Here is a 96,492-nt window from a genome sequence, read left to right as displayed (position 1 = left end):
GCGGGGGCGGGGGGGGCCCCCCCCCGCCCCCCCCCCCCGGCCGGTTGCCGTACCGGAGGAACCGCTACAGGCCCAACGCCCGCTTCAGGAAGTCCACTTGAAGCAGCAGCAGATTCTCCGCGACCTGCTCCTGCGGCGTCATGTGCGTCACCCCCGACAGCGGCAGCACCTCATGCGGCCGCCCCGCCGCAAGCAGCGCCGAGGACAGCCGCAGGGTGTGCGCCATCACCACGTTGTCGTCGGCCAGGCCGTGCACGATCATCATCGGCCGGGCCGGCTCCGCCGCGCCCGACAGCCCCGCGTCCGTGACGAGCGAGTTCGCCGCGTACACCTCCGGCTGCGCCTGCGGATCGCCCAGGTACCGCTCCGTGTAGTGCGTGTCGTACAGCCGCTGGTCCGTGACCGGGGCGCCGACGATCGCCGCGTGGAAGACGTCCGGGCGGCGCAGCGCGGCGAGGCCCGCCAGGTAGCCGCCGAAGGACCAGCCGCGGATGGCGACCCGGGACAGGTCGAAGGGGAACTTGTCCGAGAGTGCGTGCAGCGCGTCGACCTGGTCCGCCAGGACGACAGCCGCCAGCTTGTCCCGGATCTCCTTCTCCCAGGCGGGAGTCCGCCCCGGCGTGCCCCGGCCGTCTGCCACCAGGACGGCGAAGCCCTGGTCGGCGAACCACTGCGAGGTCAGATACGGGTTGTGCGCCGCCACCACGCGCGCGTGATGCGGCCCGCCGTACGGGTCGAGGAGGACGGGGAGCGGACCGTCGCCCTCGCGGTAGTGCGTCGGGAGCAGGACGGCGCACGGGATCCGGCGCGCGCCCGCCTCGGTGAGCGTCACCCTCGGCGTGATGTCCGGCAGCTCCGCGTACGAGGCGATCTGCGCCAGCTGTTTGCCGTCCCGCAGGACCTGGACCTGAGCCCCGGGGTGTGCGGGGCGCGCCGAGACCAGCACCGTCACCCCGCCCGAGCGCACCGCGGAGTGCACGCCGGGCTCCTGCGAGACGCGCTCCACACCCAGCTCGTTGACCCGGTAGACGTGGGTCTCGCCGGTCTCGGGGCTCTTGGCGGCCGCCCCCGCCGAGGCCGCGATCAGCACGTCCTCGTCCGCGATGTCCAGGACCGCCCGCACCTGCAACTGCGGCCCGGTCAGCGGCCGTTCGCCGACCGTCAGGACCCGCGCCCCGCCCTCGTCCGCGATCCGCACCAGCTGCCCGGAAGGCGTCCACGCGGGCACGCCGGGCAGCAGCTCCAGCCAGTCCGGGTCGTCGTCGGCGTGCACCATGCGGGTCGACCCGGTGTCCGGGTCCACCGCCAGGTACAGCTGGTCGCGCTGGTCCCGCGCCTGGACGAGCAGCAGCGGCGTCCCGGCCGACGACCAGTGCACGCGCGCCAGATACGGGTACCGGGCCCGGTCCCACTCGACCTCGGTGCGCGAGCCGTCCAGGCCGAGCACGCAGAGCCGTACGTCCGCGTTGGGCGTGCCCGCCGCCGGGTACGCCACCGGGGCCGGCTCGCGGTCGGGGTGGGCCGGGTCGGCGATCCACCAGCGCTGCACGGGGGCGTCGTCCACCCGGGCGACCAGGAGGCGGTCCGAGTCGGGCGACCACCAGAAGCCGCGCGAACGCCCCATCTCCTCGGCCGCGATGAACTCCGCGAGGCCGTACGTCACGGTCCCGGTCTCCCCGCCCGGCCCCGGGACGCCCGACCCCGAGGCGCCCGGCCCCGGGTCCGGCTCGGCGAGCGCCCGGTCGTCCGCGCCCTCGGCGCCCACCACGCGCAGGGCGCCGCCGCTGACGTACGCGACATGGCGGCCGTCGGGCGCGGGGCGCGGGTCGATCACCGGGCCCGGAACGGGCAGTTCACGTGCCGTGCCCGCGCGCAGCTCGGCCGTGAACAGGCGGCCGGAGAGCGCGAAGGCGGCCAACTCCACGGCCGCGTCGGTGGCGTAGCCCACGATGCCCGCGCCGCTCTCGCGGCTGCGCTCGCGGCGGGCGCGCTCCTGCGCCGACAACCGCTCGCTCGCGCCGTGCAGCAGGGCCGCCGGGTCCGCGGCGACCCGCTCCGCCGCGTCCGTCTCCGCGGCGGCCTCGGTATCGAGGACCCACAGCACGGTCTGCCGGTCCGTGCCGGAGCGGGAACGCAGGAACACCACCCGCGATCCATCAGGTGAGACGGTGAATGCGCGGGGCGCACCGAGCGAGAACCGCTGCGTACGGGCGTGCCGGCGGGGGAATGAGGCCCTGGGGCTCTGCGGCGACTGCGGGGGCAGTGGGGAGGTCATGCACCGAGGCTACTGATCGCGCCGCCGCTATGCGCCCCTCGTGCTGCCATGCACCGATCCATGCCGACACACGGAAAGTTATGATCCGTGGCACTGGGTGGGTATACCCCTGGCGTGTGCCGAACTGGCGTGCGCCGTCCCGGTGTTGAGGCGGTCCGAGCGGGCCGCCCGCTTGCTGTCCGACGTCCCGACGTCCCGTCGTCCTATGGAGGTGAACCGCCGTGGCCCTGTCGATTTCGGCGGTGGTGCTGTTCGCGATCATCGTCGTACTTCTGATCAAGAAGTCAGGGTTGAAGGCGGGGCACGCGATCGTGTGTGTGCTGCTCGGTTTCTATCTGGCCAGCTCCTCGATCGCTCCCACGATCAGCGAGGTGACGACCAACGTGGCGGGCATGCTGGGCGACCTGAAGTTCTGACCCGGACGGGACCCGGGGGCGCGCGCCGCGCCTCGTAGGCTGGGGGCATGACGGAACTGGCGGACCGGCGGCTGCTCCTGGTGCACGCGCATCCCGACGACGAGTCGATCAACAACGGCGCGACCATGGCCACGTACGCCGCACAAGGCGCCCATGTCGCGCTCGTGACCTGCACCCTCGGCGAGGAGGGCGAGGTGATCCCGCCTGCCCTCGCCCACCTCGCCGCCACGCACGAGGACACCCTCGGCGCCCACCGCGCCGAGGAGCTCGCCGCGGCGATGAAGGAGCTCGGCGTCGCCGACCACCGCTTCCTCGGCGGGCCCGGACACTTCCGCGACTCCGGGATGATGGGCGCCGAGCAGAACCACCGCGCGGGCGCCTTCTGGTCCGCCGACGTGGACGAGGCGGCCGCGCTGCTCGTCGAGGTGATCCGCGAACTGCGCCCCCAGGTGCTGATCACGTACGACCCTGACGGGGGCTACGGGCACCCCGACCACATCCAGGCCCACCGCGTCGCCATGCGCGCCGCCGTACTCGCCGCCGAGCCCGCCTTCCGCCCGGACCTCGGCGCCGCGCACGACATCGCCAAGATCTACTGGAACCGCGTACCCCGCTCCGTCGGCGAGCGCCTCTTCGCCGAGCTGACCGAGAACGCCGTGCACGGACTCCCGTGGGCGGCCGCGCAGCTGGCCGACGTGCCGGGCGTGGTGGACGACGACCGCATCACCACCGTGGTCGACGGCCGCCCCCAAGTCGCCCGCAAGGCCGCCGCGATGCGCGCGCACGCCACCCAGATCGCCGTCGAGGCGCCGTGGTTCGCGCTCTCCAACGACCTCGCCCAGCCGTTGTTCGACACCGAGTACTACGAGCTGGTGCGCGGCCGCTCCGGCGCGGCGCCCGGCGAGCGCGAGCACGACCTCTTCGCGGGCCTGCCCACCGAGGGCGCGGGCGCGCACCCGGACCCCCCACAGGACGACCGAGGAACGGTGACCCGTACGTGAGCACGCGCGCAAACGCCCCCGGAGGCCTCCCGGCCCCGCCCCGTCTGACGCCCGCCCGGATCCTGGTCCACGTCCTGCTGCTCGCCGTCGGCGCGGTCGCGGGCGCCGCGGGCGCGCTCATCCAAGCCGCCTGGTTCCCGGGCGGGTTGCTGCTCGCCCTGCTCGGCGCGGCCGGCGTCTGCTACGGCGGGGCGCGCGCCACCGGCACCAAAGGTGGCGGCTTCGCGGCAGGCGCCGGCTGGCTGGTCGCGGTGATCCTGCTGACCACGAGCCGGCCCGAAGGGGACTTCGTGTTCGGTGCCGGACTTGGCTCGTATGTCTACTTGTTGGGCGGAATGGCCCTTGCTGTGATGTGTGCCACGGTCGCTGTGCCCTCGCAACCGATGGGTCCTGGCGGCCGACTTGGCAAGTGACGTCCCCCTATGGACCGCCGGGCGTACGGGATTGACCGCGGTCGCCCACTGACCGCCGCGCGCGGCCAGTATGGTGGTGCGCGCCGCCGAGCCGCCCGCGCTGGCACCGAGCTTGTGCCGACGGAGGTTCGGCGGGCGGCGAAGCCGATCGGGAGAACCTGCCTTGAGTCGTGAAACTGACAGTTCGTCCTCCGGGCCCCAGGGGCGCGGTGGAGCCGCGTACCCCTCGGGGACTCCGCCGTACGGACCGCCCGGCGGCGAGCGCAGCGGAGCCGCCGACCGTACTCCGCAGGGCGCGCCCTGGCAGCAGGGCGCCGAGCCCGAGGCCGAGCAGCCCGAGGCTGCGGCGGACGGGCCGGAGACGCAGACCACGCTGACCACCCGCATCCGGATCAACATCCCCGGCTCGCGGCCCATCCCGCCCGTCGTGATGCGCACCCCGGTCGGCGAGGGCGACACCGCGGAGGCCGCGGGCCCCTCGTCGCCGATCGGCGGCCGCACCGCACCCGGCACGGCTTCCGGAGGCGGGCCTTCCGGCGCTCCTTCGGGTGGTCCGGGAGCTCCCGCCGGCGCACAGGGCGCGCCCCGCGGCGCGTCGGCGCCCGCGGCCGACGCCCCGGCGGAGAAGACCAGCGACTGGTTCGCGCCCCGCAAGCCCGCGCAGCCGACGGGCGCTTCGGGCGGCCAGGGCGGGGGTCCGGGCGGGGCTCCGGGTGTTCCGGGGGGCGCTCCTGACGGGGCTCCTGGCGGGGCTCGTGGTGGGGCTCCTGGTGGCGTGGCCTCGGGTGGTGCTCACGGTGCTCCGGGTGGTGCTCACGGTGCTCCGGGCGGTCCTCGCGGTGCTTCGGGTGGTGCTCACGGTGCTCCGGGCGGTGCTTCGGGTGTTGCTCCCGGTGCTCCGGGTGGTGCTCACGGCGGCTCGTCCGCGGGCGGTGGCGGTACGCGCGGGGACCTGCCGTACTTCTCCGAGACCGGCGAGGGCCAGGGGCGGGGCCAGGCCGGTCCCGGTGCGCCTGGCCCCGGTCCCGGTGCGCCCGGCCCCGGCCGCGGTCCCGGTGGCGGCCACGGTCCCGGTGGCGGTGCCCCCGGCGGTGGCGGTGCGCCCGGCATCGGAGGCGCCCCCGGCATCGGAGGCGCCCCCGGCATCGGAGGTGCGCCCGGCGTCGGCGGCGCCCCCGGTTCCGGCGCCGGTGAGCAGGGCAGCGACAACCCGCTCGCCCGCTCCAGCCTGTTCGGGCCCCACTCCGGTGCGCAGCAGGGTCCGCAGTCCGGTGCGCCGACACCCCCCGGCCCCGGCTCGTCCGGCCCCTCCGGCCCGACCGGTGGCCCGGCGACGGGTGACGGCCCGGTGCTGCCCGCCGCGTTCCAGAAGGGCGCGGCCGCGGGCAACGGCATCGGCGCGGGCCCGGCCGGCCCCGCCCCCGCAGGACCGGCCGCCGCCGACGACACCGCCCTGCTCACCCCGCAGCCCGGCGAAGGCGGCTCGCCCGGCGCCCGGCAGCACGTCTCCGGCGACACCCTGACCAGCGGCATCCCGGTGGTGCCGTCGAGCCCGCAGGCCCGGACCGGCTTCCCCGGCGCCGGACCGTCCGCACCGCAGTCCCGGCACACCCCGCCGGTCCTCCCGGACCCGCCCGCCCCCCGGCAGCAGCGGCCCGCCGACGACCACGACGAGGTGGACGCGTACGAGGAGGAGACCGCGCCGACGTCCCGGAAGAGCGCCAGGAAGGGCCGCAACAAACCGGCCCTGATCGGCGCGGGCGTCCTCGGCCTGGTCGGACTCGCGTACGGCGCGGGGCTCCTGATGAACCACTCGGACGTCCCGAAGGGCACCACGGTGCTCGGCGTCGACATCGGCGGCGGCACCAGCGACGAGGCCGTGCAGAAGCTGGACGCGGCGATGAAGAAGCGTGCCGCGCAGCCCCTCCAGCTCGCGATCGACGGCGACAAGGCCACGCTGGACCCGACCAAGGCCGGCCTCTCCGTCGACGTCCAGGAGACGGTCCGCGCGGCCACCGGCAGCGACTACAACCCGGTCTCCGTCATCGGCTCCCTCTTCGGCGCCGAGCGCGAGGTCGAGCCGGTGATGCCGACGGACAAGGAGAAGCTGCGGGACGCCCTGGAGCGCGTCGCCGGCACCTCCGGCTCGGCCGCCGAGGCGACCATCAAGTTCCTGCCCGGCAAGGCCGTCCCGTCGTACGGCAAGTCCGGCAAGACGCTCAACCCGGAGGGCTCGGTCGCGGCCGTGGAGGCGGCCTACCGCACCCAGGTCGAGACCGGCGCCACCGACCCGGTCCAGCTCCCGGTCTCCGCGGCCGACCCGAACGTCCCGAAGGCCGAAGTCGACCGGATGATGAAGGAGTTCGCCACCCCGGCGATGTCCGGCCTCATCACGGTCCGCACGGACGCGGCCCACACGGTGTCGTTCAGCCCCGAGAAGTCGATCTACAAGTTCCTGCGCGTTGTCCCCAGCGAGGACCGCACCCGCCTCGTCCCGTACTACGACCGCGAGGTCCTGAAGGAGCTGTACGGCGACACGTTCGACGACGTGCGGCTGACCATGGCCGACGGCACCGAGAAGCCGGTCACCCCGGCGCTCGTGGCGCAGGCCGTGAACCGCGCGCTGGTCGGGAAGACGCCCGCCGAGCGCATCGTCCGGATCGGCCCGCAGCAGCAGAACTGACCGCACCCGCCACACCCGTACGGCACGACCCCCGAAGGTCGTGCCGTACGCCTGTGCACGGGTCCCAGTTCACGTGCGTACGGGTCTCAGTTCAAGCGCGCCCGGGCCAGCCGCGCGTCCCGCCGCACCCGCTCCGCCGCCTGCGCGTCGACCGGCGCCACCACCTCCGCGTACTCCTCAAGCTCCGCCGCCCCCGCCAGGAACTCGCCGCGCTGCACCAGGAGCTGGGCCCGCTCGTGCCGGAGGCGGGCCGGGTGGGAGGGCAGCAGCAGGCACAGGTCCAGGGCCCACAGGGCGACGTCGGAGCGCTCCGGGCGGGCGGCGGCCCAGGCGCGGATGTTGTTGAGGATGCGTACGACGATGTCCCGCGGGTCGGCCGGGCGCAGCATCGCCGGGTCCAGCGGGCCGCCCGTCGCGCCGGAGACCAGGAGCTGCGCGTCCGAGCCGGTCAGGACCCGGCCGCCGTCGAACGGGTCGGCGAGCACCTGCTCCTCGGGCGGCCCGAAGCCGACGACGAAGTGCCCCGGCAGCGCCACCCCGTACACCGGCGCACCCGCCCGGCGCGCCACCTCCGTCCACACCACCGACAGCAGGATCGGAAGGCCCCGCCGGCGCCGCAGCACCTCGTGCAGGAGCGAGGACTCCAGGCGCTGGTAGTCGGCCGCCGAGCCGCGGAACCCGCAGCGCCCGCCGAGGAGTTCGGCGACCGCGGACGCCCAGGCGCGCGGGCCGCCCGGCCGGTACGGGAGCTGCCCGGCGAGCCGGTCGAGCTCCATCTGCGCGGTGTCGACGCCCGCCTCGCCGAGCGCCGGGTCGCCCTCGGCGGAGAGCAGCAGGCAGAGCAGCGCCAGGTCCGGCCGCTCCGCGCGGGCCTCCTGCGCGAACCGCCGTCGCCGCTCCGTGGAATCCGGTCCCATGGGTGCCTCGTGCCCCGGCTCGTGTCCCGTCACGCCGGCCGGCTCACTCGGCGGCGCGCGGCGCGCGGTAGTGGTGGTAGCTGTGGTGCGCGGCGAAGCCCATGCCGTCGTACAGCGCCCGGGCCGCCGTGTTGTCCGCCTCGGCCTGCAGCCACGCCGCCGAGGCGCCCTCGTCCAGGGCCCGCCGCGCGAGCGCCGCCATCACGGCCGTGCCGAGCCCCTGCCGCCGCTGCTCCGGGTCGACCTCCACGGCCATGAACCCGGCCCAGCGCCCGTCCACCACGCACCGCCCGATCGCCGCGGGCACGTCGGCCGTACCGGGCACGGAGGCGAACCACGTCGAAGGGCCGCTGCCGAGCACCCGGCCCACGTGCGGGCCCGGCGTCCCGAACCGTTGATAGCGCCGCAGCCAGCCCGCGTCGTAGGAGCGGTCGAGCCGCACCCGGTCCGTGTCCGCGTCCAGGTCGCCGACCGGGGCGAGGCCGCCGGTCCACACCTGCGCGCTCACCTCGCGCACCCAGCCCCGCCGCTCCAGCTCCGCGCCGAGCAGCTCCTGCGTGCCCTCGGCGCCGGTCGCGATCTGCGCGTACGCGGGCAGCTCGCGGCGCGCGTACCAGTCGCGTACGTACGTGAGCGCGTCGTCGAGCGGGCGGTCCGGATCGCCGAGCGGGAGGACGGAGTTGGCGCGCCGGGTGAACCCGGAGGCGGCCCGCAGCCGCCAGTCACCGAGCCGTTCGCTCTCCACCGGCTCCCAGGCCCGCGCCGTGACCCGCGCCAGCTCGTCGAAGGAGGCGGCCGGGCCGCGGCGACGCGCCGGGGCGGCCGGGATCACCTTTCCGGCGACGAGCGTCGATTCCGCGATACGGACGGACCGCCCGTCCCGGCGTGTGATCAGCAGCACATCGTCAGTCCAGGATGTGAGAATCCCGACCGTGTCGGTGAACTTCTCACCCGGGATTCCGGTCCCGCTCAAGCACCGTACCGACACGCGTTTTCCCACGTCAGTAGGGGTAATGTGGACTTCGAGGAGCCCACCTCCGATGATTTCCACAGCTCAGTCCGCCCCTCCTGTTCGGATCATGACCCGGAACGGAGATACTAGGTGCGGGCATCGACGACGCCGCGCTCCCGCGCGCCAGGCGGCGGAGCCTGAGGAGGCCCGCCAGCGCCCTATCGAGGAGGAACGACAGCGTGACTTACGTCATCGCGCAGCCTTGTGTCGACGTCAAGGACAAGGCGTGCATCGAGGAGTGCCCGGTCGACTGCATCTACGAGGGCTCGCGGTCCTTGTACATCCACCCGGATGAATGCGTCGACTGCGGAGCCTGTGAGCCGGTGTGCCCGGTCGAGGCAATCTTCTACGAGGACGACACCCCGGAGGAGTGGAAGGACTACTACAAGGCGAACGTCGAGTTCTTCGACGAGCTCGGCTCGCCCGGTGGTGCCAGCAAGCTCGGCCTGATCGAGCGTGACCACCCCTTCATCGCCGAGCTGCCGCCGCAGAACCAGTAGCGGTCGGCAGTCCAGCGCCTCGCCCCGGTCCCGTACGGCCTCGACTGCCGCACGGGACCGTGGTGTTTGCGTAGACCGTGGTGCTTGCGTGGACCGTGGTGGTTTGCAGTGGTACGTACTAGAAAGTGAGCAGCCCCGTGAGTGCAAGCGTGGGCGCGGTCTCTTCGCGCCTTCCCGTCTTTCCCTGGGACAAGCTGGAGCCGTACAAGGCGACGGCGGCAGCGCACCCGGGCGGCATCGTCGACCTGTCGGTCGGCACCCCTGTCGACCCGGTGCCGGAGGTGGTCCAGAAGGCGCTGACGGCCGCGTCGGACAGCCCCGGCTATCCGACGGTCTGGGGAACTCCGGAACTCCGGGACGCGATCGCCGGCTGGTGCGAGCGCCGCCTGGGCGCGCGCGGGATGACGCACCAGGGCGTCCTGCCGGTCGTCGGCTCCAAGGAGCTCGTCGCCTGGCTCCCCACCCAGCTGGGCCTCGGCCCCGACGCCAAGGTCGCTTACCCGCGCCTCGCCTACCCGACGTACGAGGTGGGCGCACGCCTGGCCCGCGCCGAGTACGTGGCGTACGACGACCCGACCGAGCTCGACCCGGCCGGCCTGAAGCTGCTCTGGCTCAACTCGCCCTCCAACCCGACCGGCCGGGTCCTCACCAAGGACGAGCTGACCCGTACGGTCGCCTGGGCCCGCGAGCACGGCGTGCTGCTCTTCTCCGACGAGTGCTACCTGGAGCTGGGCTGGGAGGCGGAGCCGGTCTCGGTCCTGCACCCGGACGTGTGCGGGGGCTCCCACGAGGGCATCGTCGCCGTCCACTCGCTGTCCAAGCGGTCCAACCTGGCCGGGTACCGGTCGGCGTTCCTCGCGGGCGACCCGGCGGTCCTCGGCGAGCTGCTGCAGATCCGCAAGCACGGCGGCATGATGACGCCCGCCCCGGTGCAGGCGGCCACGATCGCGGCGCTCGGCGACGACACCCACGTCACCGAGCAGCGCGCCCGGTACGCGGCCCGGCGCACCGCCCTGCGGGAGGCCCTGCTCGGCCACGGCTTCCGCATCGAGCACAGCGAGGCGAGCCTGTACCTGTGGGCCACCCGCGACGAGTCCTGCTGGTCGACGGTGGCCCACCTCGCGGACCGCGGCATCCTCGTGGCCCCCGGCGACTTCTACGGCCCGGCGGGCGACCGCTTCGTACGGGTCGCGTTCACGGCGACGGACGAGCGGGTCGCCGAGGCGGTCCGGCGGCTGGCTCCTTAGGGGCGCAGACAGAGCGGCTGGCTCCTTGGGGGCGCACACAGAGCGGCGGCTCCTCAGGGGCGCACGCAGAGGGGCCCGGGGAGAACGCTGAACGCTCCCCGGGCCCCTGCCGCGTACGCACACGCAGTGCCTAGCCGAGCGGCAGCCCATTCGTCGGCAGCGCCTCAACCGGCAGCTCGTTCTGCGTCGCGGACCCCGCCGTCTCGCCGAGCGTCGAGGCCGCCCCGCCGACCAGCCCGCCGGCCGCCTCCTGCGCGACCGGGGCCGTGCTCTTGCCGGCCTTGCCGACGGTGTCGCCTGCGCGGTCCACGGTGTGGCCCGCCTTCTTGCCCGCCGCGGGCACCGTCTTCCCGGTGGCCGTCTCGCTCGCCGAGCCCGCGAGCCCGGTGACGTTGTCGGCCGCGCCTTCGACGGTGTTGCCGAGGCCGTTGCCGTCCAGGGCGGTCAGGCCGCCGACGTCGGGCGTGCCCGGCAGGTCGACGGCGCTCGCGGAGCCGGCCGCACCGACCACGGAAACTGCTCCCGCTGCGCTGAGCAGCGCGGCACGGGCGATCCGGCGGGTCAGGGGGAGGGACATGGTGCTCCTTGTGTGACGGAAGTCGGTTGGCGTGTCCGCGTGGTGCTCCGGCCTGGACCGGCGTACGGACGCCGTGACTACCGCTCGAAGCCGTCGAAGGTTGCGGGACGGCAACGTAAAGAGTTGGTAATGCGTCGCATTATCGGCTGCGGATAAAACCGCACAAACGGCGAGCAAAGGACGCTTAGCCGAACCGCCCTGCAGAATCCTCACTTCGCTTGCCGCGCAAGGGTTCTGGCGATCTCCCGGACGTGTGTGCGCCGAGGAGCCCGCGGCGTTCCCGGGAGGCGGCCGGACTCCCTCGTGCGGGTGAGGGCTCGCACTCCTGGGCGGTCTGCTGCGCGGTCTGCTGCGCCGTCTACTGGGCCGTCTACTGGGCGGTGGTGAGTACGACCTCGTCGGCGCCCGTTCCCTTTGCGGCCTTGCGCCAGGTGTGCTCGGGGTCCGCGGCGCTCCACTCGCGGCCCGCGTAGGAGACCCGTTCGATGCGCAACGCGGACGCGTGCGCGACCGCCCAGTGCGCCAGCTCCCAGCCGCGCTGTCCGTCGCGCCCGCGCGGCGAGACCGCCGTGGAGACCGGCACCCGCAGCGTGGGCGACACGGCCTTCCCCTTGGCGCCCCCGCCCTGGCCCCGGCGCTGTTCACGGGCTTGGTCCCGGCCCGGCTTGGCGTCCGCGTCCGAGTCCGCCCCTGAGTCCGCCCCCGAGTCCGCCCCCGAGTCGCCGCTCTTCGCGCGCGGCAGCACGTCCTCGCCGAAGTCCCGCACCAGCGCCTCCCGCACCCGCTCCGGGTCGCCCGGCTCGCGGGCCGGTTCGGTGCCGCAGGTCAGGGTCGCGGCGGCGCGTCCGGTCAGGGCGGCGGCGAGCAGCGCGGCGTCCGGCTCGTGCTTCGCGTACGCCTGCGGGAAGCCGCTGCGCTGCACGCGCTGCGCGGCCACGGTGAGCGGAAGCCGCGAATAGCCGGGGATCTTGTCCAGGTGCTCGTAGAACTTCCCCGCCGAGTACACCGGGTCCATGATCTGCTCGGTGTTCCCCCAGCCCTGCGAGGGCCGCTGCTGGAACAGGCCGAGCGAGTCGCGGTCGCCGTGGTCGATGTTGCGCAGCGCCGACTCCTGCAGGGCCGTCGCGAGCGCGATCGTGACGGCCCGCTCGGGCATGCCGCGCGAGGTGCCGACCGCCGAGATCGTCGCGGCGTTCACGGCCTGCTCGGTGCTCATCTCGTACGTGGCCCCGTCACCGGCCGCCGAGACCACCCGGCAACCCGGCGCGGGCCGGCCGCCGCCCTCGTACTGCAGGAGCAGATAGCCGGCGAGCGCGAGCAGCACGGCGAAGGCCGCACCGGCACGCAGAAGGCGGCCGCGCCTGAAGCGGATGCGGGGCTGCTCGGACACGCGCCAACCGTACTGGAGTCCGGGATACGGCTCGCACAACGCCCTTGTGAACGGAGCGCGTAGGGTCCATGGCATGCCCGAAACCGCACTTGACCTCACCCTGGACGCCGCGCGGCTGACCGCCCAGCTCGTCGACTTCCCCTCGGAGAGCGGCGCCGAGAAGCCCCTGGCCGACGCCATCGAGACCGCGCTGCGCGCCCTGCCGCACCTCACGGTGGACCGGTACGGCAACAACGTGGTGGCCCGTACGAACTTCGGTCACGCCGAACGCGTCGTGCTCGCCGGGCACATCGACACCGTGCCGATCGCGGACAACCCTCGCAACGTGCCCTCCCGGCTCGACGACGACGGCGTCCTGTGGGGCTGCGGCACCTGCGACATGAAGTCCGGCGTCGCGGTCCAGCTGCGCATCGCCCGGACGGTCACCGCGCCCAACCGCGACCTCACCTTCGTCTTCTACGACAACGAAGAGGTCGCCGCCCACCTCAACGGCCTCGGACATGTGGCGGACGCACACCCGGACTGGCTGGAGGGTGACTTCGCGATCCTCCTGGAGCCCTCCGACGGCCAGGTCGAGGGCGGCTGCCAGGGCACGCTGCGGGTCTTCCTGAAGTTCTCGGGGGAGCGCGCCCACTCCGCGCGCGCCTGGATGGGCGACAACGCGATCCACAAGGCCGCCCCGACCCTGGCCCGCCTCGCGGAGTACGAGCCGCGCAAGCCGTTCGTCGACGGACTCCAGTACTACGAGGGACTCAATGCCGTCCGGATCGAGGGCGGCGTCGCCACCAACGTCATCCCCGACGCCTGCACCGTGGTGGTCAACTTCCGCTACGCGCCGGATCGCAGCATGGAAGAGGCCGAGCAGTTCGTACGGGAGTACTTCGCGGACTGCGGCGTCGAGGAGTTCGTCGTCGACGACCACACCGGCGGGGCCAGGCCGGGGCTCGACCACCCGGCGGCGGTCGCGTTCATGGCGGCCGTGGGCGGCGAGGCCCGGCCCAAGTACGGCTGGACCGACGTCTCCCGGTTCAGCGCGCTCGGCGTGCCCGCCGTGAACTACGGGCCAGGCGCCCCGCTTCTCGCGCACAAGGCGGACGAGCGCGTGCAGACCGCCGAGATCCTGCGCGCGGAGGAGCGGCTGACGGCCTGGCTGGCCTCCTGAGCCTTCCTGGGCTCGCGGTTGTCCCGGGGCTGTTCACATCGATCTTGCCCGTAATGCCGTTGTTCGTCACTGGCGTCCGCCTACGCTGAAGCAGCAACAGTGTCAGCGGAAGGGGACGTTCATGGGCAATCCGGAAGCACAGGGGCCGCTGGAGGAGCAGCACCTCGGTCCGGTCGTGCGGCGCCGTGAACAGGTCACGCCCGGCACGACCGACCAGCGCCTCCTCGACTTCCAGGGCGACTCCGAGTGGGTGCACACCGACCCCTGGCGGGTCATGCGCATCCAGTCGGAGTTCGTCGAGGGCTTCGGCGCGCTCGCCGAACTCCCGGCCGCGATCAGCGTGTTCGGCTCCGCCCGTACGCGCGTGGGGTCCGAGGAGTACGAGACGGGCGTGAGCATCGGCCGTGCGCTCGTCGAGGCCGGCTTCGCGGTGATCACCGGCGGCGGCCCCGGCGCGATGGAAGCGGCGAACAAGGGCGCGCGCGACGCCAAGGGCATCTCCGTCGGCCTCGGCATCGAGCTCCCCTTCGAGCAGGGCCTCAATCCGCACGTCGACATCGGCGTGAACTTCCGCTACTTCTTCGTCCGCAAGACGATGTTCGTGAAGTACGCGCAGGGCTTCGTGGTGCTGCCCGGCGGGCTCGGCACCCTGGACGAGCTGTTCGAGGCGCTCACCCTCGTCCAGACCCGCAAGGTCACCCGCTTCCCGATCGTGCTGTTCGGCTCCGAGTACTGGAACGGCCTCGTCGACTGGCTCCGCGACACCGTGATCGCGGGCGGCAAGGCCTCCGAGCGCGACCTGCTCCTCTTCCATGTGACGGACGACGTGGACGAGGCGGTGTCGCTGGTGACGAAGGAGGTGGGGCGGTAGCTCCCGTCCCTGGGCCGGGCCATGGAAGTCCCCGCACGCGCGCGTACGGGGACTTTTCCATGGCCGGGCCGGGGCCGGGCCGGTCCCTGCCTGCTCAGGCCGGTCCGCGCCCGCTCAGGCCGGTCCCCCGCCCGCTCAGGCCAGTCCGCGCCTGGCCACCGCCGGTTCCCGGTGCCCCGCGATCGTCGCGACCATGTCCAGGACCTGCCGCGTCTCGGCGACTTCGTGCACCCGGTACACCTGCGCGCCCAGCCACGCCGAGACCGCCGTCGTCGCCAGGGTGCCGATCACCCGCTCCTTTACCGGCCGGTCCAGGGTCTCGCCGACGAAGTCCTTGTTGGACAGCGAGACGAGCACCGGCCAGCCCGTCGCCGCCATCTCCCCGAGCCGCCGCGTCGCCTCCAGGGAGTGCCGGGTGTTCTTGCCGAAGTCGTGCCCCGGGTCGATCAGTACGGACTCGCGCGGAACGCCCAATTCCACGGCGCGCTCGGCGAGTTGGACGGTCACCCGCAGGATGTCCGCCATCACGTCCTCGTACGCGATCCGGTGCGGCCGGGTGCGCGGTTCGGCGCCGCCCGCGTGCGTGCAGACCAGGCCGGCGCCGTACCGCGCGGCGACCTCGGCCAGCTTCGGGTCGACGCCGCCCCACGCGTCGTTGAGCAGGTCGGCGCCCGCCTCGCAGACCGCCTCGCCGACCTCGTGGCGCCACGTGTCGACGCTGATCACCACGTCCGGGAAGCGGCGGCGGACCTCGGCGACGAAGCCGACGGTGCGCCGGGCCTCCTCGGCGGCCGTGACCTCCTCGCCCGGGCCGGCCTTGACCCCGCCGATGTCGATGATCGCGGCGCCCTCGGCGACGGCCTGCTCCACGCGCGTCAGGGCCGGCTCGTCGCGGAACGTGGCGCCCTGGTCGTAGAAGGAGTCCGGGGTCCTGTTGACGATCGCCATGATCACTGGCTCGTGCGCACCGAACTCGCGCCGTCCGAGCCGCAGCGGGCTGCCCATCCCCTGATTCCTCCTCGCATCGGTCGCCTGCGACCCTAGCTGTCAGTGGCGCATGGCACGATCGGACGTGGACTCGGGGATGTGTGGGGAGCCCCGGTCCGTAGGCAAACTCTGTCAGCCCGCAGCCTTCGCGCGTCCGGCGGCCCGGACCGGCGCGCGGCCCGCACCCGGGAGTTGTTCGTGTTCTGGTTCCTGCTCATCGCGCTGGTCGTGGTGGTCGCCGCGGTCACCCTCGCCGTCGTGGGCGGCGGCGAGTCCACCGCGCTGCCCGACGCGGAGCCCGAGCGGCTCGCCGACCCGCTGCCGCTGACGCGCCCGGTGCACCGCGCGGACGTCGAGGCGCTCCGCCTCCCGCCGGCCCTGCGCGGCTACCGCATGCTGGACGTCGACGACGCGCTGAGCAGACTCGGCGCCGAACTGGCCGAGCGGGACGCCCGGATCGCCGAGCTGGAGGCCGCCCTCGCCGGCGCCCAGGCGATGGCGGTCGGCGGCGGCCGCGGGCTGGTCGAGGAGCCGGAGGACACCGCCGGCGCTCCAGGGCCCCAGGACGCCCCGCCGACTTTGCCGAACAGACCGGTCCAGCCGGGCACGCCACCGGACGCCCCCGAGGAGCCGCGACCATGACCGAAGGCACCGCCCTGCCGGGCCCGGACGGCGCCCTGCGCTGCCCCTGGGCCCTGTCCACCGAGGACTACGTGGCGTACCACGACGAGGAGTGGGGCCGCCCGGTCCACGGGGACGACGCGCTGTACGAACGCCTCAGCCTGGAGGCCTTCCAGTCCGGCCTGTCCTGGATCACGATCCTGCGCCGCCGCGAGGGATTCCGGCGCGCCTTCGCCGACTTCAAGATCGCCGCCGTCGCCGAGTTCACGGACGCCGACGCCGAGCGGCTGCTCGCCGACCCGGGCATCATCCGCAACCGCGCCAAGATCTCCGCGACGCTCGCCAACGCCAAGGTGCTCGCCGACTGGTCGCCGGGCGAACTGGACGCCCTGATCTGGTCGTTCGCCCCGGACGCGGCCGGCAGACCGGTGCCGCGCACGCTCTCCGACGTCGCCGCGATCACGCCCGAATCGACCGCGCTCGCCAAGGAGTTGAAGAAGCGCGGCCTCCGCTTCGTCGGCCCCACGACGGCGTACGCCCTGATGCAGGCCTGCGGCCTTGTCGACGACCACCTGCGGGACTGCGTGGCCCGGCGCGCGTAACCGAGCCGGACCACCCCGCGTCCTGCTCAGCGCCCCAGGTACTTCGGCTGCTCCTTGGCGATGAAGGCCTCCACCGCGATGTGGTGGTCCGCGGACGAGCCCGCCTTCGACTGCAGCTCGTCCTCCTTCTCAAGGGCCTCGTCGAGCGAGTGCCCGGCCCCGTACGCAAGGGACTCCTTGAGCGCCGCGTACGCCAGGGTCGGTCCTGCGGCCAGGGCGCGGGCCGTGCGCTCCGCCTCGGCGGCGAGCTCGTCGGCCGGCACCAGCTTGTTGGCGATGCCCAGCTCGTACGCCTCCTGCGCCTTGACGCTGCGCGGGAAGAACAGCAGGTCGGCGGCGCGGCTCTGGCCGATCAGGCGGGGCAGCGTCCACGAGACGCCCGAGTCGGCGGTCAGGGCGACCCCGGCGAAGGACGTGTTGAACGAGGCGGTGTCCGCGACCACGCGGTAGTCGGCGGCGAGCGCGAAGCCGAAGCCCGCGCCCGCGGCGACGCCGTTCACGCCCGCCACGACCGGCTTCTGCATCCCGGTCAGGGCGCGCACGATCGGGTTGTAGTGCTCGCGCACCGTGCTCATCGTGTCGTCCGAGCCCGCCTCGCGGTCCGCGGTGAGCTTGCCGATGTGCTCCTTGAGATCCTGGCCGACGCAGAACGCCCGGCCGGTCGCGGTGAGCAGCACGGCCCGTACGGCGGTGTCGGCGGCGGCGTCCTGGAGCGTGTCCCGGAGGGCCACCTTGGCGTCCGTGTTCATGGCGTTCATCGCGTCCGGGCGGTTCAGCGTGATCGTCGCGAGCCCGTCGCTCACCTCGTAGAGCACGGTGTCGGCCATGTCGGTCTCCTCCATCGGTCGGCGTCGTCCACGCACAGCATGGCGGAGATCATCTCGGCCCGGCACGGGCCCCGGCATGTGACCTGCGTCAAACAATCGGCGGGCGGCAGGGCGTGCGAGGTGGCGCAGTATCGCAGCTACATCGCCGAATTGGGTGGTTTTGGTCAAGTGCGTTGCGCAAGCGATGCCTACCGATGTTGGTCATCGGGTCCTGCGATGCGGGATAATGGCTGGGAAGCAATGTGTTCGATGCCGGTGACACAGCGCCTGTCATGGGGCCGCCGGCTGCGATGAGCTGGTTTCAGGAAGGGGAACGAGCATGGCGGCCATGAAGCCGCGGACGGGCGACGGCCCGCTCGAGGTGACCAAGGAGGGGCGGGGCATCGTCATGCGCGTTCCGCTCGAAGGCGGCGGTCGGCTCGTGGTCGAGCTGACGCCGGACGAGGCCCAAGCGCTCGGCGACGAACTCACGAAGGTCGTCGGCTGACGCGGAAGCGCTCACCACTTTTCAACTGCCCCGGCACACTAACAGCGTGCCGGGGCAGTGTCGTATCGGGGGACGACCGGGGGCGCGGGGAACTGCGCGACCGAGCCACGGACGACCCGAACCGACCGGACGACCGAAGAACAGCCCTAGCGCCGCACGGCACAGAGCAGGCCGTCCCCCATCGGCAACACCGCCGGTACCAGATCACTGCTCTCCCGCACCGCCCGCAACAGCTCCCGCAGCTTGACGACCTCCGCCGGCTGCGGCCCCGAGTCGACCGTACGGCCGTCGGCGAAGACGCCCTCGAAGCAGACGAGACCGCCGGGCCGCAACAGGCGCAACGATTCAGCTAGGTAGTCCAGGCACTCCGTGCGATCGCCGTCGCAGAACACCAGGTCGTATCCGCTGTCCGCGAGCCGCGGCAGTACGTCGAGGGCGCGGCCGGGGATGAAACGGGCCCGGTTGCTGGCGAAACCGGCGGCACGGAAGGCCTGGCGGGCGAACTGCTGGCGCTCCGGCTCCGGGTCGACCGTGGTGAGGACCCCGTCGGGCCGCATGCCGTGGAGCAGATGGATACCGGAGACTCCGGTTCCGGTGCCGATCTCGGCGATGGCCTTGGCGCCGGCGGTCGCGGCGAGCATCCGCAACGCGGTACCGGTGCCGGGCGACACCGGGCGAAGCCCCGTCTCCCGGGCCCGCTCACGGGCCCAGTGCAGCGCTTCGTCCTCGACGACGAAGGCGTCCACGAACGCCAAGGTCGGCTGACGGTTGCCGGTAATCGCCCTCTCCTGTCCCCGTTGTCGACGGCCTTCGGCCTGCCGGTGACTGTATCCGTTGGGGCCGGGAACCCGCAGATGGGACCGGGCGTTAAGAGGGGGGAAGCGGAAAGCCGGGAACGCGGGGAATCGCAGCCCGACTTCCAAATTCACGTAAAAACGCTTATCCGGAGCTAACGGGCGAGGTGGCTATGGTAGGGACTCCACTGGACACCACCAGAGCCGACAGGGGAGGTGCGGCTGCGGCCGAAGGCCGGGGAAGGATGTCGCGACTGCGGCGTCTCCTCAGGTCGGAGGTCGGGCCGAAATCCGTGACCAACAACGCTGACCGATCCCGCGCCGCCGACTCCGTGCAGACCGCGACCTTCGCCGCCGAAGCGGAATCGCAGGCGTGGACTCCGCCCACCTGGGAGGAGATCGTCAGCACCCACAGCGGCCGGGTGTACCGCCTGGCGTACCGCCTGACCGGCAACCAGCACGACGCCGAGGACCTCACGCAGGAGGTCTTCGTCCGCGTCTTCCGTTCCCTCTCGACGTACACGCCGGGCACCTTCGAGGGCTGGCTGCACCGCATCACGACCAACCTCTTCCTCGACATGGTCCGCCGCCGCCAGCGCATCCGCTTCGACGCCCTCGGGGACGACGCGGCCGAGCGCCTGCCCAGCCGCGAGCCCTCGCCCCAGCAGGTCTTCAACGACACGCACTTCGACGCCGACGTCCAGCAGGCGCTCGACACCCTCGCCCCCGAGTTCCGCGCCGCCGTCGTCCTGTGCGACATCGAGGGACTCTCGTACGAGGAGATCGCCGCGACCCTCGGTGTGAAGCTCGGCACGGTCCGCAGCCGGATCCACCGCGGCCGGTCCCAGCTCCGCAAGGCCCTCAAGCACCGGTCGCCCGAGGCCCGCGCCGAGCGCCGCTCGCTCGCGGTCACAGGTGTGCCCGTGCTGGGAGGAGGGGGCGCGACGGCGTGAGCGGATCACGGCGAAACCCGGCCGAGGGGCACCTCGCCGAGCAGCACCTGGGAGACCGGCTGGCCGCCCTGGTGGACGGCGAGCTGGGCCACGACAGCCGCGAGCGCGTCCTCGCGCACCTCGCGACCTGCGCCAAGTGCAAGGCGGAGGCCGACGCCCAGCGCAGCCTGAAGTCGTACTTCGCCTCCACGGCGCCCCCACCGCCCTCCGAGACCTTCCTGGCCCGCCTGCAGGGACTACCCGCGGGCGGTGACGACGACCGCGGCGACTTCGGCGGCCCCGTCACCGCCCCGCTCTTCGGCATGCGCGCCGACGGCGTCTTCGCGGCCGGCCCGGACCCCTTCGGGTACGACGCTTCGGGCGGCCGCCGCGGGATGCTGCCGGGCGATGTGTTGCCCGGCGATCCGCTGCCCGGCGATGCGTTGCCCGGCGATCCGCTGCCGGGCGAGCCCCTGAGCGAGCTGAGTGAGGGGCCGCTGGGCGAGGGATCGGCGGGTGACGGGCCCTTGACGGGCGGGCGGCAGCTGCCGGACGGCTCGCAGGAGCGCGGCTTCCGGATCCACGACGTGGGGCGTTCCCTGCAGGAGCGGGCGGCCGCCTCGCGCGGGCGCCGGTTCGCCTTCGCTGCTGCGGGCGCCGTCTCGCTCGCGGCGATCGCGCTCGGCGGGGTCTCCACGGGCGCGCCGGTCCCGGCGGACCCGTCGACGGACGCCCGCGGCTCCAAGGCCAGCCCGCTGCGTACGCAAGGGGCGAACGGCAGCAGCGCCCGCGACACCCAGCGGCGGCGCGGCGGCCACCCCGCCGGGGCGCAGCAGGGCGGCAGACCCGGGGCGCTCACGGCGCCGATGATCGCCACGGGAGTGGCGGCGCCGGAAGTGCCGGGAGTGCCGCTCGCACCGAACCGGCCACGGGTCCTGCGGGACTGGGCGGCGGTGCCGATGCTCACCGGCTACTCGCCGCTCTCCCCGCTGATAGGCCGTCCGGCATCCGGGTTCCCGCAGTACCCGGCCGCGCCGAACGCGAAGCAGCAGGGGGAGCGGGGGAAGCGGGGAGAAGAGCGGTCCGGTTCCGCGTCGGACGAGTCCGCGTCGGCCACGCAGTCCGCCGCGTCGACGGAGCTGCCCTCGGCCTCGCCCCGCTCCGGGACGGCGCTTTCCGCCGGCCGCTGAGGCGGTCGTCTGCACGACGGTTCGCAAACCTGGTTGAATCCTCGGTGTTCGTGCCGCCCGAGCGGGGGCGCGGACACGAGGACTCTGATCGAGCGGCGGACCGCCGCGTGGCTGCCCGCGGGCCCTGCCGCGGACCAGGTGTGGGGAGAGCATGGACGAGGGCAAGCCCACCGGACCGAAGGCGAAGTGGTGGAGCCGCCCGGCCGCACGCGCGTCCGACGACCGTGAGCGCGCCTCGGGCGGCGAGACAAGCGGCGGGACAAGCAGCGAGACAAGCAGCGAGACGAGCAGCGAGACGAGCGGTGAGGTAAGGGAGATATCCGAGGACCGGGGTGCGCCGGGTGACGGCAACCGTGACGGCGGTTCGTCCGCCGACTCCCCCTCGGCGGAAGGAAGTACGGCCGCCGCCGAGCCGTCCACCGAGCCCCTGGCCCCCGCCGCCGCTGCGCCCAAGCCGAAGAGCGGCGTCACGATAGCCAAGGGCGCCGGGCCTGGCGGTCGCCCCAAGCCGCTGCACGACCCCGACCCGTACGGCACGCCGCCCTACGGGGAACCCGGACCGTGGGCCCCCGCACCGCCGGTGCAGCGTCCGGTGCCGACTCCCGCCCAGGGAACGACAGTTCAGCCGACGCAGGGAACCCCGCCCCAGGGCACCCCGCCCCAGGGCACCCCGCCCCAGGGCACCCCGCCCCACGGGACCCCGGCGCACGGCACGCCCGCGCAGGGCACCTCCGTACCCGCGTACGCCGTGCCGCCCACACAGAGCGCACCCGCACCCGCGCCCGCGCCCGCACCCGCACCTGCATCCGCACCCGCATCCGCACCCGCATCCGCATCCGCACCCGCACCAGCACCCGCACCGGCGGCCCCCGCGAGCGGCACACCGGCGGGAGGCACACCGGTGAACGGCACCCCGCACCCCGGCGCCGCAGCGCACCAGAGCCCCCAGCAGCCGCACCAGCCTCAGCCGTCCCACCACCAACCTCAGCCGTCCCACCACCAGCCTCAACCACCCCACCAGCCTCAGCCCCAGGCGGTCGCTGCGGGGCACTGGCAGCAGTACGACCCGTGGCGGGCGCCGCAGGGGCAGGGGCAGGGGCCGTTGCTGCTGTCCGACGGGCCCGCGCCCGCGAAGGGGCCGAGGCGGGGCCGGCTGTTCGCGGCCGCGCTCGTGCTCGCGCTGGTCGCCGGAGCGGTGGGCGGCGGGATCGGCGCGTACATGGAGCGGCACGGCGGCATCAGCACCGTCGAACTTCCGCAGGCGGACGCGGGGCCGAAGGAGCGGCCGCCGGGGAGCGTCGCCGGGATCGCCGCGAGCGCGCTGCCCAGCGTCGTCACGCTGCACGTCAGCGGCGACACCGCGCAGGGCACCGGCACCGGCTTCGTGCTCGACGACAAGGGCCACATCCTCACCAACAACCACGTCGTGGAGCCCGCGGCGGACGGCGGCGAGGTGTCGGTGACGTTCAGCGGCGGCGAGGTTGCCAAGGGGCGGGTGGTCGGCCGGGACTCCGGGTACGACCTGGCGGTGGTCAAGGTGTCCGGGGTGAGCGGGCTCAAGCCGCTGCCGCTCGGCAACTCCGACAACGTCCAGGTCGGCGATCCGGTCGTGGCGATCGGCGCGCCCTTCGACCTCTCCAACACGGTGACCTCCGGGATCATCAGCGCCAAGGAGCGGCCGATCACCGCGGGCGGCGAGGAGGGCGACGGCAGCGATGTGTCGTACGTGAATGCGCTGCAGACCGACGCGCCGATCAACCCCGGCAACTCGGGCGGTCCGCTGGTCGACCACAAGGCGCGGGTGATCGGCATCAACAGCGCCATCCGCTCCGCGGGCAACGGTTCGGAGCTCGACGGCGGGCAGTCCGGCTCGATCGGACTGGGCTTCGCGATCCCCATCAACCAGGCCAAGCGGGTCGCCGAGGAGCTGATCAACACCGGCAAGGCGACCCATCCGGTGATCGAGGTCACCCTGGACACCCGGTACACCGGCGACGGCGCGCGCGTCGCCAAGCAGAGCGCCGACGGCGGACCGGCGGTGAGCCCCGGCGGGCCCGGCGACAAGGCGGGCATCGAGCCGGGCGACGTGATCACCGAGGTGGACGGCGAACGGGTGCACTCGGGCGAGGAGCTGATCGTCAAGATCCGCTCCCGCCGCCCCGGCGACCGCCTGGAACTGACCCTGGAACGCGCAGGTGACGAGCGGACCATCTCCCTGGAGCTGGGCGCGGCGGGCGGCTGAGGCGCCCGCCGCCGCGACGGAGACGGTCAGACGGTCAGGGGCCAGGTGTCAGGGGCCAGGTGTCAGGGGAGCCGAGGGAAACGGCGGTGCCGCCCGCCATGCACCGAAGCGTCACCCCCCGCTCCGCCCGGCGTCACCGAACCGCCCCCGGACAGTACCGGCAGGACAGGATGGCCGGGTACCGTGGTTGCTGCACTTACCCCGGATCCTGTCCCTCCTGTCCCGGGCCGTGGACAGCGCAAGGAGCTGCAAGGTGTTCAATGACATAGGCACACTTGAGCTGGTGACGCTCGTGGTCCTTGCCGTGCTCATCTTCGGCCCGGACAAGCTGCCCAAGGTCATTCAGGACATCTCCGGCTTCATCCGCAAGATCCGCTCCTTCTCGGACAGCGCCAAGCGGGACATTCGCGACGAGCTGGGCCCGGAGTTCAAGGACTTCGAGTTCGAGGACCTCAACCCCAAGGCGTTCATCCGCAAGCAGCTGGACAACGACGACCTGGGGCTCAAGGAGATCCGTAACGGCTTCGACCTCCGCAAGGAGATGACCGAGGTCTCGGACGCCGTGAACGGACACGAGAGCGAGTCGGTGAACGGCTCGGCAGCCGCAGCCGCCACCGCAGCCGCCGCTTCCGGTCCCAGCCTGACCAAGGGCGGCGACGGCCCCGACCTGCAGAAGAAGCCGCAGTCGCCGACCCAGGACGAGCGCCCGCCGTACGACTCCGACGCCACCTGACGACCCCGAGCGCCGGTCTCTCGCGACCCGCGCGCCCCGGCGAAATCCACCACCGCGAACCGGGGTGGCTATTCTGCTCTGTTGTTGTCCGGACTCAGGACGCCCGAGGGGGGCGGGCCGCTCCGGACCGGCAGAGAACGAGGAGGCGGCCGGGTACATGGAGACGACGAGTCACACAGGGGCGCGCACGGTCGACGGCTACTTGCAGGCGCCGTTCCCGTGGTACGGCCTCGACGAGGCATTCACGGGACCGCGCCGGCTGATGCAGGTCGGGGCGGGCGCGGACGGGACGGTCGAGCACGGCTCCCTCGGGCACGGTGACGAGCCCGCGCCGCGCGCCGACGAGTCCGCCGCCAAGGACCGGTTCGCGGTCGTGGTGACCGTGGCGTCCAACCCGGTCCGCCGCAGCGGCGACGGCACCGGCGTCCTGGAGGCCACGTCGGTCTCCTCGGCGGCCTGGCTGGCGGGCGTCGGCCTGCTCACCCGCACCTGGCCGCAAGCCATGGACCACTCGCTGCGCGACGACTGGCTGGACCAGCAGACCGAGACCGCCTGGGTGCTCGCCGACGACCTGAACAGCGAGCCCTGGACGACGCTGACGCTCCCGGTCGACGGCGTGCCCACCCCGTTCCACTACCGCGAGTCCGAGTTCGGCTGGGTCCTGGCCGGATCCACGCAGAGCGGCGCCCACCTGGGTGCGTACGGCCGCGGCATGAGCGCGTACGGGCTCGGCTTCTCGGTGGTCAAGGACATCGCCGCGTACGAGAACCGGTAGGCGGTACGCGGAAGGGGCGCCGTCAGCGGATGACGGCGCCCCCTCCCACGTACGGGACAGAACGTACGGGACAGAACGTACGGGACAGAACGTACGGGTCAGAACTTGTTCTTCGGCGTGAGGCCCAGCGTCATGCCCGACAGGCCGCGCTGGCGGCCGCCCAGCTTGCCCGCGATGGTGCGCAGCGCGGAGCCCGCGGGGGAGTCCGGGTCGGTCAGGACGACGGGCTTGCCCTCGTCGCCGCCCTCGCGCAGGCGGACGTCGATCGGGATGGCGCCGAGCACCGGGACCTGCGTACCGGTCGTCTTCGTCAGGCCCTCGGCGACCCTCTCGCCGCCGCCGGTGCCGAAGACGTCGACCATCTCGTCGCAGTGCGGGCAGGGCAGGCCCGACATGTTCTCGACGACGCCGACGATCTTCTGGTGGGTCTGTACGGCGATCGAGCCGGCCCGCTCGGCGACCTCGGCGGCGGCCTGCTGCGGGGTGGTCACGACCAGGATCTCGGCGTTCGGCACCAGCTGGGCCACCGAGATCGCGATGTCACCGGTGCCCGGCGGCAGGTCCAGGAGCAGCACGTCCAGGTCGCCCCAGTACACGTCCGCGAGGAACTGCTGCAGGGCGCGGTGGAGCATCGGGCCGCGCCAGACGACGGGGGCGTTGCCCGGCGTGAACATCCCGATGGAGATGACCTTCACGCCGTTCGCCGCGGGCGGCATGATCATGTTCTCGACCTGGGTGGGCCGGCCGTCCGCGCCGAGCATGCGCGGTACGGAGTGCCCGTAGATGTCGGCGTCCACGACGCCGACCTTCAGGCCGTCCGCGGCCATCGCCGCCGCCAGGTTCACCGTCACCGAGGACTTGCCGACGCCGCCCTTGCCGGAGGCCACCGCGTACACCCGGGTCAGGGAGCCGGGCTTGGCGAAGGGGACCTCGCGCTCGGCGGTGCCGCCGCGCAGGGCCTCGGCCAGCTCGCGGCGCTGCTCGTCGCTCATCACGTCGAGCGTGACGTCCACGGACGTGACGCCCTGGACGGCGGAGACCGCCTCGGTCACGCGGTTCGTGATCGTGTCGCGCATCGGGCAGCCGGAGACCGTGAGGTAGACGGTGACGGCCACCGCGCCGTCGGCCCCGATGTCGACCGATTTGACCATGCCGAGCTCGGTGATCGGCCGGTTGATCTCGGGGTCGTTGACCGTGGCGAGCGCCTCGCGGATCGCCTCGTCGGTCGGATACGTGTCGGTAGCCATACGGGAATGGTACGGCGACGGGGTACGGGCCGGGGAAGGCCTATCGGCGGTCGCCTTCGTCACGCGCGAGGGCCGGGCGGCCGGTCTGCTCCGGCGGGAACACGTCGAACCGTTCGTCCATGTCCTTGACCAGGTCCTGCAGTTCCGAGCGGATCCAGTCCCGGGTCGCGACCTCGCCGAGGCCCATCCGCAGGGCGGCGATCTCCCGGGTCAGGTACTCGGTGTCCGACATGGAGCGCTCGTTCTGCTTGCGGTCCTGCTCCAGGTTGACCCGGTCCCGGTCGTCCTGCCGGTTCTGCGCGAGCAGGATCAGCGGGGCCGCGTACGAGGCCTGCAGGGAGAGCATCAGGGTCAGGAAGATGAACGGGTACTCGTCGAAGCGCAGCTGCGCCGGGCCCGCCACGTTCCACAGCACCCAGACGATGATCAGGACCGTCATCCAGACGATGAACCGGCCGGTGCCGAGGAAGCGGGCGATCTTCTCGGAGAGCCGGCCGAAGGCCTCCGGGTCGTACTCCGGCAGCAGCTTGCGGCGGGGCGGGCGCGGCTGGTCCAGACGGATCCGGGGGCGGCCCGGTTCGGTCCTGGCCAGCTCGCGTTCGCGTTCCCGCTCGCGCTCCCGTTCGCGGTCACTCACCACCGTGGTTCCCCTCCCCGGCCAGATGGAACTCGCTCTCGCGCCAGTCGTCGGGCAGCAGATGGTCCAGTACGTCGTCGACGGTGACGGCGCCGAGCAGCGAACCGCTCTCGTCCACGACGGGCGCCGCGACCATGTCGTACGTGGCGAAGAAGCTCGTGACCGCGGGCAGCGGGGTCTCCGGGCGCAGGCTCTGCAGGTCCTGGTCGATCACCGTGCCGACCAGGGTGAACGGCGGATCGCGAAGCAGGCGTTGGAAGTGCACCAGGCCCAGGTACTTGCCGGTGGGCGTCTGGTCGGGCGGGCGGCAGACGTACACCTGGGCGGCGAGCGCGGGGGAGAGGTCCTGCTGGCGGACGCGGGCGAGGGCGTCGGCGACCGTCGCGTCGGGCTGGAGCACGATCGGCTCGGTCGTCATCATGCCGCCGGCCGTGCGCTCCTCGTACTGCATCAGGCGCCGCATGTCCGCCGCGTCGTCCGGCTCCATCAGGCCGAGCAGGCGCTCCTGGTCCTCCTCGGGGAGTTCGGCGAGCAGGTCGGCGGCGTCGTCGGGGTCCATCGCCTCCAGGACGTCCGCGGCGCGCTCCTCCTGGAGTTTGCCGAGGATCTCGATCTGGTCGTCCTCGGGCAGCTCTTCGAGTACGTCGGCGAGCCGGTCGTCGTCGAGCGCGGCCGCGACCTCGGACCGGCGCTTGGGGGAGAGGTGGTGCAGGACGTTGGCGAGGTCGGCGGGGCGCAGCTGCTCGAACGAGGCGAGCAGGCTCTCCGCGCCCTGGCCGTGCTCTTCGAGCGAGAACCCGGTGACGGCCGACCACTCGACGGTCACCGTCTCGCCCGCCCGTCGCCCGCCACCGCCCTTCCAGGGAAGCGCTGCGCGCACCCCTCCCTTTTGCCGGAGCGCACCGCCCTTCCCCTTCCGTACGAAGACCCGGTCGATCTCCCAGTCGCGGCGGGCCGGGAGCTGCTGTACGGAGACGTCGAGGACGGTGACCTCCTCGCCGGTGTCGACGAGGGCGACGCGGCGGTCGAGGAGTTCGCCGAGGACGAGGCGCTCGGTGGGGCGCTGCTCGAAGCGCCGGACGTTGAGCACGCCGGTGGTGATGACCTGGCCCGACTCGATGCCGGTGACCCGGGTCATGGGCAGGAAGATGCGGCGCCTGGTGGAGAGTTCGACGACCAGACCGAGCAGTCGGGGCGGGCGGCGGCCGACGCGGAGCATGGCCACGAGGTCACGGACGCGGCCCACCTGGTCGCCGTTGGGGTCGAAGACGGCGATGCCGGACAGATGGGAGACGAAGATCCGGGAAGCCGCCGCCATGACCGCCTCCTTTCACCCGTACGTTCACTTTTGTCCGTACATTTGATGGTTTGCGGGCTTCAGGCTAGCCCGTACCGGTCGGATACGCCCTGGTGGGCGGTCCAGAAGGCTCTTTGCGGGGCGGTGGTCCCGGCCCGGGTACGCTGCCGTACTGTCGCTCCGACCCCCACACGAGAGGCAGCCCCGCACGTGACCACCAGCGCTCTGGGCCGAGCCCGCCGCACTGCACTCGCCGGCGCTCTGTGTGCGGGGCTTGCCGTGGGGATGACGGGGCTCACGGGGTGCGGTGCCGAGCAGGACCCGGACGCCGGGACCAACGGCGTCGGCAAGCTCTCCGCCACGAAGATCCAGCGCAGGGCGCAGAACGCGGCCGAGAGCGCGAACTCGGTGCGGCTCTCCGGTTCGGTGGTCAGCAAGGGCACCACGTACAAGCTCGACATGAAGCTGACCGAGGACGGCGGCAGCGGCGAAGTCCGGTTCGAGGACGGCAGGTTCGAGCTGCTGCGGGTCGACGGGCAGCTCTATCTGAAGGCCGACGCCGACTTCTGGTCCACGGAGGGCGACAGCTCCCAGGGCGGCCGCGGCAAGGACGAGCCGGACTCGGCGGACGAGCTGGCGGCGGACAAGCTCGACGGCAAGTACGTGAAGGTCCCGCAGGGCGACCCCGCGTACAAGCAGCTCAGCGGGTTCACGGACAAGGGGCTGCTGCTCGACGGGCTGCTCACGCTGCACGGCAAGCTGTCGGCGGGGGAGCGGGGCACCGCCGACGGCAAGCGGACCGTGGCGGTCAGCGGGGACAAGGGGGCGGGCGGCACCCTCCATGTGTCCCTGGAGGGCACCGCGTACCCGCTGCGCCTGGAGCGGGCCGGCGGGGCGGGCACCCTCCGCATGACCGACTGGAACACGAAGTTCCGGTTCCGCAAGCCGGATGCGCGGCACACGGTGGACTACGGCAAGAAGTTGCCTACGTCCTGACGGGGCCTCCGTCGGCCGGGTCCGCGCGGTTGTCCGGGGCGCCGGACGGCTGAGATGGGCTCGGTGGGCTCGGTGGGCTCGGTGGGCTCGGCGGGCTCGGCCTCATGGGGCGGACGGGCTGGAGTCGGTCCGCAGGTGGGCGAGTACGCGTGCCGCCGCCTCCCGTACCGCTTCCCGTGCCGGACCGGTGTGGTCGGTCGTCTCGAAGCCGTGGTGTCCCGTCGGCAGCTCGATCACCTCGACGCGGGCCGCGGCCGGCTCGGCGGCTGCCAGGAACGCGTCCTGGGTGGCCGCGATCTCCGGCAGGTCGAGGCCGACCCTGGTCAGCACGAACGGCAGCTCGCCCGCCGAGCGCACCGCCCGCGCCGGCTGGAACCGGGAGTCGCCGAGCCCCCAGCTCGGCAGCGGCGCCAGGACCGGATACGTCGCCGCCACGCACCGCAGCCAGTCCGGCGGCGCCGCCAGCCAGTCCGCCGCGAGCAGTCCGCCGCCGGAGAAGAACCAGAGCGCGACCCGGTCCGCGTCCACCCGCGGATCGGCCCGTACGAGCGCGACCGCTGCGGCCACGTCCTCGGCGGCGCGCGGGTAGTCGGCCACGTCGTGCAGCCGGTGGTCGACGGTGGCCGCGACGACACCCTCCCCGGCCAGCAGGTGTGCGTACCCCACAGAGGCCGGCCAGTCGCGGGGCGTCGGCGGTACGCCTTCGGGCACCGGGCCGCCGTGCACGAGCAGGACGGCGGGGCGCGGCGCCCCCGATTCCGCCGCGTCCGGCGCGTACAGGTCCACGCGGCCCACCCGCTCGCGCGGCCGCTCCGGCAGGTCGAGGAGGAACGGGCGCAGGTGCGGGGGCGGCCCGCTCGGCGCCGTGAGCCGCTCACCCTCGCCCGCCGCGGCCCGCAGCAGCAGCCCGGCAAGCTCGTCGGGCGCGGACAGCATCGGCCAGTGCCCGGCGGCCAGTTCGAGGAAGCGCACCCGCGGCTCGGTCAGCGCGAGCAGCCGCGGCTCGCCGAGCCCGACCACCTGCTCCAGCACGGCGAGCGTCGAGCCGTTCGCCGTGCACAGCACCCCGGTCGAGGGCAGCGCGGCCACCTCCGGCGGGATTCGCACGGGCCGGGTCAGCGTGCCCGACGGCTGCGGCGCGGCACGGGTCACGAGCCGGTCGAGCGCCGCCCCTGGCACGTCGTCGAGGTGCCCCCAGTGCGACCAGCGCTCCCGGTCCGGCGGCGGGACGAGCGACGCCTTCCGGAGGTCGCCGACCGCCTTGCGTGCGTCCGGGTCGGGGATCAGCGCGAGCGCCGGGTCGCCGTCCTGGGCCGGTGCGGTGTCGACGTACACGATCCGCGCGACCCGGTCCGTACGGCGGGCGGCGGCCTCCAGGACCGGGTGGATGCCGTAGCAGTGGCCGACGAGGACGACGTCGGCGGGCAGCCGGTCGATGTGGCGCACGACGTCGTCGGTGTGGGTGCCGAGGTCGACCTCCCCGAGCTGCCCGACCTCCCCGAGCTCCCTGGCCTCCCCGAGCTCCCTGGCCTCCCCGAGCTCCCTGGCCTCCCCGAGCTCCCTGGCCTCCCCGACCTCCCCTGTGGGCGTGTCCCGTTGGGCCCGGTCCCGCATCCCTGTGAGCGTCACCGCGTGTGCCTCGGCCCCGGCCGCACGCAGCCGCTCGGCGACCTCCTGCCACACCCAGCCGCCGGTGTGCGCACCCGGAACCAGTACAAATGCCGTCATGCCCTTCTCCTCCTCAACCTCGTGTCCGCGCTCGCCGGTACCGTAGGAACTCCCCCTGAGGGAGGTTCAAGCCGTGTCGCTGTGGAGCATCGGGGAGCTCGCCGAGCGGGCGGGCGTCACCGTCAAGACCGTGCGGTTCTACTCCGACCGCGGGCTGCTGCCCGAGGCCGCGCGCAGCTCCGGCGGCCACCGGCGGTACGGCGCGGACGCGCTCGACCGGCTCCGTACGATCCGCGCGCTGCGCACCCTCGACCTGCCGCTGCCCGAGGTCGGGCGGGTCCTGGAAGGCCCGGACGCGGGCGGCGCCCTGGAGGACGCGGTCGCGGACCGGCTGCGCGGCATCGGCTCCCAACTGTCCGCGCTGCGCTGGCGGGAGGCCGCGCTGCGGCTGCTGCACGAGTGCCCGCCCGGTGAGCGCGCCGAACGGCTGCGCCTGGTCGGCGCGGTCACCGTCCCGCCGAGCACGGACGCGCTCGCCCGCTTCTGGCGCCGCTGGCTGCCGCCGCGGCTCCCCGCCGGGGTGCGGTCGGCGGTGGTCGAGCAGGCGGTGCCGCAGCTGCCCGAGGACCCGGCCCCGCACCAGGTCCTCGCCTTCGCGCGGCTGCACGCCTTCGTGACGGGCCCGTGCCCCGGCGACGCGGTCAGGGACGACTGCCAGCCGGCCGCCCACCGGGCCGCCGACGGTTTTCGTCCGGCCGTGCTCTACACCGCCCTCGGCGAGGCCTTCGCCTTCGCGGCGCCCGCGCTGAGGTCGGGGCAACCGCCGTGCGCGGGCGCGGAGTTGGACGCTTTTGTGGCGGCGTACGCTGCTGCGCAGGGCGTACGGGACACGCCTGCGTTCCGGCGCGGACTCAGCGCGGCCCTGGCGCAGGACCCTCGCATCGACGGCTACTGGCAGCTCGTGACCGCCCTCACGGGGCCGGGTGAGCCGAACCCTGGCACGGCACATGACTGGCTGAGCAGGGCGCTGGCGCAGGAGGTGGGCGCCCCCGCTCCGCCATCGCCGGACAGGATCTGGGGGGCGTCTCCCTAGCCCCTGCCCCGCCGCCGGAACAGCATCCGAGGCAGCGCCCCCGGCAAGGGGCCCCGCGTCGTCGCGGACGTGGCCGGCGGTGCGGCCGCCAGCGACCCGTCCGGCATGCCCGGGTCCACCGCACCCGGCTCCAGCCGCAGCACCCGGCATTCCCGGGCCCAGCGGTCCACCATGGCCTCGCCGTCCGGGGCGTTCAGCCGCTTGCCCTTGAGCTCGGCGACCGCCGCCTCCCACTCGGGCGAGCGCGGCGCCAGTTCGACGACCCGCGCCGTCCACGCGACGAGGCGGCCGCCCTTGTCCTTGCTGCGGACGGTGACCTCGGCGCTCGCACCGTCCGCGATGCCCGGCAGCGGCTGCTCGCCGGGGCCGTCGCCGATGACGTGGGCCGCGCCCTCGTGCCACACGTGCCACAGGGCGCGCGCGGGCTCGGTGCCGCGTACCCAGATCAGGCCCGACTTCTTCGTGGCTTCCTCGACGAGGGCCCGGTCGAGCAGCGGATCGGCGGCAGACGTGCGGGCGGCAGACGTGCGGGCGGCAGGCATACCTGCAGCTTAGCTACAGCCAGCCGTTGCGCTTGAGGGTGCGGTGGATCGCGAAGCAGACCACGCCGATGGCGACCATCACCGTCGGGTAGCCGTACTCCCACTTCGTCTCCGGCATGTGCTCGAAGTTCATGCCGTACACCCCGCAGATCATCGTGGGTACGGCGATGATGGCCGCCCACGACGTGATCTTGCGCATGTCCTCGTTCTGCGCGACGGTCGCCTGCGCGAGGTTGGCCTGCAGGATCGAGTTGAGCAGCTCGTCGAAGCCGATGACCTGCTCCTGCACGCGCGCGAGGTGGTCGGCGACATCGCGGAAGTACTTCTGGATGTCGGGGTCGACCAGGCGCATGGGCCGCTCGCTCAGCAGCTGCAGGGGGCGCAGGAGCGGGGAGACGGCGCGCTTGAACTCCAGCACCTCGCGCTTGAGTTGGTAGATCCGGCCGGCGTCCGTGCCGCGCGGGCTGCCCTTGCCGGGCTGCGAGAAGACGTCGATCTCGACCTCGTCGATGTCGTCCTGCACGGCGTCCGCGACCGCGATGTACCCGTCGACGACGTGGTCCGCGATGGCGTGCAGGACCGCCGACGGGCCCTTGGCAAGCAGCTCCGGGGCGTCCTGCAGCCGGTGCCGGAGCGCCCGCAGCGAGCCCTGGCCGCCGTGCCGCACGGTGATGAAGAAGTCCCGCCCGGTGAAGCACATCACCTCACCGGTCTCGACGACCTCGCTGGTCGCGGTGAGCTCGGCGTGCTCGACGTAGTGGATGGTCTTGAAGACGGTGAACAGCGTGTCGTCGTACCGCTCCAGCTTGGGGCGCTGGTGGGCGTGGACGGCGTCCTCGACGGCCAGCGGGTGGAGGCCGAACGCCCGGGCGATACCGGCGAATTCCTCCTCGGTCGGCTCGTGCAGCCCGATCCATGCGAAGCCCCCGTCGCGGCGGACGTCGAGCTTCGCCTCACGCGGCGTGAGCGGCTTCTCGCTGGGGACTCTCCGCCCGTCCCGGTAGACGGCGCAGTCCACGACCGCGCTCGCGGCGGTCGAGTCCCGGGTGGTCTCGTACGGGCTGCCGGGCGCGGCGTCCTTGCGGAGCTGGGGGCGGACGGCGGCACGGAGGTCACGGATCATCGACATGGCAGGCTCCTTCGCGGCGCGGCCGACGCGCGCGCGGGGTGGAACTGCCCGGAATGGGGACGTACGGCTCAAAGGTCACGTCCGCAAAGCGGGCGGCACCGGTCCGACGCGGTGGCGGCCTTCGCTCTGACACAGGTCAAGCTCGGATCAAGCTCGGTCCGGGGCTCGGATCCAGGGATCAGATCAAGGACTCAGATCGAGCGGGGGCGAAATGCCCTTCCGGGAAGCGTCCGCCGAGCGCGAGATGAGGTTGCCGTGAATTCGCGGTTTACCCGGCGTGTGCACGGGTACGGAAGCCTCGGTCGCTGGGCGCTGCTACCTGGCGGAAGAGCGGGTGGTACTGCACGGTCGACTTCGATCCATGTCAGCCCCACCTCCTCCGGCCGGTCCCCCGTGGGGGATGTCCCAACGCCGGGCCCCGGAACGCCTCTTGAGCGGGCGGTCCTCGTGCTGCCCTGGCCAGCGCCCAAGACTATCAGCCGACTGGAGTGTCAAGCCGCGGCTTTGCCGGTTCTCCATGAGTTCTGTTTCTCTATGAGTTCTATGCTCACGGCATGGCTGATGTTCTCGCTCTCGTCGAAGCCCGGCTGCGCAGCGCCCTGGGCGACCCGGACGCCCGCGCGGCCGTGACGTTCCTCGGCACGGACCGCATCGAGGTGCTGCGCTTCGTCGACGGCGACATCGTGAGATACGCCACGCTCGGCATGTCCGCCGCGCCGATGGCCGACCCGACGGCGGTCGTCGCGGACCAGACCCGCGGGCCGCGCGCCGAGCTGGTCCTCTCGGTGCGCGCGGGCGTCGCCGACACCGACAAGGCGCTCCGGCCGCTCGCCGTACTGGCCGCCTCGCCGCAGGTCGAGGGCCTGATCGTGGCCCCGGGCGCCTCGCTCGACGTGGGCGAACCGCTGTGGCCCGGCGCCCAGTTCACCTCGGTCCTGGTCGCCGAGCCGGGCGGCCTGGTGGAGGACCTGGACCTGGACGAGCCGATGGAGCCGGTCCGCTTCCTGCCGCTGCTTCCGATGACGCCCAACGAGGCGGCGTGGAAGCGCGTGCACGGCGCGGCGGCCCTGCAGGAGAAGTGGCTCACACACGGAACGGACCTGCGCGATCCGCTGCGCAGGTCCGTGTCCCTGGACTGAATTCCCGTACGGGGAAGGTCGGTTGGTGAAGTCGGCTAGTTGGCGTAGGCGGCTAGTTGGCGAAGACGGTGACCCCGTCCTCCGTACGGTGCTGGGGTTCCAGCTCGGCCGCCTCGTGCCGCAGCGAGGCCCGCCGTACCCAGACGATCCCGGCACCCACGACGGCCGCCACGGCCGCGACCACGAACGGGATGTGGATGTTCGTCCACTCCTCGATCTTCGGCGCGAGGAACGGCGCGGCCGCCGCGGCGAACCAGCGCACGAAGTTGTAGCCGGCGCTGGCCACCGGGCGCGGAGCGTCCGAGACGCCCAGCGCGAGCTCCGTGTAGACGGTGTTGTTGAGGCCGATGAACGCACCCGAGACGATCGTCCCGACGACGGCCGCCGTGTGGCTGCCGTACCCGAGGACGATCAGGTCGACGGCGAGCAGCAGCAGCGAACCGCCGAGCACCTTCAGCGAGCCGAACCGCTTCTGCAGCCGCGGCGCGACCAGGACCGAGAACACCGCGAGCAGCACGCCCCAGGCGAAGAAGACGGCGCCCGAGCGGTACGGCGACATGTTCAGGACGAACGGCGTGAACGCCAGCACCGTGAAGAACGCGTAGTTGTAGAAGAACGCCGAGGCCGCGGCCGAGGCGAGACCGCCGTGGCCGAGCGCCTTGAGCGGGTCGAGGAGCGAGGTCTTGCGCGCGGGCTTCGGCTGCTCCTTGAGGAACGCGGTGATCGCGATGAAGCCGACGGCCATCAGGGCGGCGGTGCCGAAGAACGGGTAGCGCCAGCTGGCGTCGCCGAGCACCGCGCCGACCAGCGGGCCGCAGGCCATGCCGAGGCCGAGCGCCGACTCGTACAGCAGGATCGCCGCGGCGCTGCCGCCGGCCGCCGCGCCGACGATCACGGCGAGCGAGGTCGACACGAAGAGCGCGTTGCCGAGCCCCCAGCCCGCCCGGAACCCGACGAGCTCGCCGACCGAGTCCGACGTACCGGACAGGGCGGCGAAGACCACCACGACCGCGAGCCCGGCGAGCAGGGTCTTCTTGCCGCCGATCCGGCTGGACACGAACCCCGTCACGAGCATCGCGACCGCGGTGATCAGGAAGTACGAGGTGAACAGGAGCGAGACCTGGCTCGGTGTGGCCTGCAGGCCCTTGGCGATCGACGGCAGGATCGGGTCGACCAGGCCGATGCCCATGAAGGCGACGACGGAGGCGCCGGCGGTGGCCCAGACCGCGCCGGGCTGGCGCAGGATGCTGACCGAGCCCTCGTTCAGCGGATCGTTCCCTGTCGGGCCGTTCGGGCCGCTGTTGCTGCTTCGCATGCCCTCTCCCTCACTGCTTTCGCTGTGTGTCTGAGTGGTTGATGTCTACATATAGTAAGTTAGACAAGCTAATTAATGCAAGCTACATCTAAATTTTCGGCCCGCCCCGACCTCTCTCCGCACTCCGACGGGTGATCGCTCCTTGACGCGGCGACGGCTGCGGAGGACCGTTGAACGCTATGAGGGGCGAACCCAGTTGCCCGAAGTGCGGTGGCCGGGTCAGGGCTCCCGGTCTCTTCGCCGATACGTGGCAGTGCGACGCGCACGGCGCCGTGCATCCGCTGCAGCCCGTGGTCCCGCCGAGCGTCGAGGCGCTCGGCGTCGTGCTGCACCGCACCCAGGTGCCCGTCTGGATGCCGTGGCCGCTGCCCATCGGCTGGCTCTTCACCGGGGTCGCGTGCGCGGGGGACGACCGCAGCGGCGGCCGCGCCACCGCCGTCGCCTGCTCCGGGCCTGGACCGCTCGGCGGCGTCGGCGAGCTGGTGCTGGTCGCGGAGGAGCTGGGCGTCGGCCTCGGCGCGCGGTACGCGGGCATCGACGGCCCCGACCCCGGCCCGTACCTGAGCGTCGAGAAACCCCCGCAGGCCAAGGTGCTCGCGGCCGGCCGGCCCACCCCGCTGTGGCACGTCTCCGGCACCCCGGACGACCGCGCCGTCTTCGCCGGCGAGGCCTTCGGGCTGTGGCTGTGGGCCGTGGTCTGGCCCGAGCAGTCCGGCCTGCTGATGTACGACGAGCTGGTCCTGACCGACCTGCGGGAGGCGGGCGCCGGGGTGGAGCTGCTGCCGTGCGGGGCGCTGTCGCCGCGGCTGATCGCGCGCTGAGCCGCGGCTGATCGCGCGCTGAACCGCGGCTGATCGCGCGCTGAACCGGCGGGCGAGGGTCCGCCCGGGGCCCGTTATCCTGGAGCGTCCCCCTTGAGTCCCGTGAGTCTCGTCAGTGGGTCCCGTGAGTCCCGTGGGTCCCGTCAGTGAGTCCCGTGGGTCCCGTGGGTCCCGTGAATCCGTGAGTCCCGTCAGAGCCTGGAGTACGCGTCGTGCGCATCGACCTGCACACCCACTCCACCGCGTCCGACGGCACGGACACCCCGGCCGAGCTGGTCCTGGGCGCGGCCGCCGCCGGGCTCGACGTGGTCGCGCTGACCGACCACGACACCACCCGCGGCCACGCCGCAGCCACCGCCGCCCTCCCCGAGGGCCTGACGCTGATCACCGGCGCCGAGCTGTCCTGCCGCCTCGACGGCACCCCGCTGCACATGCTCGCGTACCTCTTCGACCCCGAGGAGCCGGAGCTCCTTCGCGAGCGCGAGCTGGTCCGGGACGACCGGGTGCCGCGCGCCCGCGGCATGGTCGGCAAGCTCCAGGAGCTGGGCGTCCCGGTCACCTGGGAGCAGGTCGCGCGGATCGCCGGGGACGGCTCGGTCGGGCGGCCGCACATCGCCGAGGCTCTGGTCGAGCTGGGTGTGGTGGGTACGGTCTCCGACGCGTTCACGCCCGAGTGGATCGCCAACGACGGCCGTGCGTACGTGGAGAAGCACGAGCTGGACCCCTTCGAGGCGATCCGGCTGGTCAAGGCCGCGGGCGGGGTCACCGTCTTCGCGCACCCGCTGGCGGTCAAGCGCGGTGAGTGCGTGCCCGAGTCCGCCGTCGCGGAGCTCGCCGCGGCCGGTCTGGACGGCATCGAGGCCGACCACATGGACCACGACCCGGCCACCCGCACCAGGCTGCACGGCCTCGCCGCCGACCTCGGTCTGCTCGCCACCGGCTCCAGCGACTACCACGGCAGCCGCAAGACCTGCGTACTCGGCGAGTTCACTACGGACCCCGAGATCTACGGCGAGATCACCCGCCGGGCGACCGGGGCGTTCCCGGTGCCGGGCGCCGGGGGAGCGCGCGGGGCGCGCGGGGCGCGCTCCTAACTCCCGTACCGCCGTGGCCGGTTCGGGGCCGCGGGCCCTGAACCTCTTTCACGTTCACCTTTCACGTTCGCCTTTCACGTTCACTCTTCCCGTTCATTTTCACGCTCACTTCTCTGCAAGGCTCACTGTGTTCGACGTTGCCGTCTTTGGATCCCTTTTTCTCACCCTTTTTGTCATCATGGACCCGCCCGGGATCACCCCGATCTTCCTCGGGCTCACCGCGGGCCGCCCCGCCAAGATGCAGCGGAGGATGGCCTTCCAGGCCGTGTGCGTGGCCTTCGGCGTGATCGCGCTCTTCGGTGTGGTCGGCCACCAGATCCTGGACTACCTGCATGTCTCCGTGCCCGCGCTGATGATCGCGGGCGGTCTGCTGCTCCTCCTGGTCGCCCTGGACCTGCTCACCGGCAAGACGGACGAGCCGAAGCAGACCAAGGACGTCAATGTCGCCCTCGTACCGCTCGGGATGCCGCTGCTCGCCGGGCCCGGTGCGATCGTCGCGGTGATCCTCGCGGTGCAGGACGCGGACGGGGTCGGCGGGCAGCTGTCGGTGTGGAGCGCGATCGTCGCCATGCATGTGGTGCTGTGGCTGGTCATGCGGTACTCGCTGGTGATCATCCGCGTGATCAAGGACGGCGGTGTGGTCCTGGTGACGCGGCTCGCGGGCATGATGCTCTCGGCGATCGCCGTGCAGCAGATCATCAACGGGGTCCGGCAGGTCGTCCAGGGCGCCTGAGACACGCGAAGACCTCCCCCTCTCGTACACGCGAAGGCCCCCGCGCGAAGCTCGCGCGGGGGCCTTCGAAGCTGTGCGGCGCTACGGAGCCGCAGTTGCTGCGGCGTTACGAAGCCGCGGATTCGGCCGGGCGGATCAGGATGCGCTGGCCGATCGAGGCGGCCTGCTGCACGATCCGGTTGACGGAGGCGGCGTCCACGACGGTGCTGTCCACGGCGGTGCCGTCGACGTCGTCAAGGCGCATGATTTCGAAGCGCATAGGGCTTCTCCCTTCGTCTGGTCATCCTCCTGCAGGAGAACTACTTGTGCGAGACGGTCACCGTTGGCGGCGCTCGTCCCGCTGTGCGGCCGGGCGGTTGCCCGGCCGTCGAGAACTGGTCACACGGCGTCCTCACCGCGCTTCCACAGGGTCCAACGACTTGCCCCGTGCAAACATTCCCTACGCTAAAGAAAATTTTCGACGAGCTAAGTATTCGCAGGTGGAGCGACCGTTCGTACGCGCTGCGTGACCGTCCGCCGGTCCGCTCAGGCGGCCTGCTCGTCCCAGAAGGTGATCAGTGCCGAGGCCGTCCCCGCCGGGCGGTCCGTGTTGGGGGAATGGTCCGCGCCCTCGACGATCGTGCGGCGCGCCGAAAGCCGCTCGGCCATCGCGTCGAGCAGCGGCACCGGCCAGGTGTCGTCGTGGTCGCCCGACAGCACATGCACCGGCAGCCGCAGCGCCGCCAGCTCGTCCACCCGGTCCGGCTCGGCCCTCAACTGCTGCCCCGTGGCCGCGAGTTGGGCCGGGCTGTGGCGAAGCCAGCGCGCCCGCAGGGCGCCGTCGCCGTCGCCCGGGTCGGCCTCCTCCGGCGGTTCCAGCGACTGCATGGCCTCCCACACCTGCGCCATGTCCAGCACAGCGAGCCCGTCCTGCAGCAGCTTCACGCGCTCCTGCTGGGACGGGGAGATCTGCGCGGGCCCCGAGGCCATCAGCGTCAGCGACGCGAACGGCGCCGGGTCCAGGAGCACGGCGGCCCGCGCGATCTGTCCGCCGAGCGAGTGCCCGAGCAGATGCACCGGCCCGCCAAGCGCCTCCACCTGCGCCAGTACGTCACGCGCCAACTCGCCCTGGGCGTAAGGGGACGGGTCGTCCAAGGGGCCGTCCGACTCGTACTGTCCGCGGCCGTCGACCGCGACCGCGCGGTAGCCCGCGGTGGCGATCGGGGCGAGCAGCGCGACGAAGTCCTCCTTGCTGCCGGTGAACCCGGGCAGCAGCACGACCGTGCCCTTGGGCGCCGCGCCTTGCGGTGCGAGGTCGTGCACGGCGAACTCGCCGCGCGCGGTGGCCAGCTGGTACGCCCTGGTGCCGGGCGGCGGTGTGAACGTAGGAGGCCTGCTCATGCGACGAGGCTAGCCGCTGGGCGGGCCGGGGGCCCTGGCCCGGTATGCGCGCACACACACCGGCCCGGCTCCCGCGAGGGGAACCGGGCCGGTCGGTGTGCTGTCGGGCGGTCAGTCCTCGGTGGACTCGGCCGTGGGCTTCGCCGCCCGGGTGCGGCGGCGGCGCGGCTTGGCCTCGGCTTCGGCGGCCTCCGCGGCGACCGGCGCTTCGGCGGCCTTGCGCGTACGGCGGCGGGGCTTGGCCTCCGGGTCGGCCGGCTCCGACACCGCCTCCGGAGCGACGGCGGCTTCGGCCGTCTTCCGGGTGCGGCGACGCGGCTTGACCTCGGCGGCCTCGGCCTCGGCCTCGGCCGCGGGGGCTTCGGTGGCCTTGCGGGTGCGGCGGCGGGGCTTGGGCTCGGGCGTTTCCGTGCCTTCGGCCGTGTCCACGGCGGCCTCCGCGGGGGCGGTGGCCTTGCGCGTACGGCGGCGGGGCTTGGGCTCGGGCGTTTCCGTGCCCTCGGCCGTGTCCACGGCGGCCTCCGCGGGGGCGGTGGCCTCCGCGGTGGCGCCCGCGCGGGTGCGGCGACGGCGGCGCGGGGTGCGCGGCTTGTCCTCCGTGAGCGTGTCCGCGTCTGTGGCCGTGGCCGTGGCCTCCGCCGCGGGAGCCTCGGTGGCTGCCTCGGCGTCCACCGGCGCACCGCCGCGCGTGCGGCGGCGCTGACGCGGCGTACGGGTGCGCTTGGGGCGCTCCTCCTCCGCCTCGCGGCGGCCACCGCCACGACCGCCGCGGCCACCGCGGCCACCGGTCTCGCCCAGGTCCTCGATCTCCTCGGCACGGAGCCCGGCGCGCGTGCGCTCGGCACGCGGAAGCACACCCTTGGTGCCTTCGGGGATGCCCAGCTCCTCGTACAGGTGCGGGGACGTCGAGTACGTCTCGACCGGGTCGTTGAAGCCCAGGTCGAGGGCCTTGTTGATGAGCTGCCAGCGCGGGATGTCGTCCCAGTCGACCAGCGTGATCGCCGTACCCGAGGCGCCCGCGCGGCCGGTGCGGCCGATGCGGTGCAGATACGTCTTTTCGTCTTCCGGCGACTGGTAGTTGATGACGTGCGTCACACCCTCGACGTCGATGCCGCGCGCCGCGACGTCGGTGCAGACCAGCACGTCCACCTTGCCGTTGCGGAACGCGCGCAGCGCCTGCTCGCGGGCGCCCTGGCCGAGGTCGCCGTGGACCGCGCCGGAGGCGAAGCCGCGGCGCTCCAGCTGCTCGGCGATGTCGGCGGCGGTGCGCTTCGTACGGCAGAAGATCATCGCGAGCCCGCGGCCGTCGGCCTGCAGGATGCGGGCGACCATCTCCGGCTTGTCCATGGAGTGCGCGCGGTACACGCGCTGCGTGATGTTCGCCACGGTCGCGCCCTCGTCGTCCGGGGACGTGGCCCGGATGTGCGTGGGCTGCGACATGTAGCGACGGGCCAGGCCGATGACCGCGCCCGGCATCGTCGCGGAGAAGAGCATGGTCTGGCGCTTCACCGGCAGCATGTTGATGATCTTCTCGACGTCGGGCAGGAAGCCCAGGTCGAGCATCTCGTCGGCCTCGTCGAGGACGAGCGCGCGCACGTGCTTGAGGTTCAGCTTCTTCTGGCCTGCGAGGTCGAGGAGGCGGCCGGGGGTGCCGACGACGACGTCGACGCCCTTCTTCAGGGCCTCGACCTGCGGTTCGTAGGCACGGCCGCCGTATATGGCGAGGACGCGGACGTTGCGCACCTTGCCTGCGGTCTGCAGGTCGTTGGTGACCTGCTGGCACAGCTCACGGGTGGGGACGACGACCAGGGCCTGCGGGGCGTCGGTGAGCTTCTCGGGTTCGGCGCGGCCGGCCTCGACGTCGACGGGGACGGTGACGCGCTCCAGGAGCGGGAGACCGAAGCCGAGCGTCTTGCCGGTGCCGGTCTTGGCCTGGCCGATGACGTCGGAGCCGGAGAGCGCTACGGGGAGCGTCTGCTCCTGGATGGGGAAGGGGGACGTGATGCCGACGGCCTCAAGGGCTTCGGCGGTCTCGGGAAGGATCCCGAGCTCTCGGAACGTAGTCAGGGTGCTGCCTCTTCTGTGAGACGCGGCGCGAGGCGAACGCTGGGGGTCGTGACCGAGCCGGGGTGTGCATCCGGCCGCCGAATCGCGAGGCCGGGTGGCATACGGGACCACTGCCGTCGCTCAAGCATCACGCCGCTGAGGGCCCCTCCTGCGTACGCACTGCATGCGCACGGCCCGGAGGGCTGTCGGGTCGGAGCCGATCGGGCCACCGACCGGGCATCCTCATACGGATGTCCCGCCGATTTGCACTGCATACTCGGCGGGCGCAATATCACTGTACCCCGGATTCGCGCAGGCGTGTCGGCCGAATTGCTCACACAAAGGCCCCCGCACGGATTGACCAGGGGCTTCCCTGTTCGGGTCGGCGGGCTATTGTGCGCCCCATGGAGACGCCTGACAACGCCAAGGACGCTGCCGCCGCAGCGGACTCCGCCGCCGAAGCCGCCGAAGCCGCCGAGACCCGCACCGGCATCGCAGCCCAGGACTGGCCCACGGCCGCCGCCGAGCCGACCTACCGCGCCGCCGTCGTCGACCTGCTCGGCGCCCTCGCGTACGGCGAACTCGCGGCGTTCGAGCGGCTGGCGGAGGACGCGAAGCTCGCGCCGACGCTGTCCGACAAGGCCGAGCTGGCGAAGATGGCGTCGGCCGAGTTCCACCACTTCGAGCAGTTGCGGGGCCGGCTCGCGGAGATCGGCGCCGATCCGGCCGAGGCCATGGAGCCGTTCGTCGCCGCCCTCGACGGCTTCCACCGCCAGACGGCGCCGTCGGACTGGCTGGAGGGTCTGGTCAAGGCGTACGTGGGCGACTCGATCGCGAGCGACTTCTACCGTGAGGTCGCGGCCCGCCTCGACTCCGACACCCGCAGCCTGGTCCTCGCCGTCCTCGACGACACCGGGCACGCGAGCTTCGCGGTGGAGAAGGTGCGCGCGGCGATCGAGGCCGACCCGCGTGTGGGCGGGCGGCTCGCGCTGTGGGCGCGGCGGCTGATGGGCGAGGCCCTGTCGCAGTCCCAGCGCGTGGTCGCGGACCGGGACGCGCTGTCGACGATGCTGGTCGGAGGCGTGGCCGACGGGTTCGACCTCGCGGAGGTGGGCCGGATGTTCTCCCGGATCACGGAGGCGCACACGAAGCGGATGGCGGCGCTGGGCCTGGCGGCGTAGGTGTTCTTACGGGGGTGTCCGGCGCCGTCGACTCGGGCACCGTCTCGGGCGCCGTCTCGGGCGCTCCGCCCCCGCACCCCCGTCCCTCTGCCCGCCGAGATTCGGGTGCGGCGCCGTCGTGGCTGGTCGCGCGGTTCCCCGCGCCCCTTTCAGGGCGCGGCCCCCGGAGGGAGAAGTCGCTACGCCGCCGAGGTCGGCCGGGCCGCACGCCTCGGCTGGGGGCGCAGGAGCAGCGACAGCAAGGCCGTCGCCAGGGTCGCCGCGCCGAACAGCACCGCCGGCACATGGCCGGCCCCGAGCGCCGAATGCGTGATGAAGGCGCCGAGCAGGGCGCTCGCGACGCCCGTGGCGAAGACGAGGTTCCGGGCCGGGAGCCGGTGGGCGAGCCGGTGGTCGGCGGCCCAGGCGAGGGCCAGACCGAGCAGTACGGAGCCGAGCGTCTCCCAGATCATGTGTCCTCCCACGCGGGCCGGGTGCCATCGGTCGTAGCCCGTACTACCCGAGGCGGCCGGAATGCAATCCTCCGCCGCCGGGGACAGCGAGCCGGGGACAGCGAGCCGGGGACAGCGAGCCGGGGACAGCAAGCCGGGAACAGCAAGCCGGGGACGGCAAAGGGCGCGGCCCGATGGGGGTGTCCCACCGGGCCGCGCCCTTCACTTCCTGCTGTGCTCGCCCGCGTGCTCAGAGAGCGCTGAAGCCCACCTTGCGCGCGGTCGGCTCGCCGAGCTCGACGTACGCGAGCTTGCCGGCCGGAACCAGGACCTTGCGGCCGTGGTCGTCCACGAGAGTGAGCAGCTCGGTCTTGCCGCTCAGCGCCTCGGCCACCGCCTTCTCGACTTCCTCGGCGGTCTGGGCGCTCTCCAGAACGATCTCGCGGGGCGCGTACTGCACGCCGATCTTGACCTCCACGGCTTTGTCCCTCCGACGGTCAGTGTGTGCGCGGCCGTCCGCGCCGTACTCCGCACACATTAGCCCGGTGAGGGGACCGGCAAGCCGTGCAGCTGCACGCTGGCAGCGAACACGGCCGCTCCGGCAGCGAACACGGCCGCCCGCCGGGGCCCGCCGGGCGGTCAGTGCTGCGCCTGCTCCGCGCCGTGCATCGGGAAGCCCGCGATGCCGCGCCAGGCGAGCGAGGTGAGCAGCTCGACCGCCTTGTCGCGGTCGACCTTGCTGTCGCTGGAGAGCCAGTAGCGCGCGACCACCTGGGAGAGGCCGCCGAGGCCGACGCCGAGCAGCATCGCCTCGTCCTTGGGCAGCCCGGTGTCCTCGGCGATCACCTCGCCGAACGCCTCCGCGCACTCCAGGGTGACCTTCTCGACGCGCTCGCGGACCGCGGGCTCGTTCGTCAGGTCGGATTCGAAGACCAGCCGGAAGGCGCCGCCCTCGTCCTGGACGTAGCTGAAGTACGCGTCCATCGTCGCGGCGACCCGGAGCTTGTTGTCCGTGGTGGACGCCAGGGCCGTGCGGATGGACTGCAGCAGGGCGTCGCAGTGCTGGTCGAGCAGTGCGAGGTAGAGGTCGAGCTTGCCCGGGAAGTGCTGGTAGAGGACGGGCTTGCTGACGCCGGCCCGTTCCGCGATGTCGTCCATCGCCGCCGCGTGGTACCCCTGCGCGACGAAGACCTCCTGGGCCGCGCCGAGAAGTTGGTTGCGGCGGGCCCGGCGCGGCAGGCGCGTGCCCCGCGGGCGCGCCGCATCTGTCTGCTCGATGGCTGTCACGCCGCCTCCCATGTCATTGAGCACGGCCCTGACGCATCCGAGAGCCGTTACGTGTGCGGTGTGCTGCCGCGCCGCCATCGTACTTTTCGGTAACCGTCGTGTGCGCCGTGCGGACCGAGAATTTCACGGAGCGGACAGGGAACAAGATTCCTCTTAGGGCGATAAAGGCGCCTATCCCGGACCCGGTGGGCAGGGTCGGTCTGCCCGCGTGGCGGGGCCGGTGCGCGGGCCGGTGAGGGCGCGGTCGGCGCAGGTCAGCGGTAGTCGTCCTCGTCCAGGCCGACGACGCGGGCCTGTTCCGCGGCGTCCGCCGGGTTCGCGGTGGCGGGGTCGTAGTGGGGGAGCGGCTCGTCGTGCTCCTGGCGGAGCTCGGTGTGCTGCTCGGCGGCGTCGGCTTCCGGCGTCTCCTCGTCGAGGACGGCCACGGACTCTTCCGGATCAAAGGTCTCGGGGTCGCTCGGGTCGACAGTCATGCTGGCTCCCCTTTCCGGTGCGGGCGCCCTCCACACGAGGGGGCGGCCCGCTCTCTCTATGAGCCTAGGAGAGTCCCTTTCCTGGCGCTATGCGGTCCAGCCAGTGGGTATGGACGAGTACGGACGGGTGCGGACGGGTGCGGAAGGGTGCGGACGGGTGCAGACGGGTGCGGCGTGGCCGCGCGGGTGGTCGTACGCGCGGGTGCGCGGTGAGCGCCGGCCGGGGTGTGACGGCGAACACGTGATCCCACGCGTGATCGTCTCGTAACATTGCCCTCATGTCGTCGACCGAGCTGCCGGGAGCCCTCGCCACCGCGGTGACCCCCGTGACGCTGCCCGTCCGCGTCGCCGAGGGGGAGCGGCTGAGTTCGGTGACCCTGCCGGGGCTCACGCTGTCCGTCCGGACCCGCCCGGAGGTCGCGGAGGGCCTGCCGCCCGCGCTGTACGTCCACGGGCTCGGCGGGTCGTCCCAGAACTGGTCGGACCTGATGCCGCTGCTCGCGGACGTGGTGGACGGCGAGGCGGTCGACCTGCCGGGCTTCGGCGACTCCCCGCCGCCCGACGACGGCGACTACTCGGTGACCGGGCACGCGCGCGCGGTCATCCGCCTGCTCGACGCCTCCGAGCGCGGGCCCGTGCACCTCTTCGGCAACTCCATGGGCGGGGCCGTCGCCACCCGCGTAGCGGCCGTACGGCCGGATCTGGTGCGGACGCTTACGCTGATCTCGCCCGCCCTGCCCGAGCTGCGCGTGCAGCGCACGGCGATGCCGACCGGGCTGCTCGCGGTGCCCGGTGTGGCCCGGCTGTTCGCGCGGCTCACCAGGGACTGGACGCCCGAGCAGCGCACCCGCGGCGTGCTCGGGCTCTGCTACGGCGACCCCGGGCGGGTCACCGCCGAGGGCTTCGAGAACGCGGTGCACGAGATGGAGCGCAGGCTCCAACTCCCTTATTTCTGGGACGCGATGGCGCGCTCGGCCCGTGGCATCGTGGACGCGTACACGCTCGGCGGGCAGCACAACCTGTGGCGGCAGGCCGAGCGGGTTCTCGCGCCGACCCTGCTCGTCTACGGTGGACGGGACCTGCTGGTGTCGTACCGCATGGCGCAGAAGGCGGCGCGGTCCTTCCGGGACTCCCGGCTGCTGACCCTGCCGGACGCGGGCCACGTGGCGATGATGGAGTATCCGGACACGGTGGCCGCGGCCTTCCGCGAACTGCTCGCGGAGTACGACGCCACGGACGCCGCGGACGGTGCGGACGGTGCGGAGGACGACGCCGCACACGACTCGACTTCGGGAAGCTGAGGGGGCGCGTGGGACGGCACTCACGGCGCGGTCGCGCCGAGAAGCCCGACACGGGGGCCATGCCCGTCGCGCAGCCCGCGCCGGGCACCGGGGCCGGGCGCCGTCGGCGCAGCGCACAGGCTCAGGCGGAAGCTCAGGCGCAGGCCCAGGCGGAAGCCCAGGCTCAGGCCCAGGCGCAAGCCCAGGCTCAGGCGGAAGCTCAGGCCCAGCCCCCCGCTGCGCGCGGCAAAGGTGCTCGCCCAGCGCCGTCGGAGGGGCCGCGCCCGCACCCCGAGCACCGTGAACAGGGCGGCGCCTGGGGCGACTTGGGCGCCGGGGCGTATGTGACATCGGACCCCTCCCAGGCCCACGCGCAGTCCCGCGTGCCCGGGCCGCGGCGCGAGTACGTCGCGGCCTTCGACGGCCTCGACCCGCAGGGCCCGGCGCACGGCCCGGAGCACGACCCGGACGATGTGTTCGCCGCCGGCGCCCCGCCCCGGCGGCCCACGGACCCGGACGACCCGTACGGCCCCGACGGCGACCCGGACCCCGAGGACGAGGCGCTGCGCGCCGAACAGGCCGACGCCGTACGGGAGAAGGGCCACCGGGGCCGCACCGTCACCGGGATCGCCGCGGCCGCCGTGACGACCGTGCTCGCGGCGGTCGTCGCCTTCCAGGTCGCCCTGGGTGAGGGCGGAGACGCGCGCGCCGGGGCCGTCGACGCGGGCGAGGTGCGCGAGCAGGCGGAGTCCGCGTCCCGGTCCCACGCGGAGCGTCCGGCACCGGCCGAGCCGACCGCCGAGCCGGAGCCGGAGACGTACGAGCAGAAGATGGGCAAGAAGTACCCGCTGGACCCCGAACTGAAGGCGAGCGGCAAGTTCGAGGCGATCGGCGGGCTCGACAAGGCGCCCGGCACCGGGGAGAAGATCCGGTACCGCGTGGACGTCGAGAAGGGGCTCGACCTCGACGGGAAGCTGTTCGCGCAGGCCGTGCAGAAGACCCTGAACGACGAACGGAGCTGGGCGCACGGCGGCGCCCGCACCTTCGAGCGGGTGTCCAGCGGCGAGACCGACTTCGTGATCACGCTCGCCAGCCCCGGCACGACCGACGTGTGGTGCGCCAAGTCCGGCCTCGACACCAGCGTCGACACCGTCTCCTGCGACTCCGCCGCCACCGAGCGCATCATGGTCAACGCCTACCGCTGGGCGCAGGGCGCGAAGACGTACGGCGACGCCATCCACGCGTACCGGCAGATGCTCATCAACCACGAAGTGGGCCACCGGCTCGGCTTCAACCATGAGATGTGCAGCAAGGACGGGGCGCTCGCGCCGGTCATGCAGCAGCAGACCAAGTTCCTTGAGTACAACGGCTTCAAGTGCCGTCCCAACGCCTGGGCCTACCCCGGGAATTGACGCTCCGTAACCGCGGGCTAGCCTAGCGCAACAGAACGCCACCCGCGCGCGAAAGTTACGACCGTTCACCCCTTTTGGTGGCGCGGCGGACGACTGTCCATCGTGTCGCCGTCGTCCCCGCGTACGTTCGTCCCGCTGCGGGCCGACCGAGCAACGGCGGCCCCCCAGAAGGAAGATCGGGGGTGTACTCGTGCGCATCGGACTGCTCACGGAGGGTGGCTATCCGTATGTGACCGGTGAGGCCAGGCTCTGGTGCGACCGGCTCGTGCGCGGGCTCGGGCAGCACGCGTTCGAGGTGTTCGCCCTCACCCGCAGCGCCGAACAGGAGCAGCAGGGCTGGACCGAACTCCCGCCCCAGGTCCACCGGGTGCGCACCGCGCCACTCTGGAACGCCGACGACGGCTCCGGCCGGGGCGGCTCCGGCCGGGGCGGCCACGGCCGGGGCGGTCACGACTCGCCGGGCGGAGGCGTGCGCTACGGCCGCAGGCAGCGGCGCCGCTTCGCCGCGCACTACGGCGAGCTGGCCGCCGCGATCAGCACGGGCGCCGTGGGCGCCGTGGGCGACGGATCGGCTTCGGCTTCGGCCGAAGTGGCGGACCGTTTCGCCAACGCCCTCTACGGGCTCGCCGAACTCGCCCGCGACGAGGGCGGACTCGCCCTCGCGCTGCGCTCCGAGACCGCCGTGCGCGCCCTGGAGCGCGCCTGCCGCGCCCCCGGCGCGACGCGCGCCGCGCACGACGCCCGCGTCCCCGATCTCCTCGCCGTCGCCGCACAGGTGGAGCAGGCCCTGCGGCCGCTCTCCCTCGACTGGTACGAGGACGAGGAGGGCGGCCTCGGCTCCGTCGACCTCTGCCACGCCGCCTCCGGCGGCTGCGCGGCCCTGCCCGGACTGCTCGCCCGGCACTTCTTCGGGGTGCCGCTGCTCGTCACCGAGTACGGCGTGCAGCTGCGCGCGCACTACCTCGCGGGCGCCGGGGCGCGGGCGGATGCTCCCGCGCCCGCGGCCGGTGCGTCCGCCCGTGCGCTGGTCGCCGCCTTCCACGGCCGGCTCGCCGGCGAGGTGTACCGGCAGGCCGCGCTCATTACCCCCGGCAACACGCACGCCCGCCGCTGGCAGGAGAAGTGCGGCGCCGAGCGGGCCAAGCTGCGCACCGTCTACCCGGGCATGGCGGCCGGCCGGTTCGCCGAGGTCGGCGAGGCCGGGGCGGACCAGGCGGACCCCGGCACCCTTCTCTGGGTGGGCCGGATCGAGCCCGCCAAGGACCTGGTCGGGCTGTTGCACGCCTTCGCCGAGGTGCGCAAGGAGGAGCCGAATGCGCGGCTGCGGATCGTCGGCGCACCGGCGCACGGCGAGGAGTGCGACCTGTATCTCGCGCACTGCCGCGCGCTGGCCGCCCAGCTCTTCCCGGACGAGGCGGACGGCGTGCACGCGGTCGGCGACAACCCGGTCTCCTTCGAGGAGTTGGGCGGCCCGGAGGCGCCCGAGCTCGCGGACGCGTACGCGGCGGGCAGCGTCGTCGTGCTGTCCAGCGTGGTCGAGGGCTTCCCGGTCGGTCTGGTCGAGGCGATGTTCTGCGGGCGGGCCACCGTGTCCACCGACGCGGGCGCGGTCGTGGAGGTCATCGGCGGTACGGGGCTCGTGGTCCCGCCGCGCAACCCCAAGGCGCTCGCCGACGCGTGCGTGGCGCTGCTGCGCGACCCCGAGCGCCGTGAGCGCCTGGGCGCGGCCGCCCGCGCGCGGGCGCTCGAACTCTTCACCGTGGAGCAGAACATCGCCGCCTTCCACGCGCTCTATCTGGAGATCGTCTCGCACTGCCCCGTACGCAGGGACGTCGTCGACGAGGACGGCGATCCGCTGCCCTTCGCCAACCCCGCGGAGACGCACGTGGCGGGCCGCTGGTCCACCGCGCCCGGCACGGACGGCGCGGCCGGGCCGCGGTTCGGCCAGTGGCTCGCCGCGCGCAAGGGGGCGCGCGGCGGGCCGAGTTGGGCGAGCGCGGAGACGGGCGCGGAGACGGGCGCGGAGACGGGCCCGGAGGAGGTCACGGAGGGCGGTGCGGAGAAGGGCCCGGAAGGTGCCGAGGGCACCGCTCCGGTCGGTGCGGTGGCCGCCGCCGCGGTCAGTGAGGGGGAGGCATGAGCGATCACCGTAAGGGCGTGAGCGACGCGCCGGTCACGCCGGGGAGCCCGGGCAGCTGGGACGCGCGCTCGGCGGCGGCGCTCGCGGCCGCATCGAAGGCCTGCGCCGAACCCGCGCGCCCCGGCCCCGTGCCCGCGCGCCCCGCGCGCCCCGCCCTCCGTGCGCCAGGGGAGGGGCAGGCATGAGCAACTCCCCCACGGGCGTGGGCGACGCGGCGCCAGAAGGCGCGGCGGGCGCGTCCGCGCCGCCCCGGCGCAAGCCCGTCCGGCGTGGCCCCGTCGACCCCGTCAAGGCGCTGCTCCACCGGCACCGCGAGCTCTGCGCACGCGCCGTCGACCCGCTGGAGATCGCCGCCGGCCTGGAGGCGCACGGCGTCACCGACCGGACCGCCGCGCGCTACCGGCACCGGGACGTGTTCTCGCTCGCCGAGGAGATGTACGCGCGCGTGCCGCGCGACGAGCGGCCCTCCGCCGTACACGCGGCGCCCGCCGCCCCGGCCGTCCGGCGCCCGCCTCGCGCCCACACCCTGCTGGCGCTGCTGCCCCCTGCGGTGGGCGGCGCGACCGTCGCCGCGTACGAACTCACCAGCGGGCACGGCCGGTTGGCCGCGTTACTCGTCGGCGGGCCGGCGCTCGCCGTCGCGCTGCGGATCGCCCTGCCCCGCGGTCCGCTGCGGGCGCGCGGCGGTGCGGTGCCGGGCACGCGCGCGTGGAGCGTGTTTCTGCTCCTGTACGCCCTGTTCGGCGACGGGCTCCTCAGCGCCGCCCTCGCCGGCGGGCCCGACGCGCCCTGGCCGCCGGACACCGGCGCGCTGCTCGGCCTGGCCCTCGCCTACGCGCCCGCCGTCTGGTGCGCCCGACTGTTCGCCGTGGGGGCGCGGCGGCGGCTCGGGCAGAGCCGGGGTCTGGAGGAGTTCGCGGCCGGCGCGCGCCCGCTGCTCCTCGCCGTCGTCGCCCTGTACGCGGCGTTCGCCGTCGGGCTGCTCGTCCTCACCGGACGGCTCGGCGGCCAGGCCCAGCCGGCCTTCGGGGCCGCGCTGCTCGCCGTACTGCTGCTGCTCGCCCGGCTGCTCACCGCGTACGGCTTCCGGGTCGTGCCGGGGGTCGTGCTCGGCGGGGTGTGCGCCCTCGAAGGGTTCGCCGTCGCCGCCGTGTTCGGGGCGCGGCTGCCGGGCTGCGGGTGGCTCGCCGTGCCCGTCGAGACGGTGGGCGCCGGGGCCGTCCCGGTGTTCGCCTGCGGGGCCGGGGCCGTCGTCCTGCTCGTCGCCGCGGCCCGACGGCTGACCCGCGCCTCCGCGCATGCGGGCGTACCGGGAGAAACCGGATGACCGCCGCCCCACCGACCTGTCCGAGTGCTCCCGCGTGACCGACCCCGCGTGACCGACCCCGCGGGACCCACCGTGTGCACCACCTCGTGCAACACCCTGAAGGAGAACACCAGATGACCACCCTCGCTCACCGAGCTTCCGTCCCTGGGGGCGCCCGATGAGGGTGCTGCTCCTCGGAGCCAACGGATTCCTCGGCCGCTACGTCGCCGACCGGCTGCTCGCCGACCCCGCCGTCCAGCTCACCGCGCTCGGCCGCGGGGACGACGCGGACGTCCGCTTCGACCTCGCCACCGGCAGCCCGGGCGCCCTCGCCCGGTTCCTGGACGCGGTCCACCCCGGCGTCGTCGTCAACTGCTCCGGCGCCACCCGCGGCGGCGCCCGCGAGCTCACCCGGCACAACACCGTGGCCGTCGCCACCGTCTGCGAGGCGCTGCGCCGCAGCGGCTGCGGGGCGCGGCTCGTCCAGCTGGGCTGCGCCGCCGAGTACGGGCCCAGCCAGCCGGGCTCGTCCACCGCGGAGGACGCCGCGCCCCGGCCCGGCGGCCCGTACGGCGTGAGCAAGCTCGCCGCGACCGAGCTGGTCCTCGGCTCCGGCCTCGACGCGGTCGTGCTGCGGGTGTTCTCGCCCGCCGGGCCCGGCACCCCGCCCGCGACGCCGCTCGGCCGGCTCGCCGAGGCGATGCGGCGGGCCATGCAGTCCGGCGACGGCGAGCTGAAGCTGGCCGGCCTGGGCGTGCAGCGGGACTTCGTCGACGTACGGGATGTGGCGCGGGCCGTGCACGCCGCGTCCCTGTCCGCCGCGCAGGGCGTCGTCAACATCGGCTCGGGCCGGGCGGTCCGGCTGCGCGACGCGGCGGCCGTCCTCGCCCGGGTCGCCGGGTACGGCGGCGCCCTGCACGAGCTGGACGGCGGGCCCGGCGGCCGCCCGGCCATCGGGCACCCGCGGCCCGACCCGGACCACGCGATGCCGGCCGTCTACCCGTACCCGGACGGTTGCGGCAGCTGGCAGCAGGCCGATGTGCGCACCGCGCGCGACCGGCTCGGCTGGCGGCCGCGGATCAACCTCGAAGAGTCACTCGCCGACATCTGGATGGAGGCGGCATGCCGCATCTGACCTCCCGGACGGGTCCCGCGCACGCCCTCGCCGGCGCCACCATGGGCCTCGGCGTGCCCGGCTACGCCCACCCGCTGCTCGCGCCCGTCGAGTGGGCCGAGCTGAGCCGCCCCGACACCCCGCTGCACTGGGTCGTCCTGAACGTCGCCAACGGCCCCGGCGCCCGGCCCGACCCGCACTGCCTGGAGGCCGCCGGGCGCCTCGGCAACGCCGGCGTACGGGTCCTCGGCCACCTGGACCTCGGCCACGGCGCCCGCACCTTCGGCGAGCTGGTCTCGGACGCGCACCGCTACCTCGACTGGTACCGGATCGACGGCTTCCTGCTGCACCGCGCCCCCACCGAGCGCAGCGCCCTGCCCGAGACCCGGCGCATCGCGGAGACGCTCAGGGCGCTGCTGTCCGACGCGCACCTGGTGTTCGGGCACGGCACGCACCCGTATCCGGGATACGCGGAGGCGGCCGACCAGCTGATCACGTTCTCCGGGCCGTGGGCGGACTACCGCTGGTCGCAGGTGGCCGAGTGGACCGCCGAGTATCCGCCCGAGCGCTTCTGCCACCTGGTGCACGGCGTGCCCGGCGGTCACCTGGAGGAGGCGCTGCGGGTGGCCCGCTGGCAGGGCGCGGGCACGATCTGGTTCACGGACCGCACCGACCGGCACGGCACGGTCGACCCCTTCGGGGCGCTGCCCGGGTACTGGGACAATATTGTCTCGCGTATCGGACGCAGTGTCTCGGAATGAAGAAGGGTGTGGCAGCGTTACGGAAAGAACACCTGTTCCGCATTACCGATCTACGGAGTTCCCGTGTCGCTGCCACCCCTGGTCGAGCCAGCTGCTGAGCTCACCGTCGACGAGGTCCGCAGGTACTCCCGCCACCTGATCATCCCGGACGTCGGGATGGACGGGCAGAAGCGGCTGAAGAACGCCAAGGTGCTCTGTGTGGGCGCCGGCGGCCTGGGTTCGCCCGCGCTGATGTACCTGGCCGCGGCGGGCGTCGGCACGCTCGGCATCGTGGAGTTCGACGAGGTCGACGAGTCGAACCTGCAGCGCCAGATCATCCACAGCCAGGCGGACATCGGCCGCTCGAAGGCGGAGTCCGCGAAGGACTCGGTCCTCGGCATCAACCCGTACGTGAAGGTGAACCTCCACCAGGAGCGGCTTGAGGCCGACAACGTGATGGAGCTGTTCGCCCAGTACGACCTGATCGTCGACGGCACCGACAACTTCGCCACGCGCTACCTGGTGAACGACGCCTGCGTGCTGCTGAACAAGCCGTACGTCTGGGGTTCGATCTACCGCTTCGACGGCCAGGCGTCCGTGTTCTGGTCCGAGCACGGCCCCTGCTACCGCTGCCTCTACCCGGAGCCCCCGCCGCCCGGCATGGTTCCGTCCTGCGCCGAGGGCGGCGTGCTCGGCGTGCTCTGCGCGTCGATCGGCTCCATCCAGGTCAACGAGGCCATCAAGCTGCTCGCCGGCATCGGCGACCCGCTGGTCGGCCGCCTGATGATCTACGACGCCCTGGAGATGCAGTACCGCCAGGTGAAGGTCCGCAAGGACCCGGACTGCGCGGTCTGCGGCGAGAACCCCACGGTCACCGAGCTCATCGACTACGAGGCGTTCTGCGGCGTCGTCTCCGACGAGGCCCAGGAGGCCGCACTCGGCTCCACGATCACTCCGAAGCAGCTCAAGGAGTGGATCGACGCGGACGAGAAGATCGAGATCATCGACGTCCGTGAGCAGAACGAGTACGAGATCGTCTCGATTCCCGGCGCCAAGTTGATCCCCAAGAACGAGTTCCTGATGGGCAACGCCCTGCAGGACATGCCGCAGGACAAGAAGATCGTCTTGCACTGCAAGACGGGTGTCCGCAGTGCGGAAGTCCTCGCGGTGCTGAAGTCGGCCGGGTTCGCGGACGCGGTCCATGTGGGCGGCGGCGTGATCGGCTGGGTCAACCAGATCGAGCCGTCGAAGCCGGTGTACTGAGGCTTCTTACGTGGGGCGATCGGCGCCGTCGGCCCAGGCACCGTCGATCGCCCTGCGGGCTCGTCCTCAATCTCCCCCGGTCTCCGGCCGGGAGGCGCCCCCGGACGGGCTGAACATGGGCCCGAACCCCAACGAGGGAGTCGGGCCCATTTCCTATGCGCAGGTCTTCCCGTTCCCTATGCGCATCTCTTCCCGTGCTTCGGAACCGTCCCGTCGAGCAGGTAGCCGTCGACCGTCGACGTGACGCACGTGCTCCCGCCCCCGTACGCCGTGTGCCGTTCGCCCTCGTACGTGAGCTGGACGCCGACGCCGGGGCCGAGCTCGTCGACCATGCGCTCCGCGCCCTCGATCGGGGTGGCCGAGTCGCCCGTCGTGCCGACGACCAGGATCGGGTCGGCGCCCGGCGCGCTCACCTCAGGAGTGTCGTGGGCGCCCGGCACCGGCCACGCGTGGCACCAGCCCGCGATGTCCCAGCCGAGGAACTCGCCGAAGACGGGCGAGATCCGGCGGAACTCCGGGAGCAGGGCCCGGGCCTCGGCCGCCGTCGGCCGTTTCTTGGCGTCGGCGCAGGAGATCGCCCGCTGGGCGTGGCTCTGGGTGCCGTAACTCCCCGACGCATCACGGTTGTTGTACTGGTCCGCGAGGGCGAGCAGCTTGCCGCCGCGGCCCGCGCGTGCGTCGTCGAGGGCTTCGGTGAGCGTGGACCAGGACTGCTCGCTGTAGAGGGAGGCGAGGATTCCGGTCAGGGCGAGGCTCTCGGTCAGCTCGCGGCCGCCGCCTGCGGGCAGCGGCTTCGCGTCGAGGCGCTTCAGCAGGGCGACCAGCGAACGCGTGCCCCGGTCCGGGTCCGCGCCGGTGGACTTCAGGTAGTTCTCCAGGGCGCGCTGGAAGCCGGTGGTCTGGTTCCTGGCGTGGCCCACGCTGTCGGCGCTCGGGTCGACGACGCCGTCGAGGACGATCCGGCCCACGCGCGCGGGGAACAAGTGGGCGTATGTGCCGCCGAGTTCGGTGCCGTACGAGAAACCGAAGTAGTGCAGCTTGTCGTCGCCGAGGACCTGGCGCATCAGGTCCAGGTCACGGGCCGCGTCCGAGGTGCCGATGTGCGGCAGGACCTTGCCGGAGCGGCGCGCGCAGCCCGCGCCGAAGTCCGCGGCGTCCGCGAAGTACGCCTTCTCCTCGGCGGCGGTGTCCGGCGTCAGGTCGACCTTCGTGGACGCCTCCTCCAGCTCCCGGTCCGAACGGCACCGCACCCCCGAGCTGGCGGCGACCCCGCGCGGGTCGAAACTGACCAGGTCGTACCGGGAGTTGAGGTTCGTGAACAGGGAGGCCATGGCAGGCAGTCCGGACACGCCCGAGCCGCCGGGCCCGCCGAAGTTGAACAGCAGCGAGCCGATCCGGCCGTCCTCGTCCGTGGCCTGCTTGCGGATCAGGGCGAGGCCGATGGTCTCGCCGTCCGGCTTCTCGTGGTCGAGCGGCGCCTTCATCGTGGCGCACTCCCAGCCCTCGCCGGGCGCGCCCGCGCAGGCGCCCCAGTCGAGGCGCTGGCCGGTGAGGACGGCGGGCAGCGCGCTGTCCGTGCTCTCGGGCGCGGGGGCGCGGCCGCTCGCGCCGTTCGGCCGCGGTGACGCGTCCGTCGCCGAACCGCCCTTCCCCGTACAGCCCGTCAGGAGCAGGGCGAGGGCGAGCGCGGCGCCGGCGGCTCTGCGGAGGCCGCGTGCGGTCACGGCGACAGGCATGGATGTTCCCCCCTCGGAACGGCTTTCCCCCTCGAAAAGCCCCACCACGAAGAGTAGAGGCGGCCACTGACAGTCCTACTGCGGGCAGACCGTGCCCGACTTCGGCGCCTTCCCTTCGAGCAGATAGCCGTCGACGGCCTGCCGCACGCACTTGTCACCGCTGTCGTACGCGCCGTGCCCCTGCCCCTTGTACGTGACCTCCACGCCGACGCCCTCGCCGAGCGCGTCGACCATCCTGCGGGTGCCCTCGTACGGCGTCGCCGGGTCGCCCGTGTTGCCGACGACCACGATCGGGGCCGAGCCCTCCGCGCTCACGTCCGGGTGGTCGGCGGCGCCCGGAACCGCCCAGTCCGTACAGCCGACCATGCCCCAGGCCAGGAAGTCGCCGAAGAGCGGGGAGGCCTTGCGGAACTCGGGGAGCTTCGCCTTCACGTCGGCCACGGAGTAACGGGGCTTGTCGTCCGCGCAGTTGATGGCGATGTTGGCGGCGCCGATGTTGCTGTACGTGCCGTCGGGGCTGCGGCCGTTCATCGAGTCGGAGAGCGCCATCAGGATCTGCCCGTTGCCGTCGTACGCCTGCTCAAGGCCCTCCGTCAGGTACTCCCAGAAGTCCTGCGAGTACAGCGACTGCGCGATGCCGTTGGTCGCCGCGGTCTGCGTCAGCTCGCGTGGGCCGAGGCCCGGCAGCGGGTTGGCGTCGAGGTCCTTGAGGAGCTTGGCGATCCGCGCCTGCACGTCCTTCGGGGTGTCGCCGACCGGGCAGACCTCCTCCTTCGACGTGCAGTCCTTCGCGTAGTTCTCCAGGGCCAGCTGGAAGCCCTTGGCCTGCCCGAGCGAGCCCTGCTCGGCGTTCTGCGTGGGGTCGACCACCGCGTCGAACACGGCCCGCCCGACGTTCTCCGGGAACAAGTGCGCGTAGACACCGCCGAGTTCGGTGCCGTACGAGATGCCGAAGTAGTGAAGCTTTTCGTCGCCGAGCACCTGGCGCATCAGGTCCATGTCGCGGGCGGCGTCCGTGGTGGCCACGTGCGGCAGCACCTCGCCGGACTTCTCCTCGCAGTCGCCGTTGAACTCCTTCACCTCGCCGACGTAGCTCTTCTCCTCGGCGGCGTCGTCGGGGGTGGCGTCCTGCTGGTAGTACGCGTCCAGCTGCTTGTCCGTACGGCAGGTCACGGGGGCGCTGCGGCCGACCCCGCGCGGGTCGAAGCTGACCAGGTCGTAGCGGGTACGGAGCTTCGCGTACTCCTCGCCGAAGGCGGGCAGCGTCGTGACGCCCGAGCCGCCGGGCCCGCCGAAGTTGAAGATCAGGGAGCCGATCCGGTCCTCCGCCTTGCCGGAGGACTCGGCGCGGATCAGCGCGATGTCGATCGTCTCGCCGTCCGGCTCGTCCCAGTCGAGCGGCGCCTTCATCGTGGCGCACTGCCACTCGGCGCCGTCGGGCAGCGGGGAGGGGGAGTCGCCGCCCTGCTCGTCCGACGGCGCCGGGCAGTCCTTCCAGGACAGCTGCTGCGAGGGGAGGTCCGCGTCGTCCCCGCCGTCCCCGCACCCCGCGGCCAGCGCGGCGGTCAGCAGGGCTGCGGAGAGGACGGCGGCACGCGCGCGTGCGGGGCGTTTCGGCATGGCACCATCCTGCGCCGGGGCCTCGGGGGACGCCCTTGGCGGGGGCCGTACAGGTGAGACTCGTACGGGCAGCCAAAGCGCGCCTTTGCGCGTCAGATGGTTCCCGTACGGGCCGCCAAAGCGTGGCCCTTGCGCGTCAGATGGTTCCCGTATGAGCCGCTAAAGCGCGCCCTTGCGCGTCAGGTGGTTGAAGCACAGCCAGCCCGGCAGCACCGGCAGCCACAGAGTGAGGAGCCGGTACAGCAGCACCGCGGGCGCCGCGACCTCCTTCGGCAGGCCGATCGCCACCAGGCCGAACGTCAGCGTCGCCTCGACCGCGCCCACACCGCCCGGCGTCGGGGCGGCCGAGCCGAGCGCGTTGCCCGCGAGGAACACCACGGCCACGCCGGTCAGGCTCAGCGACACGGTCTCGTCGCTGGAGAACGCCCGTACCGAGGCGTCCAGGCAGAGCACGAACATCGCGGTCAGCAGCAGCATGCCGCCGATGCCGGTGATCAGCTTCTGCGGCCGCTGCAGCACGTCCAGCATGCGCGGCACGACCCCCGCGAACAGCGACCGCAGCCGCGTCGCCACGAACTGGCGCAGGAACGGGATCGCCGTCACCACGAGCACGAGCACCGCGACGGTCAGCAGGCCGGCGATGACGGTGCGGGACGGGGACAGCTCCGGGGTCTTCTCCGTACCCGTGAGATAACCCATGGTCAGGAGCAGCAGGATGTGCGAGCCGAGGCCGAAGAGCTGCGAAGCACCCACCGAGGCCACGGCGAGCCCGGAGCGCACCCCGGACCGCTGCAGGAACCGGGTGTTGAGCGCCACGCCGCCGACCGCCGCGGGCGCCACGATCTTCACGAACGACCCGGCGACCTGCGCCGCCACCGTCCGCAGGAACGGCACCCGCTCCGGTACAAAGCCGAGCAGCGCCATCGCCGCCGCCACATAGCTGAGCGCCGAGAACCCCACCGCGGCGAGCACCCAGCCCCAGTTGGCCTCTTCGAAGAGCTTCGCGAAGTCGATGCCGGTGAGCTGCGAGAGCAGGAAGTACCCGCCGATCGCGCCGGCGAGGAAGCTGATCAGGGTGCGCGGCTTGATCCGCTCCAGCTGCGCGGGCTCGACCGGCGCCTGCGGCCTGATCTTCAGGACCTGGTGCCGGATCTGGGTGAGCAGGTCCTCCTCGCGGGCCACGTCGAGCGCCTCGTCCATCGCCCGCTTCTCGGCCTGCTTCTGCGCCTTCGCCGCCTTGTGGTCGGGCGCGGCGGACTCGGCGCCGTCGCTCTCCTCGCGCGTCTGTTTCGTCTTGCGGGACGCCTCCAGGACGGCCTCCCGCTCCCGCTGCGAGCGCTCCCGGCCCAGCTTGCGCAGCGTCGCGCGCGTGGAGCGGGTCAGCGCGATCGGCTGCAACAGCGGCAGGCAGTCGGCGACCGCGTCGGGCCCGAGCACGCCGACCGCCGCGTCCACCGCGCGCTCGGCGCCGGTGCGCAGGCCGAACGTGGTGAGCAGCTGCGCGATGTCCATCCGCAGGACCAGGTCGCCGGCCGCGATCTCGCCGCCGCGCAGATCCGTGATGATCACCTTGCCGGAACGATCCGTCTCGGTGGGGCGGTCGGGCCCGCCGGAACCGGCGCCTTCGGCTGAACCGGCGCCTTCGGCCGAACCGTCGCCTTCCGCTGGAGGGTTCCCCTCCGGCGGCGTCGGCTCGGAGCGGTTCACCACGATCGCGTCGCCCGCCAGGCGCCGGTGCGCGATCCGCCGCGACTGCAGCGCCTGCACCTGCAGCCAGGTGTCCCGCATCAGCTCGTCGGTGACCTCGTCGTCGTCCAGCGCGTCCAGGGAGCGGCCGCCCAGGTGCTCGTAGACGAGCATCACCGCGTCCGGGCCGAGCTCGGAGGTGGCGATCAGCTTCGGCGCGTCGGCCCCGGCCGCGATCGCCGCGTACGAGAGCAGCGCCTCCTGCTCCAGCGCCTGGCGCAGCGACTGCAAGCTGCGGCGGGTGGTGATGCCGCGCAGCGTGAGCCGGCGCCACACGCGGTAGAAGAAGCCCTGCGCCTGCTGCTCCCGGTCCACGACCGTGACGTCGAGCGGCGGGCCGTCCTCCAGGGTGACGAAGTAGCGGCGGCCGCGGTCGCCGCCGTCGCCGGAGTCCGGCGTGTCCTCCGCGCGTGCGGCGCTGACCGGCCGGAATCCCACGTGCCGCAGCCCGGCGAGCAGCGTCTGCCCGGTGGGCCGGACGTTGGGCGAGCCGACCGCGTAGAGCGTCCCGTACGCGACGGTCCAGCCGATCAGGACGGTCAGGATGATCGAGAACGGGGTGGTGAACCCGGCGACGAGCATCGACAGCGCGTCGAGCAGCAGCACCGTCCACAGCACCACGCGCCAGCGCGGTCTTCGGGACATCCCCACGGCCGTCATGTACGCGATGACCGGCGCGAGATAGCCGTGCACCGGGTCGGTGAGCGCGCCCGGGTCCTCGGCGAGCGGCCGGGTCAGGGCGTCCTGGATGGACTCCGGCGCGGCCTTCGCGACCCACAGGTCGGTGGCGAGCGTCACGCCGTGCGCGAGGACCGCGGCGAGCACACCGTCGGCGATGCGCAGCCCGTCCCGCTTGATCAGCCGCTCGATCGCGAACGCCACCGGTACGAGCAGCACCGCGATGGACGCGCTCAGCCCGGCGAACTTGATCAGCAGGTCGGGCGCCTGGTCGGTGCCCTTGCTGATGTCCTGTTCGAGGCCGGAGGTGGTGCCGTGCGCGAACGCGGCGATCGAGAGGACGAGGACGACGGCCAGGATCCCGACCAGCATCCGCATCAGGTCGGACGGCCGGTGCACCCGCGCGGGCAGCAGCGGTTCGTCGCCCTCGACCTCGTCGCCGGTGCCCACGGCCGTGGAGGCGGTGGAGCCGTGCGGCCTGGGGGGCTCGGCGGCGCGCTGCGTGGGCCCGTCCTCGCGCGTCCCGCCGGGGCTGTCGGTTTCCGGGCGCGACGGCGTGTCAGGGGTGCGCTCGTCCTTGGAGGGCTGCACTCCCTGATCCTTTTCCGTCTCGTTCTGTTCGCGTATCACCAGTCACCGCCCGGATGATGGTGGCACGACCCACTGACATCAGGGGGCATCAGGGTGCATTCAGCCGTCGGCCTGTGTCCCTGATACGCACACCGGGGGTTCACAGAACCATGGTCCCGCTCCCGCCCGGATTGTCGGTGGTGTGCGGCAGGATGGGTCGGATGAGCGAGGAGAGCCTGCAGGAACTGCCGGATCTGCCAGAACTGTCGGAACTGCCGGAACTGCCGGAACTGCCGGACTACGCGGAGCGGGTGCTTCAGGTCGCGGAGCGCATCCCGCCCGGCCGGGTCATGACGTACGGCGACATCGCGGAGTGGCTGGACGAGGGCGGCCCGCGCCAGGTCGGCCGTGTGATGGCGCTGTACGGCGGGGCGGTGCCGTGGTGGCGCGTGGTGCGGTCCGACGGCCGGCTGCTGCCGGGGCACGAGCGGCGCGCCCTGGAGCGGTACCGCGTCGAGGCCACCCCGCTGCGCAGCACGGGCGCCGGTGAGCAGCGCCTCGACATGAGACGGGCGCGCTGGGACGGCGGGACCGGCTGAGCGCGCTCGCACGGCAGGGGCGGCGGGGACGGCTGAGCGCGGTGTCACGGCGGGGACGGCTGTGCGCGGTCTCACAAGGGACAGCTTCCGGTATACGGAGGCGTCGCGGGCGCCCGCCGGACCGTACGGGCGACACCGCCCCGGCCCGCGGCGACGCGGACGAAGCCGGGGAAGTGGCGCGTTCCGGTCGCCGACTGGCGTAGCGTCGAGCGCGGCCGTCACGGGGCGGCCACCGCAACCGCCGCCCCCGCGGCCGCCGCCCGCCCCGCTCGCGCGGCACGCGGCGGCCGTACGACGACCACCGGGGCCCACGGCCCCTTCTCCACCCAGCACACCCACCAGGACCGGCGATCCACGTGAGCTCCTCTACTTCCGACCGGCGCGCTCCCGACGCATCCGTGCGTCAGGGGGGCACCCGTGCGTACCGGCTGGTGCGCACACCGCCGGCCCGAGTGGATCCCCCTCGTCTTGACGCACCACAGCGCGCGGTGGTTGACCACGCGGGCGGTCCACTGCTCGTGCTGGCCGGTCCCGGCACCGGCAAATCCACCACTCTTGTAGAGGCAGTCGCCGCCCGGATCGCCGAGGGCACCGACCCCGACCGCATCCTGGTGCTCACGTTCAGCCGCAAGGCGGCGGTGGAGCTGCGCGACCGGATGGCACTGCGCATCGGCGGCGTGTCGGCGCCGCGGGCCACCACGTTCCACTCGTTCTGCTACGCCCTGGTCCGCGCCCACCAGGACGCCGACCTGTTCGTCGAACCGCTGCGGCTGCTTTCCGGACCCGAGCAGGACGTCGTCGTACGCGAACTCCTCGAAGGCGAGGTCGACCTGGAGAACAGCGGCCACGCGCGCGTGCGGTGGCCCGACGAGCTGCGCGCCTGCCTGACCACACGCGGCTTCGCCGACGAGGTGCGCGCGGTGCTCGCCCGTAGCCGGGAGCTCGGCCTCGGCCCCTCCGCCCTCGGCGACTTCGCGCGCCGCACCGGCCGGCCCGACTGGGGTGCGGCGGCCGCGTTCCTCGCCGAGTACCTGGACGTCCTGGACGCGCAGGGCGTACTCGACTACGCCGAACTCGTGCACCGCGCGGTGCTGCTCGCCCGCCAGGACGAGGTCGCCGACCAGCTGGCCGCGCGCTACGACGCGGTGTTCGTCGACGAGTACCAGGACACCGACCCCGCGCAGGTACGTCTCCTCCAGGCGTTGGCGGGCGGGGGCCGGACCCTGGTCGCGTTCGGCGACCCGGACCAGTCGATCTACGCGTTCCGCGGCGCCGACGTGAACGGCATCCTCGACTTCCCCGATGCCTTCCGCCGGTCCGACGGCCGCCCCGCCCCCGTAGAGGTCCTCACGACGTCCCGCCGCTCCGGCAGCGCGCTCCTGGAGGCCACGCGCCGGATCACGCAGCGGATGCCGCTGCCGCGCCTCCCCGCAGAGCAGGCACGGCGCCACCGCGCGCTGCGCGCGGTCGACGAGGGCGGCTGCATCGACGTGGTCACGTACCCGACGCCCGGCGCGGAGCTGGAGAACGTCGCGGACCTCCTGCGCCGCGCCAACCTGGAGGACGGCGTCGCCTGGTCCGACATGGCCGTGCTCGTACGCGCGGGCAGCCGCATCCCGGCGGTCCGCCGCGCCCTGACGTCGGCGGGCGTCCCGGTGGAGGTCGACGGCAACGACGTGGCGCTCCGCGAGGAGCCCGCGGTGGCCCCGCTCCTGGAGGCCCTGCGGGCGGCGGCCGAGGCGTCCACGGAGCCTCCGCACGGCGAGGCGGAAACCGGCATTAGTCAGGGGGCGGTGGAGCCTGGCGCTACAGAGGGGGCGTCGGAAACCGGCACCACAGAGGGGGCGTCGGAAACCGGCACCTCAGGAGTGGCCCCCTGGCTCAGCTCCGAGCGTGCCCTCGCCCTGCTCTCCTCGCCGCTCGGCAGCACCGACGCCGCCGACCTGCGGCGCCTCGGCCGTGCCCTGCGGGACGAGGAGCGGGCCGGAGGCAACCGCCTGCCGCCGCCGTCGGACGTCCTGCTCGCCCGCGCCCTGGCCGAACCCGAGCGGCTGCTCGCACACGACACCTCGTACGCGGGCGGCGCCCGGCGCCTCGGCGAGCTGCTGCGGCGCACCCGGCTGCTGCTGGCCGGCGGCGGCACCGCGGAGGAGGCCCTGTGGGAGCTGTGGAGCGGCACGTCCTGGCCGAGCCGCCTGGAGCGCACCGCCCGGCGCGGCGGCGCCGCGGGCCGCAACGCCGACCGGGATCTGGACGCCGTATGCGCCCTGTTCGCGACCGCCGCCCGCGCCGAGGAGCGCAGCGGCGGACGCGGCGCCCTGAACTTCCTCGGCGAGGTCGAGGCGCAGGACATCGCCGCCGACACCCTCGCCGGGAGGGCGGTGCGCCCCGACGCCGTACGTCTGATGACCGCGCACCGCTCCAAGGGGCTGCAGTGGCGGCTCGTGGTCGTCGCGGGCGTGCAGGAGGGGCTGTGGCCCGATCTGCGCCGCCGCGGCTCCCTCCTGGAGGCGGACCGCATCGGCCGCGACGGGCTCGCCGAACCGCTGACGCCGGGCGCCCTGTTGGCGGAGGAGCGCCGCCTGTACTACGTCGCCGCCACGCGCGCGTGCGAGCGGCTCGTCGTCACCGCGGTGAAGTCGGCGGCGGACGACGGCGACCAGCCCTCCCGCTTCCTGACCGAACTCGGCGTCGAACCACGGGAGGTCGCGGGCCGCCCGCGCCGCCCGCTGTCCGTCGCCGCGCTCGTCGCCGAGCTGCGCGCCACGACCGTCGACCCGCGCGTCTCGGACACCCTGCGCGAGGCGGCGGCCGAGCGCCTGGCTCGGCTCGCCGCGCTGCGCGACGAGGACGGCAGGCCGCTCGTACCGACCGCGCACCCGTCCCGCTGGTGGGGCATGTACGAGCCCACGCACAGCGCGGTGCCGCTGCGGGACCGGGACCGGCCGGTGACCCTCTCCGGCAGCGCCCTCGACCAGCTCGCCAACACCTGCTCCCTGCAGTGGTTCCTGGGCCGCGAGGTGAAGGCCGACGCCCCGGCGACGGCCGCGCAGGGCTTCGGCAACGTCGTGCACGTACTGGCCGACGAGGTCGCCTCCGGGCGGACGCCCGCCGATCTCTCGGTGCTGATGGAGCGGCTGGACTCGGTGTGGGACGCCCTCGCCTTCGACGCCCCCTGGAAGTCGGCCCAGGAGAAAGAGCACGCGCGCGTGGCGCTCGAACGCTTTCTGCACTGGCACGTCGACACCAACAGCGCCCGCCCGGGCCGCAAACCGGTCGCCACAGAGCACGATTTCGACGTGACGTTGGAAGCGGGCTCCTACGAGGTGCGGATCCGCGGCTCGATGGACCGCGTGGAGGCGGACGCCGAAGGGCGCGCCTATGTGGTCGATTTCAAGACGGGCAAACAGGCGCCGACGGCGGCCGAGGTGGACCGCCATCCGCAACTCGCCGTCTATCAGCTGGCGGTCCGCGAAGGCGCCGTCGACGAGGTCTTCGACGGACAGAGACCCGAGCCGGGCGGCGCGGAGCTGGTGCAGCTGCGCCGGCCCGCGGCGAAGAAGGACGGCGGCGACGCGCTGCCCAAGGTGCAGACCCAGGACGGTCTGACCGGGCAGTGGGTCGGCGATCTGCTCGCCACCGCGGCCGGCAAGGTGCTCGACGAGCGGTTCTCGCCGAGCACCGGCCAGCACTGCGCACACTGTTCGTTCCGGGCCGCGTGCAGCGCGCGGGCCGAAGGGCGGCACGTGGTGGAGTGACGGCCGCGGTGCGGGATCTCCCGGGCCGGCGATGTTGCCGGGAGTGATCCATCCCACGCCCGGAGTGACCGGATCCCTGCCGTTGCCGACGTAAAGTCCACGTAAAAGTCCACGTAAAAGCACAAGCGGCATCGGTACCCAGGAGGGGACATACACATGGCAGCCAATCGGAAGGTCCTGGCGACGGCAGTGGCCTGCGCGGCCGCACTCGTCAGCGTCACCGGCTGCTTCGGCGACAAGGACCCCTTCGAGGGCATGAGCGCCGACAAGATCGCCGACAAGGCCTCCAAGGCGACCAGCGGCGTCGACTCCGTGAAGCTGTCCGCCGAGGGCAAGCAGAGCGGCAAGCCCACCTCGATCGCCTTCGAGATCGCCAAGGGCGGCGCCTGCAACGGCGAGATGAAGTCCGCAGACATGGGCACGGTCGACATCCGCGTCGTCGACAAGACCAGCTACATGAGGGGCGACGCCGCCTACTGGAAGAACACCCTCAACGACGAGGCCGCCGCCAAGAAGGTCGGCGACCGCTGGGTGAAGGTGCCCGCCGGCCAGAACGACGACATGTGCGACCTGAAGTCCCTCTTCAAGGAGGGCGACCTCAAGGGCGTCAAGCGCGGCGAGGACTCCGAGGTCGACGGCACGAAGGCGGCCACCCTCACCAAGAAGAAGTCCGGCGGCGAGACCGTCACTTTCTACGTCGCGGCCGAGGGCGAGCCCTACTTCCTGCGCGCCGTCACCAAGGGCGGCGACGACCCCAACACCATGAACTTCACCGACTACAACGAGAAGGTCGAGGTCGAGGCCCCGCCGGCCTCCGAGATCGCCGACATGCAGGACCTCATCGCGGGCTCCTGACCCACCGTGTGCTGAGCGATGCGGCGGCCGCCGGCTTCCGGGATGCCCGGGTTGTCAGTGGCCGCCGTTAGCCTTCCTGGGGTGTCCTCGCATATCACCGGTCCCGAGCAGCTCAAGGAGCTCCTCGGCATCCCCTTCACCCCGGAGCAGACGGCCTGCATCGTGGCGCCGCCCGCCCCGCAGGTGATCGTGGCCGGAGCCGGCTCCGGCAAGACGACGGTGATGGCGGCCCGGGTGGTCTGGCTGGTCGGCACCGGCCAGGTCTCGCCCGAGCAGGTCCTCGGCCTCACGTTCACGAACAAAGCGGCGGGCGAACTCGCCGAGCGGGTGCGCAGCGCGCTCATCAAGGCCGGAGTGACCGACCCGGACACGATCGATCCGGCCAACGACCCCCCCGGCGAGCCGGTGATCTCCACGTACCACGCGTTCGCCGGGCGGCTGCTCACCGACCACGGCCTGCGCATCGGCCTCGAACCCAGCGTGCGGCTGCTCGCCGACGCCACCCGCTTCCAGCTCGCCGCGCGCGTGCTGCGCGAAGCGCCAGGCCCCTATCCGGCGCTCACCCGGTCCTTCCCCGACCTCGTCAGCGACCTCCTCGCGCTCGACGCCGAGCTCGCCGAGCACCTCGTACGACCGTCCCGGCTCCGCGCGTACGACACCGAGCTGCTGCGCTCGCTCGACGGTGTGAAGCTCTCCAACGCCGATCTGCGCAAGGTGCCCGAGACGGCCGCCGCGCGCCAGGAACTCACCGAGCTCGTCGAGCGGTACCGCGCGGCCAAGCGCTCCGCCGACCTGCTCGACTTCGGCGACCAGATCGCCCTCTCCGCCACCCTCGCGGACACCCGCCCCGAGGTCGGCGGCATCCTGCGGGACGAGTTCCGTGTCGTCCTGCTCGACGAGTACCAGGACACGTCCGTCGCCCAACGCATCCTGCTCTCCGGCCTGTTCGGCGCCGGCACGGGGCACGCGGTGACCGCCGTCGGCGACCCCTGCCAGGCGATCTACGGCTGGCGCGGCGCCTCCGTCGCCAACCTCGACGACTTCCCCGAGCACTTCGCGCACGCCGACGGCCGCCCCGCCACCCGCTTCTCCCTCAGCGAGAACCGCCGCAGCGGCGGCCGCCTCCTCGACCTCGCCAACGGCATGGCGGCCCCGCTGCGCGCCCTGCACGCGGGCGTGGAGGCGCTGCGCCCCGCCCCGGACGCCGAGGGGAAGGGCACAGTGCGGTGCGCTCTCCTGCGGACGCACGCCGAGGAGATCGAGTGGCTCGCCGACTCCATCGGCCACCTCGTCGCCACCGACAAGGAGCCCGGCGACATCGCGGTCCTGTGCCGTACGGCGAACGACTTCGCGCAGATCCAGGGCGCGCTCGTGGCCCGTGACATCCCCGTGGAGGTCGTCGGCCTCTCCGGGCTTCTGCACCTCCCCGAGGTGGCCGACCTCGTCGCCGTCTGCGAGGTGCTGCAGGACCCGGGGGCCAACGCCGCGCTCGTGCGCCTGCTCACCGGCCCGCGCTGGCGCATCGGCCCCCGCGACCTGGCGCTGCTCGGCCGCAGGGCCCGCCTCCTCGTGCAGTACGCACGCGTGGAGGACGGTTCCGAGGACCCCGACCGGCGCCTCGCGGAGGCCGTGGAGGGCGTCGACCCGGCGGAAGTCGTCTCCCTCGCGGACGCGCTCGACACCTTCCTGGAGGCGGACGGCCCGCAGGACCGGCTTCCGTTCTCCGCCGACGCGCGGGTGCGCTTCGCTCGCCTCGCCGCCGAGCTGCGCGACCTGCGCCGCTCCCTCGCCGACCCGCTCATGGACGTACTGCACCGCGTCCTCGCCACCACCGGACTCGACGTCGAGCTGTCCGCGTCCCCGCACGCCCTCGCGGCCCGCCGCCGGGAGACCCTCGCCAACTTCCTCGACATCGCCGCCTCCTTCGCGGCGAACGACCCGTCCGCCTCCCTGCTCGCCTTCCTCGGCTTCCTGCGCACGGCCGAGCAGTACGAGAAGGGCCTGGACAACGCGCTGCCCGGCGGCGAGAACACGGTCAAGGTGCTCACCGCGCACAAGTCGAAGGGCCTGGAGTGGGACGTCGTCGCGGTGCCGGGACTCGTCACCGGAACGTTCCCCTCCACCCAGGGCCGGGAGAAGTGGACCGCCCGCTCCAAGGTGCTGCCGCACGAGCTGCGCGGTGACGCGGCCACACTGCCCGACGTCGAGGACTGGGACAGCAAGGGCCTGAGGGCCTTCCACGAGGAGATGAAGGACCACCAGCGGACCGAGGAACTCCGCCTCGGATACGTGACATTCACCCGCCCCCGGTCCCTTCTGCTCGGCTCAGGACACTGGTGGGGCCCCGCCCAGAAGCGCCCCCGCGGCCCCTCCGACTTCCTGCTCGCCCTGCACGACCACTGCGCCGCCGGCCACGGCGAAGTCGAGGCGTGGGCGGACGAGCCCGAGCCGGACGAGGAGAACCCCGCCCTGCGCGCGGAGACCGCCGACGCGGCCTGGCCGCTGCCCCTGGACGCCGCCGCCATGTCCCGCCGCCACGCCGCCGCCGAGACCGTCCTGGCCCACCTGGACGCCCTGACGAAGCCCGAGCAGCCGCTGGGTTCTCAGGCTCCCGAGGACGACGCCTACGACCCGGAGTGGCCGCCGCCACCCGACGAGGAGGACCTGTACGAGGGAAACCCGAACGAGGGAGACCCGTACGAGCAGGGCCCGTACGAGGACGACCCGGCCGCCTGGCACAGCTGGACGCACACCCGCCCGGAGATCCCCCACCAGCACGGCGAAACCGTCCCGCACGCGCGCGAGGTGCCACCGCGACGGGGGTCCGTGTCCCGGCTCACCCCGGAGGACGAGCGCACCATCGCCTCCTGGGACAAGGACCTGGAGTCCCTGACGGCGGAGCTGCAACGCGCGCGTGCGGCCGTGCAGGACGTGCCCGTGCCGCTCTCACTCACCGCGTCCGAGGTGATGCGGATGGCCGCCGACCCGGACGCTTTCGCGCAGGAGCTGGCCCGCCCCATGCCCCGCCCGCCGCAGCCCGCGGCCCGCAGGGGCACCCGGTTCCACGCCTGGATCGAGTCCCGCTTCGAGGCCCTCGCACTGCCCATGCTCGACCCGGACGAGCTCCCGGGCGCCGACGCCGAGATCGCCGACGAGCGCGACCTGGAGACGCTCAAGGAAGCCTTCGAGCACACCCCGTACGCGTACCGCACGCCGTACCGCGTGGAGGCGCCCTTCCAACTGGCCATCGCCGGGCGCGTGATCAGGGGCCGAATCGACGCCGTGTACCGCGCGGACGGCTCCGGGCCGGGCGACGGCGCCGCCACCTCGTACGAGATCGTCGACTGGAAGACCGGCCACGGCGGCGCCGCCGACCCGCTGCAGCTGGCGATCTACCGCCTCGCCTGGGCCGAGCAGCACGGCCTGCCGGCCGAGGCGGTGAAGGCCGCGTTCGTCTTCGTCCGCACGGGCAAGACCACGTACCCGGAACGGCTGCCCGGCCGCACGGAGCTGGAGCGCCTGCTCGGCGGAGCGGACGTCGAGGAGGCCGAGAACCGGGCCACCGCGCGGCACGGCGAAAACCGGCCCCACGCGCGCGAGGTGGACGCCCGCGGCCAGTCGGGCCAAGGCCCCAGCCGAGGTCCGAGGGGGGACGCCGACCGGACGACCTCGGCGTCCGGCTAGGCTCAGGAGCATGAGCTACACCCCGGACAGCGCCGTCCGCGCGTACATCGAAGAGCACCGCGCCGCCTTCCTCGACGACCTCGCGGAGTGGCTGCGCATCCCGTCCGTCTCGGCTCAGCCCGAGCACGCCGACGACGTACGCCGCAGCGCGCACTGGCTGGCCGACAAGCTCAAGCACACCGGCTTCCCGACCACCGAGGTCTGGGAGACCGCAGGCGCCCCCGCGGTCTTCGCCGAGTGGCCCGCCGCCGAGCCGGACGCCCCGACCGTCCTCGTCTACGGCCACCACGACGTCCAGCCCGCCGCCCGCGAGGACGGCTGGCACACCGACCCCTTCGAGCCGGTGATCGACGGAAACCGGCTGCACGCGCGCGGTGCCGCCGACGACAAGGGCCAGGTCTTCTTCCACACCCTGGGCGTACGGGCCCACCTCGCCGCCACCGGCCGCAGCACCCCTGCCGTGCACCTGAAGCTGCTGATCGAGGGCGAGGAGGAGTCCGGTTCGCCGAACTTCCGCGCGCTGGTCGAGGAGCGCGCCGAGCGCCTCGCGGCCGACGCGGTGATCGTCTCCGACACCGGTATGTGGTCGGCGACCACACCTACGGTGTGCACCGGGATGCGCGGTCTCGTCGAGTGCGAGATCACCTTCACGGGCCCGGACCAGGACATCCACTCCGGCTCCTTCGGCGGCGCCGTGCCGAACCCGGCCACGGCCGCCGCGCGGCTGGCCGCCGCCCTGCACGACGAGCACGCGCGCGTGGCGATCCCCGGCTTCTACGACGGGATCGTGCCGCTCACCGACCGTGAGCGCGAGCTCTTCGCCGAGCTGCCCTTCGACGAGCAGGAGTGGCTGCGTACGGCCAAGTCGCACGCGGCCCACGGCGAGGACGGCTACTCCACCCTGGAGCGCATCTGGGCCCGCCCCACCGCCGAGGTCAACGGCATGGGCGGCGGCTACCAGGGCGCCGGCGGCAAGACGATCATCCCGGACGCGGCCTTCCTGAAGCTGTCCTTCCGGCTGGTCGCGGGACAGCGGCCGGTCCACGTCGAACAGGCGGTACGCGACTGGGCCGCCCGGCAGATCCCCGCCGGAATCCGGCACCGCATCACCTTCTCCGGCGCCACCCGGCCGTGCCTGACGCCGCTCGACCACCCCGCCCTGCAGTCCGTGTCCCGCGCCATGGGACGCGCTTTCGAGCAGCAGATCCGCTTCACGCGCGAGGGCGGATCCGGCCCCGCGGCCGACCTGCAGGACGTCCTCGCGGCGCCGGTCCTGTTCCTCGGCATCTCCGTGCCGTCCGACGGCTGGCACGCCCCCAACGAGAAGGTCGAGCTGGATCTGCTCCTCAAGGGCGTCGAAACCACCGCCTACCTGTGGGGCGATCTCGCCGCCACCTGGCCCGCACAGCCGGGGCCCACGACCCCCGAGGGGCCCGCCCCGAACTGATCCCGCCGCCCGTGATGTGCAGGCCATCGCCCAGCGCGCCGCCGTCACCGCCGTACCCGTCCTGCCGAACAGCCCGTTCCACCGGGGGAGTTGGAAACACCTGTGACCACCTGGACCGACCGCACCGCTGACCGGCCCCTGTCGCTGACCGCGCCCAGCGGCATCGACCGCGCCGCCCACCACCGCCTCGACGAGGCCTGGCTGGCCGCCGCCTGGAGTCACCCGACGACGCGCGTGTTCGTCGTCTCCGGTGGCCAGGTGCTGATCGACGACACCCCCGACGGCCGTACGGAGCTCGTGATGACGCCCGCCTTCGAGGCGCCCGTCACCGAGACGCACCGCTACTTCCTGGGCACCGACGACGACGGCGTGAGCTACTTCGCGCTCCAGAAGGACTCTCTTCCCGGCCGCATGGACCAGTCGGCGCGCCCCGCGGGCCTGCGGGAGGCCGGGCTGCTCCTGTCGCCTCGGGACGCGGGCCTCATGGTGCACGCCGTCGCCCTGGAGAACTGGCAGCGCCTGCACCGCTTCTGCTCCCGCTGCGGCGAGCGCACCGTCATCGCCGCCGCCGGCCACATCCGCCGCTGCCCGGCCTGCGGCGCCGAGCACTATCCGCGCACCGACCCGGCCGTGATAATGGCCGTCACCGACAAGGACGACCGCATCCTGCTCGGCCGCCAGGTGCACTGGCCCGAGGGCCGGTTCTCGACGCTCGCGGGCTTCGTGGAACCGGGGGAGTCCATCGAGCAGTCGGTGCGCCGCGAGGTCTTCGAGGAGGCCGGCGTCACGGTCGGAGACGTCGAGTACGTGGCGAGCCAGCCCTGGCCGTTCCCGTCCAGCCTGATGCTCGGTTTCATCGCCCGCGCCACGTCCTCGGAGATCGACGTGGACGGCGAGGAGATCGAGGAGGCCCGCTGGTTCTCCCGGGACGACCTCACCGCCGCCTTCGAGTCCGGCGAGGTCCTGGCGCCGTACGGCATCTCGATCGCCGCCCGCCTCATCGAGCTCTGGTACGGCAGGCCGCTGCCCCGGCCCGTACCCTGACCGAGCCGCAGAGAGAGGGGCGCCGACCATGGCCGACTACCGCATCGAGACCGTCCGCACCGGCTACCGGCAGTGGACCGCGCGCAACGACCGCGGCGCCGAGGTGCGCATGGCGGCTGCCGACGACGAGTCGGGTCAGCCGTCCTTCACGCCGGTGGAGCTGCTGCTCGCGGCGCTCGGCGGCTGCGGCGGCCTGGTCACGGACCGCACCGCGCGTGCGGTGGACCACGACGAGCTGCGCATCGTCGTGGAATCCGTCTCCACCCCTGAGGACGACGGCCGGATCGGCAAGGTCCGCGTCAGCTACGAGCTCGACATCCCCGCCGACGCCAACGGCGGCCGGGCCGCCGAGGTCTTCGCCCGCGGCGTCCGCCTGACCCATGAGAAGCACTGCACGGTCAGCCGCACCGTCGAGCACGGCGCGCGCGTGGAGGCGATCCTGCCGGACGGCTCGGTGGGCTTCGCCGCGGGCGGCGAGGACTGACACGGGCTTCGCCGCGGGCGGCGAGGACTGACACCTGCTCGCCCCCACAGCCGTACGCGAAACCCCCGCTCCTGCATCAGAAGCGGGGGTTTCGCAGAGCCGGAGCGCCGGCCACGGGGTGGTCTCAGACCCCGACCTTCTGCTTGACCTGGGCCAGCGACGGGTTGGTCAGCGTCGAGCCGTCATCGAACAGCACGGTCGGAACCGTCTGGTTCCCGCCGTTCGCCTTCTCGACGAACGCCGCGGACTCCGGGTCCTGCTCGATGTTGATCTCCTTGTAGGCGATGCCCTCACGGTCCATCTGGCCCTTGAGCCGGCGGCAGTAGCCGCACCAGGTGGTGCTGTACATCGTCACAGTGCCCGGCATGTCTCCAGCGCTCCTCAATCTCGTCCGATGCGTGGTCGCACCAGACCGAACGTACGCGGACCGCCCGCCATTCCCGCATTAGTACGACCAATGCCTCGCGGCTGTGGACAAGCGGCTCGGCCGTCTCCGCGAACCTGGCAGCATGGCGGGGTGACACAAGGAACGCACTCCACCCTCTTCCCGGCCCCGGGCGCGAGCCAGTACGCCCCCGTGCCGCCGGACGCGGACGCGGTGCTCGAAGGGCTCGACCCCGAGCAGCGCGCGGTCGCGACGGCGCTGCACGGTCCGGTGTGCGTGCTCGCCGGAGCCGGTACGGGCAAAACGCGGGCGATCACCCACCGCATCGCATATGGAGTCCGGGCCGGCATCCTGCGGCCCGACAGCGTCCTGGCCGTCACGTTCACCAACCGCGCGGCGGGCGAGATGCGCGGCCGCCTCCGCCAGCTCGGCGTGAGCGGCGTCCAGGCCCGTACGTTCCACTCCGCCGCCCTGCGACAGCTGCAGTACTTCTGGCCGAAAGCAGTCGGTGGTCAGCTGCCCCGCCTCGTGGAGCGGAAGGTCCAGCTGGTCGCCGACGCCGCGGCCCGCTGCCGCATCCGCCTCGACCGCAACGAACTGCGGGACGTCACCGGCGAGATCGAGTGGTCCAAGGTCACCCAGACCGTCCCCGGTGACTACGCTGCCGCCGCCGTCAAGTCCGGCCGCGAGGTCCCCCGCGACCCCGCCGAGATCTCCCAGGTCTACGCGACGTACGAGGAACTGAAGCGGGACCGCGGCGTCATCGACTTCGAGGATGTGCTGCTCCTCACCGTCGCCGTCCTCCAGGACCGGTACGACATCGCGGAGCAGGTCCGCGCCCAGTACCAGCACTTCGTGGTCGACGAGTACCAGGACGTCAGCCCGCTCCAGCAGCGCCTTCTGGAGCTGTGGCTCGGCGAGCGGGACAGCCTGTGCGTGGTCGGCGACGCCAGCCAGACGATCTACTCCTTCACCGGCGCCACCCCCGACCACCTCCTGGACTTCCGCAACCGCCACCCCCAGGCCACCCTGGTCAAGCTGATCCGCGACTACCGCTCGACGCCCCAGGTCGTCCACCTCGCCAACAGCGTCCTCGCCCAGGCCCACGGCCGCGCCGCCGAGCACCGCCTGGAGCTGGTCTCCCAACGCGAGGCGGGCCCCGAGCCGAGCTACACCGAGTACGGCGACGAGCCCTCGGAGGCCGAAGGCACCGCCCGCCGCATCCGCAAGCTCCTCGACTCCGGCGTCCCGGCCAGCGAGATCGCGGTCCTGTTCCGCACGAACGGCCAGTCCGAGCTCTACGAACAGGCGCTGGCCGACGCGGCCATCCCCTACCAACTCCGCGGCGCCGAGCGGTTCTTCGAGCGCACCGAGGTGCGGGAGGCCGGAGCGGCCCTGCGCGGCGCGGCCCGCTTCGGCGCCAACGACGCCCTGCTCGACGACGCGGTGGACGTGCCGTCCCAGGTCCGCGCCGTGCTGTCCACCAAGGGCTGGACGAGCAAGCCCCCGGCGGGGTCCGGTGCGGTGCGGGACCGCTGGGAGTCCCTCGCTGCCCTGGTGCGGCTCGCGGAGGACTTCGCCCGAGCCCGGCCGCAGGCTACACTCGCGGACCTCGTGGCCGAGCTGGACGAGCGGGCCGGCGCGCAGCACGCCCCCACCGTCGAGGGCGTCACCCTGGCCTCGCTGCACGCCGCGAAGGGCCTCGAATGGGACGCGGTCTTCGTCGTCGGCCTCACCGAAGGCATGCTCCCCATCGCGTACGCCAAGACCGACGAGGGGGTCGAGGAGGAGCGGCGCCTGCTCTACGTCGGCATCACCCGCGCTCGCGCGCACCTCTCTTTGTCGTGGGCGCTGGCCCGCTCGCCGGGCGGGCGTGCCTCCCGGGCCCCGAGCCGCTTCCTGAACGGCCTGCGCACGGGTTCCGCGGCCGCGGCCGCTTCGCGTACGTCCTCCGTCGCCGGCGGCGTCGAGCGCGCTCCCGCCCGCAACCGCAAGCCCCGCGGCCCGGTCCTGTGCCGGGTCTGCGGCCGCACGCTCAGCACCGCGGGCGAGATGAAGCTGATGCGCTGCGAGGACTGCCCCTCGGACATGGACGAGGGGGTGTACGACCGCCTGCACATCTGGCGCGCCCACGAGGCGGCCGCGCTCGGCCAGCCCGCGTTCTGCGTCTTCACCGACAAGACCCTGATCGCCATCGCCGAGCAAGTCCCCGAGTCCGAGGCCGAGCTGTCCCGCATCCCCGGAGTCGTGGCCCGCAAACTGCGCCGCTTCGGAGCCGATGTCCTGGCCATCTGCGCAGGTGAGGAACGTCCCGTCGAGCTTGGAGGAGCAGACGATCGTGACTGATACAAACTCGTCGAAAAAATAGTTTGCGTACGCCGCAGCAATCCCCATAGGTTCTTAACCACGGAAACAGCGGCTTCTCCGAAGCCCTGGATCCGTGCTGTACTTAAACCTTGTACGCCAGCGGACCGGTTCGCGCCGGTTCCCGAGACGCCGAGAGGAGGCGATTCCAGTGATCAGCATCAACACCAGCTTCAGCAACACCGTCGTGAAAATGACCGATCGCTCGGTCGTCGCCACCTGCCCGCTCGGTCTCTCGAACCAGGGCACCGGTCTGCCCGTCGGCATCCCCGCCGTGCGTCCGGCCTCCCTGTCCCACGCGTTCCTCTCCGTGAGCGAGCGCGATGAGCGACCGACCAAGGCACCGGAAGCAGCAGTAGCAGCGGCACAGGCGCATGCCTATGCCTTTGCGGCAGCCGGTGCCGGACTCCGGAAGCAGACGACGACGCAGCAGCACATGTGGGCCTTCCGCGGGCTCGAACCCTGGAGTGATCCAGCCTGATCGACGATCAGGCCGGCGCCTTCAGGGCCGCGGAACCCCACCCGGGATCCGCGGCCCTTCTGTTTTCTCCGAACGGGGAGAGCGGGGCGAAGGGGCCGACGGACTTGCAGCACCTGGTACCAAGCCGCCACCCGGCCGACCGGCCGGAACGACCAGACGAGGAAGACACCGACCGTGCAAACCGAAACGCACGCCCCGTCCGTACCGCCCTCACAGACGCTCCCCCCGCCCGGCCTTCAGGAGAACACCTTGACTCCGCTCACCGCGCTCACCGCGCTCGACGACGCCATCGAGAACCTCGACGTACCCGTCCCCTGCCGCAGCTACGACCCGGAGGTCTTCTTCGCCGAGTCGCCGGCCGACGTCGAGTACGCCAAGTCCCTCTGCCGCACCTGCCCGCTGATGGAGGCCTGCCTCGCCGGCGCCAAGGAGCGGCGTGAGCCGTGGGGCGTCTGGGGCGGCGAGCTCTTCGTTCAGGGCGTGGTCGTTGCCCGCAAGCGGCCGCGTGGTCGCCCTCGCAAGAACCCGGTCGTCGCATGAACGCCTCCGGAACCATCGACCGCCCCCTGACGCACGACCCCATGAAGCAGGCCCCGATGAAGCCCTTCGCCAGCGAGCCCGTCGGCTCCGCGATCCCAGAGACCACCACCGAATCCGGCGCGATCTCCTCGCGTCAGAACAGGACCCGTGAGATGCAACTCCAACCCGAAGCCCTGGCACGTGCGCATATGCATGAGCGCATGCGTGAGGCCGACGCCGACCGCCATGCGGTGCGGCTGATCAGCGCGCGCCGGATGCAGCGACGCGCCGAGCGCGCCTCGCTCCGCGCCCGCCGCGCGCTGGCCATGGCGGTCATGAACTGACGTGGCCTGACGTGGCCTGACGTGACGAGATGTGACGTGACGAGACGCGGCGAGGCCGTGTGGCGTTGATGTGACGTGACGAAGGCGATCGCCGGCCGGTTGGGCCGGTGGCGCCGACTCCCCGTGGGGGCCGCTCCGAACGGAGCGGCCCCCACGGGGAGTTTGCTCTCCCGTACCTCTGGAGACGGCGGTACCGTCACGCAATGGACCGTCGAACTCATCACTCGGCTGAAGAGCCGGGTGCCGAGAGCGTGGCGTGCTCCCGCTGCGGCGCCCGCGCGGAGGACGAGCAGGTCATCACCTGGACCCGTTCCGTGGAGGACGGCGTCCGCCGCTACCGGGATTCATGCGCCGTGCATCGGGCTTCAGCCCGGTGGTGAAGCGAATCCGAGGGCGGCGGCGCGGAGCGCCGTGAGTGCCTGGGCCGGTCGTTGGTCTCCGTCAGCTCGCACGCGCAGTCCGCGCGCACCGGCCCTTCTGCGACGACTGCGCGAGGGCCAATCTCAGGGCCATCGAGGGCCGCCCGGACTCCTCCTGGTGGTGAGCGCACGATGACGCAGCCTCAGGCCCGGGCCACGGAGCCGCCCTTCCTCCCGACCGTGTCCGCGTCCTCGGCTTCGTCTTCGTCGGCGATCGTCGTTTCGTCCTCGGCCGCGACCGTCGTCTCGTCCGACGCCAGGAATCCCGGCAGCCAGGACTCAAGTTCGTCCCGCAGCCGGACTGTTGCCCCCAGCTGGCAGAGCACGCCGATCGTGCTGAGCGTCACCCGGTGTATCAGCAGATACGAGGGCGGCAGGTTCAGCTGCTTGCCCAACTGGTGTGCGGGAGAGCGCGGGTCCGCTATTCGCGCCGCCTGGCTGCGGATCCAGTCGCGGGTGAACGTGAACGCGTCGGCATCGGCCGGCTCGATGATCGGCAACAGGTACTCAAGGACCGCGTCCGGGTCGAGTTCGATGTCGTCCTTGACGAAGCCCTCGCCGCGCAGCAGCTCGTAGACCGCCTCGGCCTCGCCCTCCAGGGTCATCCGCAAGGAGTGGCCGATGGTCGACGGCAGCCCGCCGGGCAGGCGGTCGACCGTGCCGAAGTCCAGGACGCCCAGCTTCCACTCGCCGTCCTCGTCCCCCTCGTCGGCCGGAAGCAGCCGGAAGTTGCCCGGGTGCGGGTCGGCGTGCAGGAGTCCGGTGCGGGCCGGGCCGGAGAAGAGGAAACGCGCCAGGAGTTGACCGGCCCGGTCCCGCTGCTCCTCGGTGCCGTCGGCGATCACCTCGGACAGGGGTATGCCGTCGATCCACTCGGTCACCAGCACCTTCTCGCTCTGGTGCAGCACCTCGGGGACGAACACATCGGGATCGTCCGCGAACTCCCGGGCGTGCTCCTGCTGAGCCTGGGACTCCAGCTCGTAGTCCAGCTCCTCCGAGACACGGTCGCGCAACTCCGTGATCAACGGCTTGATGTCCATCCCCGGGATGAGCGGGCCAAGAAGCTTGGCGAATCTGCTCAGTTGGGTCAGGTCGGACAGCAGTGCCTCGCCCGCTCCGGGGTACTGCACCTTGACGGCGACCTCCCGGCCGTCGTGCCACACAGCCCGGTGGACCTGGCCGATCGAGGCGGCCGCGGCGGGCTTGTCCTCGAACTCCAGGAAATACTCGCGCCAGTCCTCCCCGAGCCGTTCCCCGAGCACCGAGTGCACCGTGGCCGTCGGCATCGGCGGCGCCGCCTCCTGCAACTTCGTGAGCGCCGCCCGATACGGGCCGGCGATCTCCTCGGGCAGCGCCGACTCGAAGACGGACAGCGCCTGCCCGAACTTCATGGCGCCGCCCTTCAACTCGCCGAGCACCTTGAACAGCTGTTCCGCGGTGCGCTGTTGCAGCTCGCGCCCCACGATCTCGGCGGACTTCCCGCCGATCCGCTTGCCGAGCCCCCAGGTGGCCCGGCCCGCGATGCCGAGGGGCAGCGCGGCCAGCTTGGCGGTACGGGTAACCGCCTTCCGGGGAAGATCAGACATACGCCCCTCCAAAACCCAGACTGCCGCGCCACATCCGACGCTCACCCGGCCATTGTCTCGTGTGGCTCGCCTTCCATGGGGGTGTCCTCCCTCTCATCCGGCCCATCCAGGACTCGCTCCCATTCGCCGAGCGGATTCCGGCGCCGGGCAGCGCCGCAGGTGCACTCGCGGTGCGGCGCCACGGGCTCGGGCCGCCAGTCCAACTCCGGGAGCGGGAGCTCCCAGCGGGTGCCGGTGCTTGCGGGCAGCCCGCCGTCGAGGAACGCCAGGGCGTGGGTGGCGGCAAGACCCGCGACGGTCGTCGCAAGGCCGATGTCGCAGGCCTGCACCGGACGGGACCGCCCCGACCGCCACTGGGCCAGCATCCGCGGCCACGCCAACTCCCGCTCCGCACGGCCGAGGTCGAGGCAGCCCGCGCAGGCCGACGCCCCCGGCAGCACCAGCGGGCCCACCACACCGGTGCCCTCGATGACCCCCGCGTACAGGTGCGGTGTGCCCGACTGCATGTAGGGAACGGCGAGGCGAGGGTCGGGTGCGTACGCTGCGAGACCGTCCCGCGGGGCCACCACGACGAGCGAGAGCCCGGGGTCCGCCGGCCGTTCGACCCCGTCCGTCGCGCCCGGGGCCGCACTCAGAGCCGCACTCGGAGCCGCACCGGCAGATGTTCCGGGGCCCGTGGCGGTAGGTGACGCCTCCGTGAAAGGGGACCGGCTCGTGCGGAAGGGCCGCGCCCGGCGCGGTGCAGGGCCGGGCGCGCATCGACGTACGAGCCGTCGCGCGGACTCGTCCCTGCGCTCCCCGATCGCTTCTGCGGGCAGGCCGCCCGGGGCTACGTCGGACGGTTCCACCCGGCCGCCGTCCAGGACGTCGACCCGGCCGAGCCCCGCGCCGGACAGCACCGCCGCGATCGTCGCGCCCACCCGGCCGGCTCCGCGCACCTGCACGCGCATACCGCGCCGCGCCGTCAACCTCCTTATGCCGCCTGTCGGTTCGCGGTCCGTCAGGCTGAGCGAGGCGAGGTCGGGGCGCAGGCGATCGAGGACGTCCGTACGTTTGCGCAGGGCGTTCGCGGACTCGCCGCCGCCCGTCGCATCGTCAAGGAGGCCGGCCTCGGTGAGACGGGAGAGCAGGAGGTCGACGTGGTCGTGCCGCAGGCCGATGCGCTCCCCCTCCTCGCGGAGCATCGCCGGTCCGCGTGTGCCGTCGATCAGGTCGAGGAGGCCTGCTGTCGCCGGGTCCATCGGGCCGAGGACCACGGCGTGGGCGCGGGCCACGCCGAACTGCACCGTCGTCAAGTCCCGCCAGCCGCGCCGCAGTGCGGGCTTCACCCTCGGATGCATGACCGTCCCCCGTTCTGGTCCACCTGAAATGCCTTGAATGTCCGTGATATTCGGTCGCGTCGGTGTACCCCCGTGACAGCCGACGCGACCGAGCGGCCCGATGGCCTGACCGAGCGCGGCCGTTGCGAGACCGGCCGCGCTCGTCCCCCGAGCCGCTGCCAGCATGCCCGTCCCGTCGACAGAGCGTCGCGAGTTGTCCACAGGCGAGGGGGATTAGTCGTACAAATCTCGGCCGGGGTGTGCGGATCGGCCGGGAACCCTGCCGGAGGCGGGACTTCCCCCTGCGCCAGCGGGTAACGTCGGGGCGTGCCCGCCGACGTACCGCAGCGCGCCGACAGCCCTGAGCGCAGCACGCAGAGCCAGCCGCCACGCGGCTCGGCGGTGAGCGCGGTCGAGGTGAGACGCAGCGCGAGACGGCGCCGAACGGTCTCGGCGTACCGCGAGGGCGATCGCACGATCGTGCTCATCCCCGCGCGGATGTCCGAGGCGGAGGAGCAGCGCTGGGTCGGTGTGATGCTCGACAAGCTCGCCGCGCAGGAGAGTAAGCGGCTCCTCGGCGACGCGGAGCTGGCCGAGCGCGCCGGAATGCTCTCCGAGCAGTACTTCCAGGGGAGGGCCCGCCCGACCTCGGTGCGTTGGGTCACCAACCAGAACACGCGCTGGGGCTCCTGCACTCCTGCCGAAGGCAGCATCCGGCTCTCGCACCGGTTGCAGGGGATGCCCGAGTACGTCGTCGACTACGTCCTGCTGCACGAACTGGCACACCTGTTGGTACCCGGCCACGGGCCGCGTTTCTGGCGGCTCCTCGACGCATACCCGCGCACCGAGCGGGCCCGTGGGTACCTGGAAGGCGTGGTCGCGGCCGAACGGCTCCCGCATCTTCCGGCCGCGCGCAGCGAACAGCCCGACACGCGCAGCGAACAGCCCGACACGCGCGGTGACTGACACGCGCGGTGACTGACACGCGCGGTGACTGACACGCGCGGTGACTGACACGCGCGGGGGCTGGCCTCCGCGAAGGCCGACAGGCCCTGCGGCCTCCCGTTCTCGCGGATGCCGGGCGGCCTCGCGGATGCCGGGCGGCGGAGAAGCGCCCCGCGCACGCGCACTGTGTAACACCTGTGAGCGGGCTGTGACGCCGCAGGCAGCGATTATGTACCGGGTCCGTCCCGGCTTCGCTCGTTGTCAGTGTTAGCGGTTAGCCTGGCGCGACGCATTCACATTCGGGATGGGGGACGGTCGTTACGCATGGCCAGGGAATTTCAACGCGGCCACAAGGCCAAGATCAGTGACCTGACCTCGGGCACCGATCTGTACGTAGGCGTGCAGATCAACGCCCCGGGGCTGACGTTCGACATCAGCTGCTTCGGCCTCGACGCCAACGAACAGCTCTCGGACGACCGTTATTTCGTGTTCTTCAACCAGCCGAAGTCGCCGGAGGAGTCCATTCAGCTCCTCGGCTCCCAGGCCGGGGACACGGAGTCCTTCCGCGTCACGCTGGACGGGATTCCGCCGCAGATCCAGAAGCTGTCCTTCACGGCGACGATCGACGGCGCCGGGCAGATGTCGCAGGTCGCGCCCGGTTACCTCCGGATCGTCGCGGGCGGCGAAGAGGTCGCGCGGTACGCCTTCGACGGCTCGGAGTTCAGCACCGAACGCGCCGTGATGCTGGGTGACTTCTACCTCAAGGACGTGTGGCGGTTCGCCGCCGTGGGCCAGGGGTTCGACGGAGGTCTCGAAGCTCTCCTCAGGAACTTCGGCGGCGAGGTCGCCGAGGAGGAGCAGCAGCCGGCCGCCGCGCCACAGCCGCAGGGCGGGGCCGCCCCTGGCTTCGCCCCGCCGCCCGGCGGTGCCGCGCCGGCCCCGTCGTTCGGCGCGCCCGCCCCGGCTGAGCCCGCCCCGGCCCAGGCGCCCCAGCCCGCGGCCCCGGCACCGCAGGCCCGCCAGGCACCGCAGGCCCCGCAGCCCGCCCAGGGCTTTGCGCCGCCGCCCGGCGGAGCCACGCCGCCCCCCGGGCCCGCTCAGCCCGATGTGCACGCGCAGCCGACCATCGCCGCGCCCCTCGCGCCCGCGCCGGGCCAGACCCCGCCCATGCCGCCCGGGTACGGACAGCCGGGCCAGCCCGCCCCCGCGCCGCAGGCGCCCCAGCAGCCGCAGTTCGGTCAGGCCCCAGGTCAGGCCCCAGGCCAGGCTCCAGGTCAGGCCCCGGGCCAGATGCCCCCCGGCTACGGCCAGCAGCCCCCCGCCGGTTTCCCCGGCCAGCAGGCGCCCGGCGCCCCCTCCCCGTACGGCCAGCCCCAGGGCGTGCCGCAGGGTGGCGGCCCCGGCGGTGTCGCCGTCGCGCTGCAGAAGTACCGCGAGGCGCCCACCGGGCAGCGCTGGACGCAGCAGAACGAGCAGATGATCCGCGTCGACCTCGGCGCCGACGGCCAGCCGATCCTCGCCCGCCAGGGCAGCATGGTGCTGTACCAGGGCAAGGTCGACTTCAGCTACAAGGGCGCCGGTTTCGCCGGCCGCATCGTCGGCAACGCCACCGGCCAGGAGATGCAGCTGATGCGCTGCAGCGGCCGCGGCCAGGTCTTCCTCGCCGAGAACGAGGCGCACCTCCACCCGATCGAGCTCCAGGGCGACGCGATCTGTGTCTCCGCGGAGAACGTGCTGGCGTACGACGAGTCGCTGCAGCACGAGGTCCGCCGCATCGAGGGTCACGGCATCCCCGGTGGCGCGCTGTTCACGATGCAGTTCCAGGGCACCGGCACGGTGATCGTGAAGACCAAGGGCACCCCCGTGGTGCTGCCGGTCACGCCGACGACGTTCGCGGACGCCAACTCCATCGTGGCCTGGTCCGCCGCCTCGCAGGTGATCATCTCCAGCCAGGTGCGACTGCGCCGCCAGGCCTTCCCGGGCCACAGCGGCGAGACCGTGAACCTCCAGTTCCGCGGTGCGCCCGGCAACTTCATCGTCGTCCAGCCCTACGAGATCTAAGGGGAGCGAAGTCAATGAACCAGCAGCTCGCGGGCTTCGCCCCGACCCCCGTCGCGGCCCGGATGGAGAATCACGGCCGCAGCATGGTGAAGATCGCCATGCAGAGCGGACAGGACATCTTCGCGCGTACCGGCTCGATGGTCGCGTACGAGGGCTTCGTCCAGTACGAGCCGAACCCGCCGGCCGTGCGGCAGATCGCCGGTCAGTGGATCACCGGTGAGGGCACGCCGCTGATGAAGGCCAGCGGCGACGGCATGCTCTACCTCGCCGACTACGGCGCGGACGTCGTCGTCATCAACCTCAACGGCGAAGGGCTGTCCGTCAACGGCACCAACCTGCTGGCGTTCGACACGAGCCTCCAGTGGGGCGTCGAACGCGTCAAGGGCCTCGCCAAGTTCGCCGGCCAGGGCCTGTGGAACGTGAAGCTCGGCGGCCAGGGCTGGGTCGCGCTGACCTCGCGCGGCGCCCCGATCGTCGTGGACTGCGGCAGCGGCGAGGACGAGACGTACGTCGACCCGGACGCGCTGGTCGCCTGGTCCCCGAACCTCAAGGTGAAGGGCAAGCGCAGCTTCAAGGCCTCCTCGATGATCGGCCGGGGCAGCGGCGAGGCGTACCAGATGGCCTTCTCCGGTCAGGGCATCGTCGTCGTACAGCCCAGTGAGGACAGCACCGACCGCCTCCGGATCCGGGGCTAGGGGGAGCGAACACACCATGCAGAGCCCGCTTTTCGCTCACACCGAGCAGCAGACCCAGGAGCGCTACGCCATCCAGAATCCGCAGATGCTGCGGATCAACCTGGAGGGCCACGACGACATCCTCGCCCGCAAGGGCGCCATGGTGGCCTACCAGGGCCTCATGGAGTTCGACGGCGAGTACCAGTCGCAGGGGCGGCGCCGTGCCCGCGCCAACACCGGTGAGGGCCTCGACCTGATGCGCTGCTCCGGGCAGGGCACGGTCTACCTGGCCAACCTCGCGCAGTACATCCACATCGTCGACATCGACCAGCAGGGCCTGACCGTGGACAGCAGCTATGTCCTCGCGCTCGACTCCCAGCTGCATACCGAAGTCATCGCCGTGGACAGCCAGTTCGGCATCTCCGGCTCCGGCAAGTACCAGCTCAACATCACGGGCAGCGGCAAGGTCGCCCTGATGACGTCGGGCCAGCCGCTGATGCTGCAGGTCACGCCGGAGAAGTACGTCAACGCCGACGCGGACGCGATCGTCGCCTGGTCCAACTCCCTGCGGGTGCAGATGCAGGCGCAGACGCACTCCTCGGGCGTGCGCCGGCGCCGCGGCAACACCGGCGAGGGCTGGGAGCTCAGCTTCATGGGCAACGGCTTCGCGCTCGTCCAGCCCAGCGAGCTGCTGCCGCCGCAGAACGCCGCGATCGGCGGCGGAGTGGCCGCGCAGTACGGCGTGGGCCAGCAGGGCGCCCGCGGCCAGAACCGCGGCAACGCCTGGGAGTAGCAGGCCTGTTCAGAGCATGTGTAAGGGGCGGTCACCATGGTGACCGCCCCTTACACATGCTCTGAACAGGCCTTACACATGAACAGACCTCACACATGAACAGGCCCTGCCGCCTGAACCGCGCGCTCAGAGCGCCGCGCGCGTCGCCTCCAGAAGACGTACGACCGACTCGTCGGCCACGTCCGCCACTTCGTCGTACGCGAACCAGCGCACGTCGAGGGACTCGTCGCTGATCGCCTCCACCGCGCCGGCCGGGGCCAACGCGGCGTACTGCACGTCGAGGTGCCAGTTGCAGGGCGCCGGGATCGGGTGCCGGTCCAGCTTGACCGGGCCGCCCGGGAGCAGCGTCAGGCCGGCGATGCCCGACTCCTCGGTGGCCTCACGCAGGGCGGCGGCCGCGAGCGTGGCATCGCCGGGCTCGCAGTGCCCGCCCATCTGCAGCCACATCCGCAGCTTCTTGTGCAGGGTCAGCAGGACGCGGCCGCGCGACGGGTCCACGACGAGCGCGCTCGCCGTGAGGTGCCCCGCCTCGCAGGCCTTCCACATGCCGTCCGGGTGCGCCGCCAGGTGATCGAGGTAGGCGGTGCGCAACTCGGCCTGCTCGCCGCCCTGTTCGTACGCCTTGAGGACCAGGTTCGCGTCGTCGTGGAGGCTCACTTCCCGGTGTCGCCCTCGTCGGTCTCGTCGCCCTTCTTCAGGTCGGGCCCGGCCTCGGGCGCGCCACCCGTGGAGGACGTGCCGCCGGCGGCCTCGCCGAGCATCTTGTCCAGCTCGGAGAAGTCCAGCTGCTCGCGGTGCACGAAGCCGTCCGGGTCGTCGAGGTCCTCGGCCGTCGGCAGCATGTCCGGGTGCTCCCACAAGCCGTCACGGCCGTCCACACCGCGCGCGTCGGTGAGCGACGCCCACAGGCGCGAGGCGTCCCGGAGACGGCGCGGACGCAGCTCCAGGCCGATCAGCGTGGCGAAGGTCTGCTCCGCGGGGCCGCCCGAGGCGCGGCGGCGGCGCAGCGTCTCGCGCAGCGCGGCGGCGGACGAGAGGCGGTCCTTGGCGGCCTCGTGGACCACGGCGTCGACCCAGCCCTCGACGAGCGCCAGCGCCGTCTCCAGGCGGGCGAGCGCGGCCTTCTGCTCCGGGGTGTCCTCGGGCTGGAACATGCCCTGCTGGAGCGCCTGCTGGATCTCCTCGGGGTTCTGCGGGTCGAACTGGCCGACCACGTCCTCCAGCTTCGAGGTGTCCACCTTGATGCCGCGCGCGTACCCCTCGACCGCGCCGAACAGATGCGAGCGCAGCCACGGCACGTGCGCGAAGAGGCGCTGGTGGGCTGCCTCGCGCAGGGCGAGGTAGAGCCGCACCTCGTTGAGGTCGACGCTCAGGTCCTTGCCGAACGCCTCGATGTTCACCGGAAGCAGCGCGGCCTTGCCGGCCGGGCCGAGCGGCAGGCCGACGTCACTGGAGCCGACGACCTCGCCCGCGAGCGCGCCCACGGCCTGGCCGATCTGCTGGCCGAACATGGCGCCGCCCATGGAGCGCATCATGCCGATCAGCGGGCCCGCCATGGCCTGCATCTCCTCGGGCAGGACGTCACCCATCGCCGAGCCGACCCGCTCGGCGACCGGGTCGACCAGCTCCTGCCACACCGGAAGCGTTGCCTCCACCCACTCCGCGCGGGACCAGGCCACGGCCGTGCCGGCGCCGGACGGCAGCGACGTCACGCCGTCCAGCCACAGGTCGGCCAGGCGCACCGCCTCCTCGACGGCGCTGCGGTCGGCGGGGCCGACGCTAGCGTCCTTGGTGCCGTCCGCGGTGCCCTGGGACACCACCTGGCGGGCGATCTGCTTGGCCATGTCCCAGTTCACCGGGCCGCCCTCGAAGGACAGCATCTGGCCGAGCTGCTGGAAGGCCGCGCCCAGGTCGTTCGGGTTCATGTTCCCGAACATGGCGGCGAAGGGGTTGTCGCCGCCGCCCGGGGCGCCGGCGCCGGGGAAGCCGCCGAAGCCGAACGGGTTCGCCGCGCCGCCCTGGCCACCACCGCCCTGCTGGTCCTTCTGCTTGCCCTCGTCGCCGTTCTCCGGCTCCTCCGGCGGAAGGCCGAATCCGAATGGGGTGTCACTCACGGGAATCCTCGGCTCGTTGGGCCGCCGACTCGGTGCCGACGGCGTCTGCCCGACTTTGCCATCCAGCGTAGACACCGACACCGCTCACGGGCTCGGTGCTCCGCTGAGTTCCGGGCTGCGGCAGGATGGATGCCACCTGGTACGAACGCGTCAACCGCGCCCGTACTGAAGACAACCGCTGGAGACGCCTGGTGAGTTCCCCAGATCCGCAGGTTCGCGCAGCGCGAAACCGCTCAACCCCGGCCGCTGCCCGCGGCCCCGTCGTCGCCGTGACCGGTGCCGCCTCGGGCATCGGCGCGCTGCTCGCCGAGCGCCTCGCGGCCTCGGACGAGATCAAGCAGGTCGTGGCCATAGACGAGCGGCGCGGCGACTGCGAGGCGGCGCAGTGGCACATCCTCGACGTCCGGGACCCGTCCATCGCGGGGAAGCTGCGCGGCGCGGACGTCGTCGTGCACCTCGCGCTCGACCTCGACCTGGAGTCGGACCCCGCGGCCCGTACCGCGTACAACGTGCGCGGGACGCAGACGGTGCTCACCGCGGCCGCGGCGGCCGGCGTGCACCGGGTCGTACTGTGCACGTCGGCGATGGTCTACGGCGCACTGGAGGACAACGACCTGCCGCTGTCGGAGGACGCCGAGCTGCGGGCGACCGCCGAGGCGACGGGGGTCGGCGACCTCCTGGAGATCGAGCGCCTCGCGCGCCGTGCGCCACGCGCGCACCCCGGCCTCAATGTGACGGTTCTGCGCCCGGCCGTCCTGGTGGGCGGTACGGACACGGCACTGACGCGCTACTTCGAATCGCCCCGTCTTCTCGTAGTGGCGGGTTCGCGTCCTGTCTGGCAGTTCTGTCACGTCGAGGACCTGTGCAGTGCGCTGGAGTACGCCGCACTGGAGAAGGCCGAGGGCGAGCTGGCCGTCGGCTGTGACGGGTGGCTGGAGCAGGAGGAGGTCGAGGAGCTGAGCGGAATCCGGCGCATGGAGCTGCCGTCCACGGTCGCGCTGGGCGCGGCCGCGCGCCTGCACCGCATCGGCCTCACCCCGTCACCGGCGGGCGACCTCGCGTACACGATGTACCCGTGGGTGGTCAGCGGCACCGGTCTGCACGAGGGGGGCTGGCGTCCGCAGTGGACGAACGAGGAGGTGCTCGCCGAGCTCCTGGACGAGGTGTCCGGGCGGCACACCGTGGCGGGCCGCCGCCTCGGCCGCAAGGACGCGACGGCCGCGGGTGCGGCGGGCGCGACGGTGGCCCTGCTCGGCGCGGCGGCGGTGGTCCGCAGGGCGCGGCGACGGCGCGGAATCTAGCGGCGCGGGAGCCGGCGGCGCGGTCTTCTGCCAGGGCCAGGCACTCCTTCTGCAGTGCCTGGCCGCTGCACCGCCCGGCCGCCGGGCCGCGGCTCCTGTAGATCCCTCCTACGCCGGGCGCGTACGACCGGTCGAAACCGCTATTCCCCCTGTCGGTGGCGTACGGCACCATGGACGGTATGGCAGCACCGAACGACGAGACTCCCGGCCCCGACCCGGCGGAGCAGCACGAGGACCCGATCCGTCTGCTCGCGATCCAGGACACCCCGCTCTCGCTCGACGAGGTCTTCGCGGCCGTGGGCGATCCGACCGCGGGCGGCACGGCCCTGTTCGTGGGGACCGTGCGCAATCACGATGGCGGGGCGGGTGTGGACGCGCTCGGGTACTCCTGCCACCCCACCGCCGAGGCGGAGATGCGCCGCGTGGCCGACAAGGTCGTGGCCGACTTCCCGGTCCGCGCACTGGCGGCGGTGCACCGCGTGGGCGATCTGGCGGTGGGCGACCTCGCCGTGGTCGTCGCCGTCTCCTGCCCGCACCGCGCGGAGGCGTTCGCGGCCTGCCGCAAGCTGATCGACGACCTCAAGCACGAAGTCCCGATCTGGAAGCACCAGCGCTTCTCGGACGGCACGGAGGAGTGGGTCGGCGCCTGCTGAGCCCTGACGTCCCCCGGTCGGCCGACGGCGTACTCGCCCGGTCCGGTGAGTCGTACGTGGTCCACGGCGTGGAACCTTGCACCGCGGGTTCCTCAGCTGTGGCTCCGGTTGCGTAACCGCACCCCTGAGGCGAGCGTTGACCTTGCAGATGGTTAATCTGCTGATCAGTCGGTTGAGGTCGCTCATGGGGTCGGGAGGTCGGCATGGCGGCGCTTACGTGGTTGCTGATTCCGCTTATGGCTGCGATCTGTGCGGGAATGTGGGGCAGTTGGGCTGCCCGCAACCGCAGAACGGGCGATGTCGCGGAGCTCGCCGGGTACGCGAAGTTCCGCGCGGCCATGGAGAAGACCGAGCACGTCGAAGCCGCAGGGGATGCCGACGAGAACGAGACCGCTGCCGACCTGCCGGAAGAGGCCGCCGCGGATCCGACCCGGATGCCGCGGACAGGTTCCGGTTCGGACCCCGCGCGGGCCTCCTGAACTGCACTGTCGCCGCTGGTCCTGGCGCGCACGGACCGGCCCCGGCGGTGCACTGACAGACCTGTCCCGTACTGTCGTTCCATGCCACGCCGCACCGCGACGATGCTCGCCTCCACCCTGATGCTGATCGCGCTGCTGTGCGCGGGAGTCCTCATCAAGGTCCCGTACTCGGAGATGACTCCGGGACCGACGGTGAACACACTGGGGGAGCACGGCGGCGAACCGGTTCTGCAGATCAGCGGCCACAAGACGTACCCGACGACCGGTCACCTGAACATGACGACGGTCCGCGTCACCAGCGCCGACTACAACATGAACTTGTTCCAGGCGGTCTACGGATGGCTGGCCCACGACAACATCGTGGTGCCGCACGAGACGCTCTACCCGGACGGCAAGACCGAGGAGCAGTCCAGCCAGGAGAACGCCGAGGAGTTCAGCCAGTCCCAGGAGAGCGCCAAGGTCGCCGCCCTGAAACAGCTGGACATCCCGGTGCAGACCCGGGTCGTCGTCTCCAAGGTCGTGAAGGGCAGGCCGGCCCAGGGCGAGCTGCACGCGGGCGATGTGATCAAGGCCGTCGACGGCACCGCGGTGAAGCAGCCCGCGGACGTCGCGAAGCTGGTCACCGAGCACGAGGCGGGCGAGAAGGTCGTCTTCACCGTCGTCCCCGCCAAGGAGGCGGCCGCCGCGGAGAAGGCAGGCAAGGAGGCTACGGGCACCGAGCAGATCGCCGTGGCCACCGAGGCCGCCGACCCGAAGAAGGGCGACAAGCACGCGATCGTCGGCATCGAGGCGGGCACGGACCACACGTTCCCGTTCAACATCGACATCAAGCTGGCCGACGTCGGCGGCCCCAGCGCCGGCCTGATGTTCGCGCTGGGCCTCGTCGACAAGCTGACCCCGAAGGACCTCACGGGCGGCAGATTCGTCGCCGGTACGGGCACGATCACCGAGAACGGCGAGGTCGGCCCGATCGGCGGCATCGAGATGAAGACCGTCGGCGCGCGTGACAAGGGCGCCGAGTACTTCCTCACGCCCGCCGAGAACTGCGCCTCCGCCGCGAAGGACATCCCCGACGGCCTCACCCTCGTGAAGGTCAGGACCATCGACGACGCGGTGAAGTCGCTGAAGGAGATCCGCGCGGGCAGGACCGGCAGCCTCCCCAGCTGCACGCCCGCGAAGTAGGCCGAAGCACGGTGGGGGCGCCCTCGGCGAATAGGGCGCCCCCACCGGCGTACGGGTCGACGGTTACTCCGCGAACGTCGCCGCCAGCGCGTCCGCCAGGCCCGGCACCAGCTCCGAGCCGGTGAGGACCTCGGTCGGCGAGTCCTTCTCGCGCAGCCGCAGCGCCGACTCACGCGCGCCGTCCCGCAGCACGGCCACCGTCATCCGGACCTCCTGACGGTCCGGGTGCTCGGCCACCCACTTGGTCAACTCGGCCTCGCTCAGGCCCTCCGGTACCGAGGTCTCGGCCGACGGCGGCAGCATCAGCCGCTCCACCGACAGCGCGCAGCCGGCCACCGCGCCGGGCCAGGCGATGGTGCCGAGGAACTCGTCGAGCGGGCTGCCCGCGGGCAGTTCCTCCTGCTCGATGGGGGTGAGGGTGCCGGGAGCCTGCTCCTCGCCGAGGCCGAGGCGGTCGGCGAGGCCGGGTTCCTGACTGCGCAGTTGAGCGGTGTCGACGAGGGCGAAGAGACGGGCGGGCTGGTCCCAGCCGATGCCGGCGACGTACTCGTCGATCTCAAGCACGGCACGGGTCAGCGGGCTCGCAGCCATCGGGGGGCCGGAGGGGGTCTGGTTGGGCATGAGCAATATCCTGCCTGGTTCATGCCCGAGATCGGGAACTGAGTAAAGCTTCAGTAAGTTGCATCAGTGGGCTCTACGATCGCTGAGCCCCCAGACAACAGCTCGTCAGCAGCTCAACAGCAGCAACCAACAGCGAACTTCGAGGTGCGCACCTTGGCTTTCCAGATGCCGGACCGCGGCGGAGGCCCATCGGGGCCACGGATGAGAGTGGGCCGACCCTCCAGGCGTGTCCGCACCCTGCTCCTGACCCTGGGCGTCCTGGCCGTACTGGCCATGCTATTCGTCATGTTCGCGGGGTTCTGGACTGACTGGCTCTGGTACCGGTCCGTCAAGTACTCCTCCGTCTTCACCACCACCCTGTGGAGCAAGATCGGACTGTTCGCGGTCTTCGGTCTGCTCATGGCGGTGGCGGTCGGCGTGAACATCTGGCTGGCGCACCGGCTGCGCCCGCCGCTCAGCGCCATGTCGATGGAGCAGCAGAACCTCGACCGGTACCGCATGGGGATCGCCCCCTACAAGAAGTGGATCCTGCTCGGGATCACGGCCCTGGTCGGCCTCATCGCCGGCGCCTCGGCCGCGGGCCAGTGGCGCACGTGGCTGATGTGGGTGAACGGCGTCCCCTTCGGACAGAAGGACCCCCAGTTCGGCCTGGACGTGGCGTTCTACGCCTTCGACCTGCCCTGGTACCGCTTCCTGCTGGGCTTCGGCTTCGCGGCCGCCGTGCTCGGCCTGATCGCCGCCGCCCTGACGCATTACCTCTACGGCGGGCTCCGCGTCACCAGCCCCGGCGCGCGGGCCACGGCCGCGGCGACCGGCCATCTGTCGGTGCTGCTCGGCATCTTCGTCGCGCTGAAGGCGGTGGCGTACTGGCTGGACCGGTACGGACTCGCGGTGAAGTCCAGCGACTTCAAGGCGGCGGGCAACTGGACGGGCCTGCGGTACGTCGACGCGAATGCGTACCTGCCGGCCAAGACCATCCTCTTCTTCATCGCCGCGATCTGCGCCGTGCTGTTCTTCGCGACGCTCTGGCGGCGCACCTGGCAGCTGCCCGTCATCGGCTTCGGCCTGATGGTGCTCTCGGCGATCCTGATCGGCGGCCTCTACCCGGCCATCGTCCAGAAGTTCCAGGTCGACCCGAACGAGCAGAAGAAGGAGTCGCCGTACATCGCGAAGAACATCGACGCGACGCGCAAGGCGTACGGCATCCAGGACGCCAAGGTCACCGACTACTCGGGCAAGGGCAAGACCAGTGAGCAGGTGCCGAAGGAGCAGCTGCGCAAGGACGCGGAGGCGCAGGCGAGTTACCGGGTGATCGACCCGAACGTAGTCGGTCCGACCTTCGACCAGCTGCAGCGCCAGCGGAAGTACTACCAGTTCCCGACCACGCTCGACGTCGACCGCTACAAGGACGCGAACGGCAAGGTACAGGACACCGTCATCGGTCTGCGCGAGCTCGACCTCGACGGCATCCCGAAGCGGAACTGGATCAACGACCACTTCACCTACACCCACGGCTACGGCGCGATCACGGCCAAGGGCACCGGCACCGACCCGAAGGCGGACCCGGCCGGCTCCCCCGACTTCACCGAGTCCGGACTGCCGACCAAGGGCATGCTCGGTGAGTACCAGCAGCGGATCTACTACGGCGAGAAGACCCAGCAGTACTCGATCGTGGGCGGCCCGCAGAAGGAGCTGGACTACGAGGCCGACGGCGAGAAGACCACCAGCTACGAGGGCAACAGCGGGGTCAACCTCTCCAACCCGGTCAACAGGGCGGCGTACGCGGTGGCGTTCAGCGAGCCGCAGATCCTGTACTCCGGCGCGATCGGCGAGGGTTCGCGGATCCTCTACAACCGCACCCCCAAGGAGCGCGTCGAGGCGGTCGCCCCCTGGCTCACCATCGACGGCGACGCCTACCCGGCGGTGGTCGACGGCAAGATCAAGTGGATCGTCGACGCCTACACGACGAGCAACGGCTATCCGTACGCCTCGCGCACCACGCTCGGCGACACCACGGCCGACTCCCTGACCGCCGCCAACAACCAGCGCGCGGTGGTGGCCCAGGAGAACCAGGTCAACTACATCCGCAACTCGGTCAAGGCGACGGTCGACGCGTACGACGGCTCGGTCCAGCTCTACCAGTGGGACGAGAAGGACCCGGTCCTGGAGACCTGGATGAACGCGTTCCCGGGCACGGTCAAGAAGAAGAGCGAGATCTCCACGGAGCTGCGCGAGCACATGCGCTACCCGCAGGACCTGTTCAAGGTCCAGCGCGAGCTCATGACGCGCTACCACGTGGAGAGCCCCTCGCAGTTCTACAGCGGCTCCGACGTCTGGCAGGTCCCCAACGACCCGACCAACAAGGAGAAGAACTCGGTTCCGCCGTACTACCTGAGCCTGAAGATGCCGGGTGACAAGGAACAGAAGTTCTCGCTGACCACGACGTTCACACCCGCCGGGCGGCCCAACCTGGGCGCGTTCATGGCGGTGGACGCGGACGCCACCAGCGACAGCTACGGCTCGATAAGAGTCCTGAACGTGAAGTCGGAGGTCCCCGGTCCCCAGCAGGTGCAGAGTGAGCTCAACGGTGACCCCGAAGTCGCCGAGTTCGTCCGGAACCTGAGAGGCACCGACTCGGACATCGTCTACGGCAACCTGCTCACGGTGCCGATGAACGACGGCTTCCTCTATATCGAGCCGGTGTACGTGAAGGGTGGCAGCGCGAACTATCCGCTGCTGAAGAAGGTCGGCGTCCAGTACAACCGCAACATCGTCTTCAAGGACACCCTGTCCGAGGCCTTCGACGCGATCTTCGGCGCGGAGGCCGACAGTCCGGAACAACCGCCCACCGAACCGGACCAGCCGCCCTCCACCGACCCGACGGTCCAGCAGGCGCTTGAGGACGCGCAGAACGCTCTGGAGCGCGGCGAGGAGGCCCTCAAGAAGCAGGACTGGCAGGCGTACGGCGAGGCGCAGAAGGATCTCGCAGATGCCCTGAAGCGCGCGACGGACGCCGAGGCCAAGGCCCGCGAGGAGGAGATCGGCAACAAGAGCGGGGACAAGGCCGCTGACAAGGCGGGCGACAAGGCCGGCGACAAGAACGGCGACAAGAACGGCGGCTAGAGCTGACGTCGCCGGGAGCGAGCCTCCGCTCCCGGCGACCGGCCTGTCCGGATGCCCTCCCGCACCGTGGTACGGTTGACTCACAACGACGCGGGGTGGAGCAGCTCGGTAGCTCGCTGGGCTCATAACCCAGAGGTCGCAGGTTCAAATCCTGTCCCCGCTACTGAATGACGAAGGCCCGGATCCTGAATCAGGATCCGGGCCTTCGTCGTGCGTGCCCGAGCCCGGAGACAGGCGTGCCCGAGACCGGCGTCACACGTGCCCGAGCCCGGCCTCGTGCGCGCCCGCACCCCTTTTGGCGTACGAGTGCAGTTCTCTGACCGGGGGTGTTGAAGTCATCCGTGCGGCGGGCGGGGCGAGTTGAGAGATCTGTGTTTGACTTATCTCTCTGTGGGCATGTCGACAAAACGTTGTAGTGACCTCACTGGCATGGGTAACCAGGTGTACCCGGGTTGCAGGTGGTGCGACGATGGACGTTATGGGGGACAAGGCAACTCTGTTGGAAACAGGGCGACTTATGCAGTCGGCCGATGACCGGGACGACCCCGGTGCGGTCGCGGAGGAGGCACGTCACCGGCTCGCCGCCGAGGCCGGTGACGTCGCCTCGATGAGCGTGCTGGGCGCGCTGCTGCTCCGCCGTGGCGACTTCGACGGCGCCGAGCCCTACCTGCGCGGCGCGACCGCCGAAGGCGACCGCGCCGCCGCCAACAACCTGGGCGTCCTGCTGCACCAGCGCGGGTACGCCGACGAGGCCGCCGGCTGGTGGCGCATCGCCGCCGTCGCCGGATCCGCCCCGGCCGCGCACGCCCTCGGCCGCCACCACCGCGAGCGCGGCGACGAGCCCGCCGCCGAGTACTGGCTGCGCCAGTCCGCCGAACAGGGCCACGTCCTCGGGGCGTACGCACTCGCCGACCTCCTGGAGCACCGCAGCGACGTCGGCGCGGAGCGCTGGATGCGCGCAGCCGCCGAGCGCGGCCACCGCGAAGCGGCGTACCGCCTCGCCCGCGCGCTGGAGCGGCGGGCCGCCGAGGAGCTTCCGCCCGGAAGCGGCCGGCGCGGCCCCGCCACGGGCACCCGGCACCGCGCCCTCACCGGTGGCCCGAACACCGGACGGCACAGCGTGAGTGAGCGCGGCGAGGCACGGCCCGTCGTGTTCGGCGCCGGACTGCTGCGCTCCGCGTCCGTGGTGATCGGCGTCGACGAGCCCGCGCTCGACGGACCGGCGGCCGCCGACCCGACCGGACAGCCGGTCGAAGAGCTCGCGTCCGGCGGGCAGTTGACGCTCGCCGAGGAGATCGAGCAGTGGTACCGGCAGGCCGCCGCGCGCGGCCACCGCCGGGCCGCACTGCAGCTCGGCGCGATCCTGGAACAGCGCGGCGAGCTGAAGGAGGCGGGCCGCTGGTACCTCACGTCCGCCAAGGACGGCGAGCCGCGCGCCGCCTGCGCGCTCGGCTTCCTGCTGCGCGACGCGGGCGACGAGGAGAACGCCTCCATCTGGTGGCTCAAGGCCGCCCAGGACGGCGACGGCAACGCCGCCAACGCGCTCGGCGCCCTGCACGCGGAGCGCGGCGAGACCCAGACCGCCGAGCGCTGGTACCGCGCGGCGATGGACGCGGGCGATGTGAACGGCGCGTACAACCTCGGGCTGCTCTGCGCCGAGCAAGGCCGCACCCAGCAGGCCGAGCAGTGGTACCGCCGCGCCGCGTACGCCGGCCACCGCGAGGCCGCCAACGCGCTCGCCGTGCTGCTGCTGCAGGTCGGCGACACCGCGGGCGCCGAGCCGTGGTTCTCCAAGGCCGCCGAGGCGGGCAGCGTGGACGCCGCGTTCAACCTCGGCATCCTGCACGCCGGGCGGCACGACGAGGAGGCCGCACTGCTCTGGTACGAGCGGGCCGCCAAGGCCGGGCACACCGAGGCCGCACTGCAGGCCGGCATCGCCAAGATCCGCGAGGGCGACCCGCAGACCGCCGAGCGCCATCTGCGGTGCGCGGCGGGCGGCGGCAGCGCGGAGGGCGCGTACCGACTGGGCACGCTGCTCGACCGGAGCGCGACACGGGCGCCCGTCGGCACGGTCCTCGGCGAGGCGGTCGGCGAGAAGAGCGAGTGCGAGGAGTGGTACGAGCGGGCGGCCGAGCAGGGCCACCGGCGCGCCCAGGTGCGCGTCGGCACGCTGGCGGCGGCCCGGGGCGACGTGGTCGAGGCCGCGCGCTGGTACCGCGAGGCCGCGGAGGCGGGCAGCCTCGGCGGCGCGTTCAACCTCGGCCTGCTGCTCGCGCGCGAGGGCAGCGAGCCGGAGGCGCTGCTGTGGTGGACGCGCGCGGCCGAGGCCGGGCACGGCCGGGCGGCGCTCCGGCTCGCCCTGCTCTACGCGCGTCGGGGCGATCTCGCCGAGGGGCAGAAGTGGTGCGCCCAGGCGGTGCGGCTCGGCCCGGCGGAGGTCGCCGAGCGGGCCGGCCGGCTGCGGGACGCACTCCAGCAGGAGCTGACTGC

Annotated in this window: 84 protein-coding genes and 1 tRNA gene; 53 read left to right on the top strand and 32 right to left on the bottom strand. The window is 72.6% G+C overall.

The genetic code is table 11. The features are described 5' to 3' along the window. Positions 1-64: 64 nt before the first annotated feature. The gene (locus tag QIS99_RS24360) at positions 65-2,275 is read right to left on the bottom strand and encodes a prolyl oligopeptidase family serine peptidase (protein ID WP_282515763.1); all 2,211 of its coding nucleotides are present in this window, start codon (positions 2,273-2,275) and stop codon (positions 65-67) included. Positions 2,276-2,496: 221 nt separating this feature from the next. Between QIS99_RS24360 and QIS99_RS24355 the strand changes: the two genes are divergently transcribed. The 4 genes from QIS99_RS24355 to QIS99_RS24340 all read left to right on the top strand — a co-directional run bounded on the left by QIS99_RS24355 (position 2,497) and on the right by QIS99_RS24340 (position 6,788). After that, a complete protein-coding gene (locus QIS99_RS24355; protein WP_282515762.1) occupies positions 2,497-2,691 on the top strand; it encodes a DUF2304 family protein in 195 nt (64 codons plus the stop codon). Between the two features lie 47 nt (positions 2,692-2,738). Then, positions 2,739-3,692: an N-acetyl-1-D-myo-inositol-2-amino-2-deoxy-alpha-D-glucopyranoside deacetylase gene (mshB, locus tag QIS99_RS24350; RefSeq protein ID WP_282515761.1), complete on the top strand. Its 954-nt coding sequence runs from the start codon at positions 2,739-2,741 to the stop codon at positions 3,690-3,692. Further along, positions 3,689-4,105 carry a DUF6113 family protein gene (locus QIS99_RS24345; RefSeq protein ID WP_282515760.1) on the top strand — a complete coding sequence of 139 codons (417 nt, stop codon included), beginning with the start codon at positions 3,689-3,691 and terminating at the stop codon, positions 4,103-4,105. Before mshB ends, QIS99_RS24345 begins: the two co-directional genes overlap by 4 nt. Before the next feature lie 163 nt (positions 4,106-4,268). After that, complete coding sequence (locus QIS99_RS24340) at positions 4,269-6,788, top strand: hypothetical protein (RefSeq protein ID WP_282515759.1); 2,520 nt, start codon at positions 4,269-4,271, stop codon at positions 6,786-6,788. An 86-nt stretch (positions 6,789-6,874) separates the two neighbouring features. Here QIS99_RS24340 and QIS99_RS24335 read toward each other — a convergent pair whose 3' ends face one another. Beyond that, positions 6,875-7,705, bottom strand: coding sequence for a transglutaminase-like domain-containing protein (locus tag QIS99_RS24335; RefSeq protein ID WP_282515758.1), 831 nt, complete (start codon positions 7,703-7,705; stop codon positions 6,875-6,877). A gap of 43 nt (positions 7,706-7,748) precedes the next feature. Continuing rightward, on the bottom strand, positions 7,749-8,756 hold the full coding sequence (locus tag QIS99_RS24330) for a GNAT family N-acetyltransferase (protein WP_282515757.1): 1,008 nt from the start codon (positions 8,754-8,756) through the stop codon (positions 7,749-7,751). 140 nt (positions 8,757-8,896) lie between these two features. Between QIS99_RS24330 and fdxA the strand changes: the two genes are divergently transcribed. Continuing rightward, positions 8,897-9,217 carry a ferredoxin gene (gene fdxA, locus QIS99_RS24325; protein WP_033319951.1) on the top strand — a complete coding sequence of 107 codons (321 nt, stop codon included), beginning with the start codon at positions 8,897-8,899 and terminating at the stop codon, positions 9,215-9,217. A 149-nt stretch (positions 9,218-9,366) separates the two neighbouring features. Beyond that, positions 9,367-10,464 carry a bifunctional succinyldiaminopimelate transaminase/glutamate-prephenate aminotransferase gene (locus QIS99_RS24320; protein WP_282515770.1) on the top strand — a complete coding sequence of 366 codons (1,098 nt, stop codon included), beginning with the start codon at positions 9,367-9,369 and terminating at the stop codon, positions 10,462-10,464. Positions 10,465-10,594: 130 nt separating this feature from the next. On the opposite strand, the gene QIS99_RS24315 is transcribed toward QIS99_RS24320, so the two are convergent. Then, positions 10,595-11,041, bottom strand: a complete 447-nt coding sequence (locus QIS99_RS24315; protein ID WP_282515756.1) for an ATP-binding protein — start codon at positions 11,039-11,041, stop codon at positions 10,595-10,597. A gap of 370 nt (positions 11,042-11,411) precedes the next feature. After that, a complete protein-coding gene (locus QIS99_RS24310) occupies positions 11,412-12,470 on the bottom strand; it encodes a heavy metal transporter (RefSeq protein WP_456316501.1) in 1,059 nt (352 codons plus the stop codon). 34 nt (positions 12,471-12,504) lie between these two features. Between QIS99_RS24310 and dapE the strand changes: the two genes are divergently transcribed. Both dapE and QIS99_RS24300 read left to right on the top strand, forming a co-directional pair. Then, positions 12,505-13,593, top strand: coding sequence for a succinyl-diaminopimelate desuccinylase (gene dapE / locus QIS99_RS24305; RefSeq protein WP_282515754.1), 1,089 nt, complete (start codon positions 12,505-12,507; stop codon positions 13,591-13,593). Positions 13,594-13,714: 121 nt separating this feature from the next. Continuing rightward, a complete protein-coding gene (locus QIS99_RS24300; protein ID WP_282515753.1) occupies positions 13,715-14,464 on the top strand; it encodes an LOG family protein in 750 nt (249 codons plus the stop codon). A 135-nt stretch (positions 14,465-14,599) separates the two neighbouring features. Here QIS99_RS24300 and folP read toward each other — a convergent pair whose 3' ends face one another. Next, entirely contained in the window at positions 14,600-15,469 is an 870-nt protein-coding gene (gene folP / locus QIS99_RS24295; RefSeq protein WP_282515752.1) for a dihydropteroate synthase, read from the bottom strand. A gap of 180 nt (positions 15,470-15,649) precedes the next feature. Here folP and QIS99_RS24290 point away from each other — a divergent pair, with 180 nt between their 5' ends. Both QIS99_RS24290 and QIS99_RS24285 read left to right on the top strand, forming a co-directional pair. Then, positions 15,650-16,093, top strand: coding sequence for a hypothetical protein (locus QIS99_RS24290; protein WP_282515751.1), 444 nt, complete (start codon positions 15,650-15,652; stop codon positions 16,091-16,093). After that, entirely contained in the window at positions 16,090-16,674 is a 585-nt protein-coding gene (locus QIS99_RS24285; protein WP_282515750.1) for a DNA-3-methyladenine glycosylase I, read from the top strand. The genes QIS99_RS24290 and QIS99_RS24285 overlap by 4 nt, the downstream gene beginning before the upstream one ends. Before the next feature lie 26 nt (positions 16,675-16,700). On the opposite strand, the gene chcB is transcribed toward QIS99_RS24285, so the two are convergent. Then, the gene (chcB, locus tag QIS99_RS24280) at positions 16,701-17,501 is read right to left on the bottom strand and encodes a 2-cyclohexenylcarbonyl CoA isomerase (RefSeq protein WP_282515749.1); all 801 of its coding nucleotides are present in this window, start codon (positions 17,499-17,501) and stop codon (positions 16,701-16,703) included. A 319-nt stretch (positions 17,502-17,820) separates the two neighbouring features. On the opposite strand from chcB, the gene QIS99_RS24275 reads away from it, so the two are divergent. After that, positions 17,821-17,988, top strand: a complete 168-nt coding sequence (locus QIS99_RS24275; RefSeq protein ID WP_282515747.1) for a DUF3117 domain-containing protein — start codon at positions 17,821-17,823, stop codon at positions 17,986-17,988. Positions 17,989-18,134: 146 nt separating this feature from the next. Here the strand turns inward: QIS99_RS24275 and QIS99_RS24270 are convergent, their stop codons facing one another. Beyond that, positions 18,135-18,842, bottom strand: coding sequence for an O-methyltransferase (locus tag QIS99_RS24270; protein WP_282515769.1), 708 nt, complete (start codon positions 18,840-18,842; stop codon positions 18,135-18,137). 113 nt (positions 18,843-18,955) lie between these two features. Between QIS99_RS24270 and sigE the strand changes: the two genes are divergently transcribed. The 5 genes from sigE (at position 18,956) to QIS99_RS24245 (ending at position 24,654) form a co-directional block, all read left to right on the top strand. Continuing rightward, positions 18,956-19,735 carry an RNA polymerase sigma factor SigE gene (sigE, locus tag QIS99_RS24265; RefSeq protein ID WP_282515745.1) on the top strand — a complete coding sequence of 260 codons (780 nt, stop codon included), beginning with the start codon at positions 18,956-18,958 and terminating at the stop codon, positions 19,733-19,735. Then, complete coding sequence (locus tag QIS99_RS24260) at positions 19,732-20,904, top strand: anti-sigma factor family protein (protein ID WP_282515744.1); 1,173 nt, start codon at positions 19,732-19,734, stop codon at positions 20,902-20,904. The genes sigE and QIS99_RS24260 overlap by 4 nt, the downstream gene beginning before the upstream one ends. Before the next feature lie 151 nt (positions 20,905-21,055). Beyond that, positions 21,056-23,146 (top strand): S1C family serine protease, encoded by a 2,091-nt coding sequence (locus QIS99_RS24255; protein ID WP_282515743.1) that lies wholly within the window; start codon positions 21,056-21,058, stop codon positions 23,144-23,146. 253 nt (positions 23,147-23,399) lie between these two features. After that, positions 23,400-23,879, top strand: coding sequence for a sec-independent translocase (locus tag QIS99_RS24250; protein ID WP_282515742.1), 480 nt, complete (start codon positions 23,400-23,402; stop codon positions 23,877-23,879). A 157-nt stretch (positions 23,880-24,036) separates the two neighbouring features. Continuing rightward, positions 24,037-24,654 carry a hypothetical protein gene (locus QIS99_RS24245; protein ID WP_282515741.1) on the top strand — a complete coding sequence of 206 codons (618 nt, stop codon included), beginning with the start codon at positions 24,037-24,039 and terminating at the stop codon, positions 24,652-24,654. A gap of 98 nt (positions 24,655-24,752) precedes the next feature. On the opposite strand, the gene QIS99_RS24240 is transcribed toward QIS99_RS24245, so the two are convergent. Genes QIS99_RS24240 through QIS99_RS24230 form a run of 3 tightly spaced genes read right to left on the bottom strand, consistent with a single transcriptional unit; the run spans position 24,753 to position 27,856 of the window. Then, positions 24,753-25,901: an Mrp/NBP35 family ATP-binding protein gene (locus QIS99_RS24240; RefSeq protein WP_282515740.1), complete on the bottom strand. Its 1,149-nt coding sequence runs from the start codon at positions 25,899-25,901 to the stop codon at positions 24,753-24,755. A 40-nt stretch (positions 25,902-25,941) separates the two neighbouring features. Then, entirely contained in the window at positions 25,942-26,538 is a 597-nt protein-coding gene (locus QIS99_RS24235; protein WP_408909622.1) for a DUF1003 domain-containing protein, read from the bottom strand. Beyond that, positions 26,531-27,856 carry a magnesium transporter MgtE N-terminal domain-containing protein gene (locus tag QIS99_RS24230; protein WP_282515739.1) on the bottom strand — a complete coding sequence of 442 codons (1,326 nt, stop codon included), beginning with the start codon at positions 27,854-27,856 and terminating at the stop codon, positions 26,531-26,533. The genes QIS99_RS24235 and QIS99_RS24230 overlap by 8 nt, the downstream gene beginning before the upstream one ends. Before the next feature lie 189 nt (positions 27,857-28,045). Between QIS99_RS24230 and QIS99_RS24225 the strand changes: the two genes are divergently transcribed. Continuing rightward, on the top strand, positions 28,046-28,831 hold the full coding sequence (locus QIS99_RS24225) for a hypothetical protein (RefSeq protein ID WP_408909621.1): 786 nt from the start codon (positions 28,046-28,048) through the stop codon (positions 28,829-28,831). Positions 28,832-28,933: 102 nt separating this feature from the next. Here the strand turns inward: QIS99_RS24225 and QIS99_RS24220 are convergent, their stop codons facing one another. Beyond that, positions 28,934-30,559, bottom strand: coding sequence for an alpha/beta hydrolase (locus QIS99_RS24220; RefSeq protein WP_282515738.1), 1,626 nt, complete (start codon positions 30,557-30,559; stop codon positions 28,934-28,936). Between the two features lie 79 nt (positions 30,560-30,638). Here QIS99_RS24220 and QIS99_RS24215 point away from each other — a divergent pair, with 79 nt between their 5' ends. Then, positions 30,639-31,592: a helix-turn-helix domain-containing protein gene (locus QIS99_RS24215; RefSeq protein WP_282515766.1), complete on the top strand. Its 954-nt coding sequence runs from the start codon at positions 30,639-30,641 to the stop codon at positions 31,590-31,592. Here QIS99_RS24215 and QIS99_RS24210 read toward each other — a convergent pair. Together QIS99_RS24210 and QIS99_RS24205 are read right to left on the bottom strand one after the other, a co-directional pair. After that, positions 31,589-32,134 carry a hypothetical protein gene (locus tag QIS99_RS24210; protein WP_282515737.1) on the bottom strand — a complete coding sequence of 182 codons (546 nt, stop codon included), beginning with the start codon at positions 32,132-32,134 and terminating at the stop codon, positions 31,589-31,591. The two genes, QIS99_RS24215 and QIS99_RS24210, sit on opposite strands and share 4 nt — an antisense overlap. Before the next feature lie 13 nt (positions 32,135-32,147). Then, entirely contained in the window at positions 32,148-33,263 is a 1,116-nt protein-coding gene (locus QIS99_RS24205; RefSeq protein WP_282515736.1) for a magnesium and cobalt transport protein CorA, read from the bottom strand. A 554-nt stretch (positions 33,264-33,817) separates the two neighbouring features. On the opposite strand from QIS99_RS24205, the gene QIS99_RS24200 reads away from it, so the two are divergent. After that, a complete protein-coding gene (locus tag QIS99_RS24200; protein WP_282515735.1) occupies positions 33,818-34,402 on the top strand; it encodes a suppressor of fused domain protein in 585 nt (194 codons plus the stop codon). Positions 34,403-34,454: 52 nt separating this feature from the next. Here QIS99_RS24200 and QIS99_RS24195 read toward each other — a convergent pair whose 3' ends face one another. Then, positions 34,455-35,717: an MFS transporter gene (locus QIS99_RS24195; protein WP_282515734.1), complete on the bottom strand. Its 1,263-nt coding sequence runs from the start codon at positions 35,715-35,717 to the stop codon at positions 34,455-34,457. A gap of 179 nt (positions 35,718-35,896) precedes the next feature. Between QIS99_RS24195 and QIS99_RS24190 the strand changes: the two genes are divergently transcribed. From QIS99_RS24190 to QIS99_RS24180, 3 genes are all read left to right on the top strand, one after another. Next, a complete protein-coding gene (locus tag QIS99_RS24190; protein WP_282515733.1) occupies positions 35,897-36,538 on the top strand; it encodes a DUF6758 family protein in 642 nt (213 codons plus the stop codon). Positions 36,539-36,750: 212 nt separating this feature from the next. Next, complete coding sequence (locus tag QIS99_RS24185; protein WP_282515732.1) at positions 36,751-37,632, top strand: PHP domain-containing protein; 882 nt, start codon at positions 36,751-36,753, stop codon at positions 37,630-37,632. 127 nt (positions 37,633-37,759) lie between these two features. Then, complete coding sequence (locus QIS99_RS24180) at positions 37,760-38,365, top strand: MarC family protein (protein ID WP_282515731.1); 606 nt, start codon at positions 37,760-37,762, stop codon at positions 38,363-38,365. A gap of 106 nt (positions 38,366-38,471) precedes the next feature. Here QIS99_RS24180 and QIS99_RS24175 read toward each other — a convergent pair whose 3' ends face one another. From QIS99_RS24175 to QIS99_RS24165, 3 genes are all read right to left on the bottom strand, one after another. Then, a complete protein-coding gene (locus QIS99_RS24175) occupies positions 38,472-38,624 on the bottom strand; it encodes a hypothetical protein (RefSeq protein ID WP_282515730.1) in 153 nt (50 codons plus the stop codon). 266 nt (positions 38,625-38,890) lie between these two features. After that, positions 38,891-39,745: an alpha/beta fold hydrolase gene (locus QIS99_RS24170; protein WP_282515729.1), complete on the bottom strand. Its 855-nt coding sequence runs from the start codon at positions 39,743-39,745 to the stop codon at positions 38,891-38,893. Between the two features lie 111 nt (positions 39,746-39,856). After that, a complete protein-coding gene (locus tag QIS99_RS24165; RefSeq protein WP_456316502.1) occupies positions 39,857-41,812 on the bottom strand; it encodes a DEAD/DEAH box helicase in 1,956 nt (651 codons plus the stop codon). A gap of 383 nt (positions 41,813-42,195) precedes the next feature. On the opposite strand from QIS99_RS24165, the gene QIS99_RS24160 reads away from it, so the two are divergent. Then, on the top strand, positions 42,196-42,972 hold the full coding sequence (locus tag QIS99_RS24160) for a ferritin-like fold-containing protein (protein WP_282515727.1): 777 nt from the start codon (positions 42,196-42,198) through the stop codon (positions 42,970-42,972). A 179-nt stretch (positions 42,973-43,151) separates the two neighbouring features. Here QIS99_RS24160 and QIS99_RS24155 read toward each other — a convergent pair whose 3' ends face one another. From QIS99_RS24155 to QIS99_RS24140, 4 genes are all read right to left on the bottom strand, one after another. Further along, entirely contained in the window at positions 43,152-43,424 is a 273-nt protein-coding gene (locus QIS99_RS24155) for a hypothetical protein (protein WP_282515726.1), read from the bottom strand. A 229-nt stretch (positions 43,425-43,653) separates the two neighbouring features. Beyond that, positions 43,654-43,881 (bottom strand): DUF3107 domain-containing protein, encoded by a 228-nt coding sequence (locus QIS99_RS24150; RefSeq protein WP_282515725.1) that lies wholly within the window; start codon positions 43,879-43,881, stop codon positions 43,654-43,656. Positions 43,882-44,042: 161 nt separating this feature from the next. Beyond that, the gene (locus QIS99_RS24145; protein WP_282515724.1) at positions 44,043-44,690 is read right to left on the bottom strand and encodes a TetR/AcrR family transcriptional regulator; all 648 of its coding nucleotides are present in this window, start codon (positions 44,688-44,690) and stop codon (positions 44,043-44,045) included. Between the two features lie 254 nt (positions 44,691-44,944). Next, positions 44,945-45,163 (bottom strand): hypothetical protein, encoded by a 219-nt coding sequence (locus tag QIS99_RS24140; protein ID WP_282515723.1) that lies wholly within the window; start codon positions 45,161-45,163, stop codon positions 44,945-44,947. 278 nt (positions 45,164-45,441) lie between these two features. Between QIS99_RS24140 and QIS99_RS24135 the strand changes: the two genes are divergently transcribed. The 8 genes from QIS99_RS24135 to moeZ all read left to right on the top strand — a co-directional run bounded on the left by QIS99_RS24135 (position 45,442) and on the right by moeZ (position 54,418). After that, positions 45,442-46,464 carry an alpha/beta fold hydrolase gene (locus tag QIS99_RS24135; RefSeq protein WP_282515722.1) on the top strand — a complete coding sequence of 341 codons (1,023 nt, stop codon included), beginning with the start codon at positions 45,442-45,444 and terminating at the stop codon, positions 46,462-46,464. A gap of 8 nt (positions 46,465-46,472) precedes the next feature. Then, positions 46,473-47,855, top strand: coding sequence for a DUF3152 domain-containing protein (locus QIS99_RS24130; protein ID WP_282515721.1), 1,383 nt, complete (start codon positions 46,473-46,475; stop codon positions 47,853-47,855). A gap of 190 nt (positions 47,856-48,045) precedes the next feature. Then, positions 48,046-49,995 (top strand): DUF3492 domain-containing protein, encoded by a 1,950-nt coding sequence (locus QIS99_RS24125; protein ID WP_282515720.1) that lies wholly within the window; start codon positions 48,046-48,048, stop codon positions 49,993-49,995. Beyond that, positions 49,992-50,180 (top strand): hypothetical protein, encoded by a 189-nt coding sequence (locus QIS99_RS24120; protein ID WP_282515719.1) that lies wholly within the window; start codon positions 49,992-49,994, stop codon positions 50,178-50,180. Before QIS99_RS24125 ends, QIS99_RS24120 begins: the two co-directional genes overlap by 4 nt. Continuing rightward, the gene (locus QIS99_RS24115; RefSeq protein ID WP_282515718.1) at positions 50,177-51,322 is read left to right on the top strand and encodes a hypothetical protein; all 1,146 of its coding nucleotides are present in this window, start codon (positions 50,177-50,179) and stop codon (positions 51,320-51,322) included. The genes QIS99_RS24120 and QIS99_RS24115 overlap by 4 nt, the downstream gene beginning before the upstream one ends. A gap of 157 nt (positions 51,323-51,479) precedes the next feature. Next, positions 51,480-52,436, top strand: a complete 957-nt coding sequence (locus QIS99_RS24110; protein WP_282515717.1) for an NAD-dependent epimerase/dehydratase family protein — start codon at positions 51,480-51,482, stop codon at positions 52,434-52,436. Next, a complete protein-coding gene (locus QIS99_RS24105; RefSeq protein WP_282515716.1) occupies positions 52,424-53,176 on the top strand; it encodes a spherulation-specific family 4 protein in 753 nt (250 codons plus the stop codon). The genes QIS99_RS24110 and QIS99_RS24105 overlap by 13 nt, the downstream gene beginning before the upstream one ends. 63 nt (positions 53,177-53,239) lie before the next feature. Then, positions 53,240-54,418, top strand: coding sequence for an adenylyltransferase/sulfurtransferase MoeZ (gene moeZ, locus QIS99_RS24100; protein WP_282515715.1), 1,179 nt, complete (start codon positions 53,240-53,242; stop codon positions 54,416-54,418). A 176-nt stretch (positions 54,419-54,594) separates the two neighbouring features. Here moeZ and QIS99_RS24095 read toward each other — a convergent pair whose 3' ends face one another. The 3 genes from QIS99_RS24095 to QIS99_RS24085 form a co-directional block, all read right to left on the bottom strand. Then, the gene (locus QIS99_RS24095) at positions 54,595-56,154 is read right to left on the bottom strand and encodes an alpha/beta hydrolase (protein ID WP_282515714.1); all 1,560 of its coding nucleotides are present in this window, start codon (positions 56,152-56,154) and stop codon (positions 54,595-54,597) included. Positions 56,155-56,229: 75 nt separating this feature from the next. Beyond that, positions 56,230-57,774 (bottom strand): alpha/beta hydrolase, encoded by a 1,545-nt coding sequence (locus tag QIS99_RS24090; RefSeq protein WP_282515713.1) that lies wholly within the window; start codon positions 57,772-57,774, stop codon positions 56,230-56,232. 159 nt (positions 57,775-57,933) lie between these two features. Further along, positions 57,934-60,828 carry a lysylphosphatidylglycerol synthase transmembrane domain-containing protein gene (locus tag QIS99_RS24085; protein WP_408909620.1) on the bottom strand — a complete coding sequence of 965 codons (2,895 nt, stop codon included), beginning with the start codon at positions 60,826-60,828 and terminating at the stop codon, positions 57,934-57,936. Between the two features lie 161 nt (positions 60,829-60,989). Between QIS99_RS24085 and QIS99_RS24080 the strand changes: the two genes are divergently transcribed. After that, positions 60,990-61,367, top strand: coding sequence for an MGMT family protein (locus QIS99_RS24080; protein WP_282515712.1), 378 nt, complete (start codon positions 60,990-60,992; stop codon positions 61,365-61,367). 218 nt (positions 61,368-61,585) lie between these two features. Here QIS99_RS24080 and QIS99_RS24075 read toward each other — a convergent pair whose 3' ends face one another. Continuing rightward, entirely contained in the window at positions 61,586-61,723 is a 138-nt protein-coding gene (locus QIS99_RS24075) for a hypothetical protein (RefSeq protein ID WP_282515711.1), read from the bottom strand. On the opposite strand from QIS99_RS24075, the gene QIS99_RS24070 reads away from it, so the two are divergent. From QIS99_RS24070 to QIS99_RS24045, 6 genes are all read left to right on the top strand, one after another. Then, positions 61,724-65,125, top strand: coding sequence for an ATP-dependent helicase (locus tag QIS99_RS24070; RefSeq protein ID WP_282515710.1), 3,402 nt, complete (start codon positions 61,724-61,726; stop codon positions 65,123-65,125). It abuts the gene before it with no gap. A 156-nt stretch (positions 65,126-65,281) separates the two neighbouring features. Next, complete coding sequence (locus QIS99_RS24065) at positions 65,282-65,980, top strand: hypothetical protein (protein ID WP_282515709.1); 699 nt, start codon at positions 65,282-65,284, stop codon at positions 65,978-65,980. Positions 65,981-66,022: 42 nt separating this feature from the next. Beyond that, a complete protein-coding gene (locus tag QIS99_RS24060; RefSeq protein WP_408909619.1) occupies positions 66,023-69,664 on the top strand; it encodes an ATP-dependent DNA helicase in 3,642 nt (1,213 codons plus the stop codon). A gap of 10 nt (positions 69,665-69,674) precedes the next feature. Further along, positions 69,675-71,111: a dipeptidase gene (locus tag QIS99_RS24055; protein WP_282515707.1), complete on the top strand. Its 1,437-nt coding sequence runs from the start codon at positions 69,675-69,677 to the stop codon at positions 71,109-71,111. Between the two features lie 102 nt (positions 71,112-71,213). Beyond that, positions 71,214-72,155: an NAD(+) diphosphatase gene (gene nudC / locus QIS99_RS24050; protein WP_282515706.1), complete on the top strand. Its 942-nt coding sequence runs from the start codon at positions 71,214-71,216 to the stop codon at positions 72,153-72,155. Between the two features lie 28 nt (positions 72,156-72,183). After that, positions 72,184-72,639, top strand: a complete 456-nt coding sequence (locus QIS99_RS24045) for an OsmC family protein (RefSeq protein WP_282515705.1) — start codon at positions 72,184-72,186, stop codon at positions 72,637-72,639. Between the two features lie 124 nt (positions 72,640-72,763). Here QIS99_RS24045 and QIS99_RS24040 read toward each other — a convergent pair whose 3' ends face one another. Continuing rightward, positions 72,764-73,006 carry a mycoredoxin gene (locus QIS99_RS24040; RefSeq protein ID WP_282515704.1) on the bottom strand — a complete coding sequence of 81 codons (243 nt, stop codon included), beginning with the start codon at positions 73,004-73,006 and terminating at the stop codon, positions 72,764-72,766. 90 nt (positions 73,007-73,096) lie between these two features. Between QIS99_RS24040 and QIS99_RS24035 the strand changes: the two genes are divergently transcribed. The 4 genes from QIS99_RS24035 (at position 73,097) to QIS99_RS24020 (ending at position 76,732) form a co-directional block, all read left to right on the top strand. Next, positions 73,097-75,370, top strand: a complete 2,274-nt coding sequence (locus tag QIS99_RS24035; RefSeq protein WP_282515703.1) for an ATP-dependent DNA helicase UvrD2 — start codon at positions 73,097-73,099, stop codon at positions 75,368-75,370. A gap of 169 nt (positions 75,371-75,539) precedes the next feature. Next, on the top strand, positions 75,540-75,869 hold the full coding sequence (locus tag QIS99_RS24030; protein WP_282515702.1) for a hypothetical protein: 330 nt from the start codon (positions 75,540-75,542) through the stop codon (positions 75,867-75,869). Between the two features lie 174 nt (positions 75,870-76,043). After that, positions 76,044-76,409 (top strand): WhiB family transcriptional regulator, encoded by a 366-nt coding sequence (locus QIS99_RS24025; RefSeq protein WP_282515701.1) that lies wholly within the window; start codon positions 76,044-76,046, stop codon positions 76,407-76,409. Continuing rightward, positions 76,406-76,732, top strand: coding sequence for a hypothetical protein (locus QIS99_RS24020; protein WP_282515700.1), 327 nt, complete (start codon positions 76,406-76,408; stop codon positions 76,730-76,732). Before QIS99_RS24025 ends, QIS99_RS24020 begins: the two co-directional genes overlap by 4 nt. A gap of 562 nt (positions 76,733-77,294) precedes the next feature. On the opposite strand, the gene QIS99_RS24015 is transcribed toward QIS99_RS24020, so the two are convergent. Both QIS99_RS24015 and QIS99_RS24010 read right to left on the bottom strand, forming a co-directional pair. Beyond that, the gene (locus QIS99_RS24015; protein WP_282515699.1) at positions 77,295-78,737 is read right to left on the bottom strand and encodes an ABC1 kinase family protein; all 1,443 of its coding nucleotides are present in this window, start codon (positions 78,735-78,737) and stop codon (positions 77,295-77,297) included. Positions 78,738-78,778: 41 nt separating this feature from the next. Next, entirely contained in the window at positions 78,779-80,077 is a 1,299-nt protein-coding gene (locus QIS99_RS24010) for a ThiF family adenylyltransferase (RefSeq protein WP_282515698.1), read from the bottom strand. Positions 80,078-80,383: 306 nt separating this feature from the next. Between QIS99_RS24010 and QIS99_RS24005 the strand changes: the two genes are divergently transcribed. The 4 genes from QIS99_RS24005 (at position 80,384) to QIS99_RS23990 (ending at position 84,529) form a co-directional block, all read left to right on the top strand. Next, positions 80,384-81,022 (top strand): M48 metallopeptidase family protein, encoded by a 639-nt coding sequence (locus QIS99_RS24005; protein ID WP_282515697.1) that lies wholly within the window; start codon positions 80,384-80,386, stop codon positions 81,020-81,022. Between the two features lie 303 nt (positions 81,023-81,325). After that, positions 81,326-83,062 (top strand): TerD family protein, encoded by a 1,737-nt coding sequence (locus QIS99_RS24000; RefSeq protein ID WP_282515696.1) that lies wholly within the window; start codon positions 81,326-81,328, stop codon positions 83,060-83,062. A 14-nt stretch (positions 83,063-83,076) separates the two neighbouring features. Further along, entirely contained in the window at positions 83,077-83,757 is a 681-nt protein-coding gene (locus QIS99_RS23995) for an AIM24 family protein (RefSeq protein ID WP_282515695.1), read from the top strand. Positions 83,758-83,773: 16 nt separating this feature from the next. Beyond that, positions 83,774-84,529: an AIM24 family protein gene (locus QIS99_RS23990; RefSeq protein WP_282515694.1), complete on the top strand. Its 756-nt coding sequence runs from the start codon at positions 83,774-83,776 to the stop codon at positions 84,527-84,529. A 126-nt stretch (positions 84,530-84,655) separates the two neighbouring features. Here the strand turns inward: QIS99_RS23990 and QIS99_RS23985 are convergent, their stop codons facing one another. Further along, complete coding sequence (locus QIS99_RS23985; RefSeq protein WP_282515693.1) at positions 84,656-85,186, bottom strand: NUDIX hydrolase; 531 nt, start codon at positions 85,184-85,186, stop codon at positions 84,656-84,658. After that, positions 85,183-86,643 (bottom strand): zinc-dependent metalloprotease, encoded by a 1,461-nt coding sequence (locus QIS99_RS23980; RefSeq protein ID WP_282515692.1) that lies wholly within the window; start codon positions 86,641-86,643, stop codon positions 85,183-85,185. The genes QIS99_RS23985 and QIS99_RS23980 overlap by 4 nt, the downstream gene beginning before the upstream one ends. A gap of 191 nt (positions 86,644-86,834) precedes the next feature. On the opposite strand from QIS99_RS23980, the gene QIS99_RS23975 reads away from it, so the two are divergent. The 4 genes from QIS99_RS23975 (at position 86,835) to QIS99_RS23960 (ending at position 90,258) form a co-directional block, all read left to right on the top strand. Then, complete coding sequence (locus QIS99_RS23975; RefSeq protein WP_282515691.1) at positions 86,835-87,944, top strand: SDR family oxidoreductase; 1,110 nt, start codon at positions 86,835-86,837, stop codon at positions 87,942-87,944. A 179-nt stretch (positions 87,945-88,123) separates the two neighbouring features. After that, positions 88,124-88,597, top strand: a complete 474-nt coding sequence (locus tag QIS99_RS23970; protein ID WP_282515690.1) for a molybdenum cofactor biosynthesis protein MoaE — start codon at positions 88,124-88,126, stop codon at positions 88,595-88,597. A gap of 236 nt (positions 88,598-88,833) precedes the next feature. Continuing rightward, entirely contained in the window at positions 88,834-89,076 is a 243-nt protein-coding gene (locus QIS99_RS23965; protein WP_282515689.1) for a hypothetical protein, read from the top strand. Positions 89,077-89,157: 81 nt separating this feature from the next. Next, positions 89,158-90,258, top strand: a complete 1,101-nt coding sequence (locus QIS99_RS23960) for a YlbL family protein (protein WP_282515688.1) — start codon at positions 89,158-89,160, stop codon at positions 90,256-90,258. A gap of 63 nt (positions 90,259-90,321) precedes the next feature. Here the strand turns inward: QIS99_RS23960 and QIS99_RS23955 are convergent, their stop codons facing one another. Next, a complete protein-coding gene (locus QIS99_RS23955) occupies positions 90,322-90,879 on the bottom strand; it encodes a PPA1309 family protein (RefSeq protein WP_282515687.1) in 558 nt (185 codons plus the stop codon). Positions 90,880-91,044: 165 nt separating this feature from the next. Between QIS99_RS23955 and QIS99_RS23950 the strand changes: the two genes are divergently transcribed. From QIS99_RS23950 to QIS99_RS23940, 3 genes are all read left to right on the top strand, one after another. Continuing rightward, positions 91,045-94,002 carry a UPF0182 family membrane protein gene (locus tag QIS99_RS23950; RefSeq protein WP_282515764.1) on the top strand — a complete coding sequence of 986 codons (2,958 nt, stop codon included), beginning with the start codon at positions 91,045-91,047 and terminating at the stop codon, positions 94,000-94,002. 89 nt (positions 94,003-94,091) lie between these two features. Then, positions 94,092-94,165 (top strand) — tRNA-Met (locus tag QIS99_RS23945). Between the two features lie 306 nt (positions 94,166-94,471). Beyond that, positions 94,472-96,492 (top strand): tetratricopeptide repeat protein (locus tag QIS99_RS23940; RefSeq protein WP_282515686.1); only part of this gene is annotated, 2,021 nt, incomplete at its 3' end.

It is taken from the genome of Streptomyces solicavernae, from assembly GCF_029968095.1.
In the GTDB taxonomy this organism is placed as follows: domain Bacteria; phylum Actinomycetota; class Actinomycetes; order Streptomycetales; family Streptomycetaceae; genus Streptomyces; species Streptomyces solicavernae.
Note: the sequence above shows the minus strand (reverse complement) of the source record. Positions and strands in the feature narration are given on the sequence as shown.

Excerpts from the sequence above, each read along its gene's own strand:
- QIS99_RS24095 (WP_282515714.1), bottom strand. The coding sequence starts at position 56,154 with ATGCCTGTCGCCGTGACCGCACGCGGCCTCCGCAGAGCCGCCGGCGCC.
- chcB (WP_282515749.1), bottom strand. The coding sequence starts at position 17,501 with ATGGCCGACACCGTGCTCTACGAGGTGAGCGACGGGCTCGCGACGATC.
- QIS99_RS24220 (WP_282515738.1), bottom strand. The coding sequence starts at position 30,559 with ATGACGGCATTTGTACTGGTTCCGGGTGCGCACACCGGCGGCTGGGTG.
- QIS99_RS24240 (WP_282515740.1), bottom strand. The coding sequence starts at position 25,901 with ATGGCTACCGACACGTATCCGACCGACGAGGCGATCCGCGAGGCGCTC.
- QIS99_RS24255 (WP_282515743.1), top strand. The coding sequence starts at position 21,056 with ATGGACGAGGGCAAGCCCACCGGACCGAAGGCGAAGTGGTGGAGCCGC.
- QIS99_RS23965 (WP_282515689.1), top strand. The coding sequence starts at position 88,834 with ATGGCTGCGATCTGTGCGGGAATGTGGGGCAGTTGGGCTGCCCGCAAC.
- QIS99_RS24155 (WP_282515726.1), bottom strand. The coding sequence starts at position 43,424 with ATGATCTGGGAGACGCTCGGCTCCGTACTGCTCGGTCTGGCCCTCGCC.
- QIS99_RS24120 (WP_282515719.1), top strand. The coding sequence starts at position 49,992 with ATGAGCGATCACCGTAAGGGCGTGAGCGACGCGCCGGTCACGCCGGGG.
- QIS99_RS24055 (WP_282515707.1), top strand. The coding sequence starts at position 69,675 with ATGAGCTACACCCCGGACAGCGCCGTCCGCGCGTACATCGAAGAGCAC.
- QIS99_RS24230 (WP_282515739.1), bottom strand. The coding sequence starts at position 27,856 with ATGGCGGCGGCTTCCCGGATCTTCGTCTCCCATCTGTCCGGCATCGCC.
- QIS99_RS24040 (WP_282515704.1), bottom strand. The coding sequence starts at position 73,006 with ATGCCGGGCACTGTGACGATGTACAGCACCACCTGGTGCGGCTACTGC.
- QIS99_RS23990 (WP_282515694.1), top strand. The coding sequence starts at position 83,774 with ATGCAGAGCCCGCTTTTCGCTCACACCGAGCAGCAGACCCAGGAGCGC.
- QIS99_RS24105 (WP_282515716.1), top strand. The coding sequence starts at position 52,424 with ATGCCGCATCTGACCTCCCGGACGGGTCCCGCGCACGCCCTCGCCGGC.
- QIS99_RS24300 (WP_282515753.1), top strand. The coding sequence starts at position 13,715 with ATGGGCAATCCGGAAGCACAGGGGCCGCTGGAGGAGCAGCACCTCGGT.
- QIS99_RS23970 (WP_282515690.1), top strand. The coding sequence starts at position 88,124 with ATGGCAGCACCGAACGACGAGACTCCCGGCCCCGACCCGGCGGAGCAG.
- dapE (WP_282515754.1), top strand. The coding sequence starts at position 12,505 with ATGCCCGAAACCGCACTTGACCTCACCCTGGACGCCGCGCGGCTGACC.
- QIS99_RS24315 (WP_282515756.1), bottom strand. The coding sequence starts at position 11,041 with ATGTCCCTCCCCCTGACCCGCCGGATCGCCCGTGCCGCGCTGCTCAGC.
- QIS99_RS23960 (WP_282515688.1), top strand. The coding sequence starts at position 89,158 with ATGCCACGCCGCACCGCGACGATGCTCGCCTCCACCCTGATGCTGATC.
- QIS99_RS24015 (WP_282515699.1), bottom strand. The coding sequence starts at position 78,737 with ATGTCTGATCTTCCCCGGAAGGCGGTTACCCGTACCGCCAAGCTGGCC.
- QIS99_RS24090 (WP_282515713.1), bottom strand. The coding sequence starts at position 57,774 with ATGCCGAAACGCCCCGCACGCGCGCGTGCCGCCGTCCTCTCCGCAGCC.
- QIS99_RS24360 (WP_282515763.1), bottom strand. The coding sequence starts at position 2,275 with ATGACCTCCCCACTGCCCCCGCAGTCGCCGCAGAGCCCCAGGGCCTCA.
- QIS99_RS24175 (WP_282515730.1), bottom strand. The coding sequence starts at position 38,624 with ATGCGCTTCGAAATCATGCGCCTTGACGACGTCGACGGCACCGCCGTG.
- QIS99_RS24110 (WP_282515717.1), top strand. The coding sequence starts at position 51,480 with ATGAGGGTGCTGCTCCTCGGAGCCAACGGATTCCTCGGCCGCTACGTC.
- QIS99_RS24065 (WP_282515709.1), top strand. The coding sequence starts at position 65,282 with ATGGCAGCCAATCGGAAGGTCCTGGCGACGGCAGTGGCCTGCGCGGCC.
- QIS99_RS24200 (WP_282515735.1), top strand. The coding sequence starts at position 33,818 with ATGGCTGATGTTCTCGCTCTCGTCGAAGCCCGGCTGCGCAGCGCCCTG.
- mshB (WP_282515761.1), top strand. The coding sequence starts at position 2,739 with ATGACGGAACTGGCGGACCGGCGGCTGCTCCTGGTGCACGCGCATCCC.
- QIS99_RS24170 (WP_282515729.1), bottom strand. The coding sequence starts at position 39,745 with ATGAGCAGGCCTCCTACGTTCACACCGCCGCCCGGCACCAGGGCGTAC.
- QIS99_RS24335 (WP_282515758.1), bottom strand. The coding sequence starts at position 7,705 with ATGGGACCGGATTCCACGGAGCGGCGACGGCGGTTCGCGCAGGAGGCC.
- QIS99_RS24285 (WP_282515750.1), top strand. The coding sequence starts at position 16,090 with ATGACCGAAGGCACCGCCCTGCCGGGCCCGGACGGCGCCCTGCGCTGC.
- folP (WP_282515752.1), bottom strand. The coding sequence starts at position 15,469 with ATGGGCAGCCCGCTGCGGCTCGGACGGCGCGAGTTCGGTGCGCACGAG.
- QIS99_RS24020 (WP_282515700.1), top strand. The coding sequence starts at position 76,406 with ATGAACGCCTCCGGAACCATCGACCGCCCCCTGACGCACGACCCCATG.
- sigE (WP_282515745.1), top strand. The coding sequence starts at position 18,956 with ATGGTAGGGACTCCACTGGACACCACCAGAGCCGACAGGGGAGGTGCG.
- QIS99_RS24210 (WP_282515737.1), bottom strand. The coding sequence starts at position 32,134 with ATGCCTGCCGCCCGCACGTCTGCCGCCCGCACGTCTGCCGCCGATCCG.
- QIS99_RS23950 (WP_282515764.1), top strand. The coding sequence starts at position 91,045 with ATGCCGGACCGCGGCGGAGGCCCATCGGGGCCACGGATGAGAGTGGGC.
- QIS99_RS24205 (WP_282515736.1), bottom strand. The coding sequence starts at position 33,263 with ATGTCGATGATCCGTGACCTCCGTGCCGCCGTCCGCCCCCAGCTCCGC.
- QIS99_RS24135 (WP_282515722.1), top strand. The coding sequence starts at position 45,442 with ATGTCGTCGACCGAGCTGCCGGGAGCCCTCGCCACCGCGGTGACCCCC.
- QIS99_RS24000 (WP_282515696.1), top strand. The coding sequence starts at position 81,326 with ATGGCCAGGGAATTTCAACGCGGCCACAAGGCCAAGATCAGTGACCTG.
- QIS99_RS24115 (WP_282515718.1), top strand. The coding sequence starts at position 50,177 with ATGAGCAACTCCCCCACGGGCGTGGGCGACGCGGCGCCAGAAGGCGCG.
- QIS99_RS23955 (WP_282515687.1), bottom strand. The coding sequence starts at position 90,879 with ATGCCCAACCAGACCCCCTCCGGCCCCCCGATGGCTGCGAGCCCGCTG.
- QIS99_RS24245 (WP_282515741.1), top strand. The coding sequence starts at position 24,037 with ATGGAGACGACGAGTCACACAGGGGCGCGCACGGTCGACGGCTACTTG.
- QIS99_RS24035 (WP_282515703.1), top strand. The coding sequence starts at position 73,097 with ATGCCTCGCGGCTGTGGACAAGCGGCTCGGCCGTCTCCGCGAACCTGG.
- QIS99_RS24195 (WP_282515734.1), bottom strand. The coding sequence starts at position 35,717 with ATGCGAAGCAGCAACAGCGGCCCGAACGGCCCGACAGGGAACGATCCG.
- QIS99_RS24010 (WP_282515698.1), bottom strand. The coding sequence starts at position 80,077 with ATGCATCCGAGGGTGAAGCCCGCACTGCGGCGCGGCTGGCGGGACTTG.
- QIS99_RS24045 (WP_282515705.1), top strand. The coding sequence starts at position 72,184 with ATGGCCGACTACCGCATCGAGACCGTCCGCACCGGCTACCGGCAGTGG.
- QIS99_RS24060 (WP_408909619.1), top strand. The coding sequence starts at position 66,023 with ATGCCCGGGTTGTCAGTGGCCGCCGTTAGCCTTCCTGGGGTGTCCTCG.
- QIS99_RS24275 (WP_282515747.1), top strand. The coding sequence starts at position 17,821 with ATGGCGGCCATGAAGCCGCGGACGGGCGACGGCCCGCTCGAGGTGACC.
- QIS99_RS24160 (WP_282515727.1), top strand. The coding sequence starts at position 42,196 with ATGGAGACGCCTGACAACGCCAAGGACGCTGCCGCCGCAGCGGACTCC.
- QIS99_RS24190 (WP_282515733.1), top strand. The coding sequence starts at position 35,897 with ATGAGGGGCGAACCCAGTTGCCCGAAGTGCGGTGGCCGGGTCAGGGCT.
- QIS99_RS23995 (WP_282515695.1), top strand. The coding sequence starts at position 83,077 with ATGAACCAGCAGCTCGCGGGCTTCGCCCCGACCCCCGTCGCGGCCCGG.
- QIS99_RS24080 (WP_282515712.1), top strand. The coding sequence starts at position 60,990 with ATGAGCGAGGAGAGCCTGCAGGAACTGCCGGATCTGCCAGAACTGTCG.
- QIS99_RS24140 (WP_282515723.1), bottom strand. The coding sequence starts at position 45,163 with ATGACTGTCGACCCGAGCGACCCCGAGACCTTTGATCCGGAAGAGTCC.